Source organism: Nostoc sp. (genome assembly GCF_036917435.1).
Classification (GTDB): domain Bacteria; phylum Cyanobacteriota; class Cyanobacteriia; order Cyanobacteriales; family Nostocaceae; genus Nostoc.
Genome location: NZ_JBALDM010000001.1, coordinates 1 through 115,343 on the forward strand (window position 1 = coordinate 1; position 115,343 = coordinate 115,343).

A 115,343-nucleotide genomic window follows, 5' to 3' on the forward strand; every position below is an offset into this window, starting at 1 on the left:
CAATCGCATAAACGTATCCTCTACCGTGCTTTACTTCCATACCTTATCTTACCATGCACATGACCATAGCAAGAAAAAATATGGAAATATGGAGCCCCTAACTCATGACTAAAAGTCACGAGTGTGCGGCTTGCAGAAATCAAAAGCACATTTCTCCACACAAAGGTTTTGCTTGTGCCCACAGAGTACTATATGGCGGCGAATCTTGCTCTGGGTACTTCAAGCGGGTAATTGCTAAGGAAGGTTTAAAAGTAGCATTTGTTAATTCTCGTGAGCGATTTCAAGCTTGTAAACAAGCTAACCATATTTTGCGTAAACGCGCAGCAGCTTGCCGCTATGTATCTATGCAAATCGAGAATTCAGAAGAATCCACGGAGAAAGAAGCAGAAACCCAGCAACCACAAAAAGCATCTGGTAAAGTTGGTCAAAACCCCTCATTTATTGGCAGCAACAATACTGAATGTTTTGATTGTGCCGATTTGGGCTGCAATTGTGCCGAAATGGTTAGCATCACTCCCGATTGTGGTTCTTTAGATTGCAGTGGTGCTGATTGTAGCTTCCTCGATTGCGGCAGTTGTGGTAGCTAAATCTTGTTCATCTATAAATAATTATATATGGTATATGTAAGACACAGTAATCCTACCAAGGATATGTAGATTTAGTTGCGGAGGTACAGGAGCAGTGGGCATAGTAGTTGAGAACGTCTCCAAACAATTCGGTAGTTTCAAGGCAGTTGATGAAGTTAGCCTGGAAATTAAGAGTGGTTCGCTAGTTGCTTTGCTAGGGCCATCAGGATCGGGTAAATCTACGCTATTACGGTTAATTTCAGGTTTAGAAATGCCAGATAGCGGTAAAATTCTACTTACTGGTAAGGACGCTACATACCAAAGTGTGCAACAGCGAAACATTGGGTTTGTGTTTCAGCACTATGCTCTATTTAAGCATTTGACCGTGAGGCAAAATATTGCTTTTGGCTTAGAAATTCGGAAGGCACAGCCAAAGAAGATTAAGGGAAAGGTCGAACAATTACTAGAATTAGTGCAATTGACTGGATTAGGCGATCGCTATCCATCACAACTTTCTGGTGGTCAAAGACAACGGGTAGCATTAGCCAGGGCATTGGCTGTAGAACCTGAAGTATTACTCCTAGATGAACCCTTTGGCGCACTTGATGCTAAAGTCCGTAAAGATTTACGGGCATGGTTACGCCGCCTTCATGATGAGGTTCATGTTACCACGGTTTTCGTCACCCACGACCAAGAGGAAGCGATGGAAGTCTCCGATGAAGTTGTGGTGATGAATAAAGGGCGTGTGGAACAGGTGGGTACACCATCGGAAATTTATGATGATCCGGCCACGGCATTTGTGATGAGCTTCATCGGCCCGGTAAATGTATTACCCAGCACCTCAAGGATTTTTCAAAGTAGCGGATTTGATGCACCACATCCACAAGTGTTTTTGCGTCCGCAAGATGTGATTTTTGAAAAGGTTGCTAACGGTGCTACTACACCTGCAACAGTGAGCCGATTGATACATTTGGGTTGGGAAATTCAGGTAGAATTAACTTTCGATGATGGGCAAGTGGTGATGGCGCATTTAACACGCGATCGCTTTAATGATTTAGAGTTAGAACCGAAACAGCGCGTATATGTGAAGCCAAAGGATGCTAAGTCTTTCCCAGTGTCTTATTCAATTTAGACTTTTGCTAGTTTCCCAATAGTCGAAACTCCTAGTGAATCGCTGTATAATTCAGCTATTCGCTAGGGGTTTTAATTTTAGGTGAGCATCATTTCATAATGCTAAAATTCTTTTCAATTATGTCTCACTACTTACAATAGATCCGCGTCGTAGGAGCAATTCATTAATTGCCCCTACGATGGATCTGGTTTTTCCAATCATCTATACTTGGTCTTTTATTCAATGCGTAAGTTCTAGTTAATCTGTGCCTATTAAAACTCAATATTGAAATTTTACCCAAGGGTGAGAGGCATTATACATCATAAATTTATGTTGGAAATAGTACGGTCTATAGCTAGCGTAAAGTGGACAATTTGACAATCTTTAATACTAAAACTACTTGGCGTATAGTCATAATCTGTCCGCACGCAACCAGAACGCAAGACACTTAATATATGGTTCGAGAGTTAGAAAGAAAACGTCAGAGTGCAAAGTTTCCCGAAACAGCACCGGCTGCCAATCCCGTATTTTTTAGAACCTATAGCCGCCGGACAAAGGCGGGACTAAGGGAAACATGGGATGAGGTATGCGATCGCACTCTCCTTGGCTTAGTCGAGTTGGGAAAGCTTACTCAAGAAGAAGCTGCCGTACTGGATAAGATGCAGCGCAACTTGAAAGCTATGCCCAGTGGACGCTGGCTGTGGGTTGGTGGCACAGACTGGATAACCAAGCCCAAGAACTTTTCCGGCGCTTATAATTGCACCTCCACCAATCTCCAAGACTGGAGTGCCTTCGGATTAATGATGGATCTGGCAATGATGGGCTGTGGTACTGGAGCCGTCCTAGAGCCACAATTTATTAACCAGTTGCCCCCCATTCGTAATCAACTGAATATCAGTGTCCAAGGTGAAATTGGCAGCACTCCTGTGCAACAGCGACGTGAATATACTGAAACTCATATAGAAGGAAATAATGTCACTATTCACGTAGGAGATAGCCGTGAAGGTTGGGTTGAATCATATCAAGCCCTGTTGGAACTCTCCACTGATGAACAATTTTCAGCAGAAGTTGAGGTATTAGTCGATATCAGCGATGTCAGGAAAGCGGGAGAAACTCTCAACGGCTTTGGAGGAGTTGCTAATCCTGTAAAATTGCCGGGACTTTATCAGCGTTGTGCATCGATTCTCAATAAAGCTTTAGGACGACAATTAAATTCAGTTGAATCTTGTCTATTAATCGATCAAGCTGCTGTCACAATTGTTGCCGGAAATATTCGCCGATCAGCTGGCATGAGGCAAGGTTCTAGCGAAGATAGTTTGTTTGCCGATGCCAAAGATAACTTATGGCAGCAAGATGAAAGTGGCAACTGGCGAATCGACCCAGAACGTGATGCACTCAGGATGGCAAATCATACTAGAGTTTTTCACCGCAAGCCAACTTTAGAAGAATGTCTGAATGCTGTCCGCAAACAATATTACAGTGGTGAGGGAGCAATTCAATGGGCTGGTGAAGCCGTTGCGCGATCGAACATTGATTTATTGCCAACACAAGCTTTGAAAGTTGAGTTTTTGCAAGCTTATGAACAAGGAACAGCAAAACAGTGGTTAGAAGAACGTTATTCAAATCTTGATGCTAATGAGCTAGAACATCGTTTACAGCGATATGCTTTAAATCCGTGTGGTAAGTGATTTTGCCTCACGTTAAAAACCTCGCAAAAACGGGGAAAGCTGAAATGCTAATCCCGTGGTAATCAAAGGAACTAAAAAGCCTTTGATACCGTACAGCGTAGAGAGTGAAACTAGATTACATCAGAAATTGGTGTCTAGAATATAATCTCTCCAAGAGTGCGGGGGCAGATGTGAAAAAGACTTTTATTATCTGAAGTCACATCTGCAAAAGGTACGCGGAGCTACTGCGAATAATTAAGCAGTAGAACTAGAGGATAAAAAGCCTCTAGGGTAACAAATTTGGAAATCATTGGTAGTAACTTCCACTGCAATTTGTCTGAGGTTCACCTTAATCAAATCGATCCACATAACTACAAAGAACAAGAAGAAGCTTTCACTGCTGGGGCATTATCTGTAGCAGCACTTTTAAATCACAAATTCCTGGAACCACGCTATCAATACAGCCGTGAATTAGATCCGATTGTAGGAGTTTCTTTTACAGGTTTATTTGATTTCTTTGTTCATGCTTTTGGTGTTGATTGGCTGCGCTGGTGGGAAGCCGGAAGACCGGCTACTGCACAGGGATTGGCTTTCAAGCGTGAGGAAGAAAAATATCTCAGTTCTTGGAAAGATATTGTACATCGTGTAGTTTGGGATTATTGCGATCGCCACAATCTCAAACGTCCAAATCGGTGTACCACAGTCCAACCCAGTGGTACTAAGGCTTTGTTAACTAATGCTAGCTCAGGATGGCACCCTCCCAAAGCTCAAAGATTTATTCGCCGCATCACTTTCGGCAAAAATGACCCAGTAGCCTTAGCTTGTATTGACTACGGCTACAATGTCATTCCCTCTCAATCAGACAAAGATCAACAAGGGAATTTGCTCAACGATCCCTTTGATTCACGGGTGAGTGAATGGTTAGTAGAAATTCCTGTTTCTGTAACTTGGGCTGATTTACCAGAGGCTGATAAAATTGATGTTTCTAAGTTTTCAGTCTTAGCCCAATTTGATTTTGTCCTCCAGGTTCAACGCTGGTATGTAACTCATAACACATCAGCTACTTTGGAACTCCGTTCTGATGAAATCGAACCTTTGGGACAGAAGATTTACGAAACTATCCAGAATGATGAAGGATATATTTCAGCAGCCCTTTTAGCCCGTTTTGATGACCTGCAATCATTCCCACGTTTGCCATTTGAACCAATAGACAAACCAACTTACGATCGCTTGAATCAAGAGGTAAAAGCACGGCGGAAAACAGATGATTTCTGTGCAGTATTAAGCCGCTATGATTTAGGCGAAATGTCAGAGGCTGGCCCTAGTGGTTGTGATTCTGATAAATGTATGTTTCCCGATCAGCAACCAAGCTCATAAGGAGAAATAACATCAATTTAGGGTAGATACTATTTATCTATTAAAATAAAAAGCAGTGGTTTTACATAACATTTAACCACTGCTTTTTTGCAATCCTAAATCATTTGTGAACAACAAGATCCCCGACTTCTTTAAGAAGTCGGGGATCTAAACCTTAATTACGTCGCTCTTACTTAACACAATGAAAGCTTACGAAATTCAAAGCAACGGTGGGATTGATGCCCTCGCATTAGTCGATCGCCCTGAACCAAAACCAACTGCGGGACAAGTTCTGATTCAAGTCAAAGCAACATCCTTAAATTACCGCGATTTACTCGTCGCTGAGGGTGCTTACGGCGGTGGACAGAAATATCCGTTAACTCCCCTATCTGACGGTGCGGGGGAAGTCGTGGCGGTGGGGGAAGGTGTGACACGAGTGAAAATAGGCGATCGCGTCGCTGGCATTTTCTTCCAAGACTGGATTTATGCATCTTTAACCAAAGAAAAAATGAAATCCGATCTCGGAGGCGGTATCGATGGAATGCTGGCTGAGTATGTCGTATTACACCAAGATGGTTTGGTGATATTACCAGACTATCTATCCTACATTGAAGGGGCAACCTTACCCTGTGCAGCAGTCACAGCTTGGCATGGACTGGTAACAAAAGGCAATATTGGCGCAGGTGATAGTGTTTTATTACTCGGTACTGGGGGAGTTTCGATTTTTGCTCTCCAGTTTGCCAAAATACATGGCGTTAGAGCGATTATTACTTCCAGTAGTGATGAGAAATTAGCACGAGCTAAACAGCTTGGTGCTGATGAAACAATTAACTACAAAATAACACCAGATTGGGAAAAGCAAGTTTATCAATTAACTAATCGCACAGGTGTAGATCATGTAATTGAAGTTGGCGGTGCAGGGACTCTGCCAAAATCATTACAAGCAGTCCGCATTGGGGGACGGATTAGTTTGATTGGTGTATTATCAGGCAGAGGAAGTGAAATTGACCCCATGCCAATACTTTTTAAGAGTTTAACAGTTCAGGGCATTTATGTTGGCAGTCGAGAAATGTTTGAGGCAATGAATCAGGCGATGCAACAGCATCAAATCAAACCAATTATTGATCGAATTTTCCCTTTCACAGAGACACGAGAAGCTTATCACTATCTCAAAAGTGCGGCTCACTTTGGGAAAATCGTAATTGGTAATTCATAATTTTAAAGAGTTTAATCAACACTATTCGGTTAAGGCTAGAGACGCGATGAATCGCCGTTTCTACAATAATCAGTCTTTTGTAGAGACGGCGATTTATCGCGTCTTTGTGATGGTTTATCGTGTCTTTACGATCTATAATTTCCATCAAAAAACATTACCCGAACCGTATTGAGTGTTTAATTCTATGTTCAAGTGAGAATTTAAACCCCACTTGAAACTTTAAACGGCAGCGAGAGTAGGCGCAGCAAATTTAGCATATCGATCGATGTAAAATTCCTTAGAGTTAGCGATCGCTTTCACAGATTCACGCTCTTTCAAAGCATGTTTCCACTGACGTACACGGGTAAATTGCTCTGGTATCCCAAAGCCACGATATTGCTTCAGTGCAGCCCAGCGCTCAAACCAAGGAAAATAAGTAAAATCAACTAGACTAATAGATTCGCCAAACCAGTAAGGGCCTTCCCCAGATAGCTTTGCCAAACCTTCGTTTTCAATAAATTCCAGGTGTTTGGATAGTTCCTGTTTAGCTTCTTCTTGTTTTTGAGGATCTGAACTCCGCAACAGCGTAGAAAAAGCGGGAACGAACCTAGTATTAGCAAAATCGATCCAGATACGAGCCTGCGCCCTAGCAGCAGGATTGCTGGGTAACAGTGGTGGATTGGGAAATACCTCATCGAGATACTCGTTAATTACTGCTGATTCCCAAACTCGGTTATCGCCATGAGTTAGTGCAGGTACTTTACCATAAGGGGAAACTTTGGTAAAACCTTCAGGCTTATTCTGTAAATCAATCTCAATCAAATCGAAGTCAATACCCTTCTCTTGGAGTACTAGACGGGTACGGTGAGCATAAGGACAAACAACCGCACTATATACTTTGATATGGGCCATGTTTAAGTTCCTCGGTAAATAGGACTTGTTAATCGGCATTGGGAATTGAATTTTGATCCAAAATCCCAAATCTTAAATTGTTAGTGTCACAAAATCCTTTTTGAAGCGAACATAGTGTAAAAAATTCTCAACACTAACCAAACTTTTAAATTTGACTGCTAAATAAGATATTGGGAATTGGGCACTTGTACTGAGCGACTTGTACTGAGCGTAAAGCCTACGGCATAGCTTCGCTTAACGCGTAGCCTCTCGTACAGAAGCCGAAGTAAGTCGAAGTATTGGGCATAGTTATTCTTCTTGCCCCCTCATCTCCCCCATCTCCCTCATCTCCCCTTGCCCCTTTTCTTCTAAAGCCAAGGTATCTCTTCAGGTGCATAACGAAAGGCGCGGAAGACTGTATTTTGCTCTCCACGAGTTACCAGCGATTTTTCACCTGGAATATTCCGAGATGCAAAGTAGGGGTTGATGTATTCCCAAACAATCTCTCCTGCAACTGTCACCTCGAATATCCGGCCATAAGCACCTTCTGTAATCAAGGTATTGCCATTCGCTAAACGTTGCGCTCCTGATATGTATGCACTAAAGAAGTTTTGAGGCGGGTTGTCTGTATATTCCCAAACTATCTCTTTCGTTTGACGGTTTACCTCAATTACACGGGAGAAATTGAGAGCAATGTTACGACGATGTGCGCCATTGTCGAAAATCAAGATATTACCGTTAGCTAGTTCGTTGGGAAAGTGCTGCTGTGCTAGCACGTCATCGCCCAACGTCCAAATAATTTCTCCGGTTTTGCGATCGATAATCACTACTGTGGAGATATTACGAAAGCTCACTATAATGTTGCCATCAGCGAGTTCACCCACAGTATTTCCATGAGTCCATTCGTGTCGATGATCCTGGGGTGTAATGGTAAATATATCTGGATCGAGGTGTTCGTGAGCGTGCCAAGTCCAAACAATTTCCCCTCCTGGTGTTACTTCATAAAGCACATCAGCATATATATTCCCATCTGGTTCTGTACCTGGTACACCGCCTTTGATGCGAGGAACTAACGACTTAGGTATCTTTTCAATAGCGAGTAAAATTGTGTTGCCATTGGCTAATCTGCGTCCATCATGATGATGATCTGGATGCTTATATTCCCAAATAATATTTCCTTTGGAATCTGCCTCTAAAACAACACCACTTTTGAACGCAGCCCACAATGCAAAACGTAGTGGTTCTTCTGGTGGAGTTTTACCGTTATAAAAAAGGTTGCCATTAGGCAAGAGATAACCATATAACCCTGGTGGATATGGCAGATTCCACTGGTGTACTACTTCTCCTTCTAAGTTCAAAAGATAGACTTCACCTTTACCTGTCAAGGGTGTGAAAAGTGTATATCCTTTGAATGCTTTTTCGGGATTGTAAGCCTTTAAACCAGTACCTCGACGACGAATAGTACTCTGATCAACCGATATTGCTGTAAAAGTCATATTTTACCTACTTAACTATTATGGTGCTGGGTTTGGAGACTGAGCGTGAACTATATCCAACTCTTCCAAAATGTCTTTATTGAGAACTACATTTACACTTTCTAGATTCTCTTTAAGTTGTTCTAGTGTCGTAGCACCAATAATTGTGCTAGGCACAAACCAACGACTCCGCACGAATGCCAAAGCCAGATGTACTGGACTTAGTTGATGGCGCTTGGCAATATCTATGTAAGCTGCTACTGCTTCACTGACTTTTGGTTTTAAGTAGCGTTGACCAAAATTTTCAAACAAACTAAATCTTGCCTTTTCTGGTTTGCCATTTAGATATTTACCAGTCAATAAACCAAATGCCAAAGGACTATAAGCTAGCAATCCAATTTCTTCGTAATAAACTGCTTCTGCTAATGCTCCATCAAATACTCGATTTAGCAAATTGTAAGCATTTTGAATCGAGACAACTTTGGGCAATCCTAATTGTTTAGCAGCATTACTAAACTGGGCAACTCCCCAAGGTGTTTCATTACTCAAACCGATATAGCGAATTTTTCCTGCTTTAATTACGTCAGCAAAAACTGCTAACTGTTCAGTGACAGGAACGGTTGCTCCCACCTGAGTTGGATCGAATACCGTTTGTCCAAATCTTGGTACGTAACGATCGGGCCAGTGAATTTGATACAGATCGATATAGTCTGTCTGTAATCTTTTTAAACTATCATCTATAGCTTGTTTGATATTATCACGGTCAATTGCTTTAGCTCCACCACGCAACCATTTAAAGCCGCGACCAGGGCCGGCAATTTTAGTAGCTATAATAAGTTGATCTCTTTGTTGATGCTTTAACCATTCCCCAATGTAAGTTTCAGTTAATCCATAAGTTTCTGCACTTGTTGGAACTGGGTACATCTCCGCAGCATCAATAAAGTTTACTCCTTGAGCAATAGAATAATCTAGCTGCTCGTGGGCTTCTGCAATAGTATTTTGCTGTCCATAAGTCATAGTGCCCAGACAAATTTCAGAAACTTTTAAGTCACTCTTCCCAAGTTGCTTATACTTCATATTCTCGTATCAATATTAGATTCAGAAAAACGATTTTTAGATAATCTATCACAAAAGTTTTATTCCATAAAAATCTCCTTTTTTATATCAAACTTACGTATTAAACTTTCAACATATAAAATCTCTATCTGCCAATATATCACTATTTCGATAGACAAACCGTATTAACTATATATAGTTGTTTATTCTTGCATAGATTAAACCAGATAAGTAAGCTAGACTGGAGTAGTATAATCTCTAAAAATGTAGCGAAAAATACTTGATTTTTTAGTGTTTTTGTGAATTGACTATTTTAGCCTGAGCAATACTACTTTAACTCAATCGAGTTAAAGTAGTATATTAAGAATTCTTAAGATTTTTCTGAAATTAAAACTTAATACTCCCAGTTCGCCCATTTTTTCATGAGTTAGAGAAAAGGGGAGCAAAAGCCTAAAGGCAGAAATTACATATCAGTATAGAGAGTGTGATAAAATACTTGATGCACACTTAAGAAGATGCTAATGCTGACACCTAACTGGGTAGAAGCCTGTATACAAACAAATTAATTCCTGCGACAGAAGTGGTTCTACCCCTCTGGGAGAAGTCTAAGAAAAAACTAGCTGTTATCTTACAAAGGAATGACAAACAAAAATTAATTCATAATAAGTAATTAAAAGTGAGAATACAAGTGAATATTATCAATAATAATTCTTACTTGTCTTTCGCTAACACGCGGTATATATAGTCCGTAGCTTCTTAATCATGAAGAAGTAATTACTGATTATGAATTAGTTTGAATATGACGAATATTCATGTGTTATCGGAGCTTTAAATGCTTTCAATTTTTCCAACATAAACTACGTGAAAGACTCATCAATCAAGTCGAGCTACTGCCTTGCTCAACGAAGATTGCATTTGCTAAAACTTGGATTTTTGTTAGCGCCCGCACAAGACGTTGAGCTTGATGTTTATAAAGTGGTATTGGCAACACTCCAGGCAAATTATTCATCCATTGCCTAGCAGAAGCCAAACTACATCCTGTAATCAAGACGATTTCTTCAGCGCCATAGATAATAGCATTTGTAGTTAGAGCTTTTTCAATCTGCACGCTCCATTGGCGAGGCAGCATTTCACCCCATTCAATTCGCTGCAAACTAGTGCTTGTGGCCAAAACAATCAAGCGATCGCCAGCATAAAGCTTAACATCATACCAAGGCATCAATGAGTAATTATCTCGCCGATATTTATGGTAGAGAATCGGCACAACACTGTAGCCAGATGCTATTTCAGATAGAAGTAACCCATTGAGAGTATCTCCTTCTTCAATCTTGTATTCCGTCACCATGACTATTTGCTCACTCAAGTGAAACAAGCTCAAAACATTTTCCCCAAAGGCAGCACAAGCAAAAACTTCTGCCGACAAAGCTGCGCCACATAGAACTTGGGCATAGGGAAACAGAGGAGCTATACTATCACTAAAATGACGATCTTGAGAGCGGATAATCAAGCTAGTGGAGGGGTTCATTGCATGAGCCATCAAACCAATTTCCAGATTTTCCATATTATCGTCCCCCAGTAAAACGATGCTTTTAGCATGGGAGAGATTCGCCTTAGTCAGTGCTTCGGCAGTATTGCCAATAATCAGGGGCATATCTGGTAAAGTATCTTGGTCGAGAGTGGTATCATTGATTCCCACTAACGGCTGATTGAGTTCTTGCAAAAGAGCGGCCACTTTCTGTCCCAAACGATTTAAACCAATAATCACTACATGGTTGCGTTGCGGTATGGGAGGGCGAGAACCGAAAAACTGAAATCTGGAAGTGACAAGAGCATCAGTCACCAGTGCATATAATACTCCCACGAAAGCTTGACCTGTTAACGTGAGTCCCAGACTGAACAACCGCAACCACCAAGGCATATCGACTGAGGGTTCTGGTTGCGATTTAAACTTAACGCCGCCGAATAAATCTCCATATCCTCCCAAGAGCAACACTGCTGTTGCATAGAAAGCTTCTTGCAGGTTGATGTCAGGATAATACAAACGGTAAAAAACTATTGCAACCAACCACAAGATGATTACAGTAATTGCATAGATTGTCGCAATTCGCCGAATTTGATTTTGGCTTTGGTAGTAAGATTGCCAAAGTTGTACTATTTTCTGCTTAAAATTCTTCGCTGTGATGCCTTGGATAAACTCTTGCCACCGCCAATTTTGGCGGTAAGATTTATTTGTATGTTCCTCAGATAAAGCTAGTTCGTATGCAACATCAATGTAAACGAGCGTGTCTCCTACTTGCACTTCTGCTTCAGGGTTCCATTCAAACAATTCTCTGAGTGGATCGGATGAAACTGTTGTGTGAGTCAAGATACGGCGAGTTGTGAGATTCAGTCTATGTACTGGCTTGCCATTGCACCAGCTATCTTTCGCTTGTACTTGGTGCTTGATTACTTGTAATAATTGCCCTTCCAAGGTGAAATACCCTATAGCTTCAGATCCGAGAGATGCTAAAGCATAGGCATGAGCAGAGAGATGGGTAGGCTCAAAGGCAACAAAATTGCCTAAATTTTCAGACAAAAGTTTATTGAAATTTTGTTTGTCAGAACGTACAATCAGCCGAACGTGCGGATTAAGTCGCCGTGCTGCAAAGGCAGCTTCTATATTTATCCGCTCATTTCTTGTGACTAAAAGTATTGAACGACATTGCCTTATACCTGCCTGCTCTAAAACACTTGGTTGGCGGCAGTCTCCTACGATTAACTTTTCTAATAAGCTTGGTACTTCTGGGACTTCGCAATTTTCAGGCGGTACATCGTCAATGGCGTTGACTCTAACATCATACTCCTTTAGGACTGCAACACAATGTTGCCCTAAACTTTGGAGTCCGCATACTAAGAAAAGGTCTTGGGTTTTTTTGGGATTGTTGCTGGGAGGGGGATTCACTTTCTGTTGATGGCAGCATTCAATAGTGCCAACAGTACGTGTTTGCTAGGATTATATCTTATCTTCACCTAATGTCTGGAATTGGGCATTGGAGATTAAGGATTAGGATTAAAATAATTATTTCCCCACTCCTCATACCATTTTTTTGTGAAGCTGCGCCAAATTTCCTTGGTTTCTTTATTTCTTTCTTTGTGTCCTTTGCGTCCTTTGCGGTTCGTTCCTCATATAGCTAGGCGCACCTTCATACAGAATTAGTATCAGTGCGTCTTAACGACAGCAAACTAGCAGAATTGACATCCAAAAATAACGTTGCTTGGGATTGTTGACGAAGAATAGAAGCCGGACAGTCTGTAGTTATAGCTCCTTGCAACATTTGTTTTACCACATTCGCTTTACGTTTTTCTGGAGCCAGACAGATAATTTTTTTAGCTGAACAAATTGCTGAGATAGTGACAGTAAAAGCATACTGTGGGACAGTTTCTAAATTCGGAAAGTGACCTGTGCTTACTTGTTGCTGACGGTTCGCTGCATCCAGCTTAACTAGTTTCACACTATAAGAATCTTGAAAATTTGCTACTGTTGGATCGTTAAAAGCTAAATGTCCATTTTCGCCAATACCCAGACAGCATAAGTCTATTGGTTGTGCTTGCAATAATTTTGTGTAGCGATCGCACTCTGCCACTGGTTGCAATGTATCACCTTCTATATAGTGAAACTCTTTAGGAGCAACCCGCGTCTCTACACGTTCTCGCATATAGCGCCGGAAACTCGCAGAATGATCGGCACTAATTCCCAAATATTCATCTAGATGGAACAGAATAATCTGTGACCAATCTACACCACCCAATGCAATCAAAGCATCAAGGAATTTGAGTTGGGAGTTACCTGTCGCTAACAATACAGCAGCTGTATCTTGTTGCTTGAGAACTTGCTGTAAATGCTTTTGGGCGATTTCGGCAACATCCTGGGCCATTTCGACTTCAGAGTTGTAAATCTGCACCAGTAAATCATCAACGTGAAAAAAGTTTGTAGCGGTTAGCATTTGCTTCGATAGAAGGTTATCAATAATTGACAAGGGGCTTAAGTTCCTTATCTTAAAGCTAGGTAAACTTCTGTCACAGTGTAAGTATTCCCCTGTCTTAACGTAGAACGATCGCTAAGGACAAAAAAACAATGTAAACTATGTAGATTAAGTTTACAATTATTTACATTTTACCAAAAAATCATGCTGGCTGCAATTCTCTTTGACCTAGACGGCACTATTGTCAACACTGACCCCATACACTACCGAGCTTGGCAGGAAATGCTGTCAAATTACAGCATCGAAATTGACGAAACATTCTATAAATCCCGAATTAGTGGACGCTTAAATCCAGAAATTGTTAAGGATATTTTGCCACAATTATCAACCGCAGGAGGGCAGAAATTTGCAGACGAAAAAGAGGCGCTTTTCCGCAAACTCGCCTCAAATCTTAAACCATTGGATGGATTTTCTGAGCTACTAGCATGGACAGAGACACATCAGTTAAAGCGGGCATTAGTAACTAATGCCCCTAGATTAAATGCAGAATTTATGCTAGAAGTATTGGGAATAAAAGAAGCTTTCCATACAGTTGTTTTAGCGGATGATTGTATTGCAGGGAAACCTGACCCTGCACCCTACCTAGCCGCCCTGAATAAGTTCGAGATTTCAGCAGAGGAAGCGATCGCATTAGAGGACTCTCCCTCTGGTATTCGGGCGGCTGTGGGCGCAGATATCCGCACTATTGGCATCGCTTCTACTCACGATCCGCTAGTTTTGCAGGAAGTCGGCGCATTTATGGCAATTCCAGATTTTACTGATTTGCAGTTGTGGACATTGCTTAATTCACTTGTTGAGCCAGATTTAAGTGCGATCGCTTCTAACCTGTAAGCGCAAAATCTGAGAATCTTGAGAGTAGAGAGGCAAAAATGTACCTCTCTACTTATTTTTCTGCCAAAATCGCGTAAATTTCCCGTTTAACTTGCTCTAAAAGCTCACGAACCCGATTTATCCGCTCCATATTGCCACTACGAGCAACCTGCACCACAGCAGCAGCTAATTCTGTTGCAGCATTCCGCAACTCCATAAACTCTTGGGGCTTACCTTTCACAAAACTTTTGACGCTATCCCAAGGAGAATCTGAAGTCTCTTGTTGGGAACGTTCTGCTAATAATTGTCTACCCTCATCGGTAATCGTATAGATCCGCTTGCCACCTTCTTGTGCGCTCTTGAGATAACCCCCTTCCTCCAGCAATTGGAGTGTTGGATACACAGAGCCAGGACTGAGGCGACGGAAACCACCATAACGAGTTTCCATTTCTTTAATCAGGTCGTAACCATGACTAGGATGCTCGGATAACAATTCGAGCAGGATGAACTTGATGTCACCCCGACGAGTGCGATGTTCATCTCCCCAACCACGACCAAACATTTCATTACCAAAGTGTTTGCCATGCTCTCTACCATGATGCTTATCATGGCTAAACCAAGACCTGACAAGCAATGAATCTTCTTCGCTAACTCCTGCCCATGCAGGTGTTCCAAACCGTGAACGAAAATGTCTAAACATAAATCAATCTCTAATCAACTTTCTCTACTATACGATATATCGGAACATATCACGATATATCGGAATAGAATTTTGATGAAGATTTGTGAAGTAAGTAATTGTGCCAATGCAAAGCTGATGAAGAAGAATTCAGAATCAAGACGCTCGATGACTCACTATCGCTCATAGCGTTGCTATCAATACAGTTCAGATAAGACCAAAACACTTGTAGAGACGGCGATTTATCGCGTCTCTTAGGCTGTGCGTAAACGTTCAATATCTCTCATCGGCGGCGCACCGAACATCCGGGAATATTCACGGCTGAACTGTGATTGGCTTTCATAACCTACCTGATAGGCAGCATTAACCGCATCGGAGTTTTCGGCAAGCATCAGGCGACGTGCTTCTAATAGTCTTAATTGCTTTTGATATTGAAGCGGACTCATTGATGTCACTAACTTGAAGTGATGATGGAAAGATGAAGGAGACATATTTGCCTGCCCAGCTAGCTGCTCAACCCGCATCGGCTTTGTAAAATCAGCCTTGATGAGTTTTATCACCTCGGCGATGCGTTGCATGTTGCTGCCGGATGTCGCAATCTGGCGGACAGCTTCGCCCTGTTCACCCATTAAAAGGCGATAATAGATTTCGCGGATAATCAGTGGTGCAAGAATCGGAATATGCTGTGGTATATCCAAAAGTCGTGTCAGTCTGAGAGCGCAATCGAGCAATGGTATATCGAGAGTGCTGACAAATAAGCCTCTGACAGAGTTCTTCTTACCCTCAATCACACTAGTTTGAGCAGTAATAAGATCGCAGAGTTGACGTGGATCTAGATTCAGCTTGAATCCTAAATACGGTTGCTCTGGGGTTGCTTCAACGATAAACGCACTCAATGGCAAATCAACCGAGACGACCAGATATTGAGCCGCGCCATAACAATAGGTTTCATCACCCAGCAAGGCTTCCTTTTTGCCCTGGACAAGGATGGCGAGGATAGGTTCGCAAACACCCTGTAGTGCAGTGTAAACAGAAGATTCTCGCTGAAATTCCAGCTGCTCAATAGCTGTTTTATGAAAACCGTTCCCTTTGCCATCGGTGTGACGAGTGACTAGTGCGGCCAATTCTTGACATTGATGAGCGATCGCACTTTGGTTTATGACTGGGTTGATAATTTTGATCGTCACAATGTTCTTGGATTAATTTAATCATTCTTTTGTGGACATTGTAGAACATCGATTTGGAGAATTAGGCAATAAAGCACGAGGTCTGTGTATTCCAAACCTTTGCCCTTACTCATAGGATGAACACATCCAAAGTTCAAATTTAACCTCAACAGAGGAAAAAATTAACCATGTTAAACGTAGAAAATAAAGTCATTGTCATCACTGGAGCTAGTAGCGGTATCGGTGAAGCCGCCGCTAAGTTACTCGCCAAAAATGGTGCAAAGGTGGTTTTAGGGGCACGGCGCACAGAAAAGCTAGAAAAGATTGTTGAAGATATCCATAATGAAGGCGGCACAGCAGAATTCAAAGCCGTAGATGTTGCGAATCGTGAGGATATGAAAGCGTTCATTCACTTCGCTAAAGAGAAATTTGGTCGTGTCGATGTCATCTTTAACAATGCAGGCGTGATGCCCCTATCGCCGATGAATGCCCTGAAAGTTGAGGAGTGGGACAGCATGATTAACGTGAACATCCACGGCGTTTTAAATGGTATTGCTGCTGGTTTACCCATCATGGAAGCACAAGGTGGTGGACAGTTTATCAATACCGCATCTATCGCCGCGCACATGGTAGGCCCTACCAGCGCAGTCTATTCCGCGACAAAATATGCTGTTTGGGCTATATCCGATGGATTGCGTCAAGAATCGAAAAATATTCGCGTTACAATAATATCCCCTGGCGTGGTTGAAACTGAACTCGGCTCTGATATCACAGATGAACCAGCAAAAGGCTTTTTGAAAGAACTCCGCAAAACCGCATTGACTGCTGATGCGATCGCTAGAGCCGTATTATATGCCGTATCTCAACCGGATGATGTTGATGTGAATGAAATCATTGTCCGCCCTACAGCAAGTGCATTGTAATCCTGGCGGGACATCGTGAGAAAATGAAAAACTCCACCCACAAGGGGATGGAGTTTTTGGGCATGGGGAATGGGGCATGGGGCATGGGCAAGAGCCTCTAATGCCCAATGCCCCAAGTGGCGGGGCGGCTATCCCTCTCCACCCACAAGGCGATGGAGTTTCTCGCTGCTTTCAATAAAAGCTTTAAAATAGCCTCTGGTTGATATAACTAAACCAGAGGCTGATTTTAACTTCTTATTACCCTACCGGAAATTGCGAGGATTTAAGCGAAGAGAGTTAGGTTGAGACTGACGACCAATTGCCACTCCATTGCGGAGTTTATTTGCAGTTCCACCATCTTTGCGATCGAGGAAAGGTTTGAGATTAATGCCACCTCTATATGAACTAACTCGATTATTGCCACTGCCTAGAAGTGTGCGTCCTAAATTATATAATTCGCTTCCTCCACTACTGCGATCGCCATAAGTGTTAACAGCGATAGTTTGCTGTCCGTTATCAGCAGTAGTCAAGTTTTGAAAAATGCTATTGCGGATTACAACAGGATCTTTACCACGCGGTACTGTCAGCACAATTCTACAGCTTGGGTTAGCTTCAGTTGTGACGCAGACAATATTTTCGTTATTTTCTACAGATGTCTGGAGTTCTTGTAAACCATCTGGACGATAAAGTTCTAAACGACTGGCAATTGCTGCACAACGCTTTTGTGCGTCCCAACCACCGCCTAAAGTCGCAGGTGCTGCCCAAGGAAAAAATTGTCCTGGTTGACTTTGTGGCTGATACATAACGGTAGACTGACCGTTGTAAGTCTGGCAGGTAAACGGAGTTATACTGCCAACTGAGGATGAAGGGGGTGTACCTGTTGATCTGTCTATTGGAACTGATGACCCACCTCCACCTGATGGCACTGTTGGTACTACTACACCACCACCACCATCGCCAGTAGAATCATATTGCGCCATTGCTACAGAATTACTCAGACACAAAGATAAGCCAATACTGCCCAAAGATATCAATCGCAACAGTTGTGATGACATAAATCATCCTCCAGTAAAAACAAGTAGGGAATTGATAGTTTAAGTGACGAATAATTCGATTTTTTGATTCATCAAAAACGTTATTTTTTCTTTTCTTGCTTTTTTCTCTGTGAGTAGCTTTTTAGATATACTTGAATTTCTGCATAATACCCCACTCTTTCATAATTCGTTTCATACTTAGGCGTACTTATGCAGAAAAGTGTTTTTTCTTACTTTTATAAAGAAATAGCAAAAGACAGATAAAGCGATCGCACTTAGCACGTAATTTTTGCTTAAACTAAGTTAGGACTTACACAAAATTGTCTCAAAAACCTGATTTGTCGTAGCGGTAATTCATGAATTACCGCTACTTCAGAACTTTTTTGCGTAAGTCCTGTAAGTAACTCAGCTATCTGGCAAATTATTTGGATCGATCCCTTGAGATTGTAAATAGGCAATTAGCCGTTCTTTTTGCTGACGTTCTTGTTCGGCGCGTTGACGTTCTTGTGCAATTTGTTCTACTGCCCAAGGTAACAAATTACCTGCCTCATCCCACCAGCGCAACCAGTAACCAGTTCTGGCTTCTTTTGTTCCTTGCCAAGTTCCTAAGAATAAGCCCATTGAATCAATCCAATGGCGACCATTTTCGTCAGGCTGTTGTAACTCGTAGCGCCTGTTTTCGAGTTGGTAATATTCTAACAACCCGCCATTATGGTCAAAAATCACGTAAATTGGTACTTGAAGAATCTGCTCGTAAAAAAACCATTTTCCTGGTGGATAGATTCGCTTAAAAGAGTACTCTGTACCGTCAGTGTCAGATAGAAATTCCATCACCACTGCCGGAATCTCACCTTCTAAATTAGGTGTGTAACTTTTGCGTTCTGCTAAAACTTCATTTACTGCTGGAACATAAACCCAGTCAGGTGCTTTCGCTACAAACTGATCGTTTATCGTCGCACAAAGTCCAAAATTTGAGGCGATTAACATCTGGGGTTGGATGAAACCACTTATCTCAAGGCTTTCGCGCAAAGCACCAGCCAACAGTGGCTGACCTGTATTTTCCACTGGTTCATCCTCTAACTGAAAATCTGCGGGCAACGCTTCCCAAGATATTATCAGTTCTGTTGAACATTTAGCTTCACCGAGTTGGGTTGCCATATAACACCCCGTTTTATTAATTTGTCTTTATTTTATGTGCGATCGCAGTTATTTTACAATGTCGCCTTTGGGGATACGAGCGATGCCTACGGCAGGCATTGCCAACGCACAGGGGTAAAACACAAAAAACCCCGGCGAAACTAACCGAGGCTTAAGAGAGAAGTGAGAATGACAATGAGATACAGCAATACGGCAATGGAAAAATCTTAGCTAACGCTAAAACCAACCAAAACTAAAGTTGTGACAATTAAAGTTGCAAAAAGACCTTGTAAAACGTATTTACGTTGTTCCCAAATTGCTGGGTACTCGGCGTAGTGTAACTTGGGTTCAGCTGCGTAGTTATTGAGGATACCGTCTTCGTTTACAGTGGTGTACATATTTTTTTGTCTTCTTTTGTTTATTTATGTAACTAAATATAACAAGTTTGTAACAAACTGTCAATAGAACTTGACAAAAAAAGCTGATGAGTTTAGAGAAAATTACCTCTTCGTAGGATTAGAACTAATTTTTCATCACCGCATCCAAAAGGATATTGGCATCAAAACGGACTACATCGGTGCAAGGTAGCCCGGTTTCTGCTGTTACTTGAGCGATGCTTTCCTCAGCCGCAGATTCATCTAAATGTGCAGTATTAAGTGCTATACCCACTACAGAAACACTTCCAAAAGCACCACCAGCACTAGCAACACTTTCATAAAGCCGAATTACCTCTGATAAAGGTGGAATTAAAACATGGGGATGATTGCGGACATGAACTTGTCCCGCCCGATGGACTAATACCAGTTGAGTTGGTTGGGAACCACGAATCAGAGGTAGGGTTGCCGTTGAACCAGGGTGTAGCAGCGAACCTTGTCCTTCAATGTGTAGGATGTCGTAGTTTTTGCCATAGCGCATGATTATCTGTTCCACAGCACCAGCAGCAAAGTCCACTCGCACGGCATCTAAAGCCACACCATCACCTTCCAGCATCACCCCAGTTTGGCCTGTGGCGAGAAATTTAGAACGCCAGCCTCGTAGTTTTGATGCCCAATGTAACTCTAAACTAGTTGACATTTTACCGATCGCCATGTCAGTACCCACCGTCAAAACTCGCCGACAAGGGAGGGTGCGTGCCATTCCACTAGCAACACTTATATTAGGCGGCTCTTTGCGGACATCCCAAATTAATTGCCCTGGTTTGAGTAGTGCATTTAACTCCGGGATGCTTGCCATTGGTGTGTGTAAGCCGTTCACCAACGACATTCCAGCTTCTAGAGCATTTTTGATTTCTAGCCAGTAATCATCTGGGATAGCACCACCACTAGGAGCAATGCCTATTACTAAGACTTCTGGTTTGTACTCTAGGGCTGCGGCTACCGATGCCACAATGGGTACATCACGCTTGATACCTGTTAATTCTGTCAGAGATTTGCCAGCACATTCGCGATCGATTACGGCTACGATTGGTGACTCGCTGTAACGTAAAATTGCGAGTCCTGTTTTGCCGTGGGTTCCAGTAGTTCCTTCATGTAATAAGATGGCTATTCGTTGATTAAGTGGTAGACGCACTGTGTTGTACTCCCAAACCTGGTAAATCGTTTGGCAAAACTCTCCCTTCCTTTAGCAATGCACCCGTAAAGGGGTCATCAATTAAGTTAAGGTGACTGTCTAAATCTAGATAATCAGCTAGTGGCGCTAGCTGTAATGCTGCTGTATTAGCTAGCGAACTGTCAGAATAGCAACCGAACATTACTTGCAACCGATATGCTCGTGCCGTATGTACCATTCGCATCGCCTCTGTTAGTCCGCCTGATTTCATCAGTTTGATATTAATACCATCTACGTAGTTTGCCAAATCGGGGATATCAGAACTTGTGAAACAACTCTCATCGACAAAGATGGGTAGGGGAGAGTGTTGTTTGAGTTTAGCTAAACTTTTTTCTTGACCCCGTAGCAATGGCTGTTCTACATACTTTATACCTAGATTACTCAGCCAATTGCACATTGCGATCGCATCTTCTAAACTCCAACCCCCGTTGGCATCAACAAATAACTCAATTTCCGGTGCTTCTTCTCGCACTGCCAACAGCATTTTTTTATCTGCATCTATGCCATCTGGACTACCTAACTTCACCTTAAAAAGGCGGACATCGGTAAATTGTAACCAGTCTCGCGCTCTGGACTTAGCACCTTCAGGCGAATTGATCCCAATTGTTACTGAGGTTGGTACTATTTGATTGCGATCGAGTCCCCAAATTTGCCACAAAGGTAATCCTACACGCTTACCCAACCAGTCGTGCATTGCCATATCCAAGGCTGCGCTAGCAGCAGAAGGAACTTGGTTTTGTGTTAAAATTCGTTCAATTTCTTGTCGCTGTAAGGGGCTAAATGCTTGTAACAGTGGTGCAATTTGGTTGAGAGAATCTTTGATTGTATCAGTTGATTGTCGATGATTACCTACACCGAATGGCGATGCTTCTCCCCAACCTTCAATACCATCATCTGAAATTTTGACCCATACATTTGTTGTCTGTGCCGTTGTACCTCTACTGATGGTCAACGGAAATCTTTTATTTACTGTAAATAAATTTACATTTATTTGCATAGTTTTGTATATTATGATATAGCAAAAACTAGTGTAAGTTTAAAGTTTAGATTATCAGATGTATCTGTTATACTTTTTTACATTCCATTGCTTAGTTACTAAACTTTTCATACATAATTTTATTTTTTACTTGATTTATGAGCGACTTAAAAAAATGGAAAACTTTAAAATCAAAAATGGTTTTGGATAACCTCTGGTGCCAGGTCAGACAAGATGAAATAGAATTGCCCAATGGCAAAATTATAGATGATTATTTTGTCAGTATTAAACCTGACGTGGCGATGGTTTTACCGATCACTGCTAATAGAGAAATTATTTTTGTCCGGCAATATAGACATGCAGTAGGTGAATTTTTCTTAGAACTTCCCGCAGGGAATTTCGACCCCACAAAAGAGAATGCAGAAGTAGCAGCAATTAGAGAACTTGCAGAAGAGACTGGTTATATACCCCAAGAATTTAGAAAAATTGGAACTCTATATGATAAACCAAGTAAAGATACTAACCAAATACATTTATTTTTAGCAGAAAATGTAAGTAAAGCTGGAGAGCAACAACTCGATATTACAGAAGAGATTGAAATTGTATTTATTCCTGTAGAAGCAGTTTTAGAAAAAATTATTCAAGGGGATATTTCTGTGGCGGGAACTATCGCGGCTCTTTTCTTAGGTTTAAATATTCTAACTTTATAACAATTTAAAGGTTAATTATTAATTATGTTTATCTTTACAGTAACTGCTGATACTTTCCTTAAAGTTCATCTTCAGCGAGTTAGCGGAACTCGCTGAAGATGAAAAACTTCTCATTCAAGTCAAAAGTGTTCTTAAAGTAATTTCTTATATTGAGGAGGGAGAATATTACAGAATTACCTTGCAAAACTCTATCAAGGGTAAAGATACAGCGTATTACGGGTAAATGAAGTACACGGGTAGGGGCACAACATGTTGTGCCCCTACGATTATCTGTACCTCACCAAGTTGTAATCTGCTGTAATTACGCTAGAGCCTAAGAAACAAGATTTTCAGTTGAAATTATCAAAACATAATTCAGAAAAATTTTGTGCGATTGGCGAATGAATAAGCGGGTTTAAGACCCCACCAAATTTTGAATTTAGCGGTCTTCATTTAGTGGGGGATTGAAACCCGCTACTAAATCATTCCTGACTTCTGAATTCTTCTTCAAGCTAACTTCTAAATACCCAAAGCAACTCTAGTTTCTGGGCCGACTACACCATCTACAAGTAGACCTTTACTTGCTTGAAATTTTCGGACTTGGTTAACAGTTTCTTGACCATAAATTCCATCAACTCTGAGATTACCTAAAGCTGTCTGAAGGTCTTTCACTAGCTGACCTCTAGAACCAGGCGTAAGAATCACTGAACCCCCAACGCCACCAGGTCTAGTTGTAGGAGTATTGTTAGGTTTGTCACCAACCCATCGAGCAAAAACATATCTCCCCGAAGAAAGTCTAGCAAAACCGTTTTCATACCTTTCAATTACTGGAAGTGTTGCACCATTTGATATACAGTCTACATAAGAGTAGTTAGTGCCTGGGCCTGTACGGATGCGTAAACAATTACCGTTAGTCTTTACATAAGCGGCTGAACTCATTTGAATTTGGGCAGCAGCAATAAGTAATACACCCACTCCAGCTAAAGCCAACCAAGCTGAAGACTTAAGAAGTTTTCGCCAATTGAATTTAGTTTGGCTGATTCCAAATACCTGTTTTTTAGTAATAACTATGTCAGAAGATTTAAGACTTTTTTCACCCTTCAATAGAGATTTAGATGAGTTATATTTGGTCTTTCCAGATTCCTCTTCTTGAGCAATAAACATGTGAGAATAAGCAAGATATTCCATAATGCACCCCTTTATTTTAAAAAATGAGTATTCACAGAGAATAACCGAGTAATTCTCTGTGTTTATCCTTAGTATATTTTATATCACCACCCTTTTAAAAGGTTTTTACTGGTAGCGAAATTAAGAAAAAATAAAATTAACGTGAATGCTGTAAACCTTAAACTTAATCAAAGAGAATTCTTAACCCAGTACCTGTAGTTCCACTTCCTGAGCCAGTGCCAGTAGTTCCAGTGCCTGAGCTACTACCCTTAAGCAATACCTGGACTATGAATAATTTTGACTGCAATCATATTCATGTCATGCTACTAATCATAAGTAAGTCGGCGTAAATAATTGAATGTTCGTAGAGAGGGCTGAAGCCCTCACTACGAGACGCTACGCGAACACTACGAACTAATTTCAATATTTTTTACATTAGTTAATATAGTTTGAGTTATTCTCACCGGCTTACTTATCTCTCTTGAATCACTTTAGAACAATAAAAATAAGAACCCATTTTTCAACTTAATTATAGATAGAGCGATAATTGGAACGTTTATTTTTTAATGGCATAGCTGAAATCGAGTTTTTGCTCAAAATCTTATTTTGTAAGCATTCTAGATTATTCTCTGGAAAAAGTGATAGAAGAGGAATATTTTAGTTCAGTAAATCACCACTATTTAGTTAAAATTTTAGGATTGTCGTCATTTTTGATAGCACTCCTAAATTATGACAGGACTTTTAAATAATTTTTTCTCTACTAGCCAGTTTATTCCTCACGGACATTGCTACCTCTGGAAACCAGGATTGTTGTGGTTGGATTTGATCTCAGATGTGTTAACTGGACTTGCTTATTATTCAATTCCAGTGATGCTAGTTTATTTTGTTCGTAAACGGCAAGATGTGCCTTTCGGTTGGGTATTTTTGATGTTTGGCACATTCATTGTTGCTTGTGGCACAAACCATTTAATGGATATATGGACGCTTTGGTATCCTACCTATTGGCTATCAGGGTTACTCAAAGCTTTCACCGCTTTTCTCTCTGTATTGACGGCTATAGAACTCATGCCATTAATACCCCAGGCATTGGCTCTACCAAGTCCTGCCCAACTAGAGGCTGCAAACTCCCAACTAGCAAAGGAAATTACTGAACGCATACAGACAGAGGAGGTGTTGAGAGAAAGTGAGCAACGCTGGCAATTAGCTTTGCGCGGCAATAATGATGGAATTTGGGACTGGAATGTTAAAACTAATAAAATTTTCTTTTCCTCTCGGTGGAAGGAAATGCTCGGTTATGAAGACAACGAAATTTCCGATTGTTTAGATGAAAGACTGAAACGACTGCATCCAGATGATCTTGGCTGGGTGACACAGGCAATTCAAGATTACTTTGCTCAGGAAACGCCATTTTACACTACTGAGCATCGCGTTTTATGTAAAGATGGCACTTACAAATGGATTTTAGATCGAGGTCAAGCACTGTGGGATGAAGATGGTAAGGTAGTGCGAATGACAGGTACACAAAAAGATATCACTGAGCGAAAACAAGCAGAGAAAGCATTAAGTAGTCTGCTGGAGCAATTAGAAAACAAAGTTGAGGAACGGACAGCAGAGTTAACAAAAATCAATCAATCACTACAGGCAGAAATTACTGAACGCCAGCGAATAGAAGAAGCATTGCGGGAAAGTGAGGAACGATTCCGTGCTACATTCCATCAAGCTGCTGTTGGCATCGCTCATGTAGGAATAGATGGCAGGTGGTTGTTAGTTAATCAGAGGCTTTGCGATATTCTTGGTTATACACCCGAAGAACTACAGTTACTAACTTTTCAAGATATTACTCATCCTGACGATCTTAATACTGACCTGAAATACATTGATGATATCCTAGCAGATAATATTCAAATTTACTCAATGGAAAAGCGCTATTTCCACAAAGATACCTCCATAGTTTGGGTTAATCTTACCGTGTCTTTAATGCGCGAACCCAAAGGGGAGCCAAGATATTTTATTTCTGTCGTCGAAGATATTAGCGAACGGCAAGCCGCGCTTCGCGATCGCAAGCAGTGGGAGCAGCAAATGGAAGCATCACTTTTAGAAAAAGAGGTGTTATTAAAAGAAATTTATCATCGGGTAAAAAATAATTTACAAGTTATTTCTAGTCTGCTAAGTTTGCAATCTGCTTATATCAAAGATAAAGACGATTTGGTAATATTTAAACAAAGCCAGCAAAGAATTGCATCAATGGCTCTCGTTCACGAAAAATTGTATGAGTCTCAAGATTTAGCAAAGATTAATTTTGGTGAATATATTCGAGATTTGGTAGCAAGTTTATTTACTGCTTATGAAGTCAACGAAGATGCGATCGCTTTGGGCATAAATATCGATGATCAGCTATTTCTCGGTTTAGATACAGCAATTCCTTGTAGCTTAATTATTCATGAGCTTGTATCCAATTCCTTAAAATATGCATTTCCAGCAGATAGACATGGTACGATTTATATAGAAATAAACCAAAATAAAGACCATGAAGTTACACTTCTAGTTAGTGATAATGGAATTGGTTTACCAGCAAATTTTAATTTCAAAAAAATTGCTTCTTTAGGCTGGCAGTTAGTAGATGCTTTAACCAATCAACTTTCAGGAAATATTAGTATCCAAGGTGATATGGGTGTGGAGTGTCGGGTGACATTTACATTAATATAAAAACTTAAATATGACATCTGCAAAAATATTAGTTGTGGAAGATGAAGCTATTGTTGCTAAAGATTTACAAAATAGACTTGTAAAATTTGGTTATACAGTACCTGTAATTGCTTCTTCAGGACAAGAAGCAATTAATAAAGCAGTAGAAACATCTCCAGATTTAGTGCTAATGGATATTAAACTGAAAGGCCCAATGGATGGGATAGAAGCTGCTAGAGGAATCCATAAGTATTTAGATATTCCAGTAATTTATTTGACTGCTTACGCAGATGATAAAACATTAGAACGAGCCAAGATAACTGAGCCGTTTGGCTACCTACTCAAACCTTTTAAAGAAAGAGAACTACAAACAAATATTGAAATAGCTCTAAATAAACATAGTTTAGAAAGGCAATTAAAAGTAAATAAAAAATGGTTGGATGCACTTTTAAAAAGTATCGGGGATGGTGTGATTGCTAGCGATCTGCAAGAATTAGTAACTTTTATGAATCCCGTTGCTGAAAATCTGACTGGATGGAAACAGGAAGAAGCTTATGGCAGAAATTCATCAGAAGTATTCAATATTGCTAATGCAGATACTCATAACTCTATTGAAAGTCCGATTATGAAAGTCCTTAAAAATGGTATTATCGTCAATCTTCCAGCAGAAACTATTCTGATTACTAGAGACGGTGAAGAAATACCAATTGATGACAGCGCTGCACCAATTAAAGACGATCAAGATAATATTACGGGTGCTGTGTTAGTTTTTCGAGATATTACTGAGCGCAAACGAGCGATTGAAGCGCGTCAAAGGCAAATTGAGCAAGAGCAACTTGTAGTGAAATGGGAGGAGATAAATCAACTCAAAAATGATTTTTTGAATTTAGTTTCCCACGAACTGCGATCGCCTCTGAGTAGTATGAAGCTAATGATTCAAATGATACAATTATCTACTGATACTGAGGAAACTCAACGCTATCTAGAATTGATGGAAGCAGAGTGCGATCGCGAGTTAGGATTAATTAACGACCTACTAGACTTGCAACGCCTAGAAACCTCATCCTATCCAGTTATTACCACTGATGCATTGCTCTTACAACAGTGGTTAGCTTGGATGATTGAGCCATTTCAAATCCGTGTTCAACAACATCAGCAAACTCTACAGTTGAATCTCCCTTCAAATCTCCCGCCGTTGTTATCAGATGGCATCAGCTTAGAACGAATCTTAGTAGAATTGCTCAATAATGCCTGTAAATACACACCTGCGGGTGGTGAAATCATCCTACGTGTAAGTCACAACTCCTTGGAAACGCCTGCAAAAACTATAATTACTATCAGTAATTTAGCAGAAATTCCAGCAACAGAGTTACCACGAATCTTTGAGAAATTTTATCGCATCCCCAATGCAGATATCTGGAATCAGGGTGGATCGGGATTAGGTTTACCTATAGTACAAAAGTTAGTCGAACAACTGCAAGGAAACATTGAAGTAGAAAGCGGTAACGGATGGACAACATTTACCATTACATTAACTGATTTATTATAGCTTTTTAGTTCTTATGAAAATTTCGTTCATTAAGTTTATTCTACACATCAATTATTAGAGGCATACATCTATACACATCTAATAACTGATGTCGTAAAAAATTTTGTTAATGGTATGAGATAATTAGAGCAAATTATTAAATCTAGAAAAATGTCATTAACTGCATCTTCTACACCTCAAGGTTTTAGTGCATTTATTACTAATTTGGGAATACGCGATTCAACTGATGATTTTGTATTTATTAAATCATCTGTTCCTTGTGTTGCTGATGGAGTCTTCACTCAAAGTCTTTTCGCTGGGCCAAGTGTTACTATTAGCCGTGAGAACTTAAAAGATTCACAATTACAAGGAATTGTCGTTATATCTAAGAATGCAAATGTCGCTAATGGTGCTATTGGCATTGCTGATGCCCAAGAGGTTCTAGAATTAGTTGCAACTGAAACTGGAATTCCTGCACATAATATTGTGATAGCTTCTACAGGCGTAATCGGCAGACGTTACCCGATTGAAAAAATCCGAGTAGGTTTATTAGGATTGGGAAAAAAATTGATTGCTGCCGATTTTAATGCCGCAGCCCGTGGTATTATGACCACCGATACAGTAGCGAAACTAGCTACACGACAAATAGGCAATGCGAAGCTGGTAGGAATTGCTAAAGGTGTTGGTATGATTGAGCCTAATATGGCTACCCTTTTAACTTTCTTTTTTACTGATGCTGCCATTTCTGCAAATAGCCTTCGTTCGATTTTTCGCTCTACTATAGATAAAACTTTTAACTGCTTGAGTGTAGACACTGACACTTCTACTAGTGACTCTGCCGTGATTCTAGCTAATGGAATAGCCGGTGAAGTTTCAGAAGCAGATTTTGCCAATGCATTGCAAGAAGTTGCAGAAGAATTGGTGCTGAAAATTGCCAGAGATGCCGAAGGTGCTACCAAAATTATTGAGGTAACTGTTGATTCAGCTATTAACTATACACAGGCGAAAAAAGTAGCTAAAGCAATTGTCAATTCACCATTAGTAAAAACCGCCGTCTATGGGGCAGATCCGAATTGGGGACGAGTTGCTATGGCTATAGGTAAATGTGAAAATGAACAGCAGATAAATCAAGAACGAGTTGTTATTAGTTTTGATAACGTGAAAGTTTATCCTAATACCTTAACTAATGAAAATCTAGAACAGCTACGGCAAATTATGTCTAAAGATAAAGTCGATATTCATGTTAGCCTTAATATTGGTGAGTCCTCTGCAACTGTATGGGGTTGCGATCTTTCGGAGGGTTATATAGAAATTAATGGCAAATACTCAACTTGATTCAAGTTTGCATCTTTATGTAAGTTGATGCTATACAAACTTGCAATCGATAGAGTTGAAGCCCTCAGCAATACAGCATAGCTGCTTTCTTCACTGCTAATACTCGGAACCTGGGCTACGGTGTACATTTGTAGGGGCGCACAGCTTTGCACCCCTACAATGGAATGTTTTTAACTGGAAGTCCCTTATACCAGTTCTGTATGAAGGTGCGCTGAACTATATGAGGAACGAACCGCAAAGGACGCAAAGTACACAAAGAAAGAAGAAGCAAAGGAAATTTGGCGCAGCTTCACAAAGAAATGGTATTAGTGTTTATCTAAAGATGGATAAGTGGAGAAGAGACATAAATAGCTAATTGGTTTGTCAAAAAAGTTGACTAAGGTAGTTCTAATGTAATATAGTATGTTACATAGTTGATGAGTTAGATTAAAAAAACTCCTAGCTAGTACAGCACGGTGAAAATAAAATTACCCTTTATATCTAAGTAGCTGAAATTACAAGCAAAAATTTTAAACTCTTATACTTAACACCAAATAAATTTATTAAAGCTGCATAACTAAACAAATATGGATTTTGACTATTTTAGAAGCAATGAAGGCACTCCTACAAATAATACCCGTCAAAGCTTGCTTGCTAGCGGTTGGCGGCCGTTTAACCGAGAGTTAGATTGGGAGTTTCTGTGGCAACTTTTGTCTAGTGACTCGCGTGAATTAACTCAAAAAAGTTTAAATTTGGTAAGCAATGTTGCTGAGGTTTTGGGGCGAAATAATTATGCTTGGTGGGCTAATTTATTAAATATTGTATCTGATAATACCCGCTATGAAGTGGAAAAATTTTGGAATTACATCACACCAGATCCTCAATCACCAGATCATCGCTATAAAGATGTTTTGAGTACGGAAACGCCTATCGTCCAATTTGTCAGTCGTAGTAGCATTCCCATTGATTATGTTCTTAACCGATTACAAGAAATTACTGTATTAAGAGTTTTAGGTGTGTTGGGTAATCCTGACATTATTACTCAGTATTATTCAGAAAGAGATTTTTATTTTCCGACAGATAAATTTATTAGCTGGGAACGTTTAGATGTTATCAATACTGTTTATGCTTACTGGGCGAAGCATGACGTTTGGTTGCAAATTGATCCTTACGATCGCGGACGGCGACAATATAGTTTAATGGCAAGAAATCTCGCACCCCTGATTAACAAGGCGACTTACGACTTGGCGGTGATGCTGAGTGGATATCAAAGTCGTGTAGGCAAAGTTCACAGCCAATTTAGCATTCGCACATTTGGGGCAGATATCCAAAACTTTACTGATTCTGTACAGCAAGCTATTTTGAATCAAAACCAGTTAGCGGTTGTTGTACATGGCAAACCCGGTACTGGTAAAACAGTCTGGACACAGGCTGTAGCAAAAGAAATTCTTGTCCCTTTAGGATATGTAGTTTTCATTTTAGACCATGATGCGATCGCTAATTTTGTCCCTCCAACTTACATAGAGCGGATTTGTATTGTTATTAACGAGGCTGATAATCTAGCCCAAAATCGCGCTTCTGAGGTAGCGCAATACAACAATAAAACCGAACACATTCTCAGTTTACTGGATGGCACTTTGTATCAAAGTGTTATTGATGAGTCTGGTATTCAGATGCAGCAACGCTTAGTTGTCTTGATGACTTGTAATACTACTGAAAGATTAGATCCAGCCATGTTACGTAAGGGTCGGGTAGATTTAATGTACGAGTTTACACAACTATTTATTTGAAAGAGGGAGATGAGGGAGATGAGGGAGATGAGGAGAAGTTACAGTAAGTCTTTTCCCAATTCCCAATTCCCAATTCCCACTTTTAATAAAAATTGCTGTATTTTTACTTTCACCAGAGTTTCACCTGTTTTCGTGATATAAGCTGATGCTGTTTGCGCCAAGCCTGGGGAGGTAAACCGTGATGTTGGCGAAACTGGCGGGAGAAATGAGACACATCTTGATAGCCTAATGCTTTCGCTATCTTCTCGACTGTCTGATTATTATTTTGGAGTAAAAAACGAGCGCCTGCCATGCGGCGTTTGACAATCCAGCAGTTTACTGTATCTCCCGTCTGTCTTGCGACTCGGTTAGTTAAGTAAGCGGGTGAGTAACCAACAGCAACAGCCACATCACACAAAGTAATTCCTTGATGATAATGAGCTTCGATAAAGTCAAAAACTTCTTTTAAGTGGGGAACAGAGGGAAAGATTGACTTAGAAGGAACTGTGACTTCTTCATTAGAGGTTTCTTCAGGTGCGATCGCAACTGAAGTTGCAACTGTAGTATTATCTGCAAATACTGATTTTGGTGCTTTCTCAGATTTCATCGTACACCAGTTTTGTAGAGTAGCTTGCTTTTGCAAGCGAGTAGCGATCGCTCTGAGCAATTCGTCTAGTGTAGAGGGTTTGGTAAGATAGTCATCTGCTCCCAATTCCATAGCTTTGCGAACATCTGCTTTATTACTACTCCCAGTCAAAAAAATAAAGGGAATAATTGCTGTCATCGGATCTTGGCGTAAGGTATTTAAAACACTATAACCATCCATATCGGGCATTGTAATATCGCAAATCACCAAGTCGGGTATACACTCTTGTGCTTGTTGGATACCAGCGAGTCCGTTGTTAGCACCAATCGGATCAAAGCCTTTAGCTTTAAGACCTTTTAAATAAAGATCGCGGGTAACATTATCATCTTCAATGACGAGAATTTTATTTGACGATTCGTACATGATTTTTTATTACCATAACTTTTTGTAGAAGCTGTTTTCTATTACGCAGTGGCAGAAGTCTGCCTATCTTTAGTTTGGTTTGACCAGATTATGCCATGTTTACTAAACTTTTTTGTGAGTATGTAAATCGGCACAATCTTAATTACTTCCTTCCGAGAGTTGTGATTGTTAAGTTGTTAGTTAAGGGATTTCAAAGGAATAAATTATTCCAAAAAACGAACCACAGAGACAAGGCAGCGCAGTCTTGGGGGTTTCCCCCATGAGCGACTGCCGCGCAGAGAACACAGAGAGAGGAGATATTAAGAGGATTTTTGCGTCAGTTTTGGAATATTTTTTTATTTGGAAGTCCCTAATAGCTATCTTCAATTGAACATTCATAACTCGGAACTAGTAAATTCTGATTTAGTTAATGGCAATATCACAGTAAATGTAGTGCCCACACCAAGTTTACTTTCTACAGAAACTTGACCATGATGTAAGTCTACAAGGGTTTTAAGAATTGACAGTCCCAGTCCAGTACCAGGTATATGATCGATATTACTACCACGGTAAAATGGCTCAAATATTCGTTGTTGATCTTGTACTGAAATACCGATCCCTCTATCTTTTATCTGGAAAGTTACTTGCTCATTTTCGCAATAAAGTTCCAAATCAACTGTCATCCCGGAGAGAGAATACTTTATTGCATTATCAAGCAAGTTCTTCAAAATCGGCTCTAACAGTTTTTTATCTATGCAGGCTGTTACAGAATTTTCTTGACTGATAAAATTAATCGGAATTTTGTTAACGCTCATCTGCATTTGTGCAACTAAATCATTACAAAATTCAACTAACTCAACTGGCTTTGGTTCATAGCTTATTTTGGCTGATTCTGCTTTAGAAAAGAACAAAATATCATCCAACATCTGACTGAGTTGTTCGGTAGCCTTTTGAATATGATCCAGTAGTGGTTGGATTTTCTTCTGTGTAGGTTTGTCTACTTCTTCCTTTAGTAAACTATTAGAAAATGAAACAATATTTAGTGGAGTTCGGAATTGATGGCAAACCATAGAGAGAAAACGCGCTCTAAGTTCACTAAGTTGTTTTGCTTGTTCTAAAGCAAGGTTTAGACCTAATTCTGCATATTTGTAATCTGTAATATCAATGCCTGCAATCATTTCTACAGGTTTTCCACCAAAATCTAGCACTCCATCCAGCATTACAACCGCGCAAGCTAACCAGCGTTCTGTACCGCTTTTTGTCAGAATATTCATTTCCTGGTATTCAAAGTTAGTTGCTTCACTTTGCTTACGTACCTGTCTGCGTTTTTTGCTCTTAATTAGTCGGCGAAGATCAAAACCTGTTAACAATTCCTCTTTTGTGTAACCAGTGAGTTGCTCTACTGCTGGATTTATGTAGCAAAGCCGTGTGCCTTGAATCAGAAAAGTGCTGGTATCTGTCGTTTCGGCCATTGTCCGAAATCTAACTGCGTTTAGCCGTAATGCTTCTTCAGTCTGTTTCGATTGAGTAATGTCCCAAATACTCCAGACTCTTCCAATAATTTTATCCTTCAATAACTGAGGCTTAGAGTAGTGTGCAAAAACTCTCCCATCATTCAATTCTAGAATGTCGTAGCTCTCAAAATCCGATTGGCTAGACACTTCCCAAATCAGCCGACTAAAGGCTTGCGGATCTTTAAGTTGGTTCTCAAAAAAGGCTTTGCATCGAGGGCATTTCTTAGATAATATTAAGGACTCTGGGATCTGCCACATATCCATAAATTTCTGATTCAAGCTCAGAATATCTCCCTCAAAATTAACTGCTACAATCCCAATGGCAGTAGATTCGAGAGTAGAACGAAGTAGAGAAAGAGATGTTTCTAATTCTACTTCTTTTGCCTTGAGTTGAGAAAATTCCTGTTGTAAATTGTCTTTGGCATCCCTTAATTCATCAGTCCACTTTTGCACGCTCAGTTCTACTATTTCATCACTTATCTCACGAGCAAAAGCACAGCCAAATTCCATATCTTGTTGTTTTACATAGCTAATGGATATTTCAACTAAGAATATTCGACCTCTTTTCGTGCGGTAGCGAGACTTAAAGGTAAGGGAACTCTGTGAGCTAATATTTGACCAATTATGTAGAGAAAAATCTAGGTCTATATCATGCAGCCTCATACAAAGTAATTCCTCACGGGAATACTCAGTCAGTAGGCAAGTGGCATCGTTGACGTAGAGAAACTGAGCGTTTGCTCCTAAACAGAAGGCAGCATCTACAGCGTGATTTATTAGGAAGTGAGCAAACTTCATCTCTACTTCTGTTTGTAACACCCCTTGGTTGTTTGATCTAGCTAATGTATAATCGCCAGAATTCATCTTCATACTTACTCCTGGTAATCAATCATCACCATAGCCATTAATGAGTTAATAGTCATAACTATTAAAATTTTTGGCGCACTGTTAGGCAGTTAAAAAATAAAGTTAGTTAGTAAGTTAAAAAAGGTTACTAACGGTGTTAACAAAACTTATCATACCAATAAACAGGAGATTATTAAACTAAATTTTCCTAAAAAACCAAAAATTTTCGAGTTTTTGATGTCATTAAAAATTGGAGACTAATTAAATCCAGATTAGTCAATAAACTTCTTAGATAAGAGTTCCAAACTCTCAATCCATAAGAAGTAGAAAAGATATTTTAAATTTAAACTAGTACAGGTCGGCGGAAATCAACCTACCATTTCATTACAGCCAGAAAGCCTAAAATTAAAGTATGCGTAACTTTTGACTTCCGCCTTGTGGTACTAGCCCTACACCAGAACTAAATAATGGTTCACCAACCTAAAATTACTGAGTTTCGACTGGGGAAAGATTAAAGGAGAAAGATTTTTATCCTTTAACCTTTCCCTTGCCAAGGACTTTAGCGAACTGCTAGTACAGCACGGTGGAAGTTTGCCCACCTTTAACCAGTTGCTTGAGCGACTTGTTAAACAACTTGTCTGACCTAAATGAATGAAATTTTAGTCATCAATTTATTTTCTTAATTTATCTTAACTTACTCTCTCATGTATCTAACTATAAAAGAATATGCTTAGTCATCCGTCACAAGAAGTACATCCATGTTTAACAAATACATGTGTTTTCACGTATAAGAATGTGTTTGTTTTGTCATATATAAATATTTCATTCTTGTGCTAAGTATATAGCTTAGATTATATGTTACAAAAAATATAGTTTATTTATACTATCTACTGAATGTTAAGTCATCTCTCAAAAGACATATATAGGACTACTATTTGATTTCTGAACAGATACGTAGGGTGCGTTAGCGACAGCGTAACGCACCAAATGCTCATATATGGTGCGTTACGGAAGCCGTAACACACCCTACATATCAAAAATCAAACCGGATTCCTATAGTGATTCTCAGTTTGAAGAAAGTTAAGAAAGGATGTCTTTATCGTTACAAATAATTGACTCAAACAGTTTTTGGTGACAATATAAAAACCACCAAAGTGCTGGAGTTCGACTCATGCTTTAATTCGGATAAAAAGTTGTGTAAGTCTTAAAGCAAAAGAATTGACACCTACATCAAAAGATTTTCTATTGTGAATTGGGCAGTGTGTCAGTTCTGCGATGCCTACGGTGGTCTACACTTACGCAGAATGTCAATTTTTCAGAATAGCTACCGTAAAAAAGCGAAAAAATTGACACTTTTATCAAAATATTTTTTATTGCAGACATGCTTCTGTCATAGTAGCGATCGCAATGTAACAACCTCTTTAGGCAGTGAAATAAGTAGTTCAGCGTCATCAAACTTAACTATATTAGGCTTTGTAAAGTTTATGAGAAGCAGGTGAGTTAAGGATTAGTTGCTCCTTTGCATACTTTTAAATGATTTAGTTTTCGCGATCAACCGACTTCAGCACTGTAATTATCACAGTTAAAGCGAAAAATTTGACACCTCCATCAAAGGATTTTTGATTGTCCAATAGTTATCATCCGCTCTATTCTGTTCTCTAGAAGCACAGCGTTACTTGCTGTATGCTTTGCAAAATTTTTTTGGTAGTGCTATCACAACCATCAATCAGTAGCAATCAACCGTTTCTACTATCGACCAAACTCGGTTATACCTGTCACAAACAACAGAGTTGTTCGTATTAAATATTGCTAGCGCTGTGATTGTAAACTAAAAAGCCTTTGTGTAACTTTATGTAATTGCGTGAAACCAATGAGTCAAAACTATACTGGTTCAAACTCTCCTCTCATCACCACAGAGCCATACAAAGAACTTCCAGCAAACAGATATGTAGAGTCTTCTCGTCAGGTTGATGAATTGGAGAAGAACGGGGGAATTCAGCCTTTTTTAAATGACGAAATACCCCCAGCCCTTTCAGTTGCTGATGCGATCGCTCAAATGTTGGTAAATTTGGGAGTAAACTACGCTTTTGGTGTTGCTGGTGGTGCAATGGCCAGCCTTTGGGGGGCGTTATCCAATAGCAGCATAGAAGTGTTGAATTTCCGTCATGAAGCCGGAGCAGCATTTGCAGCCACCGAAGCATACTTTGCAAATAATCGCCCCACTGTAGTTTTTACCACAGCCGGGCCGGGGATCACCAACGCACTGACCGGATTATTTGCGGCTCGTGGTGAAGGTGCAAAGGTGATTTTGCTATCGGCTTGCACCTCAGCCCCGCAGCGTGGACGCTGGGCAATTCAAGAAACCAGCACTTATACATTGCCCAGTGGGGGAATTTTTACCCCAGGAGCGCTATTCAACTATGCAATCACCATCGAATCGGCGGCTCAACTACCGCAGATTTTTCGCAAACTGGCGATGGCTTTGGCGCAACCAGGCGGATTTGTCGCTCATTTGAGCATTCCCACGGCTGTGCAGACAAGTTTAGTTGAGGATGTAGCCTTACCTCAACTAGATGTTTCGCCATTTCCCATGACTGCTTCCAAAGAAGCGATCGCTAAATCTGTAGAGTTATTATCATCTGGCCCCTTTGCCATCTGGGTTGGTTTCGGTGCCCGTGATGCAGCAAACGAAATCCTGCAACTTGCAGAGAAAACTGGAGCAGCAGTTATCTGTTCACCCCGTGGAAAAGGTATCTTCCCTGAAGATCATCCCCAATTCGTGGGTGTTACAGGTTTAGGTGGTCATGCTTCCGTCTTAACTTATATGGAAGAACAACCTCCACTACGCACACTCGTATTAGGAACCCGCCTTGGTGAACCGACTTCCTTCTGGAGTTCGGCGTTAGTTCCCAAAAGAGGCTTTGTCCATGTAGATATTGACCCAGAAGTGCCAGGTGTAGCCTATCCACACGTTGAAACTTTTGGGGTTCGCTCTGATATCAAAGCTTTTGTGGAAGAGTTATTGCAGCAATTACCAAATGCTCCTCATTCCACAACTTTGTCGCTACCTCGTCCCGAACCCAAAGCAATTGAACCTGCAACAGATGTAGATTATCCAGTGCGGCCAGAAGTATTGATGGCTGCAATTCAAAAGATTGTTGTTGAAGGTAGCAATGCGATAGTCATGGCTGAGTGTGGTAACTCCTTTACTTGGTCAACTCATCTATTGCAATTTACCGAAGCCAATCGTTACCGAGTCAGCACCGGAGTCGGCGCAATGGGTCACGCTGTCACAGGTGTGTTGGGTGCAGCGTTGGCGAACAATAGCAAGGCTGTAGGCATTGTAGGCGATGGGGCAATGCTGATGAATAACGAAATCAGCACAGCCGTGAAATACAAAATTCCGGCGATTTGGATTGTCCTCAACGATGCGCGTTACAACATGTGCCATCAAGGGATGAAAATCTTGGGATTAAAAGGCGCAGATGCAACACTTCCACCCACAAACTTTGCGATGATTGCTCGTGGGATGGGAGCAGAAGCGATCGTGGTTGTTAGAGAGTCGGATATTGAAGCGGCATTAGAACAAGCGATCGCATCAAGTGTTCCCTTTCTCATTGATGTGGTGATTGATGCCGATCGCCCAGCACCTTCTGGTGGACGGAATAAGAGTTTAGCGGCGCAAGGAGTTAAATCAAATCTGGCGAAAAATGTAGCCAAGCAAGTTTCGTTTCCAATGGTTTGATTTTAAAAGCTGGCGATCGAGATTGCTCGAAGATTCTTTTTTACGAACCGCCAAGACGCCAAGGACGCAAAGGAAGAAATAGATAATCTGAGTTTCATTAATTCGTAGCGAATTTTCTGCGTACCTCTGCGTACCTTTGCGTTTAAATCTTAATCTTGAATTTTCTACGCTCTTTTACTTCATCTAATCTTAATATTCCAGAGTCTGTTTGTGTCTACATCTTTACATTTTGTAATGGTCATTACTTTACCCAAATTGAGAAACCAAAATGCTGCTATTTGAAACTGTCAGAGAAATGGGTCACGAACAAGTCCTATTTTGTCATGGTAAAAATCCTGAAATTAAGGCAATTATTGCCATCCATGACACAACCTTGGGCCCAGCAATGGGAGCGACAAGACTCATGCCTTATGTCAACGAAGAAGCGGCTTTAAAAGATGCACTTCGTCTTAGTCGGGGGATGACATATAAAGCTGCCTGTGCAAACATTCCGGCTGGTGGTGGAAAAGCAGTGATTATCGCTAATCCTGAAAATAAAACAGACGAGCTATTGAGAGCTTACGGACGTTTTGTTAACAGCCTCAATGGACGTTTTATTACCGGGCAAGATGTCAATATTACCCCTGATGATGTCCGAACAATCAGTCAAGAAACTAAACATGTTGTTGGAGTCTCAGAAAAATCTGGTGGGCCTGCTCCCATAACATCATTAGGAGTTTTTCTAGGAATCAAAGCTGCTGTAGAGTCTCGTTGGCAGAGCAAAAGACTTGATGGCATGAAAGTTGCAGTTCAAGGCTTGGGAAATGTCGGTAAAAATCTCTGTCGTCATTTACATGAGCATGATGTCAAGCTTTTTGTTAGCGATGTAGATCCAGCAAAAGCGGAAGAAGTAAAACGGCTTTTTGGTGCAACTATCGTAGAACCTAGCGAAATTTATAGTCTTGATGTAGATATCTTTTCTCCTTGCGCTTTAGGAGGAATTCTTAATAGCCATACAATTCCTTTTTTGCGAGCTTCTATTATTGCTGGTGCAGCTAATAATCAATTGGAGAATGAGCAATTACATGGTCAAATGCTTACCAAAAAAGGGATTCTCTACAGCCCTGATTATGTAATTAATGCTGGAGGACTAATCAACGTTTATAACGAAATGATTGGTTATGACGAAGAAAAAGCTTTCAAACAAGTGCATAACATTTATGACACCCTGTTAGCAATTTTCGATATTGCGAAAGTTCAGGGAGTTACTACCAACGATGCTGCTAAACGGTTAGCAGAAGACCGCATCAACAATAGTAAGCGAAGCAAGACCCAGGCGATCGCAGCTTAATTTTTATTATCTTCAGGAGTGAAAAGTGGAAAAAAATACTTTTGCAACATCAGCTTACATTGCGACTTCACCAGAGAGCGCCTTTAACTACCTTTGTAGTTTAAAGAACTTGGATGAATGGACACTTTATAGCCGGATGAAAGAGCAAGTTGACGAAGATACTTGGTTAGGAACTGCATCTGGTTATCACAAAAATCTCTATTATCACGTTAAAAAACTAGAAAATCCGCTTTTCTACGGTATTGAGTGGCATTGCGGATTAGACTATCAAAAATATTTTCAAGTTTATCCTGTTTTGCTGTTTCCCACCGACTACATCGAGCCGGGGACAGATGAAAAAGGTGTGTACTTTCACTGGTTGAGTTTTGTCGATCCTAAACGGCAGACTCAGATGATTATGCAAGGAATTCACACAGTCCACACCTCTGAATGTCGTTCTCTCAAAGGTAATTTGGAACGCAAAGCTGGTCTGACCTCAGCAGCCAAAGGAAGCCACTTTATCGATACAGACACCATCTATGTTGATGCCCCAATTGAAATCGGCATTGAATACTTAAAAGACTTACGAAATGTAGATGAGTGGGCGCATTTACTCCGTCCAAATAGTGATATTACTTCTGAATCAGGTGAATTCAAAGATGAATATGACCAAAAGGTAAAAGTTTCTGTACGAGTTCATAGTCTGAGTAAATATTACTTACTTGAACAAGAACATTTTTATCCAGACTACGAATATTATCAGCGTTCCGTAGCGTTACTTATCCCAACTGCTTATGCTTTCGCTGACCCCGAAGCTTCTGGTTTTATCTTGCATAGAATCACATTTTGGAAAACAGATGGAACTGTTAGCCACGGCAAACTTCAAATTGAAGACTTTGGCGCTGAAAGCATGAACATCAAACGTTTACTCGAAGCCAAAGCCGGCAATCTCAAATCATTCGACCGGGGAATGAGCTACCTCCCAAAAATTCAAGAATCCCTAGTTACTAACTAAAACCTCAGTGTTCCTTTGCGCTTCCCTCAGCGCCCCTCTGCGTTTAAAATTCCCCCCTCAATTCCCTGCAACACATGAAACTAAAACCACTTACTATTACCATCCTGACCTTTTGTGTTGCCGCCTTTTCTGGAATGAAAGCTGCATCAGCTACATCCTTTTCAGTAATCGCCGACGGTCTATATAATGCCGGCGGACTGAGTTTTGGCCCTGATGGTAGTCTCTATGTTACAGAGGCGGGAATCGGGGGAAGTGGGGCTTGTGTCCCACCCGCAAGCGGTCAAGGTGATTCATTATGCTATGGCACAACTGGGGCAGTTACCAAAATTGACAATGGTAAAACTGAACGCATACTTACAGGACTTCCTTCCTTAGCCTTACCAGATGGCACTGGAGCCGCAGGCCCTCGTGATATCAAATTTGATGCTCAAGGTAAACCTTATGTTCTGATTGGGTATGGGGCTAATCCAACCTTTCGCGATCGCAATTTAGGTGAAACTGACCTCGGTAAAATCATCACTGCCGATTTTAATACCAACTCCTGGACGACTATTGCCGATTTAGCTAACTACGAACTTGCCAAAAATCCTGATGGTGGTGATGTCGGTAGCAATCCCTTGGGTTTTGTAATAGATGGCAATAAGTTAATTGCAGTTGATGCCGGTGCAAACGACTTACTCAGCTTTAATGCCGATGGCAGTAACTTGCAAGCTATTACCACATTCCCCAAAGACATATTAGCTAATCCCGTCTTTCCACCCTCTGGTACTCCATCCAATGAACCGGCACAAGTACCATCTCAAGGTGAAGAGGTGCGATCGCGATCGCAGTTTGCAACCCAAGCAGTCCCCTCAAATGTGGCAAAAGGCCCTGACGGTGCTTATTATGTCAGCCAATTTACTGGTTTTCCCTTTCCTGAAGGTGGGGCAAAAATCTATCGAGTCGGTGCTGATGGTTTAGCAACAGTTTTCGCCGATGGTTTTACCCAACTTACAGATTTGGAATTTGATACTGACGGCAATTTGTATGCTTTGCAGTACGCCAATCAGTCAGCCTGGAAGGGGGATTTTGATGGTTCTGTGATCAAAATAGCTACCGATGGCACTCGTACAACTCTCTTGAGTGGCAATGGATTAGAGTCACCTAGCGCCCTGACTATTGGTGCTGATGGTGCAGTATATGTCACCAACCGAGGCGATCGCCCAGGACTTGGACAAGTTATCAGAATTGAGAATACCAAATCTATACCTGAACCTGATTCTACTTTAGGCGTATTAGCGATCGCAGCCTTGGGCGTTGGTTGGTTGCACAAGAAGAGAACCCCATTAGTAATTCGTAATTATGAATTGTGAATGGAATCGTGGCGCTTAAGTGAAGAGTTTCAAACCAATTGCGCGTTTCTCAAAACCATAAAGTTTTCCACTTACTTAATTTTCAATCTTCAAAGACATGAAACTCAAATCATTTCTCTTGACATCTGTTACATTTTGTTTTGGTGCTATTTGTGGAACATCCGTTGCACAAGCTGCAACACTAACGACTATTGTCGATGGAATCAGTAATGCACGGGGTGCTAGCTTTGGCCCCGATGGGACTCTTTACGTAGCAGAACCAGGTATCGGAGGAAACGGGAATTGCCAGCCATCTCCGAGTACACTATTTCAGCCTATCTGCGCTGGTAACACTGGCTCACTCGTCAAAGTTACACCAGACGGCACAAAACAACGTATACTTAATAACTTTGAGTCTCTAGCAGAGCAACCTACTGGCAACCAAGGAGCCGGTATTCAAGACTTGCAATTCGACTCTCAAGGGAATGCTTATCTTTTGACTGGATTTGCTGGTTATCCAGGAAACCGCGATCTAGAAACTCTTAACCTTGGCTCTACATCTACTCTCCCACAGGAGCAACTTGCTACTTTCCCACCATCCACACCCGATAAAGTTTTAAATACCCCGCTTTTAGCACAACTGTACAAAGTTGACTTGAACACCGGTTCTCTGACCAGTATTTTTGACTTCGCCAAGTATGAAATCACCAAAAATCCAGACCGTGGGGATGTAGTTACCAATCCTTATGACTTGACTGTTAATGGTGATAGTGCTTATGTCGTTGACGGAGGTGGGAACACTGCTTACAAAATTAAACTTGATGGAAGTGGCTTCCAGGCGATCGCAATTCCAAAAAATACTATTAGTAGCTCCGAGTTACCACCAGGATTAGAACTACCCCCTGGACTATTAGAAGAGCTTCCTGGAGGAAACATAGCGATTCAATCAGTACCTACAGGAGGTGCAATTGGCCCCGATGGAGCTTTATACGTTGGTGAATATACAGGTTTTCCTTATCCAGAAGGTAAATCGCGGATTTTCCGCATCGGTGAAGATGACAAACCAGAAGTTTTTCTAGATGGGTTTAACCACATCACAGACCTAACCTTTGATAAGAATGGCAATTTGCTGGTCTTACAGTTCAGCGACACCTCTCAGTTAGGGGGTGACATAACAAACCTACCTGGATCTCTCATCCAAGTTGCTCCTGACGGTACTCGTACAAAACTCGTTGCAGCAGGTGAAGGGCTAGATTCGGCTGATGGAATTACTATTGGCCCTGACGGCAAGATTTATATTACCAATCGCGGTGTCGGCCCAGGATTAGGGGAGGTTGTTCGGGTAGATGGTATCGTTACGGAAAAAGTCCCCGAACCTGCCTCAGTATTCGGTTTATTAGCACTTGCTGGTGTAGGTGCAACTGCTGCCTTCAACCGCAAACGTCCAGAAAGGTTGGGTGAAGAGTTGCTAGCTAAAGCAGAGATAGTCTAATTCCTCATTACCTACAGAGCCAGGTAATGGTTACAGAATAGACTGCTGCCTCATAGAGAAAGTTGCATTTCAGACAAGAGGCAGCAGCCCAAATTTTAGGATTCCCAAACTGGGACTGGGAACGAAATTAGTCTAGGAACGAGTATACCTCATACAACCAGGACTTAAAACTCATGAGATTAGTCAAAAATTTCTCACTTGCTATTCTCGGTACTGGATTCATGGTGTTGGCAACAGCAGCACAAGCCAAGGCCGTAACATTAACTTACGACAGAAGTATCGGTAGTCCTGGCTTCGGCCCTGGAGAACTATTTGTTCCCCAAGGTATAGCAGTAGATAGCCAAGGAAATACCCTCATAGCTAACGGACGCGGTGTTAACCCAGATGGTACTCCTAACTACAACGCCGGTAACAAAATTGAAAAATTTAGTCCAAGCGGTGAGTATATTGGAGCAATTGGCTCCGGCGGTACAGGGTCTGGGCAGTTTGACGAGCCAACAACTGTAGACTTTAATCCAGTAACAGGGGATTTGTATGCAGGTGATGTTTACAACAACCGCGTGAATCAATACGATTCTCAGGGTAACTTTATTAGATCCTTTGCAAATGGACAATTTACCCCTCTCGTAGAGGGTAGATTGTTCTTTGGGCCATCTGGTGTGACATTTGACAAAGCTGGCAACGTATACATCGGTGATTTTAACGGTGAAAGAATCCTTAAATTCACATCAGACGGACAGCAAATTGGTGTCATTGGTGGCACTGTTGGTACTGCACTTGGGCAATTCCAAGGTGTCGCAGGTATAAGAATTTCCCCAGTTAGTGGAAATATCTTTGTAGCTGACCAATATAACAACCGCGTTCAAGTACTCGATCCAAATGGTAATCCTCTGTTGGCATTTGGTTCAGCCGGTAGCGAACCTGGACAACTTCTTCAGCCAATTGGCATTGAAGTGGACGACCAAGAGAATGTTTATGTAGCTGATTCTATCAACAGCCGCGTTCAGGTATTTGATAAAAACGGTAACTTCTTGACTTCCTACGGTGAAAATGCACGCGATGCATCAGGTAATCCTGTACCGCCTCCAGCATTAACTGGCCCTCCTTTTGGCAACCCCCTCGACCTCACTCCCGGCAGATTTAACTGGACAGGTGGCACAAGCTACAAAGATGGCAAACTTTACGTCGGCGACTTCTTCCAAGGTCGCGTCCAAGTGTTAAACGTAGAAGGCAGACAGCAAGTACCAGAACCTGCTTCAACATTAGGTTTAGCATTGCTTGGATTTGGGGCTGCTACCGTCACATTGCGGAAACGTGGCAAACAAAAGCCAGTCTTCACTTTAGAGAAAGAACTACAAAAACAGTACTAATTTCTGATACTTGAGTCCCAGTTTTGTAGGGTGCGTTAGCCAAGGGCATAACGCACCATCTGAATAATTTCGATCCATTACACCATTTCTTTATGAGGCTGCGCCAAATTTTTTTGGCTTCTTCTTTCTTACTTTGTGTTCTTTGCGTCCTTTGCGGTTCGTTCCTCATATAGTTTGGTGCATCTTCATACAGAATTGGTATAGCGATTCCCATTCAGATGCGGTACAAGATTAATCGCAAAGTGTAAGGGCACCGCAGTGCCCATTGGTGTCAACTTAACGTGAAACTCTTGTAAAAACTGAATATTAAGTTCACTCACCACTGATTACGATCCGCGTTACCCCACCCTAACCCTCCCCTTATAAAGGGGAGGGAACCGGATTTCTTGTTTCCCCCCTTTATAAGGGGGGATTAAGGGGGGTAAAACGTCTGTGGGACAAAGTTTTGAGCTTAAATTGACAGCAATGGGCAGTGCCGTGCCCCTACCGGTGTACCTCACTCAACCGCGCTATATTACGCTTCTTGTAATTACGAATTACGAATTAAAAATCAAGGTGCTTCCAGGAAATTAAGAGTTCATGCACATTCTGATTTATTCATATAACTATCATCCAGAACCAATTGGTATTGCACCTTTGATGACCGAACTAGCAGAAGGGCTGGTGAAACGAGGACATCAAGTGCGGGTAATTACGGGTATGCCTAACTATCCTCAGCGTCAGATTTATGACGGATATCGAGGTAAGTTATATCTTACTGAACAGAAAAATGGTGTCAAAATTCAACGTAGTTACCTGCGGATTAAGTCTAAACCTAACCTTATAGATCGGCTACTGTTAGAGTTGAGCTTTGTTTTTACAAGTTTGCCACAAGCATTTAAGGGTGAGCGACCTGATGTAATTCTTTTAACAGTACCGCCGTTATTAGTTTGTTTACCTGCAACTTTAATAGGTTGGCTATACAACTGTCCAGTAGTGTTGAATGTGCAAGACATCCTCCCAGAAGCTGGTGTGCGGGTTGGGCTAATTAAAAATAAGTTGATGATTAAAGCTCTGGAAGCTTTAGAAAAATTTGCTTACAGAACTGCACATACCATTAGCGTAATAGCCGATGGCTTCGTAGATAATCTCATAAATAAAGGTGTACCTGTTAATAAAATTGCCTGTATTCCCAATTGGGTGAATCTAAATTTTATTCGCCCTTTACCGAGAGAAAATAACTCTTGGAGAGCTACCCATCAACTCAATGGTAAATTTGTAGTCCTTTATTCGGGTAATATTGCTCTCACACAGGGTTTGGAAACAGTAATAGAAGCAGCAGCCCGGTTATGTCATCTAAAAGAAATTGTCTTTGTTATTGCTGGCGAATCTCAAGCCCTCAAAAGATTGCAAAAACATTGTCTTGCTTGTGGTGCAGATAACGTTTTACTTTTACCATTGCAACCGCGAGAAAAACTACCACAAATGTTAGCAGCCGCAGATGTGGGGTTAATTGTGCAAAAGCGGAATGTAATTTCCTTCAATATGCCTTCTAAAATACCACTGTTGCTAGCCAGTGGTCGCCCGATTGTGGGTTCAGTTCCCGCCACGGGGACTGCTGCGAAAGCTATCAGACAAAGTGGTGGCGGCGTTATCGTTGAGCCTGAGTCAGCAGATGCTTTGGCTGCGGCGGTGCTGGATTTATATCATCAGCCGGAATTAGCAGCGCAATTAGGACGTAAGGGAAGAAAGTTTGCGGTAGAAAACTATTCTTTTGAGCAAGCGCTAGACCGATATGAAGAGTTATTTGCTGATGCGATCGCTAAAAAAGCAACAAACCTGGATATCTTACCAGAAATAAGTTCTAAAGAATCACTTGTTGATATTTGAAAATTGGGGAAGGAAAAAATGCCTCTGAAATCCTCTTATTCAGATCAGCTTAAAAAAACTGACCAGAGCTTGATCGCCTTACTTAGCGATCGCATATCATTATTAGCAGCATCAGAACAGCCTTCTTTAGATGAACAACTGGCTGATGTCGCTCCCCTACTCGCCCAAGCTGGTATTCCTGAGTCTGTTTGGGCGGGTGTAGTAAAGAGTTGTCATGCCAGTCTTACCCCTAAATCTGCCACAAATCATGTTATTCCCCGACAAGTTACCATCATCGGTGGACACGGCAGGATGGGAAGATTATTTAAAGAGCAGCTTTCTGTAGTAGGTCACAATGTTAGCGTTCTCGAACATGATAATTGGGAATATGCAGATAAACTGTTAAATCAGGCAGAATTAGTATTAGTAAGTGTTCCTATTGAATATACGGTTGATGTTATCAAGCGGGCAGCAAAATATCTTGCTCCAACTACAGCTTTGTGTGACATCACAAGTATTAAAACACAGCCTACTCAAGCAATGCTCGAACACCATTGTGGCCCCGTTATGGGTTTACATCCAATGTTTGGGCCAAATATCAAATCGTTTTTGGGACAAAAGGTGGTACTATGTCCAGGTCGAAATGATGATTCATTTCAATGGTTATTAGATTTTCTTAAAAGTAAAGGTAGTGAGTTAATTGTTTGCACGCCTGAAGAACACGATCAAATGATGGTGATTATTCAAGCAACGCAGCATTTTTGTAGATTTAGTCTTGGTGTTTTCTTAGCACAAACAAGAGTTGAGATAGAGCAGAGTTTAACAATGTCAACTCCTAACTATCGTCAAGAAATTGATATTGTGAAACGTCTGTTTTCTCAAAATCCTAATTTATGTGTTGATATTATGCTAGCTACTGAAGAAAGGTGTAATGCTATTAGTTTTTTAGCTAATACTTATAGCCGATTGGCTAGACTGGTGGCTAGCAAGGATAGAGAGGCATTAATTAAAGAATTTGAAAATGCTCAAGGCTTTTTTGAAGGGAAAATTAACAGTTTTATCCAGCCTTTAAATGCAACGGCTATTCAAAGAGATTTTAAACCACAGAATATTAGCATTTGAATAATAATTTTGTATGAGGGACGAACCGCAAAGGGCGCAAAGGACGCTAAGGAAGAAAGAGAGAGAGAGAGAGAGGCAATAAAATTTAGTACAGCCTCGGAGGTTGTTTGAAAAGTAGTTTGCTGTAATTTTAATCACATACCCCCCTTAATCCACCGTTGTAAAGGGGGGAAACAAGAAAAATCCGGTTCCCTCACGCCACTTGCTTTAAGTCGGCAGAGCCGCCCAACGCAGTGGCTCCCCAATACATAGGGGGAGGGTTAGGGTGGGGTAAAAAATATTTGATACATCAATCATGACTTTTCAAACAACCTCTCATTAAGAAATGGATGAATAACGAAAACTATGCTGATAGACATTTTTCATGATACTGTTTGTCCTTGGTGCAGAATTGGGAAAAAGCATCTGTTTGATGCACTGGCACAATGGCAAGAACAAGAGGTACATATTCGATGGCATCCCTTTCTTCTGGATAATACTGTTCCTGCTGACGGATACGAATTTCGCAGTTTTATGCAAAAGAGAAAGGGCATTAAAACGGAAGAACTGCAACAGATGTTTAATTATGTGCAACAAGCAGGTGAGGCGGCTGGGGTTAAGCTAAATTTTGATAAAATTCGTTTGGCTGTCGATACTAAGCTTTCTCACCAACTGATTGCACTCGCACCCGCAAATGTAAAACATGATGTCGTAGAATCTATTTATAGAGCTTACTTTGAAGAGGGTTTGAATATCGGAGATATTAAGATTATTGTTGCCATTGGGACAGCATATCAGATGGATGGTACGGAATTAAGGTTGCAATTAAATGATTGTGATGTGGTTGATGTAGTTATTGCTGAATCAGCATTTGCTCGATTAAATGGCATCAGCAGTGTGCCGTTTTTTATCATGAATAATCAAGTCAAGGTAAATGGTTCTTACTCAGTCGAGGTGTTCCTTGAATCTTTGAATAGTGCTGCACTTTTAGATATACCTGCAAAAATATGATTGTTGACATCAAACAAAAAAGTAAATTAATTAATCAACGTGTTTCGGTTACTTTTAACTATGAGGTTTACTTCACCCAAAATTTATTTGAGTTAAAAAACCCGACGCTAGCGCAAGTGGTTACGGCTAATGAGGAGACAAAGCCGAAAAAATTAGTTGCAGTGATAGACGCAGGAATATTAAAGTATCAACCGGAATTGGTGAAGCAATTAGTTGCGTATACCAAGTTTTATGGAGAGGTATTAGCGATCGCAGCCGAACCCATGATAATTTCGGGAGGAGAAGCTGCCAAAAACGATCGCACTTTTGTAGAGAAAATCCAGCAACTCATTGAAACAGCCGGATTATGTCGCCATTCTTATGTGTTAGCTATAGGGGGCGGGGCGATATTGGATTTGGTAGGATATGCTGCTGCAACAGCTCACCGGGGAATTCGTCTAATTCGGGTTCCGACAACGGTGTTAGCGCAAAATGATTCTGGGGTTGGGGTAAAAAATGGCATCAATGCCTTTGGTAAAAAGAACTTTCTCGGCACATTTGCGCCACCTTATGCAGTTATAAATGACTCTGCATTCTTGACAACCCTAGACGATCGCGATTGGCGTTCTGGGATTGCAGAAGCCGTGAAAGTGGCGCTGATTAAGGATGCTAAGTTTTTTGATTATATCCATTCTCACAGCAAAGCCCTTGGGCAGCGAGACATGGATGCTATGCAACAAGTTATTTATCGTTGCGCCCAGTTGCATTTAGAACATATTGCTAATAGTGGCGATGCTTTTGAAATGGGTTCCTCTCGCCCTTTGGATTTTGGACATTGGGCGGCTCATAAACTGGAGCATTTGACAAATTATCGCTTGCGTCATGGCGAAGCTGTTGCAATCGGTATTGCTTTGGATAGCACCTATTCTTATTTAGCAGGATTGCTTGATTGTTCAGAGTGGCAACGAATATTAAATACTTTATCGGCGTTGGGTTTCACGTTGTATGTGCCAGAAATGGGTGAAAAGTTATCACAATTGGAAGATCCTGATTGTTTGTTCCGGGGGTTAACTGAGTTCCGCGAACATTTGGGGGGAGAGTTGACTTTAATGTTGTTACAAAGGATTGGGAATGGAGTTGAGGTTCATGAGGTGAATTTGTTGTTGTATAGGCAAGCAATATCGCTGTTGCGGGGGGTTTAGGAGGGGATTTTAAACGCAAAGGGGCGCTGAGGGAAGCGCTGAGGTACGCGGAGGTTTAAGATTTGAGATTATCTACTACTTTTGAAGGAGACAAGGAATCTAAGTTTATTTTTGTTGAGAACAGGACTAGAAAAGCGAATAAATTGACATTGAATCTAAAAATTATTCAATATATTATCTGCTTGATATCTAGTACTCTTAAATAAGAAGCAAAAAGTTTTTAATTACCTTTTTTACAAATAGTCCGCATTAAATAGGCTGGTTTAGATTGATATCCAATATCTAAGTTGTTATTTGTCTATAAACAACTACTAATAACCATTAATAGCTTTCGACTAATAACTAATAACTCTTATAGAGTAATTACCCATGATTTTTGATTCCCGTTCATACGAAACCGTTGGTGGCGTAAGTGTTTCTCGCTCCATCACTGAAGTGAAGATGGATACTGCTCTCGAAGATATTTTGTTTCATCTAAATTCTCAGCGTGGTGGCTTGCTAAGAAGTAGCTACGAATATCCAGGCAGATATAAAAGATGGGCAATTGGATTTGTCAATCCACCATTGGAATTAAGTACACAAGAAAATGCTTTCAATTTGATAGCGTTGAATGAACGCGGTCAAGTACTTCTACCATTACTGTTAGAGTGTTTATCCAACTCAAGCCAACTTGAGAAAGTTACTTTAGACAATAATAATATTGTCGGCTTTGTGAAATCTACGAAGAGATTATTTACTGAAGAAGAACGCAGTAAACAACCTTCAGCATTTACAGTTGTCCGCGAAATTCTACACACTTTCTCTAGCCAAGAAGATGAGCATTTAGGATTGTATGGGGCTTTTGGTTATGACTTAGTTTTTCAGTTTGAACCAATTACCCAACGTCTGGAACGTCCTACGGATCAGCGCGATTTGGTACTTTATTTACCTGATGAATTGATAGTTGTTGACTATTATCAGCAACGAGCATTTCGTTTACAATATGATTTTGAAACAGCGCACGGCAATACTAAAAATCTGCCTCGAACAGGTGAGTCTATTGATTATCGCGGAAAACATCTTTTCCCAAATCAAACTGCCGATCATAAAGTAGGCGAATATGCCAAAAAAGTTGAGTCTGCACTCGATTATTTCCGCCGAGGGGATTTATTTGAAGTTGTTCCTAGCCAAAACTTTTTTGAAGGCTATGAAGATGAACCGAGCAAACTTTTTGAAACTTTAAAGGATATAAATCCTAGTCCTTATGGGTTTATTTTTAATTTAGGTGGAGAATATCTGATTGGCGCATCTCCAGAAATGTTTGTGAGAGTTGAAGGGAAGCGGGTAGAAACTTGTCCTATTAGTGGTACTATCAGCCGGGGACTAGATGCTCTCGATGATGCGGTGCAAATTCGTCATTTACTCAACTCCCACAAAGATGAAGCTGAGTTGACGATGTGTACTGATGTCGATCGCAATGACAAATCCCGAATCTGCGAACCTGGTTCAGTTCAAGTCATTGGTCGTCGCCAAATTGAATTATACAGCCACTTGATTCATACAGTGGATCATGTTGAGGGTATACTGCGATCGCAATTTGATGCTTTAGATGCCTTTCTTTCCCACACTTGGGCGGTTACAGTCACCGGCGCACCCAAAAAAGCCGCCATAGATTTTATTGAACAGCATGAGCGTAGCGCCCGCCGTTGGTATGGTGGAGCAGTCGGTTATTTAAATTTCAATGGGAATTTAAATACTGGCTTAATTCTGCGGACAATCCGATTAAAGGACTGCATCGCCGAAGTGCGAGTTGGTGCTACTGTCCTTTATGACTCCATACCCCAAGCAGAAGAACAAGAAACAATTACCAAAGCGGCTGCTTTATTTGAAACAATTCGTCGTGTTAAGCAAAGCAGTCAGAAAATCGATGAATCCAGTTCCATCAAATCAACTAAAATCCTTCCAAGTGCGGCAACAGGCAAACGCATCTTACTAATAGATTATGAAGACTCATTTGTTCATACATTAGCTAATTACATTCGCCAAACAGGTGCAAGTGTCACCACACTCCGTCATGGTTTCTCAGAATCGCTATTCGATACAGAACGCCCTGACTTAGTTGTATTATCTCCCGGCCCTGGTAGACCAAGTGATTTTAGGGTTCCCCAGACTGTCGGTGCTATTCTTCACCGCAAAATTCCCATTTTTGGAGTTTGTCTAGGGCTGCAAGGCATCGTTGAAGCTTTTGATGGACAATTGGGAGTTCTCAACTATCCTCAACATGGGAAATCTTCACGGATTTTCGTTACTGATTCAGATTCTGTTACCTTCAAGAATTTGCCAGAATCCTTTACCGTGGGTAGATATCATTCATTGTTTGCTCTCCCGCAGCATTTGCCCGAAGAACTAAAGGTGACAGCGATTTCTGATGACAACGTAATTATGGCTATTGAACATCAGACACTTCCTATCGCCGCCGTTCAGTTTCATCCAGAATCAATCATGACTTTAGCGGGAGAAGTCGGTTTAGAAATCATTAAAAATGTCGTGCGTGCATATACAACTAAAGAGTCATTAGTAATTGGGCATGGGGCATAGGGCATTGGGCATAGGGCATTGGGCATTGGGCATTGGGCATGGGGCATTGCATTGGTTATTCTTCTTTCTTGTCCCCCCTGCTCCTCCTACTTCCCCTGCTCCCCCTACTCCCTACTCCCCACTCCCCACTCCCCACTCCCCAAACATTTTATGACTAACCAAATTACCACTTCCCGCCATATTCTTGAAGAAATTGTGTTGCATAAAAGGCAAGAAGTTGCACAGATGCAGCAAGAACTTTCTTTAGCTTCTTTGCAACAACAGTTAATTACTGCTCCAACTATCCGAAATTTTTTAGCTGCTTTACAACAAAATCCTAATCAACCTAGCTTAATTGCCGAGGTGAAAAAGGCATCACCTAGCCGTGGGATTATTAGGGCAGATTTTGATCCAGTAGCGATCGCTCAAGCTTATGAACGAGGTGGCGCAGCTTGTCTCTCAATCCTCACTGATCATAAGTTTTTTCAGGGCAGTTTTGACAATCTGCGGCGTGTGCGTCAGAAAGTAGCATTGCCCTTACTGTGCAAAGAATTCATCATTAACCCTTATCAAATTTATCTAGCACGGACAGCAGGCGCAGATGCAGTTTTGTTGATTGCCGCTATTTTATCAGACCAAGAACTACAAAACTTTCTACGAGTGATTCACGATTTGGGCATGAATGCACTGGTAGAAGTCCATACTTTGGCTGAACTGGATAGAGTTCTTAAGCTTGACGATTTACATTTAGTCGGAATCAACAATCGCAATCTAGATGATTTCACAGTTGATTTAGGAATAACACAGAAACTTTTAGCACAGCGCCAGCAATATTTGCAAAGCTTAAATATCACTATCGTCAGTGAATCTGGACTGTATACCCCTGCTGATTTATCCCTTGTCGCTCAAGCTGGTGTCCGTGCGGTTTTAGTTGGAGAGTCTTTAGTTAAACAAAGGGATGTAGAGCAAGCTGCGCGGAGTCTTTTAAGGCTTTCTTAGAATACAGACCTAACCCCCAGCCCCTTCCCTTGCAGGGAAGGGGAGTAAGATTCAAAGCCTCTCTCCTTTTAAGAGAGAGGTTTGGAGAGAGGTCAAAGTGTATTGCATCCAAGCGAGAAGCGCTACATTACTACTTCAAAAAATGAAGCTCTTATACTCGCTGACGGAGCTAAAAGACTCGTTAACGGAGATAAAAGCCTCATTCACGGAGATAAAAGCCTCATTCACGGAGCTAAAAGACTCGTTAACGGAGCTAAAAGACTCGTTAACGGAGATAAAAGCCTCATTCACGGAGCTAAAAGACTCATTAATGGAGCTAAAAGACTCATTAATGGAGCTAAAAGACTCGTTAACGGAGATAAAAGGCTCATTAACGGAGATAAAAGGCTCATTAACGGAGCTAAAAGACTCGACAACAACAAATATAGCGTGGGTATCGCTAATTCCTAAATATTGATTCTTCCAGAACTATTAACTAATCATTAACTATTTTTCAAAATGACTTCTATCTCCAATTCCTTTCAAACCTTACGAGTTAGCGCAGCTTCTTTGCAGCGCCAACAGTGTGCTTTAATCCCCTTTATCACAGCAGGCGATCCTAACTTAGAAACCACTGCCCAAGCTTTACACATCTTAGATCGCAACGGTGCTGACTTCATCGAGTTGGGCATTCCCTACTCCGATCCTCTCGCAGATGGGCCTGTGATTCAAGCAGCCGCAACTCGTGCTTTACAAAAAGGCACAAAATTAGAGCAAGTATTAGAGATGTTGCAAGGTGTAACCCCTACCCTGAAAGCGCCGATAATTCTCTTTACTTATTACAATCCCATTTTGCACCGGGGTATCAAGACATTTTTGGCGCAAATTGCTGCTGCTGGGGCGCGAGGCTTGGTAGTGCCAGACTTGCCCTTAGAAGAAGCAGAAGAATTAATCCAAACTGCTGCATCTTTTGGAATTGAGGTAATTTTACTCGTAGCTCCTACTAGTTCTAAAGATAGGATTTTAGCGATCGCTCGTCAATCCCAGGGTTTTATTTACTTGGTAAGCGTTACAGGGGTTACAGGTATCCGCACTCAAATCCAACACCGCGTAAAAGATTTAATAACAGATTTGCGAAGCGTCACCGATAAACCCATCGGCGTTGGTTTTGGCATCTCAGATTCACAACAAGCGCATCAAGTAATGGAATGGGGAGCAGATGCCGTAATTGTTGGTAGCGCCTTTGTCAAACGGTTAGCCGAAGGTAGCCCAACCGAAGGACTACAAGCTGTAGAAAAGCTTTGTCGAGAACTCAAAGCAGCAATTACCCCAGTATCCCTGCAAAAAGCTGTTTCAGCTAAGTAAAAAACCTCTTTCTTCTCTCTGTGCCCTCTGCGCCTCTGTGGTTCGATAAAAAATAACGAACCGCAGAGGCACAGAGAACACAGAGGAAATTCAAAAATATATTTCAACGTAAAAGGATTTTAACCAGTGGTAAGCATACAAGACATCAAGACTGCAACTGTGCAACCAGATTCTCTAGGCAGATTTGGCAGATTCGGCGGTAAATACGTCCCCGAAACCTTAATGCCTGCATTAAGTGAATTAGAATCAGCATTTCATCAATATCGCAATGAGCCGAGTTTCCAAGCAGAACTGCAAAACTTACTGCGTGACTATGTAGGACGACCCAGCCCATTATATTTTGCTGAACGCCTGACAACAAACTACGCTAGACCAGATGGCACAGGGCCGCAAATCTATTTAAAGCGTGAGGATTTGAATCATACAGGCGCTCACAAAATTAATAATGCTTTAGCTCAAGTGCTGCTAGCTAAACGCATGGGTAAGCAACGGATTATTGCCGAGACAGGCGCAGGACAACATGGTGTAGCAACTGCAACCGTGTGTGCGCGATTTGGTTTGAAATGTGTGATTTACATGGGCATCCACGATATGGAACGCCAATCACTGAATGTCTTCCGCATGAAGTTAATGGGGGCTGAAGTGCGTCCGGTAGAAGCAGGTACGGGAACTCTTAAAGATGCAACTTCCGAAGCAATTCGAGATTGGGTGACAAATGTAGAAACAACCCATTACATCCTTGGTTCAGTTGCCGGGCCTCATCCCTACCCGATGATTGTCCGTGACTTCCACGCGGTAATTGGTGTAGAAACTCGCGCTCAATCCCAAGAGAAATGGGGAGGATTACCAGATATTTTACTAGCTTGCGTGGGTGGAGGTTCCAATGCAATTGGCTTATTCAATGAATTTGTCCATGAATCATCAGTGCGTCTAATTGGAGTCGAAGCGGCGGGCGAAGGTGTAGATACAGATAAACACGCTGCTACCTTGACAAAGGGAAGAATAGGTGTATTGCATGGTGCAATGAGCTATTTACTGCAAGATGATGATGGTCAAGTCATCGAAGCTCATTCAATTAGTGCCGGATTAGATTATCCCGGCGTTGGCCCTGAGCATAGTTATTTAAAGGATCTTGGTCGCGCTGAATATTACAGTGTTACTGATAAACAAGCGTTAGATGCCTTTCAAAAACTTTCGCAACTAGAGGGAATTATCCCAGCTTTAGAAACTGCTCACGCGATCGCATATCTCGAAACCCTTTGCCCTCAGTTAGAAGGCAATCCCCGCATCGTCATTAATTGTTCCGGCAGAGGTGACAAAGATGTGCAAACAGTCGCAAAAGTCTTGATTCCTTAATTTGTCATTTGTCATTTGTCATTTGTCTTTCGTGAATGACTAATGACCGATAACCAATGCCCCATGCCCCATGCCCCATGCCCAATTATGATAGCTGTAACTCAAACTCCACCTGAGAATATCTCCATCCCTTCTGAGTTCTACAACTGGCCAGCTTTATTACAACAGTTGCTAAATCGGCAATCGTTGACGGTTTCTCAAGCGACAGATTTGATGCAAGGTTGGCTCACAGATTCCATCCCTCATGTCCTATCAGGAGCGATTTTAACCGCAATTCAAGCCAAAGGCGTATCCGCCGAAGAACTAGTAGGCATGGCCACCGTTTTACAATCCCAATCCCCCCCACTCAGCACTCAGCACTCAGTCCCCCTAATTGACACCTGCGGAACTGGCGGAGACGGCGCTTCCACCTTTAATATTTCCACTGCTGTCGCCTTTGTTGCTGCCGCCGCCGGGGTAAAAGTTGCTAAACATGGCAATCGTTCGGCATCCAGTAAGACTGGTTCGGCTGATGTGCTGGAAGCTTTGGGGATAAATCTCAACGCCACTCCTGAGAAAGTGCAAGCCGCAGTGGGTGAGATTGGAATCACATTTTTGTTTGCTCCCGGTTGGCATCCTGCACTCAAAGCGATCGCAACTTTACGAAAAACTTTGAAGGTGCGGACTGTTTTTAATTTACTCGGCCCGCTTGTAAATCCCATGCGGCCAACGGGGCAAATTATTGGTGTGAACGATCCGCTTTTACTAGAAGAAATTGTGCAAGCTTTATCGCAATTGGGATGTCAACAAGCGATCGCAGTTCATGGACGCGAACGTTTAGATGAAGCTGGTTTAGCAGATGTCACTGACTTAGCTGTACTCCAAGATAAAAAGGTGCGTTCTCTAACGCTGAACCCTCAAGAACTTGGTTTAAGTTTTGCCCCCACTGCGGCATTGCACGGTGGAGATGTCCAAGAAAATGCCGAAATTTTGAAGGCAGTTCTCCAAGGTAAAGGCACGCAAGCGCAGCAAGATGTTGTCGCTTTAAATACAGCCCTTGCACTGCAAGTTGGTGAAGCCATCGATGGGGAAACGGATATTTTAGCTGGTTGTGTTAAAGGTATTGTCCTTGCAAAGGAAATCTTGCAAAGCGGTGCGGCTTGGACAAAGTTAGAACAACTTGCTGAATTTTTGCACTAGACGAATCTTTCCCATCCAGCCAAATACTGCGTAGGTTGGGTTGAGGAACGAAACCCAACATCTTACGGAGTTTGTTGGGTTTCGCAAAGCCTCAACCCAACCTACTTGCAATGCCAATGCATCGACTTGCAATGCCAATGCATCGACCTGCAATGCCAATGCATCGACCTGCAATGCCAATGCATCGACCTGCAATGCTAATACATCAACCTGCAATGCCAATACATCGACCTGCAATGCCAATGCATCGACCTGCAATGCCAATGCATCGACTTGCAATGATTAATCTTCGCACCCACAAACTATACACAAGGAAAAACAGATGATTATCATACTTAAAAATGGTACACCTGCTGAGGAAATTACTCGCATCAGCCAAGAACTGAGTGAAACTTGGAAAGTCACAGTAGAAAAAAGCATTGGCACTCATAAAGTTGTACTAGGGTTAATTGGTGATACCACTAGCATCGATAAATTACAGGTTCAAGAATTCAACCCTTGGATTGAGCAAGTATTACGAGTGCAACAACCTTTCAAGCGGGTAAGCCGAGAATTCCGACATGGAGAAGCTAGCGAGGTTGTTGTACCTACACCCAACGGTGATGTCTATTTCGGCGAACATCACCCCATCGTAATGGTAGCTGGCCCTTGTTCCGTTGAAAATGAAGCGATGATTGTCGAAACAGCAAAGCGCGTCAAGGCAGCAGGAGCGCAATTTCTCCGTGGTGGAGCTTACAAACCTCGCACTTCACCTTATGCCTTTCAAGGTTATGGTGAAAGCGCTTTAGATTTATTAGCAGCAGCGCGGGAAGCTACTGGTTTGGGTATCGTCACAGAACTGATGGATGCTGCGGATTTATCAGCAGTAGCAAAAACAGCTGACATAATCCAAATCGGGGCGCGGAATATGCACAACTTCTCGCTGCTGAAAAAGGTAGGCGCTCAAGATAAACCTGTGCTGCTGAAGCGGGGGATGTCTGCCACAATTGACGAGTGGCTAATGGCAGCAGAATATATTTTGGCATCTGGGAATCCAAATGTAATTCTTTGTGAGCGAGGAATCAGAACCTTTGATGGTAAATATGCCCGCAATACTTTAGATTTATCTGTGCTTCCGGTATTGCGATCGCTAACCCATTTACCGATTATGATCGATCCTAGTCATGGTACTGGTAGATCGGAATATGTTCCATCAATGGCAATGGCTGCGATCGCAGCTGGTACAGATGCCTTAATGATTGAAGTTCACCCCAATCCCGCAAAAGCTTTATCTGACGGGCCTCAATCTCTCACCCCTGATAAATTTGACCGCTTAGTTCAAGAAATGTCAATTCTGGGCAAAGTAGTCAATCGCTGGTCTACACCTACATTTGATAGCATTAATGACAAGCGCATTCTCTTCACCCCAGAACTTTCAAAGTAGACAGAGTGTAATCTAAGGAATAAGAATTAAATAACATCCAGTTTATACCTCTGGCTTACCTCACCCTCAATCCCTCTCCTTGTAAAGGAGAGGGAAGCTAGAGACAGGATAAAGTTTTGCATTTTATTTAATCCACGTTCCTAAGCTAATTTTTTGTGAATGGCTAAACCCGCTCAACGGATTTTGTAAACAAAACAGGATTTACGCAAAAAATAGTCCATACTTGTGTGTACACCGTAGCCCTTTACAAGGGGGGATTAAGGGGAAGTAAATCAGATGCGCTTAATTGCCTTATCTCGCTCCTCAATTAAGCGGTTGATTTCTAAAGCAAACTTAGGACTGTGTTCTGCCAAGTCGATGATTACCTCAGTCGGAATTACGATCGCCTGTAAATCTTGAACCACCTTCACAGCCACTAAACTGGGTTGTCCTGCTAAGAGTGACATTTCACCGAAACAATCCCCACTTGACAAACGAAATACTTCTTGCTCTTTCCCTTGAGAGTTTTTTACCAAGAGGTTAACGCATCCATCCCAAACAATAAAAAATCCTTTGTCGAGATTTCCAGCTTTGACAATACATTCACCTATGCCATATTCTTCAACAATAGCGCTACGAGCAAGTTTATTGATAGTACTAGGATCGAGGAAGGCAAGATAAGGCAAGGCTTCCAAATATTCCAATATTCTTTCTTGTGGAACTTCGTTTTTTAACAAAGCTTGATCGAGAGAATATTCCATTTGAGTCGGCAAGGGAATTGTTAACTTGTTACGCTTCACAGCGTAGTAGATTCGTTTTAACAACTCGCCTCTGATATCATCTTTTTTAGAATAATTATTGATGTAGATTTTCAGTTCGTAGCTGATGAAAAAATCTCCATATTCTTTGATGCGGATGTTAGGTTGTGGATCGGCAAGAATTCCTGTAGTTTCTAATGCAGCTTTTTGAAGAATATCTATAACCTGATTAGGCAAATCATTATAAGAAAACCTGACAAAAACCCTTTCTGCATGGAGGGGATTGAGTAAGGTGTAGTTTTCAAAAGTTGTTTTCCCCAGTTCTCCATTCGGGATGATAATGATGTCTCTATTTCGGGTTCTTAGGCGAACAGCCCGCCAATTCATCTCAATGACTTCTCCTTCAAAATTTGTGCCTGTTCGCAGCGAAATTTTTAGCCAATCTCCTTCTTCAAAGGGTCTTTCCATGAGTAGCAGGAAACCTGACACTAAATTGCTCAGGGTATCTTGCAGAGCTAACGCTACCACTAAAGAACCAACGCCAAGAGTAGTTGTAATTTGTGCTAAGTCAATTTTCCAAATATTAGAAAGAATATGCACCCCAATGAGCAATACAACTGATGCCCTTGCTAATAATAGGTAGAGATTTGGGACTCGAATTTGCCAAACTTTGGGTTTTTTGCGGGTTGTCAGGGTAGTGTTTAAAAAAGATAGTCCTGTATAGATAATTGTCACCCAAAATAAGGTTTCGGCTGTACGTACCAAGTTTGCTGAAGGTTCCAGAATGAGAATCTGACGCATCACTAGCCATGCAGTCAAAAATGGTAAAACTAGATTCCGCAGATGTTGCAGTGTTTCTAATAATGGTATATTCTGCCGTTGTAATCTCTCAATTACTTCGTTGAGAGCGATCGCCACCACAGGGACTCCCAGCATCAAGGCTATTGCCCAAGTTAAAATGTCTTGGTGCATGATTCTAAACCCCAATATTTTGATGCTCTACCTGAGCCGCAGCATCTTTCATAATTTCACTCAAAAAATTATAGGCTTCTTCCCAGGCTCGCCGGACTTGAGGGGTAAATGCTTCTCCTAAACCTTGCTCTAGTGTCCAGAGTAAAGCCTCTCCTACCACGTCGTAATACTCTGCTGTCACTCCGTAACTGACGTGTCGTTTACCTAGTTCTTGCACAGCCTTGATAATTCCTGTGGGTTGGCGTAATCCTTCAACTGCGATCGCTAGTGTACTCATTAGCTTGCGTTGCTGATCTTCCATACTCCCCTTGAATAGAGGTCGCAATGAGGGGCTTAATTCAAATAGTCGTTGATAGAATAGTTCGGCGGCGGTAGCTGCGATCGGCTGAATTTTTGCAAAGGATGATTGCACCAAGTCAACTTTGCTCATTGATACCCTAGTAGCAGTAACCAAAATCCATGTGTCCACCTCGCCTATGATGTCAATATGCATTGGTCGATATTGCACCAAAGTGTATGAGTCCGCCACCCACTCATAAGCAGCACGAGTCATCACAATACTGTTGAGTTCGGCTTGAGTGTACAAGCGCATGACTAAGTAAACCGATTCTCCCCAAACGTTGTAACCAAATTTCTTAGTACCTATGATCCCAGCCGTTACCGAACCGGTATGAATACCAATTTTTAATCCCAAAGCTAAATCTTGTCCCAACTCCATCCGATGCAGGATATTCAACATTTCTATCCCAAAATCAACGGTGCGTTTAACGTGATCCAGTCGGGGAATTGTCAGTCCGCAGACGGCCATATAATCGGTGTCAATTGTATTTTTATGCTCTAGCCCAAAGCGTTCCGCAGCCTGATCAAATTCATGAAATAAACGAGTCAGTAATTGAGTTATTTCTGAAGCTGGGAGTCGTTGACTAAGTTCGGCAATACCAACTACACGCGCATACACAATTGTAACGTGTTTCACATGGTCAGCAATCAGTAACTCACCCTGTTTAAGACGCTGGGCAATGGTAAAAGGCACAATATTGAGCATTAAAGCTTCGTTTTCCCGGTTTTTTTGGTCGATTTCTGCTAACTTTTCGCCCAAACTAATCACCATTGCATTAAATGCCCGCCCGATGTCCCCAAATTCATCGTCAGCATTAATATTAATTGTGGTGTCATAGTTTCCAGCTTGCAGTTGTTGAATTCCCTCTTTAATGGCTGCGATCGGACGATTCACAAAAGAAGAAACAATGATGGTTAAAAATGTGAACATGACAATTAAAATTGTGCTGGCGCTCAACAGCCAGAATTGTAGATTGTTCACAGGAGCAAAGACCTCATCTGTATCCATCTGTGCCAATATTGCCCAGTTAAGATCGCCAATCTTCAAAGGAGCATAAGCAGTGAGTGCCGAGATCCTACGATAATCTTTGAAGATGCCTATACCAGTTTCACCGGCCAAGGCTTTTCGCACACCTTCTGTTTCTACAGTCTGGATTTTGTTTTGTTTATCTGCGAGTGCAAATCTTGAGAGCGATCGCATCCGATAATCTGAACTGACTAAATAAGCTTCTCCAGACTTTCCTAAACCCTCATTCACCCAGTTTTGGTTACTGGTCATGATGCGGTTAATTTCCGCAACAGATAGTTGCACCACTAAAATTCCCACCAGTTTAGAACCGTCATAAATGGGGCCAGCAATAAATGCCACTTGAGAACCATACATTGGTCGATAAACTTCAAAATCAGTGATTTGAGTTGTTCTAGGATCGAAGCTTTGACGCACAGATGCAACTAACTTGGCTAGGTGACTGGTGCGGTAGGGGCCAGTATAGAGGTTAGTGCCGTAGTCTGGTTCTTTACGGATTGAGTAGATAATATCGCCTGTATTATGATCGATGAGTAATAAATTGCTATAGCCCATGCTCTGGACTAAATTTTGAAATAAAGGTTGATATTGAGCATGAAAACGACTGTATGTACTACCATCACCAGCATCTAAAAGTTGAGCTTTTTGTTCAGAAGCATAAGCATTACCAGCAACGTAGTAATACTGGAGATATTTAGCGGCTGGGCTTACAGGGCCATAGTTACTAAAACGGAGTTCTCCAGAAACTTTCTCAGAAATATGGGGAAAAAATTCCTTCTCATAATAATTTTGTAAAGATTGGTTCCACTGTGGCGGAATTGATTTCTGATTCAATTCCTGAAATCCTTGATGGAAATCTACCATCGCGGCAATAACCATCCGGTCTTCACACAGGGTTTTAAGGTGGTTGCGTAGAGTTTGCAAGTAAGTTTTGATTTCGTCAGACTTAGCAGCGCGAACACTAGTAAGTTGATTAGAAGCAGACTGAGTTAGCGATCGCTTACCCATTTTCCACCCTAGATAGCCAATGATTAAAATCGAGCTAATGCTGGCAAACAGGACTAGGATAATAAGCTTGGATTTGATGGTCAACCGATTAAAAATGGGTAGCTGCATATTCGTAATGATTTTTTCCTGCCCCTAAAGAGCATAGTATAGGCTGACAGTTATTTATGCAGGCTTTACTTATTTTTTTGACACCAGTAAGTATACGAATTATGAATTATTTAATTACCGTATTTTAGGTAAAAATAATTCTGGAAAATCCCATCTGGGTCATACTTGCGCTTGAGGGCAAAAAATTTAGCAGCTTGTGGATAAGCTCGACGAAATTGTTCAGGTGTGGCATGAAGACGATAGGGCAGATAATATCTACCACCCACTGCTAGGGCTGCCTCAATCAGTTTCTGAGTCATTACCTGCATCTTTGCCTCCCCTTCTGGGGTGCGTTGCTGATGAAACAGCATCACTAATCCAAAAACTTCCCCATCGGCATATCTGAGAAAACTGTCGTTATCTTGATGAACATTTCGCACCGTGACATTGAGCAAATCCCCTTCAGACTGGGGAATAATGGCGCGACACTTCTCTAAAAACGCTTCCAGAGATTCAGGTGGAATAAAGTACTCATGCAGGATCTCAGTCTCTGTCTGGTGGCGATTTTCAAATAAGGTGGAGGAACGATTGAGAATCTGGTTTCTCATAACCCGGTTTCCGGCTTCTCCCCCAACGATTTTTTCTAATTGCCAGCGCAAACTTTTCCCATAGTCACTGCCGATGCTGCTACGGAAAACCGTCCGAGGTAATCCCGAATCTGGCTGTTTTTCTAAAGAGACAATAGTAGCTGGTTGGGGAATTTGGCGGTAGGTGGTGAGAATAGCTTCTTGTAAAAAGCTTTCTGGTGCAACAGAAAGTCTACCGTATGCCATACCAATATTGGTTGCACCATCTACCCGTTGCCGATAGGTATCAATATAATTCTCGCTTTTAATCACGAACCGTTCAGCTATATACGTCTCATTGGGTACTACTCTCAAGTCCACGTCAAGAATGATGCCGAATAGTCCGTAACCGCCTAAAACGAGAGAAAATAACTCTGAGTTTTCCTGTCTGGAACACTCTACAATCTTGCCACTTGCTAGCATTAACCGAAAACCTTTAACCGTGCTAGCAAAGGGGGAACTATTATGTTGCCAGCCATGAGCATTGGCACTCATCGTACCACCCACAGAAAAATCGTTATTGGACTGCATGACGGCGACAGAATAGCCACGTTCATTTAGGTAGGGAATAACATCAGACCATTTAGCTCCCGATTGTACCGTCAGAATTTTAGTTACCGGATTGAATTGCATCCGGTTGAAGTGGAGCATCGCCAGGGAGATACCCTTAGCATACAGAGTGTGACCACCCATAGTATGACGTGAACCAGCGATCGCTACCTTCTTACCTTGACGTAAGGCATCTCTAAGTACAGACTGTAGTATCACCTCAGTAACTCCAGGCTGACTATTAACTTGCTTAATTGTCACCTGTGTCTGGTTCAAGTGACTGGCATCGTCAACTGTGCCAAGAGGCAGAGGTTGACGGTCATCGCGATCGCTCCAGGCTGTTAAAGTTAGGTGAGCAATAGGTCTGGCTATGACTGTCAGGGCAATAGTGGTAATTACCATCAGCACAAGCAGGATAATCTTCAGCCTATTTTTTAACGATTTACTCCGGTGGGAACGCTGCATAACTTGGATTGAAGGGGCAAAATAGAAAACATGACGATTGAATCCGATTCCTCTAATCTACCAACCCCAAAACCAGTCCCCGAAAACGACTTGCAACCGGATGACTTTGACGGTAGTTCCACTGAGAAAAACTTAACCTCAGAAGTACTAGCGGTCATTGGGTCTTTGCAGTCTCCGCAACATACAATTGCTTTACAACAAGCCCGTTCTGACTTCAAGCAACCGATTACCAGCCAATTCACAGTTAAGCCAAGGGCATTGCTAATTACTCTCATAGCGATCGCTATCACCTTCATCGGCATTATCCTTAATAACTGGATTATCGGCATTATCGGCACGCTGATGACTTTGCTGTTATCCCTAGCGATATTATTGCCTTGGTTCCAAGAAGTTTTAAATGAGTGGTTTTCACCCCAAGAACGCACCCTGTTTGTAGCCTTTTTAGGACTAATAGTAGCGATCATTGGCACGATCAGGTTCACAGGTGTAGGCGATCGCTTACTTGCTTTAGGACGCAAAATTAACTGGGATATTGCTGGAACCCTAGCAGATTGGTTTGGTGCTTTGGGGCAAATTCTGATCGCCGTCATCGCTGTTTACGTGGCGTGGCGACAATATGTTATTTCCAAAGACTTGACAATTCAGCAAAATATGCTGACGATTCAGCAAAATATTATTACCCAGCAACAGACAATTGATTCCTATTTCCAAGGCGTTTCAGACTTGGTATTAGATGAAGAAGGGCTATTAGAAGATTGGCCTCAAGAAAGAGCGATCGCAGAAGGACGCACGGCGGCAATTTTAAGTAGTGTTGATGGTAGTGGGAAAGCGAAAATTCTCCGATTTCTCTCACGTTCTAAGTTATTGTCACCCTTAAAACGCGATCGCTTATTAGGTCGAGCCATTCTCGATGGCACTGGCGGATATGCAGAAGACCGCCTCGAAGGTGTGCGCGTCATCGATTTAGGCGTAATGCTAGCCGCAGCAGACCTTTCTGGTACTGATTTACGTTGGACTGATCTTAGTGAAGCTAATCTTGTCCGCGCTAATCTGACCGGTTGTGACTTAGTAAAAGCCAACCTATCTCGTACAATTTTATATAGTGCTAATCTCACTGGTGCTGACATCAACGGCATTCGCCTATTCTATGGTGTAGTAGATAAAGCATCACCCCGCAGTCGCACCCAACCACCAGATTATGAAACCGGCGAACAAACTGGCGCTGTGGTCGAAAATGCCGATTTCAGCAATGTGCAACGGATGTCTGAGTCTACACGTTGCTACTGTTGCAGTTGGGGTGGCGAAAAAACTAGAGGTACTATTCCTGGTGGTTGTGAAGGTATTCTTAATAAGTTGGGAAGATAGTATAAAAAATTAGTTAGCTGCATTAAAAATCTGCTGTGCAGTTAAATTTAATTGGGGAAAAGTAGGTGATGAAATCGCAGTATTACCTTGAAACGGTGTCATTTGATATTCACCATCAACTAATTCGCATACAAAAATAGTAGGTTGTTTGGGATTACCAATAAACTTTCTTGCACCCAATGCAGCATAATCAGCAATCCAATATTCGGGAATGCCCATTTCCTCATAATCCCTAAATTTATTGTAGTAATCATCTCGCCAGTTACTTGAAACAACTTCAATAACTATTGGAACCGATGCTGCTTGGCTTACTGTTGACTGTTTTTGAAAAAGCGGTTCATTGTCGAGATTATCAAGATTTAGCAGCAACACATCAGGCGAATAAGCGGATTCCGCAGAAGGAGTTTGGATCAATACGGTTTTGGGAATTCCGTAGGGTAAATCAAGACGATCAAACTCTACGGTTAATTTACGCGACAAAAACGCAATAACTTTTTCATGCGAACCGGTTGGGGGTGGCATTTCAATAATTACTCCTTTGTGCAATTCATAGCGTTTACCATCATTGGGATACCATTCGATAAATTCATTGAGGGTGAGTAATTTGGGCAACACTTGGGTCATAATCTTACCTCCATATATCTTTTACTTTATGATGGAATAAATGTTGATTTTTAGTTGACAAACTTTGCACTTTTGTTTTTTTATCTTTAAAAACTGTAAATATTTATCCCCAAAGAGCGCCACGTGTTTGTCAATCTCTAACTATAGCGTCCCGCAACAAATATCTGTTCTGCTGTCAGATTCATATCTGGAAATGTTTGGGAAATGAGGCGTTCTGTTCCCCTAAACTGTTGTGCTTGATAAGTTCCATCGACTAACTGAAGAAATTGCGATCGCAGGTTATTTGGATAGGTCGATGTAGCGTTTGCCTTCTAGCCGAATATATACTGTATTGAAAATAGCATTCCTGGTTCGTAGTTGCGCTGTATTAGACTTAAATATAATAATTTTGTGTAATTTTTATATATTACATTTTACAAGTCTCGAAGTAAAAGAAGAAACAACCTTTAGAAGAGACAACCATTCTCCACAGTTGGATGCTCCAGCTAAGTAAACACCGATTATCATTGGGAGGTGGGCTTCTGGTGCTGTCTTGTCAAAAGTAATCTCTGTGTAGTACAACCACTTTCCTCCTCTCCTCCATCCTACTTTGTCACCAAACACTTCCCAAATATTTTGGTCGTATTTATTTTTCAAACTTTGATAAATGCGGTTTTGAACAGAAAAGCCAAACCGTCCATTGCTGTATTTCACCCACAATTTGTCAATGGTGCGGAGGTCTGCACAGGGGAAATTATTAATACTTTTAACATTCAACCAACCTTGTTCTTCTCGTTTCGCTACTACTAACATGAGTCGATCTGTTTCCCTATCAGCTTCTTCTCACTTCCCAGCAACGAGGAAATCACGTAATCGAGTATAGTCTGTTGATCCTTTGCCGTCTTCCCTACACCCTACACCCTAATTTTTTTTACTTTTAATTAAATTATATTAATTATGTTTTTAAGCGCCATTAAATATGCTTATCTTGAATTAAGAAAGAATATTTGAATAATTTGAGCAAAAAATATATACAAATGATTATAAATTCACCACTATGCCAATCATTTCAACCTTTTTTTTATTATCAAGGTAATGCTATAGTTCAATTCAGCGATTCTTCGGAAGTTAATAGTTATTGCCAAATAGAAAGTGAATTGTCTGGTAAATTTAATATTAAACTAAAGTTACCAAGTATTGATATTAAGCAAAAAATACAAAGCATTTATTTTCAAAACTTTTCTGAAATTATCTCTATTAATTCAAATATTCGCTCATTAGATATTAGTATAGAAAATCAAGCAATAAGCCTCATTTTATCTGCTAATAAATTTGAGATAGAAACTAATGAACAACTAACTCCTAAATATTGGGTACTACCTTTGACCAACTTGATTACAGACTTTAGTCAAGGAGAAAATTTAGAAACAAATGCAAATATATTTTATCCTCATCGTTTAATCAACTTCCAATATAACAATAATGAATGCTGGATAGAACCTTTACCTGATTATGAAAACAGAAAGAGAAGATTAGATTTAAAACAAGAGTATTGTATTATTACATCAATCCTGGTTGGCAAAGTAGGCTCTATGTCTATTGCTTCTGCTGACATAGAAATAAATTTTCCATTCGATTTATTATATGCTTTAGGATTATCTACGGGGACTGAAGTACAAGCTCCTTGGATTGAATTTAGAGATGAAAATTATAAAATTGTGAAACGAATTCACTACACTATACATCCTTTTCCATATATTAAAGGTCATGTAGCTATTAAAGGTAATGACCCTGATCTGAATAGTGGAATTGGAAAACTGCTTGAAAAATCTCTATCTTCATCTCATTTCGGACAGTCATATTTGCGTGTTAGTTTAGAATTGACTATTAAGACTGGAAACCCAGAACAGTTTTTATCAAATAAAAAAGATTTATTAGTTCGAGAGTTAGAAAGTTTATGTAAAAAATATCAAGTTGATACCCAAATTTTAGAAAATGGTTTAAATAGTTCTCAAAATAGTCAATTAAACACAATTATTAATCACGCTGCAACACAAATACAAAGCATTGCGAATACTGCATTTGGAAGCGAAAGGGACATATTGAATCGAATTAAACAGAAAATACAAAACGCTACAAAAAAAGAAAAGCATTTTGGATTAGCAGTTGTTGACCTACTCAATCATCCTGATTTTAAATTACAAGATGCTATTGTCATCAACGACTATTATCAGACAAATCCACGCACAGATGGTCGAAATTTTGCCGGAGTTTTATCTTATTACAGAGGAGCTATAATTCACGAAGGTTACTTCAACTTTGATAGTCAATATGACTTTGAAGATGTAACTAGATTTTTTAAGCATCTTTACGATATTTTAATTCGTATTAATTTAAAAATGCTTAACTATGATGGGAATTATCAAACAGTAGTTTCAGATAAATCCTCTAAGCGTGTAGATTGGGTAACTAACATGACGCAAGCTGAAGAATTAGGGTACAAATGAACGGAACTGCGGTCATCGTGTCAGAACAAGTTGTAGACGGTTTCCGAAGCTGTGGCTCAGAAGATTCTGGCGATGAAGCCTCCTAATTAAAACTGATGTCTGATGATACCAGAAGTATTAACCCAAGTCATTCCCAGAATAAGTGCGTTCACAGTATTGGAGCTTTGTAAATAGGGGTATGAGGAAATATGTGTAAAATTACTCACTTTGCAAGTTTTTAGTGTAAGTAAATTTTTACTAAAAACTAAAAGAATCTGCCACTATACGGAAACCCAGGACGGGGTATCTAACGTTATGCCGATGCAAGGCACGAAATGCCGACCGACAATGACTAGGATATATATTATAAGAACCACCACGCAGCCTCTTATCAATGCTTTGACCAATCCATCCACTGCCATCTATAGGCGCATTTATATAATTATAATTACCATTACAATCATCTTGACACCATTCCCATACATTCCCATGCATATCATATAAACCAAAAGCATTAGGGGGAAAAGTTCCTACTTCTTCGATACTTTGACTTTTTTCTTGTTTTACTATTGGCTCATCTGCATAAGTCAGAAAACTAAGTGTGTAGTTCGCCAATTCAGGGGTTATAGTTTCACCAAAGTAAAAGGGTGTAGTTGTCCCAGATCTACAAGCATACTCCCACTCTGCTTCATGTGGCAGTCTGTAGTTTTTTCCTGTTTTTTGGCTTAACTTTTGACAAAACTCTACCGCATCATCCCAACTTACACATTCAACTGGAAGATTATTACTAAACCTGCGGGAAGAAGGATTATTTCCCATGATAACTTGATATTGTTCCTGTGTAACTGGATATTTTCCCATAAAAAAGCTAGGAACAGTAACTTTATGTTGAGGGCTTTCATTATCACATCTAGATTTCTCATTTTCTGGTGATCCCATCATAAAATTACCACCAGGAATTGCAGCCATTTCCAAGGTAACACCATTACCTAAATCTTCTATAAAGTATTTGGCTAGATGCTGTTGGCGCTGAATAATGTCACCATAGCTGTTGACTGTTACTACTTCTATTGGCTCTAATTTCAAAATTTTTGGATTAAACTTTAGTAAGGCTTGTTTAACCTTTAATTCTGTTCGAGAAGTTAACAATGAATAAGCTTGTATCTGTACTTGTGGGGATTCATGTTGTAATGAGTGAATTACTAAATCTAAACCCTGTTCCCCATAATTCAAAGCTTGATAAAGTGCTGCAACTCTCACCTTTGAATCTGGATTGCTCAACCGGAATTTTACCCCTTCAATACCACCTAGAACTGCTGCACCTTCTAGTGATTGACTTTGACCACCAAGCACAACATCATATTCTCTTGGTTGTTGATTATCTGACATTTACTTCTCCTTTAACTTGCATATTATTAATATTGGATTGGTAAAAAAAATTATCAATTTCTCACCACATCACCGCAACTTATAAATTGCCCCTTTATCTACCAACACCTGCCCTGTTAATAAATCTTTTACAGTTGCTAATAACGTCCTCTGAGAATCTACCTCGAATAAAATTAATATCCTATCCATTCCTTGTTCCCCTGGTGGATTCAGTCTAGCCACACACACCTGTTGATGTTGAGTATCTAAAGAACGGTAATTTTCTTGATGCTGAAGAACGCTGCTTGTCATTCTTCCCGCCGCATCAAAGGAAACTTCTGCTTGGGTTATATCACCTAACTCACCAACGTCTAGGCGGATTTCTCTCTGTCCCCCATTTGCTACCTGAAGATTTAACCATTCTGCACGTTGACAGGGATATTTTGACCCCTTATCAAATAACCGATGGTAAGTATAAGTCTTGCTGTAAGGTTCCCAAAGACGAATCGCGTAACTGTGATGTAGAAAGTCTTCTATTTCTACAATTTGCGTGATTGCTAATGCACCATGACATACAGCTTCAAATGGTTTATTTAGTTGTATCTTGGTTTTTCCAAAATAAGATATTAGTAACTGTTGAACAGCAGGGATTAAACAACTTCCCCCTACTAACAGCACTTGCTCAATTGCATTCTTATCAATGCCTTTTTTCAAAGCAAACGCTAACACCTCATCCAACGCCTCACGCAACTGTTGCAATAACTGTCTATATTCTAAAATCTCCTCTAACTGCTCACGGGTTATTTTTAACTCATAGGACATAAACAACTCATCATCAAACCAACTCTCAGCAGCAGTTTGATTTTTAGATAATTGAATTTTCAGTCTTTCTGCAATTTCTAACAGATTTTGATAACCAATTTTTCCTACTTGTTCCTGCGATAAACCTTGAGAACGCAGGTAATCTTCCACAATCCATACATCAATATCTTCTCCACCCACATAAGCTTCTGATTTGGCTAATACTTCAGCACGTAGGGTTCGAGAATCACCAGATTCCTGGACAGTACGCACTAAACTTAAATCCAGAGTCCCGCCGCCAAAGTCTACTACTAATACCAATGCACCTGGACATTTCACCGCATATCCCAATGCGGCAGCAGTGGATTCATCTATGATGCTGACTTTAGGGACTTCTAATCGTTCTCCTAAGTCTCTAAACCAATCTAAATAACGTTCAAAGGCTCCAACGGGAACGGTAAAAATAACGTGGGATGGTTGGATGTTTTGCTGTTTAATTTGTTTCCAAAGCGTTTGGATAAAGAGTTCCGAAACAGAAGTAGAACTATAGCTGTTTCCATCAAGGTGACGGGATGGAGGTTGATAATCACAGGCTAAATCTCGCTTAAATTTTTTAAATAAACGTTCTGGTGGGTAAGCCTGGGAAAGTCCTAATCTTTGGTTGCGTACATTTTCCCCTAATACAACCTGATTACCTTCTTTAATAAAAAGTAAACTAGGAACAACAGGTACTTCTAACCTTTCACCTTTAGAATTAACACCAACAAACAAACGTGACTGATTAGTAAAACGTAGACTTTTAGGGGATTGCGTATCAGATTCTAAGATACTGATGACGGTATTACTTGTACCAAAATCAATCGCAACTGCTGTCATGTAACGCTCTGTTTTTATGATTCATTAGAACTTTTGATTAATGCGTACTTTGTAGTTTTGGTTTGGTTCGGCGCTTGCATCGCACAAGCCATAAGTTTTATCTAGTTAACCATACAAACTTATGAAATTTAGTACTAACCTTGGTTGTATCCACCCGGAATTGTGCGACTTACTTTAGCTGGGTAGAGAATTTTCTCCCCATCCTGATAGCCAATAAAACGAATATAGACTAATTCCCCTTCTTGAATATCTTCACTATCTGCTTGATGTAGTTGGGGGTTATAATTCACTTGTTCCCAAGGCTTACCGATAGCAACATAACCCCAACTAGCCAGGATATTTTCTAAAGGAGTAAAAAGAGAAACTAAATTTTTCGCAGGTAAATCTGGCTTGGCTAAAACCATTTTTTGAACTGTAGGATAGTTACTAAGCAATGTTTGCAGTTGGGTAAAAGTTTCATTTTGAAAATCAAGTCTTATTTGCCGAGACTGTTGTTTTAACTCTTCTCTCAGTCTTTGACACTGATTTTCTAACTCTTGTATTCTTTGGTCTTGGTCGTCAGAAGTTGTAGAAGTAGGAGAAATATCAGGTAGATGAGTTTTCTTTGGGAATAAAAATAACCGCAACAGAATGTAGATAATTATTCCCAAAATTAAAGCAAAACCGACATGATTGATTTGTTCTAACATAATATATATTTGTGAAAATAACTGAAAGTTAGCGACTAAAACAAAAACTAGGGTAGGTTTGGTTGAGACAAGAAACACAACCGACAATTCTGTTTAAGCGAACTGTATGTATTTACTTACATTGATTTACCATTGCTGAAGAGATTGATTTTCCGAAATTGAAATAGATTCATCTTCTTGGTAATATTCCGGTAATAATTCCTGAGACTCAATTTCTCCCAAAGATTTTTCTACTTCTTTTGTGGTTTCTATACAGTTAGAACCAGTAGCATTCAAGACTTTTTCAACAATCTTGCCATTTTTACCAATTTGGTATTCAATTTTTTGATATTCAGTCATAACATTCTTCCTTTTTAATAAGGTCAATCAACAATCACACTAAACCCAACGACCTACTACTACCCGCACCGTACCATCTTCTAATACTTCCTCTTCCTCTACGTTAAATCCCTCAGACTGTATTGATTCCATCAGAGTTCTATGGGCATACTTTTGGCTAATTCGATTAATAAACTCTTGTTGATTAATTTTTGCTCCCCAAAAATCGGCAACCAATTCATAGTTTTCTTCTTGTCTACGAAAACCTAAATCATAACCATTAGACTGACGAATTACATATTCAGCATCGGTAGTTTTACGCGTATATCCGCGTACATTTGTATTCAGTTCCACCTGATAACCTAAGTCTTGCAAGACTTTATGCAAGATTTCACCATTTTTGATTTCGATTTTGATAGTTGTGAAATGAGACATATAACTTACTTATTTGTGGACAACTTTTTAATCTACTTCTAATGGACTTAAACCTTTTTTCTGAGAGTAGTTTTTTAACTCTTCTATCAACTGCGTATCTACAGAAGCTGTCCTTGCTCCTGCTTCCGCAGCCCACCTCTTTAAACTGATAATTTGCTCATGGGCAATGGCAGCTAGTGGTACAGTTTCCGAGATAGCTGCCAAAATATCTTCGGTATTAAAATCGCGTCTAGTTCCATTTACCAAACTGCCAAACGCTCGGTGCATCCCATCAATGATTACCTGCTCAATTTCTGCACCGCTAAAGTTTTCGGAATTTTTTGCTAGTCGCTGTAAATCAAAATCTCGTAATTTGGAAGGGCGGAATTTTTGCAAATGTACCTTAAATATGTCCTGGCGTTCCTTTTCTGTAGGTAAATTCAAAAAGAAGATTTCATCAAATCGTCCTTTTCTTAGTAACTCGGCTGGCAGAATTTGTACATTGTTAGCGGTGGCGACGATAAACACTGGGCTGGTTTTTTCCTGCATCCAGGTGATTAGCGTTCCAAACACCCGCCTCGATGTCCCAGAGTCCCCATCAAATCCACTGCTAATGTTCCCAAAGGCTTTATCTACTTCATCCATCCACAAAACACAGGGAGCGATCGCCTCTGATAGTTGAATCATTTGGCGGATACGACTTTCGCTTTCACCGACAATTCCCCCAAATAACCGTCCCACATCCAACCGCAACAGAGGTAAACGCCACTCATGGGCAATAGTTTTCGCAGACAAGGATTTCCCAGTTCCTTGAATTCCCACTAGGAGGACACCTTTCGGATTAGGAATTCCATAGCACCGCGCTTCTTCTGTAAACCCATCTTGACGCGTCCGCATCCACTGTTTTAGATTTTCTAATCCTCCTACATTCTTTAAGGATTCATTGGTGGTATAAAACTCTAATATTCCTGTCTGACGAACTGCTTGCTTTTTTTCTTCCAGCACCCCATCAATATCCGACTCGTTTACCTCTCCTTTAGCGGCCAAAGCTGCTGCTAACACCCGTCGAATTCGAGCGCGACTTAAACCTTGACAGGCTTTCACCAATTGTTCCTTTCCTAGTCCGCTTAACTTGAGTTTTTCCAAGACAACTAACTGACGAATCAGATAATCAATTTCTTGAACATTGGGTAAGGGAAAATCAATAACAGTTACTTCTTCTTGAAGTTCGGGGGGAATTGTTAATGTATAGCTTGTAAGGATGAGGGTTTGGCGAGTGCGTTTGAGTTGTAAAGTCAGGTTTTTTATTGCTCGAATAACAGGGGCATTTTTTTCTGAGTCGGGATTTTTTAGAATAAAGTGTAAGTCCCGCAAAACAAAAATAGTCGGCGTATCTGCTTGAGTTTTAGCAATACGCCCTAATGCACCCATCACAGAACCTTTATCACTACCATTGTCATCCCAACCCGTTACAATATCCCAAAATAAAAGCTTACGAGGTGGCTGGGATGTTTGTGTGAGTTGATGTAAGACTTGTTCAACAGGTTCTTCTTCGACACTAACAATATACAGCAGTGGATAGCGGGCACGGATCATTAAGTCTAACTGCTGGAGCAATTGTTGATGAGGCTGCCCACTTACAACAACATTATTAATCATTTAACCCCTATCGTCGGTACGGTCGGAATTGGTAGGGAAAGTCGGCATAAGTAGTACAAAACTCCTAATCTCGGCTAAGGGAAATGCTTACTAGTTATTATTCCCATCTGTACCGAGATAGTCACAGCTTGCGTTAAATTCAGTATTATCTCGCTGTAATCCGCTATTGTGCTTATTTGGTCGGCTGTAAGTCTCACCCATTCATCAAAATCGGGGGCTTGCCGAATAGGTTTAGAATTTATTTTTATCCAGGATTTAAGAACTCTTTGCGCTTAGAGGTTGTTTGAAAAGTATTTCGCTCCGACTTTAGAAGTAAGAAATCAATTCGTCCTTTGATAATAATTTGGTTGTCTTGTGTTTCAATCTCGATACATTTCTCTAATTTGAGGTGAAAAGGAGATAAATAAAACTTACCAATGAATAGCAGTGGTGATAAAACAGTCGTATTAACTGTATTTTCTAATAAAGGCGGATGGTTTCGTAAATTTAAGTAACCTGCCTTTATTTGATCCAATAGTTGCTTTTTTAAACTTGTCAGTTCTGGTAGATCATCTTGCCACTCTCGAAAGAATTCTTCCGAATCAACTAACTCTAATCCATAGAGCAATATTAGTTGCTCTAGTGTGACGTTTTCGGCAGCAAGAGTTTGAGTCATTATGTTAATCAAGTAGTAGAGAAACCTACCAGTTTAGTAATTCTTGCCTTCAGGTAAGGTGAGAATTTCAACGCCATCTTCAGTTACAGCTAAGGTATGCTCACATTGAGCAGATAGTTTGCGATCGCGCGTTACCGCAGTCCACTTATCGCTGAGAACTTCGACTTCGTAAGTACCTTCATTAATCATTGGCTCAATTGTAAAAACCATCCCTGGTCTAAGGCGCTTGCCTTTACCGCGAGTGCCATAATGGGGAACATCCGGCGCAGTGTGGAAAATGTTACTGATGCCGTGTCCAACGAAATCTCGCACTACAGAAAAGCCTTGTCCTTCAGCATACTCTTGAATGGCTGCACCAATATCGCCAATCCGTCCCCCAGGTTTAACTTCAGCAATTCCCAAACGCAAACACTTCTCTGTCACTTCTACCAGCTTTCTCGTTTTTGGAGAAGGTGTACCAACAAAGAATGTCTTGGATGTATCGCCGTGATAACCTTCAACAATGGGCGTTACATCAATATTAATAATGTCACCGTCTTTGAGAATCTGCTTTGCGTTGGGAATGCCATGACAGATTACCTCATTTACACTAGTGCAAATCGACTTGGGATAACCTTTATAGCCAAGAGGTGCGCTTTTTGCCCCATGCGCTTGCGTCCAACGTTCGGCTTCATCATTTAGTTCTAGCGTGCTAACCCCTGGCTTGACAAACGGTTCAAGATGCTGGAGAAGTTTGGCTGCTAAACGCCCAGCTTGACGCATTTTCTCTATTTCTCGTTGGGATAAAATAACAATTAGTTCGGTTTTCATTAACTTTTATCTAGACAAATTTACATAAACATAGTAAAGCCTGTCTGTGCGGCTCTTTGGGCAGCATCAGCAACCTTTAAGCTATATAAGCTCTGCTCTGGGGTAACGTACAAAGGAGTGCCATCAAAAAGATGATCTAGTACCATACTCGTGTCTTTAGCGAACAAACCCCGGCGAGGGCCAACCTCTATAGGTGTTGTTTCCCCTGGCTGGATGAAAATTCCTGTGTCGCCATCAAAAACTAAACCACCTTTTTCACCGTGAACTTCAAACTTCCGTTCTGATTGCCAAAGACTCTCGCCTTTGCCATAGACTACTTGAGCTAAAAGTCCACTGTTAAAGCAGATTTGACTAGTACAAAAACAGGTTTGGTAATATTCCGGTTCTATTTCCCAGTATCGCTGGTGACAGTTAACAGTAAATACTGTACCAAATAAATCGGTGAGACGATGTAGGCGAGACAGCGCCCCAATTAAGGGGAAACCGAACAACTCGTGGTTATAAGTCCATTTACGGGGTGCAGGATTTTGAGCATTGATGGTGCTGTAGCGGACATAAAATACTTCACCAACTTTGGCTAAGTTTTGCTTCAAGGCTTGATGCAAACCACCCAAAAGTTCTAGGTGTTCTACGTGTAAAAGTTTTTGTTGTGCTTTGGCTAAGGCGATTAGTTCCTCAGCTTCGACTATATCGAGCGAAAGGGGATACTCTACAATTACGTGTTTGCCGTTGGTAAGTGCTGCACGAGCGATCGCACCATGATCTCGATTAACAGTACAAATTACCACCAGGTCTAAATCTTCACGCTCTACTAGCTCTTGCCAAGAATTCAACGCTTCAATCTGATATTCTTTGACAAATGCTTCTGTTTTTTCTGCGGTATGACCAACAACTGCGATTAACTGCGATCGCTCATCATGGAGCAATGCCTCAGCCCGGAACTTTGCCGCATACCCAGTACCTACCAAACCTACACGCACTCTTGCTTTTTCCAAAGCTACTCCTAAATTATACACTTCCCGTAGCCCGATTTAGTATGGCATCCAGCCAACCAGTATGAAATAGCGATCGCATTGCTTCAGCAGTCATTGTCACATCTCACGTACCAATTTTCTACGAATTAGTCGCGCTTTGCCAGAAATTCGTCGATTATCAAATCAGCGCATCGGAAAAACAAGCATCTTGTAGTATTTCGTATTTTTAGCGATTTATATACTACATCTGTAAAGAAAATTGAACTTTAGCTAAAAACTTTTAAAATTCTCTAGACTCTCCAGCCGGCTAGAGAGTCTAGTATGAATTCAAGGCGACTCTCTTTCCAGTTATTTCTGACTGTTGATGGTTGTTCTTCAGTCATCCAGCTTGGTTTGGCTAGGTTGTTTATTATTATCCCGTAAATCTATGACTCTCCAACTCACAGTTCCTAACATGTCTTGTTCTGTTTGTGCCAGCACCATTACTAAAGCACTTCAGGCAGTCGATGCCAATGCCAGCGTTCAGGCTGATCCTACAACCAAGCTTGTCAGTGTAGAAACTCAAGCATCAGAAACAGTAATTAAGGAAGCGTTGGCTGCTGCTGGCTATCCAGTTGCGTAAAGAAAGGGAGTAGGGAGTGGGGAGTGGGGAGTGGGGAATAGGGGGATGAGGGAGAGAGAATAACCAATGCCCAATGCCCAATGCCCAATTCCCAATTCCCAATTCCCAATGCCCAATTCCCAATGCCCAATCCCCAATATATATGGATACTCTCACACTCAAACTTCGAGGCATGAGTTGCGCTGGTTGCGCTAACAACATCGAAAAGGCAATTCGCTCTGTTTCTGGGGTGATTGACTGCAACGTTAACTTTGGAGCAGAACAAGCCGCTATTAGGTACGATCGCTCTTTAGCCAGTTTAGAGCAAATCCAAACTGCGATCGCATCTGCGGGATACTCTTCCTCTCCACTCCAGTCAGAATTGCTTTCTGAAGAAGATGATGCGGAGATTGCGAGTAGGCAAGCATTACAACGCCAACTTTTCCTCAAGGTAATTGTCGGAGGTGTAATCAGCATTTTCCTCTTTTTGGGATCGTTGCCGATGATGACTGGGCTGAACTTGCCCTTAATTCCCAGCTTCTTGCAAAATCCTTGGCTACAGTTAGTGCTGACAACACCCGTCATATTTTGGTGTGGTGGATCTTTTTACCGCAATGGCTGGAAATCCCTCAAGCGGCATACGGCGACGATGGACACGCTAATTGCTTTGGGTACAAGTGCAGCATATCTATGTTCTTTGTTTGTTACTGTTTTCCCGAAATTTTTTATTGCTCAGGGTTTGATACCTCATGTTTATTATGAAGTCGCCGCGATCGTCATTACCTTAATTTTGTTGGGGCGGTTGTTAGAAAATCGCGCTAGAGGAGAAACTTCTGAAGCCATCCGCAAACTGATCGGATTGCAAGCTAGAGATGCCAGAGTTATCCGTGATGGTGTGGAAATTGATGTTCCCATCGCCCAAGTCAGAATCAATGATGTGATTTTAGTACGTCCTGGTGAGAAAATTCCGGTAGATGGCGAGGTAATTACAGGCGCTTCGACGGTAGATGAAGCGATGGTGACGGGTGAAAGTTTGCCAGTCAAAAAGCAGCCAGGAGATGAGGTAATTGGGGCAACAATTAATGGTGCTGGTGCATTTCAGTTTCGGGTGACACGAGTCGGAAATGATACGTTTTTGGCTCAAATCGTTAAGTTAGTGCAACAAGCACAAGGTTCTAAAGCACCAATTCAGCGCTTGGCAGATCAAGTGACAGGATGGTTTGTACCAGCTGTGATTGCAGTTGCGATCGCCACTTTTATCATTTGGTTTAACTTTACTGGCAATATCACCCTAGCAACAATGACAACGGTGGGTGTACTAATTATCGCTTGTCCTTGTGCTTTGGGTTTAGCTACCCCCACATCTGTAATGGTAGGGACGGGCAAAGGTGCAGAAAATGGCATCTTAATTAAAGGTGCTGACAGCTTAGAATTAGCACACAAAATTCAAACCATCGTTCTAGATAAAACCGGCACTTTGACTCAAGGTAAACCTACAGTTACAGACTTCGTGACTCTCCACGGTACAGCTAATGGTAATGAAATCAAGCTTTTACAGTTAGCAGCAACGGTAGAACGGAATTCTGAGCATCCTTTAGCTGAAGCAGTGGTGAAATATGCTCAGTCTCAACAGGTGAGTTTAATAGATGCACAAAATTTTATAGCTAATGTAGGTAGTGGTGTGCAAGCAGTTGTTTTAAATCAGCTTGTGCAAATTGGGACACAACGCTGGTTAACAGAACTGGGAATTAACATTATTGCTCTCCAGCAGTATAAAGATACCTGGGAAACTGCTGGTAAAACAGTTATTTTTATTGCTGTAGATGGCCAACTACAAGGAATAATGGGTATTGCCGATGCTCTCAAACCTTCATCAGCAGCAGTGGTAAAAGCCCTACAGAAGCTAGGTTTAGAAATAGTAATGCTTACGGGAGATAATCGGAAAACGGCTGATGCGATCGCAAAGCAAGTTGGCATCCAGCGAGTATTTGCCGAAGTGCGTCCAGATCAAAAGGCGGCGATTATCCAATTTCTTCAGAAAGGGGGGCTGGGGAAGAATTTTCCCAATTCCCAATTCCCAATTCCCAATTCCCAATCCAAAATTGTCGCAATGGTTGGCGATGGTATAAATGATGCCCCAGCCTTAGCACAGGCTGATGTGGGAATTGCTATTGGCACAGGAACAGATGTTGCGATCGCAGCTAGTGATATCACCCTGATTTCTGGAGATTTGCAAGGGATTGTCACAGCTATTCAACTCAGCCGTGCCACCATCAACAATATCAGGCAAAATCTCTTCTTTGCCTTTATTTACAACGTCATTGGTATTCCCATTGCGGCTGGAATTTTGTTCCCAATTTTTGGCTGGTTACTCAATCCAATTATCGCCGGGGGTGCGATGGCTCTTTCTTCGCTATCTGTTGTTAGCAACGCTCTCAGATTGCGTAATTTTCAACCAAAAACTATCTTATAACTGTATGCTCAGTAAAAAAATGCTTTGGGGAAGCCTTACAGCTTTAGTGCTTCTCATTGCAACATCAGGTGTAACACTAGCAGAAATGTCAGCCCACTCGTCAGAGCAAAACAGCCAGTTTAACCACATAGAGCAACCTTTGGGTTTGAAAGTTGGTGTTGCGATCGCTGGTTTAGCCTTGATTGGACTAGAGTTATGGTGGTTTCTCATCTATAAAAGTCCTGAGTCCTGATGCCATTCTCTTTTTACTTTTTAACACTCAGCACTTAGAGGTATTTTGAATAATGGGACAAATTGTATCTTCATGGTGGTTGTTGATGTTCTTCCAGCCTGAAACTAATCCGTTGATTTCAGAGCGTAAAGTTAACAACTGCTCGATTTGGCGATCGATTTGCAATAGCTTATCTTCAAGCTTTTCTTTAATTTCACCACAGGGAGTTTGTCCGCGATCGTAAACCTGAAGAATATTTCCAATCTCTTCTAAGCTAAGACCAAGATTTTGCGCCCTTTTAATGAACGCTAGACGAGTCAGTACATCCAATGAAAATTGGCGGAAGCCTCCCTCTGTTCGTCTTGAAGACTTGAGTAAACCTAAACTCTCATAATAGCGAATTGTCCTAATGGGGATTCCGCTTATATCTGTTACCTGACCAATTAAAAGCAGTTTTTCATCTTGAGTTAACACGGCAGATTTCCCTAACTCTTGTAATCATTATCACATGTTTTAGTGGCTATTAAGCTGTTTGAGAGTTTGGCAAAATATTAATATACGAATCCGGTTTGATTTAGAGAAAATATCCGTAGGATGTGTTAGCGACAGCGTAACGCATCAAACCCTCGATAATAGTGCGTTACGAACTACGTTCTAACACAACGCCAGTTGCTACAACGGAGGGAACCTCCGCAACGCACTGGCTCCTCTACAATACCTAATTTCCTTCAAAAACAAAATACTATTCCTATATTTAGTTCGGATATTTTTAATATTTTTAATAAAATTAAATTTATACCTATTGATTTTTATCTATTTATTCGGTAGCTGTTGGTCATAGTACTGAAAGTAACTGTTTTTTAAAATTTTTCATGTTACTTCTAGATTAACTGCTTCACCTCAAGTGAAACTATAAAAATGAATTTCAACTCGCAAACTTCTGGCTCAATCCGTAAACCTAAAATTTTTAATAATCCAGAGCGTTTTGTTGAAGGATGGTATTGGGTAATACCCTCTCAAAATCTGCGGGTGGGTGAAGTAAAACCTGTCAAGATTTTGGGCAGAGAACTAGTAATTTACCGTGGTAAAGATAAAAGAGTCGCCATCTTTGATGCCTACTGTCCCCACATGGGCGCTCACCTTGCTGAAGGCAAAGTTGAAGGTAATGCACTCCGTTGTTTTTTCCACCACTGGAAGTTTGATGCTGAGGGAATGTGTATTGATATTCCATGTTTAGATACACTGCCTTCTCTAAAGTTACAAACTTGGCCTACTGCTGAGAAGTACGGCATGATTTGGGTTTGGACTGGAGAAATACCACAACAACCCTTACCTTTTGTTCCAGAGTTAGAAGAAAGAGAGTGTGATGTCACCATCCATTCTCATTTTGTGGTGAACTGTCACCCCAATGTGGTGATGATTAACGCCATCGATGCTCAACACTTCAATACAGTTCATCAACTGCCAATAGAACTTATTTTTGAAAGACAGGAACTGAATGAGAATGCAATTATCTTCAGTAATATTACACCCGTCAAAGATAATTCATCTTTTATTAAGTTCATTCGTCCTTTTTACAAAAATGCCATAAGTTATAGTATTTGCTATTGGTACGGCAGCATTAACATTTCGACATTTGGCCATGATTTCTTCCATGTCTATGCCATGTATGCAGTTCGCCTCCACGAAGGCGGAAAAGCTGAAGGTCAAATCCTGTTGATGACTAAGAAACGTAAAGGATTTTTTGGTTGGTTATACAATCGAGTTGTTTTGTGGCTAACTAAGATTGCTGGAAAGTTTTTTCTCATGGGTGACATTAAGCTTGTCCAAACAATTAAGTTTGATTTGAAAACCCCAATCAAAGCGGATCAGCCAATCATGCACTTTATTAACCATCTTGAAAAACAGCAATCTTTAATGTGGGGGACTTGGCAAGAAGGGCGATCGCGCGATGTGGAGAGCAAGCCCAAGCGCGAGAGATGGCAAGATACAATGAGTAATGACTAATATCATGTCTATATGACCAGAATTCTGTGGGATTGCCTGGAGTTATCAAGCCATAACTTAACAGGCTAATTATTTTATGGTCAATTAACGCTCTTCTATGACTCTCACGAGATAAAAATCACAAACCTTTGTTGTCACTAGTTTCTATAAATCTATGAGTAGGTTGGGTTGAGGAACGAAACCCAACGCCAATAATCCCTGCTTTTGTTGGGTTTCACGTTATTCAACCCAACCTACAAATATTTTATTTTTTCAAAGTAATAAAAGAGCGTTAAAGAGACATGATATAAAAACTAATAAAAGTTAAAAGTTCTGGGACTTATGCATTGACAGGAAAGACCAAGTATATATGATTTGAAAAACAGATCCGTCGTAGGGGCAATTCATGAATTGCCCCTACGATACTCAGATCCCCGACTTCTTAGAGAAGTCGGGGATCTCATTGTTCACGAATGATTTAGGATTGCTATAGATAAATAAAAAGAAGTGGCAAAGCCACTTCCTAATTCCCAGGTAGAACCTAAGCTATGAGTATAACGACTACAAAAATTTGAAATAGTATAAATCAACACCAATTAACTGGATATCTATATTTTCCTTCCTTTCTGAGTTAAAAAATTCTCCTTTTGATATGGCAAATAACTGTATATTTACATAAGTTTCATGATTGCAATACAAACTCAATTTTATTTAGTTCATTGTCACTATGTACCAGTTTTGCCTGCTATCTTGTCATCACCACTTGATGCAATACTGTTCGGTTAAGGCAAGAGACGCGATGAATCGCCGTCTCTACAATAATTATTTTTTCGTAGAGACGGCGATTTATCGCGTCTTTGTGATGATTCCTCGCATCTTTACGCTCTAGAATTTACATCAAAAAACCTTAACCGAACCGTATTGCCACTTGATGGAACATAACATTAGTTAGACTAAAAAAATAAAGTTTGTTACTGTAAAAACAAGCAGTTTAAGTATATATACTAAAAAATGAATAACAGTAGCCTCTAGATCGTGGTGTTCTAATTGATGAGAGAATATTAAATTAACCATCACAAAAGTTTAAATTCATTCATCATGGCGAAAATCCAGTTTTCTAGAGGTCTTGACGAAGAGGTAATTCCAGAGGTGCGTTTGACGCGATCGCGTACTGGTGACAGTGGTACAGCCACATTTATTTTTACGAATCCGAAAATTTTAGATCAAGGTAGCACCGAAGATATTACCGGAATGTACTTGAATGATGAAGAAGGCGAAATCATTACCCGTGAAGTGAAGGCGAAATTTATCAACGGCAAACCGGAAGCATTAGAAGCACTTTATGTAATGAAGTCTGCCCAAGAATGGGAGCGCTTTATGCGCTTTATGGAACGGTATGCTGAAGAAAACGATCTTGGACTCAGCAAGGCTGGAAAATAGGGCATAGGGCATAGGGCATAGGGCATAGGTAATTTTTTCATGTCCAATGAGGCATTCTTTGTGCCCAATTGCCCATTATAAAAAGTTACAAGCTTAACCCATGACACAACAACCACATCCAGATTCGCTTGGGATTACGGTAACTTGTGCTGTGGTTACTGTCAGCGATACACGCACACCCGAAACAGACAAAAGTGGCCAGCTAATTCAGCAGTTACTTCTTGGTGCTAACTATGCTGTTGGAGCCTACACGATTATCAAAGATGAACCAACACAGATTCAAGAGCAGATAGAACATCTGGGTAAAAGCTCAAATTTGGATGCTGTAATTTTTAATGGTGGCACAGGTATTGCACCAAGAGATACCACTTATGATGCTATTGAGAAGTTACTGGAGAAAACCTTACCGGGATTTGGTGAGTTATTTCGTTTTTTAAGTTATCAAGAAATTGGTTCGCGGGCGATCGCTTCTCGTGCTGTTGCTGGTGTGTATCAAAATAAATTAATTTTCTCGCTTCCTGGTTCTAGTAATGCTGTGCGGCTAGCGATGGAAAAACTGATTGTGCCTGAACTTACTCACTTGGTAAGTCAGCTTTGTAAGGGGTTGAAATGAGCAGCCTTTTAGGGGGCTACCATAAAATTAAGGTATAAGGCACTGAAATCATCCTTTGTGTACTTACATGTTAAGATTACCCAGAATTATAGTTAAACGGGTTAAATATTCATATCAGGTCAGCAATGGAGCCTATTTACTGGAATTGCATAATTGCTCACAGCATCATTGCATTTTCATACTTCGGCATCCCCGTATTAATAGGGGTTTTCTTTGCTAAAACTCAGGCAACTATCCCTTCTAAGTTTTGGCTAGCCTTTTTGTTATCAGGTGGATTCGTATTATTTTGCGGATTTCATCATCTTTTAGCGATCTTTGAGCCATATTCGGTAGTGTCGCTGCTGCACTTAGGCGTACTTGATGTAATGGCGTTTGTTTCAATATCTGCCTTACTCTGCCTCATGCCAACCGCTTATCAAATTGTAGAGGCGATCGCTAAATCTCAAGAAGATACCCGCGAACTTCAACGCAGTCAGCAGATGCAACGGCTATTTTTAGATCAGGGCCCCTTTGGGGCCTATATCAAAGATGAGCAATCTAGAGTGCTTTACTACAACCAGGAAATACAGTCTAGATTTTCGGTAGATTCACAAGAATGGTTAGGGAAAACGGATAGTGAATTCTTGCCAGATCCAGAAGAAGGGCGGCGGGTAATGGAAAACGATCGAGTCGTTTTGAAGACTCTACAAGCATTGAAGCTGATTGAAGAGATAAAAGTACCTGGTAATAATCAGCCGTGCTACTGGCTATCATTTAAGTTTCCATTTAGCGATGGCGCTACGGGCGATCGCCGCATCGGTGGGATCAGTATCGATATTACAGAATCTATAGAAGCACAGCGATCGCTCACTGAGCTAAATCGGCAACTGGAAGAAAAAACACTGAAATTAGAAGCAAAAAAACGAGAACTCATATATCTCTCAGATATGGCAGATATACTTTATTGCTGCGAGTCTAAAGATGAGGTTTATCAAGCAGTCGCTTTAACCTGTTCCAAGCTGTTTCCTAATATGAGTGGTTGTATCTGTATAATTGCTAATTCTAAGAATTATGTTCAGATGAATAGTATTTGGGGAGGTGAAAAAATCAGAACCAGTAAAGAAATATTTTCACAATCTGAATGTTGGGCATTGCGAAGAGGTAAATTCAACCTTTTATCTTCTGGTAACTCAGGACTAATGTGCAGCCATTTAATCCAGCCTGTTAGCGGCGCACATTTGTGTTTTCCATTGTTTGGACAAGGGGAAGTAGTTGGGATTTTACACATTCATGCCCTTGAAGAAATCAGTACAGAAGATCAACAAATTACTGAGATTATTGCTAGAACTTTAGGCTTTGCACTAAATAATCTTTCGATAAAACAACGTCTTACCCATGATAATTTGCGGGATGGGATGACCCAACTATTTAATCAAAGCTATATGGAAACTATACTAGAACAAAGGCTAGCGGAGGCTGAACGATCGGGACAACCGCTTAGTGTTATTTTTCTGGATATTGATAACTTCAAATCTTACAACTCACGTTATGGGCATTTGACTGCCAACATTGTTATTCGGGGATTAGCAAAACTGCTGTTAAAATCTATTCGCTCTTTTGATATTCCTTGCAGATGGGGTGGTGAAGAATTTGTAATTGTTATGCCCAATATGACACTAGAAACTCTCAGAAAGCGAGTAGAACAACTCAGGTTAGATGTTGAACAAATGCAATTGAGGGACGGCGATCAAATCCTCGAAGGCATCACCGCTTCTTTTGGAATAGCTGTATCAGAATCAGGGATTACAGTCAAGGATTTTCTAAATCGGGCAAATCAAGCGATGCTTGAGGCAAAGCGAACAGGGAAAAATCGGGTTATGGAGTATGTAAATAGGTACGATTGATTCATAATTCACAACACTAAGCTGAAAATACTTTAATTTGCATCCTCAAAAAAATAAATCTCTTGTGGGGTGGGCATCTTGCCCGCCCTAGATGTGCAAATAAAATGCACGACAGCTTACAAGCGATGTGGAAACAGGAAATCCGGTTCCCTCCCCTTTATAAGGGGAGGCTTAGGGTGGAGTAAAAGGTATGTGGGATAAGCGTTTGAGCTTAAGTTTACACCAATGGCATCTTGCCCACCCCACAAGATTCAATAATTTATTTCTTGTCAGTCCCTAACGCATTATGCTTGCTTGTATAAAAAAAACAACTCCCTGAAGATGTGGGAGTTGTTTTTTATAAGATGATTCAGAAGGGAGCGATGCCTGTGGGGGGCTGCGCTTACGCCAAGCAGATGGCAGCCAAAATAGCCGCGATGACATAAAATACTCCAACCACTTGCAATTCTGACCAGCCAGTGAGTTCTAAATGATGGTGTAAGGGGGCCATTTTGAAGAGACGTTTGCCTTTGCCATCGGGGCCCTTTGTGGCTTTGTAATAACTTACTTGTGCCATCACCGAAAGAGTTTCTACGAAGAATATACCACTGAGAATGAACAGTGCTACTAAGGTGTTTGTCAATAGCGCTACAGCAGCTAATGCTCCTCCCAGTGCCAGGGAACCGGTATCTCCCATGAAAACGCGGGCTGGGTTACGGTTATGGGCTAAGAAACCTAAACACCCACCACTTAAAGCCGCACAGAAAACCATCAATCCTGGTGCTGTGGGTGCGATTAAGGCTCCTAATGCCAAAAGTGCGATTGCTACTGTTCCTGCTGCCAAGCCATCAATACCATCTGTTAAATTAGTCGCATTACTTTCTGCAACTAGTACAAAACCAGCCAGAGGCCAAAATAGAAATCCTAATGGTAGTGTGAAGCTGACCCAAGGTAAAGCAATATTTGTAATATTAGAAGGTTGATTAAACATCAGCCAGAGACAAAATACTGCCGCAAAACCCATTTGCAAAGCAAGTTTTGTTCGGGGAGATATACCTTTATTTGATTTCCGGCGCAGAATTTGCCAATCGTCAAGCCAGCCAATCAATCCGTAGCTGAGTGTCAAAGCCGAAACTGCAAGGACATCTGTAGCAAAGTTAGACAAGATGCAAGCAATAATCACACCGACAGGGATAAAAAATATACCGCCCATTGTGGGAGTACCTGCCTTTTTTAGATGAGCTTGGGGCCCATCTTCGCGGATTATTTGTCCAGTTTTTAGTTGTTGAAGTAAAGGTATTACCCAAAAGCCAACTACACCTGAACCCATAGCACACAAGAGAAGTGGCAGGGTTAAGGACGTACTTTGCCAGGGGAGCCTGTTGGCCATCGAATCTAAGAAAAATGCTGTTGTACCTAACCCAACGGCTAATAAAGAGGCTAGCGCGATTCCAGAAATGTTTAGTCCTTGCTCAGGAGATAATTTAGCGTCCACAGAAGTTTCCCTTCACTCCACACTTATTAAAATTGAATATCAGTAGCTAGGGATACAACCAAGTCCCTAGCCTGAAAAGGCTAATCCTCGGCGATTCCTATATCGTCATCATCATCAAAGTCGTAGCCAATTCCATCTTCTACACCCATTAGGGAGTTTATTTCTTCTTCGCCATCTTGAAAATCCGGTTCGTGAACGTCGCGCGTTATAATCCGATCCTTATTTTCCAACCAATCTAATAAAGAAGACTCTGGCTTGAGGGGGATGACATGGGCTCGTTGGTTACGGGGTTCTTCACGTAATGGAGAGTTCAACATATCAAAGAAGACAAGAAAAGGTTTACGTAAGTTGACATTTAGAGTCTATCACTTGACACGGATTTATTTAGTTATCTTTTCAACCCTTTGGTGAATAAATCCGCATTCAGACAGAAATTTTTTATTTAATAGGCATAAGGCTTAAGTCCAGTGATTCTTAGTAATTTTTATGGCTGTACACATAGGTTATGAATATCTTGTTTATGCTGATGGAAAGTGACTGATTTTAGAGGTGACAGGCGATGATGGGAAAAGCGGCTCTCATGGATGCGATCGCTGGTACAAATCGCGGTCTACTGGCGACTGAAGCCCAGAAACAGGCTATCTTAGCTGCGATCGCCAATTTAGAAGACTTTAATCCTACACCCCGTCCGGTAGAAGCTGGTAATTTGCTAGATGGCAATTGGCGATTACTATACACCACTAGCAAGGCTCTTTTAAATTTAGATCGTCTACCTTTTTGCAAATTGGGTCAAATTTATCAGTGTATCCGGGTAGAGACTACCAGCGTTTACAACATAGCTGAGATATATGGCCTACCTTATTTGGAAGGATTAGTCAGCGTTGCTGCTAAATTTGAGCCAGTTTCAGGTCGGCGTGTCCAAGTAAAATTTGAGCGGTCTATTATCGGCTTACAACGTTTAATAGAATACAATTCTCCGGTAACTTTTATCCAACAAATTGAAGAAGGTAGAAAATTTCCGGCGATTGATTTTCCAATCAAGAGCGATAAACAGGAAGGTTGGTTAGATATCACCTATATAGATAACGATCTGCGAATCGGCAGAGGTAACGAGGGGAGTGTGTTCATATTGAGTAAAACATAAAGTTTGTACAAAAATACTATTTGCGAATGAAGGTAAGCTATAACGTGTACCTTGTCAAGTAGGGTCTGATACTTTTTTAGATATTTGGATGAGGGGGATGAGGGAGATGAGGGAGCAGGGGGAGAAAGAATAACTAATATTCAATTCCCAATTCCCAATTCCCAATGCCCAATCCCCAATTCCCAATGCCCAATTCCCAATCCCCAATCCCCAATCCCCAATATCAAATTCAGACAAATAACTTAACAAAGACTCTTGCGGCGACCTTCAGGCTGTAGAGTGAAATCAATTAGCCCTCTAGATTGGCGATTGATAACTAAAAGGGAAAATAATCATGGTTCAACGTGGTTCTAAAGTACGTATTCTCCGCCCTGAATCCTACTGGTTTCAGGATTTAGGAACTGTGGCTTCCATTGACCAAAGCGGCATCAAATACCCTGTAATTGTCCGTTTTGAAAAGGTCAATTACTCTGGTATCAATACCAACAACTTTGCCCAGGATGAATTAGTCGAGGTTGAAGCACCAAAGGCTAAAGCAGCTAAAAAATAGCAGCAAAGCTACAAGTGGGTTGTTTGATGCGATGATGAAGGGTAGTCTTAAGTCTGAAGTATGAAGTCTGAAAATTTCAGTTCATTCATTCTTCACCCTAGCCTACCCTAATCTATGAGAGCCGCCCTGCGGGTATTTACGGTTTCTCTTGGGTAATAATACGAGCTATCTACGGATGTGTAAGTTTCTACCCCATCTCTTCTTTATTGAACCCCCAAGTACATCAAAATTGTCTGCTTAATCAGCTTGAATGCCTGAACTGCCTGAAGTTGAAACAGTCCGAAAGGGTCTAAATCAATTGACCCTTAACCAAGCAATTACGGGTGGAGATGTGTTGCTCAATCGCACCATCGCCTACCCGTTTTCTGTTGATGAGTTTGTTGATCGAATTGAAAAGAGTGCGATCGCTACTTGGCATCGTCGCGGTAAATATCTCCTCGCCGAACTCTCTTCCCCTTCCTCAACTAGTTGGCTAGGGGTTCATCTGCGAATGACCGGTCAATTATTATGGGTGCATCGAGATGAACCATTACATAAGCACACACGGGTTAGATTATTCTTTGGGGAACACCAGGAATTACGTTTTGTCGATCAACGTACCTTCGGTAAAATTTGGTGGGTTCCGCCTGGTGTTGCTGTAGAAAGTATTATGACTGGTTTGGCAAAACTGGCAGCAGATCCATTTTCGCCGGAATTCACTGTTGAATATCTAGCAAGCAAACTCAAAAATCGCCGTCGTCCGATTAAGACTGCGCTACTGGATCAGTCGGTGGTGGCGGGATTAGGGAATATTTATGCCGATGAAGCCTTGTTTAAGAGTGGAATTTTACCTGAAACTTTGTGTATAGATTTACAGCTAAAGCAAATTGAGCTTTTGCGAACAGCGATAATTCAAGTTTTAGAAACCAGCATTGAGGCTGGCGGTACAACTTTTAGTAATTTTTTAAGTGTTCAGGGTGTCAACGGCAATTATGGTGGTGTTGCGTGGGTTTATAATCGCGCTGGAGAACCCTGTCGAGTTTGTGGTATGCCAATTCAACGGATTAGGCTAGCTGGGCGATCTAGTCATTTTTGCTTACAGTGTCAAACGCTAGGGGGAGTTAGGAGACGCGATTAAGTAGGTAGGCGTAATTAAATATAAGATCAAACCTCACCCTCAATCCCTCTCCTTAATAAGGAGAGGGAAGCCGGAGGCGGGCTAAAATGCAGATAAAACAATCTAGAAATTTGAGAGGGGATTTATGGCAGTTAAAAAGGGAGATATGGTTCGCGCTATCCGCGAGAAACTGGAAAACAGCCTGGAAGCAAAAGCCAGCGATCCTCGCTTTCCTTCTTATTTGTTTGAAACCAAAGGCGAAATTCTCGATGTCAAAGGTGATTATGCCCTGATTAAGTTTGGGAAAGTGCCGACACCAAACGTTTGGTTACGTGTAGATCAACTTGAAGAGTTTAAATAATAAAAGAGAATTCAGGAGTCAGAATAGACCTCTTAATATAAATCAGAAATAAGAACCCCACCCCGCCAAAGCTATGCTTTGTCTCCCCTCCCCGCAAGCGAGGAGGGGTTTAGGGATCTTGTGTGAGAGGTCTAATCTAAGAGTCAGCATTTAATTCTGACTCCTGGATTCTTGTTGATAAAATTGCTTCTCAATTTTTAATTAAAAAAAGGTCAAAATATAGCGGTTCCCATTCAGATGCAGTACAAGATTAATCACGAAGTGTAAGGGCACGGCAGTGCCCATTGGTGTCAACTTAACGTGAAACCCTTGTAAAAACTGGAACTCACCAATCATTACGATCCGCGTTACCCCACCCTAACCCTCCCCTTATAAAGGGGAGGGAACCGGATTTCCTGTTTCCCCCCAATACATCGGGGGGATTAAGGGGGGTAAAACGGCTGTGGGACAAAGCTTTGAGCTTAAGTTGACACCGATGGCCAGTGCCGTGCCCCTACGGGTGCATTTCACTCAGCCGAGAACCTCTATATTGAGCGATCGCAGCAAATTTTGGGTAAAAAATAATTTGTAATGCAACATGAATTCGACGGTTAATATAGCGTTTCCTAATAACATGAAGTACATCATAGCCCCCTCATCGCTTGCGGGGAGGGGGTTGGGGGTGGGGTTCAGTACCTACTTAATCGAGAACCGCTATATAGTGTCGGAACAATGAACCTAATAAAGAAACCTCTCCCTAGTTTTATTACATAAAACGTCCCTCTGCGATGGGTGAGAGGGACAGACTTGAACTTTAGTTCAAGGTAGGGAGAGGTTTGTGTAACTCACCAGAATCTTTGTGCTGTTCGCTTTAACGGCGGGAATCCTGATCTGCGGGGTCGCCGTAGGGGTCTTCGCTGGCTGGACGCACATCACCAAACTCCCCTGTGTCTGCGGGATCGCCGTAAGGGTCTTCACTTGCTGGGCGAACGTTGCCGTAAGATGCGATATCTGCGGGGTCGCCATAAGGGTCTTCGCTGGCTGGACGAACATCGCCATAAGATGCCGGATCTGCGGGGTCGCCGTAAGGATCTTCGCTGGCTGGACGAACATTGCGATCGCCTCCGGCGGGGCGTAGCCCATCGCCTAATTTGGGATCTTGTTCAGCTTGATCGCTGTTCTCTCCCAAAAGTAAGTCCTTCGCCTTTCGGAAAAATTCATCTACCATAATCTGTCTCCTGATTTAAGTTCGTGTTTCCGACGTGCGCGATGGCGTTATCCTCCAGGAAACCCGCTTTAGATTTACACACGCTTGGCTAATCTAGAGTGCCGGTGCTGCGGATGAAGTTATACCAGTGAGATCGCGACCTGTAGTACTCCTGTTATAGCCTTGGAATTCCCGATATTTTTGTGCTTCAGATTCGGGGACTCGAATTCCTTCTGCTGGTGGCGTTACCCAGTGAGCACGTTTTTCAGCATCACGGTAGTATACACGCCCGTTCTTGGAAAGATAGTACTTACCTTGCGCTCCTTCTTGGGAAGCATTTTTATGCTGATTGTAGAGGTAATAAAGTCCCGCAGCACCTGCCAAAAGCGCCACTTTTTGCCCTGTACCCAATCCCTTCTTGGCTTCGGGTTGCTTTGTGGTGCGATCGCTCACTGTTCTACCAACACTATCATCAACTGGTGGTGGAACATTAGCCTTTTGGGAACCGCCTCCGCAGCTACTCAGCAAGGGTACCATTAGCAATGCCGAAAGCAGCACTGCAAATAGACGGGAAACTATTTTACGTTCTTTATATATTGTGATCATCGGATTTCTTCATCACCTGTATTTGCTAAAAGCCTTGCTGTTGCAAAAACTAAGTTGGAATTCCTGTTATTTCACCTGGGATTGAAAAAACATATTCCACTTAATTTTTAACTGCACTAGCTACAGCGTTTAACTGTCATGATCGTCCATTTTCTCAAGTCTTCCATCCTGCCTTTGAGAGAAACTGTATTCATCCCAAGGAAATACATTGTTGATTTTTTATCAATCTATTTAGCTGAAACGCCGCAATATTCAGCAATTTCTCGGTTATTATTTTGTGCTAAATTACTTAGAAAGATACAGCCACTACAATAGATATTGTCAAAAAATACACTAAATATGACATCAAAAAATACGCTCCAAATTAGCACTCGTCTCCTTTTGGCTTTGTGGGATTTAGGAGGAACGCAGCAGGAAGTTAAGAAGGGTCAACTCACTAAGCGAATTGTATCCAAAAGCCAGAAGGTAGCAGATTATCAGGGCATATTCGAGGAATTACAGAATCAGGGTGCGATCGCAATCTCTAAAAAGGGATATTCTCTGACATCTCCCAAGGGTTTAGAGGTACTGGGTGAGGGTTTGAGAAGTGGCGATTTTCAGTTTGAAGGGACGATTGTCGGAACTTGGGCGGCGAATGCACTGGTGAGGTGGATTAGTCAGATTGATGTTGCGGTAGTCAGTGCAGATGTACTAGTTAATGGGAAGGGTGCGTTAGCGAAGCTTTCCGAAGGAATCGCTTCTTATGACGATTTTAAATTAGTGGCGCTGGAAGTCTACGACAAGCTGAACCAAAATTACAACCTAGATGATCTTGTGCCAATTTATCGTATCAGGAGAGAAATAGGCGATCGGGTTAGTCGTGAAGATTTCAACGAGTGGCTACTGGAAATGCAAGAGAAAGACATTTTGCAACTCCAAGGTGGTAGCTTGTCAGACAGCGATCCAGACAAATTGGAAGACTCCATAACGACCCCTGTAAGTGGGTTACGCTGCTATGCCAAGCGTTTAAACTCATAAACCTATTCTTAGGTTGCTCCTTGTACATAGTTAAACAGCAATTAGATGTCGTGCAGCTAAAAATACTGAGCAATCCAAAATCTACCATCCAAAATTAACCTCACCCTAGATCCATGTCTAACGACAACGACCTAATTAATGCCATCAAAAGTCACAACCCATTCGACAGACCTTTAGTAGTTAGAAGTCAAGATATTTGGGTAACAGGTTTTCCTGATGTTCCCTCCTTAAATGCTCATGCCTCAGATGCTGTTTTTGATGCCATTGAGAGAGTTCGCACCAAACAACAATCAGTCATAGGCATTACCATTAAGGCTGAAAGAGGACTAGGTAAAAGCCATCTTATCAGTCGAATTCGCAGCCGACTTCAGACTGATGGTAGTGCTTTATTTGTCTATACAAGTGAGATTAACGATTTAAATCGAATTAAAGCTGAATTTTTACGAAATTTAGCAAATAGCCTCAAACATATCGGTAGCCAAGGGATGAGTCAGTGGAGGGAATTAGCAACTGCTATTTTCAATGAAGCTTACAATAAAGCCTTTACACCTGATGATATGGTTCGTCATTTTTCCGAAGTCTTAAAAGTAAATTCTAAGGTAGTTGAGCATTGGACGGATAGAGTCCTGGGAATTAAGCATGATATTGAAAACCCTGACATTATCGCTGCAATTTTATGGACACTCTCCTCTAATCCATCTGAGGAGCGTTACGCTATAAACTGGCTTGCTGGTCAAGAATTACCACAGTCAAGAGCTGATGCACTAGGTCTAGCAAACACCAGCGCCCAGGATAGAGAAGCCCAAGCCTTCAGCACAGTTCGTCAAATTCTGGACTTAATTAGTGATTACAAACCAATAGTCATTTGTTTTGACGAATTAGAAAGTATTCTAATGTGTAATGAAGCAGGATTCACGGCATCACAAGTTACTGCTATTTTAGCCAAAGACTTATACGACAAGATTAAACGGGGTGTTTTTATAACGGCTATGTTTCCTCAGACTTGGACTCATCAAATAAGAGCCTTAAATGAGGCAGAATCAATCACAGATAGGATTGCTCAAAAGAATATTGAGTTAACTTATCTCAAATCTGATGATGTTATTGCTTTAGTTTCTCAGTGGTTGAAAGACTTTTATTACCAACAAGGAGTAACACCACCTCATTCAGTTTATCCTTTTGATGAAGGGAAACTGAGGGAACTGGGAAAGGAAAAACCAATGGTTAGAAAGGTTTTACAATGGTGTGCAGAAAACTGGATGATTCCTACTGAAATAACACCGCTACCACAGTTAAAGCACCCAGTAGAATCTGCTTACAAGAAAGAACTGGCAGCCGTCGAAAGTAAGATACAAGATGATATTGAAGATAAAACCAAACTCGCTAATGCTCTGCGATTCAGCTTTTCCACCTTAGTTGGACAAATTTTAGAAAAAGTCCAAATTACAGAAATTGCAGATATTAAAGCTCGTAGTGTAGACCAAGGATATATAAATTTTAAAATTGTTGGTCAAGAAAACGGCAATGTTGTAAAAATTGGAGTAGCTATTCTTCAAGGAGTTAGTGGTAGGTTCCTACAGGCTGGATTGAAACGCTTAATCGAATACAAAGAGTTTGATTTGACTCGTGGCTGTTTAATTCGTTCTAAAAAGATTAGTAGTGGTACTAAAGCAAAACAGTATTTAGATATACTTCTGTCACGTCGTTTAGGTGGCGAATGGGTATTATTAAAAGATGAAGAGATTAAGCCACTTTTAGCAATTAGTTCTGTTATAAAAGCCCGAAATGATTATGAATTGACTGAAGCAGAAATCATTAATTTTGTACTGCAAAATCGGATAATACTTGACAATAATCTCATACATGAAATTCTTAGTGATCCATCTGGAGAAATTCCTAAAGATGCTATTGATGAAGATAATTGAAACGGGTGTATATATATTGTTGGATTAAATTTTCATCAAGCTAGAAGCTTCGGGCTAAACAAATGAAGCCCGCGCAGGTTGAATTAGTTTGTTTAGCCACAATGTTTAGATTTTTCAGCAATAATGAATAATTCCGTTGTAATCAATACTGCTATTTGCTTGCCTGCACCAGATATTGAGGCATTAATTCAAGGACGATCAATTGTGGCGATGTCCAAAAATTATATCGTTCCAGAACGTCAATTTGTCCTTTGTCCAACGGATGCTTCAATTAATGTGCTACCAGTTAAGCAATACTATCACTCAAATTTTTTGGCTACCGCCAAAATTGCTCTTGCACAAGTAAGTGCTGAAACTATATCACTCAAAGCCTGGGTAAGGTGTGAAAAGTGTGAACTTCTTCATAATACCGAATTATTGTCTGCTTTATCACCCCTAACAATTTGGACTACAGAAGCGTTAGAAGAAAAGCTAAAGCAACGACATAATATTTTTTTGTTATACTTGCGCGTTTATCAGTTGCCCAAACTAATTGCACTTTCTATCAAGCCAAATAGCCAGTTTATTTACTTAAAGGAGCCTTCAATTATTTATGAAGCCAACCCAGTATTAAACGATCGCACCTTCGCCCAACGCAAACACCAATTAGAAAAGCTAGAACCTGCGCTGCATCCTGAATTGGAAGAATTGCAGAGTGCGATCGCATCCCTAACCATTAGCCAACCAGCAGCTAAAAAATTAGACGACGATATCAAAATATTTCTGGGTTGGAGTAGTGATAAACCAACCAATCTATTAGATTTAGACTTAACTTGGATTCAGAAAATTTCTGAAATTGGAAACTCTAGCGATGGACATACATTTGAAAGATTAGTTCGTAGAGGATTACTAAAATTAGGCTTTACAGGTTCAAGTCTGAATCCAGATGCAACAGGTGGCGCAGGAGGTATGGATTTTTACGCTGAACAACCTTATCCAATAGTAGGAGAGTGCAAGGCCACTAAAACTGAAAAAGTTACTGATGGTACGCCAGCACAGCTACTAAAAATAGGTATGAACCATCTTGGTAAATTTCAATATGACAATTCTATTAAATTAATTGTAGCCGCCGGAGAACTAAATTTTTACGCCCTGAGAACAGCAACCGAAAATCAAATGAATGTTATTAGCCCGGAAACCTTACAAAAACTAGTTGAACTGCAAGCACACTACAAAAATTCTATCAACTTGTTAGAACTAAAAGAGTGTTTGCAACAAGCTCCTTTTGGTTTAGCTGAAGATAAAATTAATACTTATATTGATAAAATTGAACAGTCTATAAAGTTGCGATCGCACATTATCCAGCTTGTCAAAAATTATCTACAAAACTCAGGTGCAGAATCTGCTGGTGTTGATGCTCTACATGGTGCTTATTTCGGCTCACATCCACCACAGCCACTAAAAACAGCAGAAATGCACGAAATTCTGATTGAACTTTCGTCACCCTTAACAGGCTATTTAGGACGAAAAAAAGGCACTGATTGGAATAGCGATCGCTTTTACTTTCTCCGCGATTTATCTATTAAATAATAATAGTACAATATATCTCTTTTCTTACCTCTGCGTTCTCCGCGCCTTGGCGGTTCGTTTCAAAATAAAGGTTCTTGCGTAAGCGTAGCTAGCCGTAGATATCGCAGTTATCCCAAAGTCAATATATCAACCTGATAATTTACCACTAACGGCAGAATTTTTAGCCACTCTAAACCTAACAAAAATTCTGTAATTTCATCCCCTGCATAAACAGGGATTTCATACTCTTGTTCGTTTAATATCAACTTGCCTAAATATATTTTAAACAAGGTTTCACCCTGTGCAGTTCGCAAAGTTTCCTTACCAATATAAAACCAGCCTAGACTATCTAAATCTTGTTTGTTAATAGCTAGAAAACCTGTGAAACCAGTATCTAACATGGCATCCACAGGCAAATTTAATCCATCATTAGTTATTAAATCAATTTCAAAAAATAGCTGACCCTTTTCCCCAAATTTACCCTGAATCATATTGTGCCAGTGGTTCCTGTTTCATTAAAACAAAAAACACAGTGGTCAGTATTTGGGTATTTTTCAAGCGCTTTTTTATGAGCTTGCATTCTATCCACATCAATTAAGTAATCACCACTATTTGGCTCTACTGCAATATACCAGCCGTAGTGTTCCTGAATCAAATCGGGACGTACACGCTCAAAAATTTCCCGACAGCGATGATAAAATGCCTCATCTTCAGCTTTACGTCTAGCAAGTTCTTCTGGTGGTAAAGCACGTTTTGGAAAGATTCTGCCTCGACGTGCAGGTTGTTTTGCAGTTGATTCAGTCATAGTAATTAGCCCTATTTATTAATGCCGTCTTAACTTTATTTTACAGAAATATAAAGGCGATCGCTTTTACTTTCTCCGCGATTTACCTATAAACTAAAGCTTGTACAATATATCTCTTTTCTCCCTCTGCATTCTATATGTAGTTTATCTATCCGTAGTAATACGCAGCCATTTTGAAAATAACTGAAGTACAGATTGTTTTACAGTTAATTCATTCATGAATAATTAATGCTATCTATTGACTTAATTTTATTTTATGAGAAGCAATAACAAACTTAGGTGCAGCCCACTCCAGCGATCGCCATCTTCATCTTTTTCTCAGTATATTTTATTTATAGTGATAAACTTTACAGAATTTTCATACTTAGCCACTGTGTAGCTTCATTTACATGAGATAAGAGATTTAGTACTGTCGAAGAAACACATTATACTTACTACACTGGTGTTTATTGATCCCCAATATGTACCAAGTTTAAAACTTAGGTGAGATGACCCATGTATTATCAAATTTGGAATTTTTTTCTTAAAGAAGATAAATATATTTATTGGAAAGAACAAATAAAAGTTAACAAAAAATTTGATAAAGTTACATGGCAAAAGATTATTGATTTTTTATTACTAGTAGAGCAAACTTTCCAATTAAAAAGTCAACTAGCAGAAACCGATAGTCTTGAGCCATTTCTCAAGTTAGCGACAGAAAATGGTTACAATTTGACAGCAGAAGAACTTGCATGGTTTCTAGTTACCAGAAGGCAGATCTGGGATCTTTTTGATTTTGCACAAAAAACGCCATCTCTCAAAGAAGAATTACTCATTGCTAAAGATCCGCAGCAGTTCGTCAATATAGCTGCGGATAACGGCTATTCCTTCTCTGTAGAAGAGTTAGCTTGGCTATTAATTGAAATTAAATCATTGCCAGAAATAGTATCTATCAACAACAGTGTTGGGGAAATTCTCACAGCATCAAGTTACGGCAGAATTGATATAGGATACTGGATTTGGCTAGCAGAAGATTGGGGAATTGTGCCACCATTCTGTCATCGAGAGAAGCCCAGTAATCTAGTATGTGGAGATACCAGCAATCCTTTTTTACTCGATCGCTGTTTCCTACCCAAGAGCTATTTTAATCAACGCCTCTTGGTAAGTAGTAATTCGTAATTCGTAATGATGTATATAGCAATTCATCCAGGAGTTACGAATAAAAAGATCCCCGACTTCTTGAAGAAGTCGGGGATCTCAGCCTCTCGATATAATAAAAACTTGCGAATTACGAACTACAAATTATACAGTGAAGCATCCTAGACGGAAGACAAAGCTTCTATCTAGGATGCTTCACAATAAAAAATTGTTGCTGATACAACAATTAGGGACAAAATGTGATAATCACACTAGAGTTATCAGCTAGCAGAAACGGTTAAATTGCCGGGTTTCTGAAGATCGCCTTGCAAAACCACGCCTCGCTGATTGGCATGGATATGACGCAAAATCTTGTAAATTGCCTCAACTTGCTCTGATGCGCCTGCTTTCTCGGCGAGTTCATCAATAGAAATGGGAGCTTTTTCTTTTTGTAGAACTGCTACCACTCGTGTTTGCAAATCGAGAATGGAGGCGGCAGCTTTTTTGCCAGCTTCTACCCCTGGCTGATGGTAGGCGTTGACATTAACTAAGCTTGCGTATAAACCAACAGCGCGTTCATACAAAGCAATTAATGCCCCTACAGTTCGGGGGTTAACTTGGGGAATAGTGACTGTAATGGAATCGCGGTGATTTTCATAAAGCGCTTGTCGGGTTCCTTGGAGAAAACCGGAAAGATAATCGCCTGATGTAACTCCCGGATCTATTTCAGTAGATGGCCCCTGACGATCTTCCAACACTTCGACGAAGGTAGCAAAGAAATTTGCTACACCCTCACGCAACTGCTGAACGTAAGCATGTTGATCTGTTGAGCCTTTGTTGCCATAAACGGCGATGCCTTGATGGACAACCTTACCGTCTAAGTCTTTTTCCTTGCCCAAGGATTCCATTACCAGCTGTTGCAAATAGCGACTGAATAAAAATAAGCTGTCCTTGTAAGGTAGGACAACCATATCTTTTTCGCCCTTTCCGTTACCTGCAAAGTACCAAGATAAGGCAAGTAAGGCGGCTGGGTTATTTTTCACATCTGGGACGCGGGTAGCGTCATCCATCTCTTTTGCACCATCTAGGATGGCGCGAACATCAATCCCTTGTAATGCGGCGGGTACTAGCCCCACAGCAGACATTTCTGAAGTGCGTCCTCCTACCCAGTCATACATGGGAAATCTGGCTAGCCAACCTTCATCTTTGGCTAGTTTATCTAGGTTGCTGTCAACGCTGGTAATTGCTACCGCATATTGAGCAAATTCTAAATTGTGTCCGGCGTAAGCTTTTTTAACTTCAATCATGCCGTTACGGGGTTCCGGCGTTCCTCCAGATTTGGAAATCACCAATACCAAAGTGCTGGCGAGGCTATTTCGTAGATGATTGATGACGCGATCGATACCTGCTGGATCGTTGTTATCGATAAAATGAATTTTCAGGGGTGGGAAATCAGGAGCAAGGGCTTCAGCGACGAATTGGGGGCCGAGGGCGGAACCACCAATGCCAATGGAGATAATATCCGTGAAGCGGCTTGCCCTGGGAGGATGAATAGCACCTGTTTGGACTTTTTCCGCAAAAGCTTCGATTTGTTCTAGGGTTTGGACTATTTCTTGTGTAAGTTCTGGAGTTGGCGCTAAATCAGGATTTCGCAGCCAGTAGTGTCCAACCATCCGGTTCTCGTCAGGATTTGCGATCGCACCCTTCTCCAGTTGAGCCATATCCGCAAACGCCTTGTCAAACTTCGGCTGCAACGATTCCACAAAGGCATCATCGAACCGTATGCGACTCACGTCTAAATACAGTCCCAATCCCTCGTGGAAATACAACCAGTTTTGGTATCGTTGCCAAAGTGCCCTAGCATCCATAGGGAAATCTCAAATAAAGTGTTTTTCAAAACCAGTTTAATGTAAGGTTATAGCGATCCCTGCCTAGCCTTATACAGTTTACAGTTTTCAGTGTTCCCTTAACTCTTCTCCTTAAACATCTGGCATAGGGATGACACGCAGAAATTTCACAATTTCACCCCTAATTTCTATACCAATCAGGTAATTATCGAGGGTGAAACGGTGAAAAATGCCTTCATTGTCAAGCTGTCGTAGTTCTTTTAAATCAGTCAGTTGCCACTTTTGGGCTAACTCAATAAAAACAAAATCATACACCCGCTCGTAGGCGGCGGGTTCTAAATTTTTTAGGTCTAGCAAAAAAGACCTTGCATAGCGCATTTCTAGACTCACTAGGCGTTACCTTAAAAAATAGTGCTGAGTAGTGAGTGCTGAGTGCTGAGTAAAGAGCCAGTACTAAGGACTCGGCGCTGCTGAATCAGAAAAACATCAACAGTCGTATCGCTTCTTCATGGGTTAATATATCCCACGGTTGCTGCGATCGCTTAACTTGTTGTATCGCTTTAAGCATATAAAAGTCACAATGTAAAGCTTCGAGAACGTTCCAAATGTCTTGCAAATCCTCATCGGCTAACTGCTCGATTAAGTGATGCATTCTCAGCCGCAGCAAATTCATAGGCCAATTTTTACCTACAATCCAACAATAAATAGTATTCCCACAAAATTGGCAAAGGTTAACGGCAATGTAGCACTATGCCCAAGCTACGCTAAAATTTATTCGCCCAGTGAAGAGGTAGGGGGAGATGAGGCGGATGAGGGAGATGAGGGAGAAAGAATAACTAAATATTCAATTCTCAATGCCCAATGCCCAATGCCCAATTCCCAATTCCCAATTCCCAATTCCCAATTCCCAATTCCCAATTCCCAATTCCCAATTCCCAATTCCCAATTCCTTAAAATGGTTGACTATCTCATTTTTTTAGCAATTTCTACAGCACTTTTTGCTCTATTTGCATTAGGACTTAATTTACAGTGGGGCTTTACGGGGTTAATTAACTTTGGTCATATTGCTTTCATGACCCTGGGAGCATATACAACGGTATTATTAAGCTTAAAAGGCGTACCCCTATTGATATCGGCAGTGGCTGGGGCAATTGTCGCTGCCTTGTTGGGTTTGATAATTGGTTTTGCAACTCTCCGCTTACGAGAAGATTATCTAGGAATTGTCACCATTGGTACAGGCGAATTAATTCGTTTGGTGGTAAATAATCAGGATTTACCTGTGGGTGATACCTGGGTTTCTGGGGCGTTCGGTGTGCAAAGTTATCCCATACCCTTATCCACAGAGCCGAATTTGTTTGTCAGATTAGTAATGATTGGGTTGTTAACGCTACTCGCTGCTGTAACTTTCTTTACCTTGTGGCAATGGATTCGCACCACCCAAATATCTCGGACTACTGATTTAGGCAAAAGGACAACTAGCAAGCAAGAATTTATATCCCGCTTGGTTGTGGGAATTATATTAGCAGTTTTGGCAGCAGCAATTTATATCTCTGGGGTAATTGGACTTTATAATTACAACCCAAAAGCGGGTTTGATGCTGGTGTTGCTGTTGGTTTTAGCATTTGTATACTGGCGCTTAGAAATTTTGGTGCGATCGCCTTGGGGTAGAATTCTCAAAGCCATCCGTGAAGATGAAGAAATTCCCAAAGCACTGGGAAAAAATGTTTTTTGGTATAAATTACAATCTCTCATGTTAGGTGGTGCGATCGCAGGTATCGCTGGTGCTTTCTTCGCTTGGCAACTCAGCGCCATTTACCCCGATAACTTTCAACCCCAAATCACCTTTGACACTTGGATCATGGTGATTCTAGGCGGTTCTGGTAATAATGTTGGCACAATCTTAGGTGCGGTAATTTTCTTTGCTTACGATGCGCTGACACGAGAAGTCTTACCCAGAATTGTCCCCCTTGATGAAGCCCGTTTAGGTGCATTTCGGATCATGGTAATCGGACTAATTTTGATGATACTGATGATTTGGCGACCTCAAGGTATTCTAGGGAAAAAGGAGGAACTTACCCTTGGAAAATAACCAGTCATCACCACTTCCCCTTTTGGCAGCTACTGGACTTTGTAAAAGCTTTGGTGGAATCAAAGCAGTTAATGAGGCGAAAATCGAAGTTGCCAAAGGTAGCATTACGGGCTTGATTGGCCCCAATGGTGCTGGTAAAACTACTTTCTTTAACTTACTCTCAAACTTTATTCGCCCAGATAAGGGACGAGTGATTTTTGACGGCGAACCGATTCACAACTTGCAACCATATCAAATTGCCCAGCAGGGAGTAATCCGCACCTTTCAGGTTGCGCGGACTCTCTCGCGGTTATCGGTGTTAGAAAATATGCTGTTGGCGGCGCAAAAACAGACGGGTGAGAATTTTTGGCAGGTGCAATTGCAACCGCACATTGTCGCTAAAGAAGAAAAGGAACTGCAAGAGCGGGCAATGTTCTTATTAGAATCAGTAGGCTTGTCCAAAAAAGCACACGATTATGCTGGTTGCTTATCTGGTGGACAACGGAAGCTGCTGGAGATGGGACGGGCGCTGATGACTAATCCCAAGTTAATTTTGTTGGATGAACCGGCTGCTGGGGTGAATCCGAGATTGATTGATGATATTTGCGATCGCATTATCGCCTGGAACCGCCAAGACGGAATGACCTTTTTGATTATTGAACACAATATGGATGTGATTATGTCATTGTGCGATCGCGTTTGGGTGCTTGCGGAGGGGCAAAATTTGGCTGATGGTACACCCGCAGAAATTCAAAGCAATCCCAAAGTTTTAGAAGCGTATTTGGGAAAATAAACATGAAATATACAATATTAATTCAATGGTCAAATGAAGATGAATGTTATGTAGTTTCATTACCTGATTTCCCGGATGTTATGCAGCCTTGTACTCATGGAGATACTTATGAGGAGGCTTTGAAAAATGCTCAGCAAGTCTTAGAAATGTTAATCGAATCTTACTTAGAAGATGGTCAGCCTTTACCAGATCCACAAATATTAGGTAAATCTTTAAAAGTGGCTTGAATACAATATGGATGTGATTATGTCACTGTGCGATCGCGTTTGGGTACTTGCCGAAGGGCAAAATTTGGCTGACGGTACACCCGCAGAGATTCAAAGCAATCCCAAAGTTTTAGAAGCGTATTTGGGAAAATAGATCGGAGATGAAATTGGAGTGGAAAAAAATCTATGTCGATGATGACAGTCAAAGATTTAGAACAAGTTCAAACCCTTTTTACCGAAGCAGGTTTAGATTACCAGCTGGAGCTCGAAAATGGAAAAATTTCAATAATGGGGCCGTCAGATATTGTATCCAGCGAAATCAGTAGTCGTCTCATTGCCTTCCTCTTTGCTTGGGTAAATCCTCGTCGCTGGGGAAGAGTATTTGATTCGGCTGGCGGTTTCATCATGCCAGATACAAACCTCAAAGCACCTGATGTTTCGTTTGTTCGGGCTTCCCGAATTCTCCAAAGTCCTCGTTACTTTGGAGAACTTGTTCCTGACTTGGTGGCAGAAATTAAATCCCAGAGCGATAAAATTAAAGTTATAGCAGCCAAAATTCTGAAATTTAGAGAACTAGGAGCGATCGTCGGCATTCTGATTGATCCTGATGAAGAGACAGTGACAATTTATCGCTCTATAGGCGAACCAACAATTTTAGAAAATGGCGATACTTTAACCATACCAGAACTTTTTCCCGGTTGGGAATTGCCTGTTACTGAATTGTGGCCTCCTATCTTTACCGAGGAAGAAACACAAATTTAGTGAAGAACTGTTTGCTTTCTGTTTATGAAATGTATTTAGTAATTTGACTTTGGACAAATAAAAGTACATGAATATTGTTAATTGCCTAAACTCAAAGGGAATACTATTAATGGCATTTAGGCTCGAGCAAATATTATGGGTATTACAGTTAGCTATAAACGCATTACGCCACAAAAGTTTGCAGAAATTCAGAATGATACCGAAGCGGCAGCATCTTTCTTTGAGCTTGATTTAGATGATTTAGATTTTAGTAATCCCCAGGCAATGATTGCTAAACTACAAGAGCAGCGAAGCAATGAACACAACTTCCGGCTTGAAGATTGGCACGCACTACATTTTCTTCTCACTGGAGAGTCAAGTTTGTCAGGTGATACCCAAGCATCATCACCTCTTTGTAATGTAGTCATGGGAGGTACGCCGACACAGTTTCAAGCGACTTACGGATTTGTACGCTATCTCACACTTGAAGAGGTTCAAGATGTTGCTGATGCTTTAAGTCAAATTTCTGTTGAAGAATTGAAGAGGCGATTTAATTCTACTGTATTTAATTCAGCAGAAATCTACCCAAATCCTAGCCCTGGAGGATGGGATGAAGAAGAGATAGAGCCGTTATTTGAGCTATATCCACAATTGGTAGAGTTTTTTCAAAATGCTGCTAAAGAAGGTGATATTGTTTTGCTGTCATCCGATTAATTTTTCTTATCTAGTCAAATTACAAATTATTTTAGTCTTCATTATTTTCTGCAAAATTAACTTGCTCATAAAAGTCGCGCAATTCAATTTTAAAATCAATCGTTTGCAGTGATAAAGTTGCAGATTCATGTTCCAGTTCAGTAAATGACCATTGACTTTCCGCAGTTTTTACATAGTGCATCAGATGGTACTGATATTGGTCAATTAAAATGTATTCCTTGAACTCTGGAATAGAGCGATAATAAAGAAACTTATCACCTTGGTCATAATTTTTAGTCGATTTAGATAAAACTTCAGCAATTAACATCGGGTTCATAACCGTTGTTGTGCTAGTTTCTGTATAAATAGGTTGTCCCTCAATTACCATTACATCGGGATACGTATACTGCCGATAACGGGGTATCCACAAACGCACATCGCCAATATAAACATCATAATTCTTGCCTCTTAAACCAAACTTCAAATAAGCATAAAAGTTGCCTGCAATTTTATTATGATTTGTAGTGCCACCCGTCATAGCTACAATTTCTCCATCACGGTATTCGCTTTTATATTCTGCCTTTTCTTCAATTTCTAAATACTCTTCAGGTGTGTAATATAATTTTTGTGTTTCTAACTGCATAAATATACAACCTATGATTGTGCAGCTTTAAGGTGCTGGACTAAAAATTTGTTTGAGGCTCGATTCCACTGATGAAATTCTCCATTTTCCCGCCGACGCGAAAATAGATTAAGCATTGCCAGTTTGAAAAATTTCTTGCACCGTCAAGTTAAAGTTAGAGAATGTTGGTGATAGAATGGTATCGCGTTCCCGAAACTTCCGAACCTGATATTCACCTTCATCTAAAGAGCAAACAAGGATAGTCGGTTGTTTCGGTTTCCCGATGTACTCCCTACCACCTAGCGCTGCATAATCAACAATCCAATATTCTGGAATCCCCATTTCTTCATAATCTGCATATTTCTTGTGGTAATCATCACGCCAGTTAGTGCTTACTACCTCCACCACTAGGGGGACTGATAACCCTTGAGTAACTGTTGATTCTTTTTTCCATCGTGGTTCATTCACGAGATTAGGACGGTTGAGTATCAGGATGTCTGGTGAATAACCTGATTCGCTTGTAGATGTTTTGACTAGTACAGTTTTTGGAATGATGTAAGGTAAGTTTAATCGAAGGTATTCAGCAGTTAATTGTTGTGCTAAAAATCCTACAATCTCTTCATGATCGCCTACTGGCTGTGCCATTTCTACTATCACCCCATTGTGCAGTTCATAGCGCTTCCCCGAATTCTCTGGTATCCACTCAACAAAATCATCAAAGGTTATTAGTTTTGGAGGTGCTTGAGTCATAATCACCTACTTATGAAATGTGGGAGTTTATTGAAAATCACCGAGAGAAAGTCGTACACAGGGTCAAATTTTTGGAAATTTGGCTCGTCTTAAAATTTAACATTCTGCTTTTGATTTTAATGCTGAATCGACTGCAAGAGTGGGGAATTGGCCCAGAACAACTCTTGTGAAACATCTTTCATATCTATAGTGCAAAAGTGTAGAAATATTTTCCTACACTTTTTCTGATTCTATCGGTATGCGTTCCTGGGTGAAGAAAAGGCGATCGCACAATCAACTATATTATATAGTACATAGTTACCACTAATTGCTAGGAAATTGTCAATCTACCATCTAAACTATGAGAAAGACCAAGAGTGGAGGCATAGCGTTATGGTAATCACTCCCAATACCGCATCTGAGGTCATCTACCCAGAAAGCGATGGACAACCAATCGCAGAAAATACCAAGCAATTTCGTTGGATAGTCACTATTAAAGAAAATTTAGAAATTTTATTTGCATCGCAATCAGATGTATTTATCGCTGGAGATTTACTTTGGTATCCAGTTGAAGGCAATCCTAACATCAAAAAAGCACCTGATGCTTTGGTAGTGTTTGGTAGACCCAAGGGAGATAGAGGTTCTTACAAGCAATGGGAAGAAGAAAACATTCCGCCACAGGTGGTATTTGAAATATTATCTCCTGGTAATACAACTAAAGAAATGGCGCATAAACTCCTGTTTTATCAACGTTATGGAGTTGAAGAATATTATATTTATGACCCAGACCAAAATGAATTAACAGGGTTTGTACGCTCAGAAGATTGGTTGCAAGAAATTAACCAGATTCATGGGTGGATAAGTCCCCGTTTGCAAATCCGCTTTCAACTTACCCCACAAACTTTAGAAATATATCGCCTTGATGGATACAAGTTTCTTACACCCGTTGAGCTTGACCAAGTACGTATACAAGAACGTCAAGCTAAAGAAATAGCTCTCCAACAACTAGAGGAAGAACGCCAACGATATCAAGATTTATTGACACGACTAAAAGAACGGGGAATTGACCCAGAACAACTTTCGTGAAACATCTTTTATATGTATGTTGTACGCCAATAAACCCCATTCTCTCGTTGCATTAATTGACAAGCAATAAACTCCCGTCGCAGGGTGGCGCAGTCAGGATGGTAGCGTTTGAGAATGTCATTTACCAAGCGTTCAGGATAGTTGATTCCCACTTCAAACTGGTTTGCTAACCACTTGAGAATAACTAGACGCTTTTTGCGACTAGCGGGGATTTCTTTGAGACATTCGCCCTCGAAATAGTTTTTCAACACTTTGCTTTCCCAAGCCTCAGTATCCACATCCTCAATCAAAGATGCTATTTTCTCAGGTGTGAAAATTTCCTTACTGATGCTTTGCAAAGCCTCGCTATCCAATTGATACAGATGGCTATTACCCTCCGGGCGCATTGTCACCAAATTTAGCTCTTTAAGTTTCGCCAAATGATGGGATACTGTCGGCTCCTTGAGTTGCAGTAGCGCCGCTAATTCTTCGACGCTACACTCCTGATTTACCAGGATACCTACAATTTTCAATCGGCTACCATCCGCTAATGCCTTGAAAAAACGTAGTAAGACATTAAATTGCTCTGGTTGCATAACTAATTTCTAATTAGATAGATGTCTAATTAGAAGTATATCTAATTGAAAAGCTAAGATCCCCAACTTTTCATAGAAATCGGGGATTTTGTTGTTCAGTTTAACTAAACTGTTCCTCTGCATCTAAGTTGAACAGCATTTGCAGAGTTTGCATACAGCGCCGTCTGGCTTCAACATCTTGCTGCGATCGCAACTGTACCATCGGGTCATGTAAAATTTTATTGACAATTCCCCGTGTTAATGCTTCAATTACCTCTTGATGTTTTTCAGCGAATTCCGAACCCAATCTCGACAAAGCTTTTTCTAACTCTTGTTCGCGGATGGTTTCGACTTTATTTCGCAGACAGCTAATAGTGCTAACAGTTTCAAGAGAACGCCACCAAATATCAAAAGCTTCCACTTCTTCCTCTAAAAGTCGCTCGGCTTCTTGTGCAATCTTCCGACGGCTTTCGTAGTTTTGCGCCACTACAGCCTTCAAATCATCCACATTAAACGCCTGTACATTTTCCAGTTCATTCACGTCTGCATGAACATTACGCGGTACAGAAATATCAAATAACATCAGAGAACGCTGAACTTCCAAAACCACTTCCAACTTGGCTCTGTCAAGTATTGGCTCAGTTGCCGAAGTACTTGTAAACACTAAATCACTATCGGCAATCACTGCCATCATTTCCGATAGCGGATGAATTTGGATCGGTTGTTGAGGGAACTGCTTTGCTAATTCTTGGGCGCGATCGCGGGAGCGGTTTACAATACTAATTTGCACAGCACCTTTAGAAATTAGATGTTGCACCAACAGCCGTGACATTTTACCAGCACCGAGAATTACCACTCGACAAGCAGCTAAATTTGCCACTTTTATCTGTGCTAATTCCACAGCCGCCGAACTAATAGAGACAGCACCAGTACCAATACTAGTTTCAGTGCGAACCCGCTTACCTGCTGTTAACGCTTGTTTAAATAATCGATTCAAAATGGTTTTTATACCGTTATATTGCTGTCCCAGTTTGTGAGTAGTTTTCACCTGAGCCAGAATTTGGCCTTCTCCGAGTACCAAACTATCTAAACCACCTGCTACCCGCATGACGTGCATCACAGCATCATCATGTAGAAGCATAAATAAATGTTGTCGCAGAGAAGGTACGGATAATTTACTATATTCCGCCAGAAACTGAGTTATTTCTCGGATACCTTGGTCTGCTTCATTGGTAACAATGTAGATTTCCAGGCGGTTACAAGTGCTAAGAATTGCAACCTCATCAATATGGGGATAGCTGGCCAGTTGAGCGATCGCACTTTCAATCTGTGGTTCTGGAATACTCAGTTTTTCCCGGACTTCTACTGGGGCTGTTTTATGGCTTAACCCCACCACTGCTATATTCATTTGCTAAATCGTAGTTACTAGTTGGTAGTTGAAAATAGGCATTGAGTCAGAATAGGGAATGGGGAATTTTTGTTTATTGGTTGGTAGTTTTTCCCTGCAACAAACAACAAATAATCACTAACTACTAACTACTAACTACTATAAGGATGAAGTACTTGGGTGACTATTTTTCATTTTTATCGAAAGATTTCTTTCCAAATACTTTACCCCTACTTAAATCATTCCCCATTCCCTAAAAATTAGTTCAGTTGGAGAGTCTTGGGTTCACCAAGCATGTGAATTGTATCAACAAATCGAGCAGTTTTCGATTGGTTAGAAATTACCAAGCTTTGAGTTCTGGCTCCACCACTGAAGAAACGTACACCTTCCATCAGATTACCACTGGTAATGCCGCAAGCTGCGAACAGAACAGTTTTACCAGATGCCAGTTCATGAGCATCATAGACCTTATCAGGGTCATTGATATTCATAGACGTTAAACGCTCAATATTGGCTTCTCTGCTTTCTCCAATCAGACCAGTTTTTACCACTGCTGGATCGTAGATCAGTTGACCTTGGAAGTGTCCACCCAAAGCACGCATTGCTGCTGCCGAGATTACACCTTCAGGAGCCGCACCGATACCCATCAGCGCGTGGATATTAGTTCCAGCAAAACCACAGCTGATAGCTGCACCCACATCACCGTCTGAAATTAGGGCGACTCTCGCTCCAGCCTCACGGATTTCTTTAATTAAATCGTTGTGGCGTTCGCGTTTCATGACAACAATCACAAGTTCTTCAATCGAGCGTTCTAGACACTCAGCGAGAATCTTGAGGTTTTCTGTTGCTGACTTGTTGATGTCTACCTTGCCTTTAGCTGCGGGAGGTGCTGCTAACTTCTTCATGTAAAAGTCAGGAGCCGCAAATAATCCACCCTTTTCAGAAATTGCCAAGACAGCCATCGAACCAGGTTGTCCATAAGCTACCAAGTTTGTACCTTCGCAGGGGTCAACGGCGATATCAATTTCAATTAGTTCATCGGGGTTACAGAGACTTGCGGCATCTGGTTGAGTACAGATACCAACTTCTTCCCCGATGTATAACATAGGCGCGTCGTCGCGTTCGCCTTCCCCAATCACAATGCGACCCCGCATGTGGATTTTATTCATCCGTTCCCGCATAGCTTCCACAGCTACCTGGTCAGCGATGTTTTTTTCGCCTTTACCCATCCACTTTGCGGATGCGATCGCGGCTTGCTCTACTACTTCAATAATCTCTAAACCAAGTGTATTTTCCACAGAGTCTGCCCTCTCAACTGCTTGAATTTCCGTCGTTTCATCTGCCTATTTCAGTTTTCAAGTCTACCAAAGGGCGGATACACGTGGAAGAAAGTTAAGTTTTACTGCTAACTCGTTAGAAAAGTGCCAGTTAACACATATTACTTTTTTACTCATAACTTCTATGTTTCTCTTTAGGTATAAAATTATAATGAAAAAATAAATTCACTAAAAACTCAAAAACGACGCATAGAGTAGATAGCTTATTAAATTCAGAGGTTAATCGTGTTTATCGACTACATCACACTCATGTTGATCAATATGGTAGCTGGGCTATTTCTACTAGCTGACTATGTGTATCGTGGTATAGATAGTTCTAATCAAAAACAGTGGATTCCCGGTTTTGGAATTACGGGTGCGATCGCCCTTACAACAGGTTTACACATGACTTTTACCTGGCCAGTTATTGGTAGCTTTAACATTGCCTTCGGTGAAACAAGTGTCTTATTTGGTATCTTGTTTGTGGCGGCTGCGATCGCACTTGCTCAAGGTTGGGATTTATTGACAATAGCAGTTTACGGCTTCTTTGCTGGGTTAGTTGCGATCGTAGTGGGTATTCGCATCATCAACTTGAACTTGACAAAGCAACCGCTTTTATCGGGAATCGGCTTTATTTTAACTGGCTTAGGTGGTATTTTTGCAGCGCCAACCCTCCACTGGAAAACCAACCGAACTTGGCGGCTAATTGGCGTAGCAGTGCTAATAGTAGCCGCTCTAATTTGGGCATTGACTGGATATTTGTCTTACTGGAATCATTTAGAGAGTTTCCAAAAGTGGGTTCCAGCGCCGATGCGGTAAACAATGATCTAGGCTAGAGACATAGTTAAAATTTTGCTTTTTGAAAATATGCTGGACTTTCTGAATCCCCTATTAAATCGCCATCCAGAGCGAGTCAAAGCCAACGTCGAACTTTACACGTGGCAAACTTGCCCTTACTGCATTCGTGCCAAAATACTACTGTGGTGGAAAGGTGTAAATTTTACCGAATATAAAATCGACGGCGACGAAGCAGCCAGAGCTAAAATGGCAGAACGCGCTAACGGACGACGTACCCTACCACAAATTTTTATTAATAACCAGCACATTGGCGGCTGCGATGACCTCTATCAACTAGACACACAAAGCCAACTTGATCCCCTTTTAGCCCAAGCCGCTATTTAACAATAAGATTATCCCCCAACCACTGACTTAGTACAGAATTTCACAAGTTCCTAGCAAAAAAAACGCCTTGATTAAACCTTTGCGCTTCTCTGCGCTTACCTTTGCGATCCTTTGCGTTTAAATTCACCCCTCAATTCGCCATGAATTTACCCAAAGCCGTACTTAGTCATGTTACATAAGTCAACCTTTGATTTTGAATTGCTCTAGAATCCTGACTACAAACCCTCAAAACTAGCTTGACAAAGTGCCAGTACACGATAGCGGAAATTTGCCCACCTTTAGGGCAGGGAGTGTCAAATTGATAAGAATATGTTAACTAAATACACAGAATATCTTATACATCAACAATGGATGAATTGTGCCTTAGAATTAGCAAAAGCAGCAGGTGATGCAGGTGAAATCCCTGTAGGTGCTGTTATCATTGATTCAACAGGCAAATTGCTGGCACAAGGAGAAAACAGAAAAGAGCGCGACAAAGACCCTACCGCTCATGCGGAAATTCTCGCTCTCAAGACAGCTGCAACAACTTTACAAAATTGGCATCTTAATGAATGTACCCTCTACGTAACACTTGAACCGTGTCCAATGTGTGCAGGTGCTATTTTGCAAGCGCGTGTAGGACAACTTGTATATGGAGTAGACGATACAAAAACTGGCGCAATTCGTACAGTTATTAACATACCCGATAGTGCTGCTTCTAATCACCGTCTCCAAGTCATTGGAGGCATTCTAGAGTCAGCTTGTCGTCAACAATTACAGGCTTGGTTTGCTACTAAGCGGCGTAAGGTAAACTAACGGACAGAGGTAAAACTGTCCATCTAGTACTACAAAAGTCACGCAAGAGAATCTACGGTGTAACTAATCAGGCTTTTCGTTAAATTTTTACCCGTCAATCAGCTGCATCCGTCATGATGGAATTTCACTCTTCATCCGATACCTGCCAGCGCCCACCAGGAAATCATCAGGTGGCTGATACTATCTCAAAGGTTTCTCCTTGGTTAAGTCCTCTGGCACACTTATTAGGCCGTCACTGCTTATTACCATTATTCTTTGGGCAAATTAGAATAACCGGACAAAAAAATATCCCTACAACTGGGCCTTTGATTCTCGCGCCTACACATCGGGCGCGGTGGGATGCGTTGCTTGTACCCTACGCTACGGCTGATTGTCGCAAAGAACAAGACCTGCGCTTTATGGTGACAGCTGACGAATGCCAAGGTTTGCAAGGCTGGTTTGTCAAACGTTTGGGGGGGTTTCCTGTAAATTCTAAGCATCCGTCAATCCGCACGCTGCGACATGGAGTTGAGTTACTTCAGCAGAAAAAAACCTTGGTAATTTTTCCAGAAGGTAATATTTTTCGTGATGGACAAGTTCATCAGTTGAAGCCGGGAATTGCTCGTCTTGCATTGAGTGCTGAATCTAGTCATTCGGGGCTGGGAGTTAAAATCATACCCATAGGTATTAATTACAGCCAACCTTATCCAAATTGGGGCACAGATGTGAGTATTGACATTGGCTCCCCAATTAGAGTGGCAGATTACATCAGTGGCTGTATAAAACACGATGCCAAAAGCATCACAGCTGATTTAGGAAAAGCACTGCAACAATTAAGCCATCAAGAAACAAAAATTACTAATCACGCATTTGCAGAAATTACTAATTCTTGATATAGCGTTGACACTTAACGGTGCATGATTAAGAATCTGTACGTTTTGAAGGTTTGACAACAACTGCTATATGCATCCTGAATAAGTTACCAAAAAATCTTTGGTATTTTGTAACCGTCTAGGATGTATACATATATAGATTACTCTCTATTCAGGGGATATTCGGCCAGATTGGCATTTTTTTGAACAAATAGCTAATAATTATCTGCAAAGTGCTGGATTGGTCGATGAGAAATATTCTTACTACTTCAGTTAACTAGTTACAAGTTGACAGTTAGTGAACCCATGAGAAAGAAAATCACAGGAGTTAATGTTTTAACCCAGTTCACCGAACAAGGCAAAAATAAAAAGTAAAAAGTAAAAAGAAAGAGGAATAAAATCGGTTTGAAGCCCCTGAATTTATTTATGGAAAAGGAAATAAAGATTTGTTTCGTTAGCGTAGCGGCACGACATGCTGTGAAACAAGGCATCCGTACAAGGCAAAAGTAAAAAGTAAAAAGGCAAAAGAAATATTGAATTTATCTTTCTTTTTACTTTTATCTTTTTACTTATTTATGCATCCTTTTTAAATCCCCTAGATTTATTTATGGGGATTATCTTTTTACTTTTTACTTTTTACTTTTTACTTTTTAACGTAGGTATTGTTCATCACGACGATTTAAGTTAGTTAATATACAAGGGCAATGGGAACTCTATGAAAGCGATTTTCAGTCCTAAATCAGGGATACTTAGGATGTAACTTCGCTTTGTCCAAGACCAAAACAGAGTTAAGATACCCGAAGTTTCCATAACTTTTTTATATAGTTGTCGCACTAATTGATCCCATGAACACTGCTGCCGCTGTTACCTTGATGCACCGTACCCTTTTATCAGTCATGGCAGTCCTCAGCCTGCTATCACCTGTGAATGCTCAGGTATCACAGTCACCAGGCACTACCAGCCAACCACAACCCATTGACCCCAACGATCCCAATAACCTGCGTCCCATAACCCAAAGTAACAGCCTTTTGAGCATTGAAGGTGGCGATCGCTTAGTAAAAGAGGCAGACCAAGCCGTTTCTGCTCAAAACTATCCTTTAGCTGCTAAAAAACTACAAGAAGCACGTCAGGTTTATAATCAGCTATCTAATTTTTATCAAGAGTTAAACTCTAGCTTTTCGGGAATTGACAATAGAGTTTCT

General features: G+C 41.0%; 100 protein-coding genes and 4 pseudogenes (1 of these 104 running past the window's edge). 59 read left to right on the top strand and 45 right to left on the bottom strand.

From position 1 onward, the window contains the following. Positions 1 to 104 precede the first annotated feature (104 nt). The 5 genes and pseudogenes from yidD (at position 105) to V7K98_RS00025 (ending at position 5,916) form a co-directional block, all read left to right on the top strand. On the top strand, positions 105 to 587 hold the full coding sequence (yidD, locus tag V7K98_RS00005) for a membrane protein insertion efficiency factor YidD (RefSeq protein ID WP_335018362.1): 483 nt from the start codon (positions 105 to 107) through the stop codon (positions 585 to 587). 94 nt (positions 588 to 681) lie between these two features. After that, positions 682 to 1,698 (top strand): sulfate/molybdate ABC transporter ATP-binding protein, encoded by a 1,017-nt coding sequence (locus V7K98_RS00010; RefSeq protein ID WP_335018364.1) that lies wholly within the window; start codon positions 682 to 684, stop codon positions 1,696 to 1,698. Between the two features lie 434 nt (positions 1,699 to 2,132). Continuing rightward, positions 2,133 to 3,362, top strand: a pseudogene (gene nrdJ / locus V7K98_RS00015) (ribonucleoside-triphosphate reductase, adenosylcobalamin-dependent); the annotation flags it as partial. 285 nt (positions 3,363 to 3,647) lie between these two features. Next, positions 3,648 to 4,721, top strand: a pseudogene (gene nrdJ, locus V7K98_RS00020) (ribonucleoside-triphosphate reductase, adenosylcobalamin-dependent); the annotation flags it as partial. Positions 4,722 to 4,902: 181 nt separating this feature from the next. Continuing rightward, on the top strand, positions 4,903 to 5,916 hold the full coding sequence (locus V7K98_RS00025; RefSeq protein ID WP_335018366.1) for a zinc-dependent alcohol dehydrogenase family protein: 1,014 nt from the start codon (positions 4,903 to 4,905) through the stop codon (positions 5,914 to 5,916). A 219-nt stretch (positions 5,917 to 6,135) separates the two neighbouring features. On the opposite strand, the gene V7K98_RS00030 is transcribed toward V7K98_RS00025, so the two are convergent. The 5 genes from V7K98_RS00030 to V7K98_RS00050 all read right to left on the bottom strand — a co-directional run bounded on the left by V7K98_RS00030 (position 6,136) and on the right by V7K98_RS00050 (position 13,300). Then, on the bottom strand, positions 6,136 to 6,807 hold the full coding sequence (locus V7K98_RS00030; RefSeq protein ID WP_335018368.1) for a glutathione S-transferase family protein: 672 nt from the start codon (positions 6,805 to 6,807) through the stop codon (positions 6,136 to 6,138). Between the two features lie 347 nt (positions 6,808 to 7,154). Further along, positions 7,155 to 8,282, bottom strand: a complete 1,128-nt coding sequence (locus tag V7K98_RS00035; protein ID WP_335018370.1) for an aryl-sulfate sulfotransferase — start codon at positions 8,280 to 8,282, stop codon at positions 7,155 to 7,157. A gap of 18 nt (positions 8,283 to 8,300) precedes the next feature. Further along, on the bottom strand, positions 8,301 to 9,338 hold the full coding sequence (locus tag V7K98_RS00040; RefSeq protein ID WP_335018372.1) for an NADP(H)-dependent aldo-keto reductase: 1,038 nt from the start codon (positions 9,336 to 9,338) through the stop codon (positions 8,301 to 8,303). 856 nt (positions 9,339 to 10,194) lie between these two features. Then, positions 10,195 to 12,258 (bottom strand): potassium channel family protein, encoded by a 2,064-nt coding sequence (locus V7K98_RS00045; protein ID WP_335018374.1) that lies wholly within the window; start codon positions 12,256 to 12,258, stop codon positions 10,195 to 10,197. A 241-nt stretch (positions 12,259 to 12,499) separates the two neighbouring features. Then, positions 12,500 to 13,300, bottom strand: a complete 801-nt coding sequence (locus V7K98_RS00050) for a glucosamine-6-phosphate deaminase (RefSeq protein ID WP_335018839.1) — start codon at positions 13,298 to 13,300, stop codon at positions 12,500 to 12,502. Positions 13,301 to 13,483: 183 nt separating this feature from the next. On the opposite strand from V7K98_RS00050, the gene V7K98_RS00055 reads away from it, so the two are divergent. Continuing rightward, a complete protein-coding gene (locus V7K98_RS00055) occupies positions 13,484 to 14,170 on the top strand; it encodes an HAD family hydrolase (RefSeq protein WP_335018376.1) in 687 nt (228 codons plus the stop codon). A 52-nt stretch (positions 14,171 to 14,222) separates the two neighbouring features. Here the strand turns inward: V7K98_RS00055 and V7K98_RS00060 are convergent, their stop codons facing one another. Together V7K98_RS00060 and V7K98_RS00065 are read right to left on the bottom strand one after the other, a co-directional pair. Further along, positions 14,223 to 14,849, bottom strand: a complete 627-nt coding sequence (locus V7K98_RS00060) for a PadR family transcriptional regulator (RefSeq protein ID WP_335018378.1) — start codon at positions 14,847 to 14,849, stop codon at positions 14,223 to 14,225. Between the two features lie 233 nt (positions 14,850 to 15,082). Continuing rightward, positions 15,083 to 16,018, bottom strand: coding sequence for an AraC family transcriptional regulator (locus V7K98_RS00065; protein WP_335018841.1), 936 nt, complete (start codon positions 16,016 to 16,018; stop codon positions 15,083 to 15,085). Positions 16,019 to 16,182: 164 nt separating this feature from the next. On the opposite strand from V7K98_RS00065, the gene V7K98_RS00070 reads away from it, so the two are divergent. After that, complete coding sequence (locus V7K98_RS00070) at positions 16,183 to 16,917, top strand: SDR family oxidoreductase (protein WP_335018380.1); 735 nt, start codon at positions 16,183 to 16,185, stop codon at positions 16,915 to 16,917. A gap of 242 nt (positions 16,918 to 17,159) precedes the next feature. Here the strand turns inward: V7K98_RS00070 and V7K98_RS00075 are convergent, their stop codons facing one another. The 5 genes from V7K98_RS00075 to V7K98_RS00095 all read right to left on the bottom strand — a co-directional run bounded on the left by V7K98_RS00075 (position 17,160) and on the right by V7K98_RS00095 (position 21,672). Then, positions 17,160 to 17,951: a COP23 domain-containing protein gene (locus tag V7K98_RS00075; protein WP_335018382.1), complete on the bottom strand. Its 792-nt coding sequence runs from the start codon at positions 17,949 to 17,951 to the stop codon at positions 17,160 to 17,162. Positions 17,952 to 18,335: 384 nt separating this feature from the next. Further along, entirely contained in the window at positions 18,336 to 19,088 is a 753-nt protein-coding gene (locus V7K98_RS00080; RefSeq protein ID WP_335018384.1) for a Uma2 family endonuclease, read from the bottom strand. 206 nt (positions 19,089 to 19,294) lie between these two features. Further along, entirely contained in the window at positions 19,295 to 19,465 is a 171-nt protein-coding gene (psb34, locus tag V7K98_RS00085; protein ID WP_335018386.1) for a photosystem II assembly protein Psb34, read from the bottom strand. Positions 19,466 to 19,589: 124 nt separating this feature from the next. Beyond that, positions 19,590 to 20,636, bottom strand: coding sequence for a DUF1611 domain-containing protein (locus V7K98_RS00090; RefSeq protein ID WP_335018388.1), 1,047 nt, complete (start codon positions 20,634 to 20,636; stop codon positions 19,590 to 19,592). Next, the gene (locus V7K98_RS00095; RefSeq protein ID WP_335018390.1) at positions 20,620 to 21,672 is read right to left on the bottom strand and encodes a dipeptide epimerase; all 1,053 of its coding nucleotides are present in this window, start codon (positions 21,670 to 21,672) and stop codon (positions 20,620 to 20,622) included. Before V7K98_RS00095 ends, V7K98_RS00090 begins: the two co-directional genes overlap by 17 nt. Positions 21,673 to 21,809: 137 nt before the next feature. Between V7K98_RS00095 and V7K98_RS00100 the strand changes: the two genes are divergently transcribed. Beyond that, positions 21,810 to 22,361: an NUDIX hydrolase gene (locus tag V7K98_RS00100; protein ID WP_335018392.1), complete on the top strand. Its 552-nt coding sequence runs from the start codon at positions 21,810 to 21,812 to the stop codon at positions 22,359 to 22,361. A 498-nt stretch (positions 22,362 to 22,859) separates the two neighbouring features. On the opposite strand, the gene V7K98_RS00105 is transcribed toward V7K98_RS00100, so the two are convergent. Further along, positions 22,860 to 23,528 carry a peptidoglycan-binding protein gene (locus V7K98_RS00105; RefSeq protein ID WP_335018394.1) on the bottom strand — a complete coding sequence of 223 codons (669 nt, stop codon included), beginning with the start codon at positions 23,526 to 23,528 and terminating at the stop codon, positions 22,860 to 22,862. A 708-nt stretch (positions 23,529 to 24,236) separates the two neighbouring features. On the opposite strand from V7K98_RS00105, the gene V7K98_RS00110 reads away from it, so the two are divergent. From V7K98_RS00110 to V7K98_RS00125, 4 genes are all read left to right on the top strand, one after another. Then, positions 24,237 to 26,213, top strand: a complete 1,977-nt coding sequence (locus V7K98_RS00110) for a PAS domain-containing sensor histidine kinase (RefSeq protein WP_335018396.1) — start codon at positions 24,237 to 24,239, stop codon at positions 26,211 to 26,213. 10 nt (positions 26,214 to 26,223) lie between these two features. Further along, positions 26,224 to 27,741 carry a hybrid sensor histidine kinase/response regulator gene (locus V7K98_RS00115; RefSeq protein WP_335018398.1) on the top strand — a complete coding sequence of 506 codons (1,518 nt, stop codon included), beginning with the start codon at positions 26,224 to 26,226 and terminating at the stop codon, positions 27,739 to 27,741. A 150-nt stretch (positions 27,742 to 27,891) separates the two neighbouring features. Beyond that, a complete protein-coding gene (argJ, locus tag V7K98_RS00120; protein WP_335018400.1) occupies positions 27,892 to 29,055 on the top strand; it encodes a bifunctional glutamate N-acetyltransferase/amino-acid acetyltransferase ArgJ in 1,164 nt (387 codons plus the stop codon). A gap of 566 nt (positions 29,056 to 29,621) precedes the next feature. Continuing rightward, positions 29,622 to 30,824, top strand: coding sequence for an AAA family ATPase (locus tag V7K98_RS00125; protein ID WP_335018402.1), 1,203 nt, complete (start codon positions 29,622 to 29,624; stop codon positions 30,822 to 30,824). Positions 30,825 to 30,933: 109 nt separating this feature from the next. On the opposite strand, the gene V7K98_RS00130 is transcribed toward V7K98_RS00125, so the two are convergent. Together V7K98_RS00130 and V7K98_RS00135 are read right to left on the bottom strand one after the other, a co-directional pair. Next, positions 30,934 to 31,812: a response regulator transcription factor gene (locus V7K98_RS00130; protein ID WP_335018404.1), complete on the bottom strand. Its 879-nt coding sequence runs from the start codon at positions 31,810 to 31,812 to the stop codon at positions 30,934 to 30,936. A 374-nt stretch (positions 31,813 to 32,186) separates the two neighbouring features. Continuing rightward, positions 32,187 to 34,166, bottom strand: coding sequence for a scytonemin biosynthesis sensor histidine kinase (locus V7K98_RS00135; protein WP_335018406.1), 1,980 nt, complete (start codon positions 34,164 to 34,166; stop codon positions 32,187 to 32,189). Between the two features lie 1,852 nt (positions 34,167 to 36,018). Between V7K98_RS00135 and scyA the strand changes: the two genes are divergently transcribed. From scyA to trpD, 16 genes are all read left to right on the top strand, one after another. Then, positions 36,019 to 37,893: a scytonemin biosynthesis protein ScyA gene (gene scyA, locus V7K98_RS00140; RefSeq protein ID WP_335018408.1), complete on the top strand. Its 1,875-nt coding sequence runs from the start codon at positions 36,019 to 36,021 to the stop codon at positions 37,891 to 37,893. A gap of 268 nt (positions 37,894 to 38,161) precedes the next feature. Next, positions 38,162 to 39,223 (top strand): tryptophan dehydrogenase ScyB, encoded by a 1,062-nt coding sequence (gene scyB / locus V7K98_RS00145; RefSeq protein WP_335018411.1) that lies wholly within the window; start codon positions 38,162 to 38,164, stop codon positions 39,221 to 39,223. A 25-nt stretch (positions 39,224 to 39,248) separates the two neighbouring features. Next, a complete protein-coding gene (gene scyC, locus V7K98_RS00150; protein ID WP_335018413.1) occupies positions 39,249 to 40,217 on the top strand; it encodes a scytonemin biosynthesis cyclase/decarboxylase ScyC in 969 nt (322 codons plus the stop codon). A gap of 74 nt (positions 40,218 to 40,291) precedes the next feature. Next, a complete protein-coding gene (locus V7K98_RS00155; RefSeq protein ID WP_335018415.1) occupies positions 40,292 to 41,569 on the top strand; it encodes a ScyD/ScyE family protein in 1,278 nt (425 codons plus the stop codon). A gap of 97 nt (positions 41,570 to 41,666) precedes the next feature. Then, a complete protein-coding gene (locus tag V7K98_RS00160; protein WP_335018417.1) occupies positions 41,667 to 43,040 on the top strand; it encodes a ScyD/ScyE family protein in 1,374 nt (457 codons plus the stop codon). Positions 43,041 to 43,213: 173 nt separating this feature from the next. Further along, positions 43,214 to 44,410: a scytonemin biosynthesis PEP-CTERM protein ScyF gene (gene scyF / locus V7K98_RS00165; protein WP_335018419.1), complete on the top strand. Its 1,197-nt coding sequence runs from the start codon at positions 43,214 to 43,216 to the stop codon at positions 44,408 to 44,410. A 579-nt stretch (positions 44,411 to 44,989) separates the two neighbouring features. Then, the gene (locus tag V7K98_RS00170) at positions 44,990 to 46,279 is read left to right on the top strand and encodes a glycosyltransferase family 4 protein (protein WP_335018421.1); all 1,290 of its coding nucleotides are present in this window, start codon (positions 44,990 to 44,992) and stop codon (positions 46,277 to 46,279) included. An 18-nt stretch (positions 46,280 to 46,297) separates the two neighbouring features. Beyond that, complete coding sequence (tyrA, locus tag V7K98_RS00175; protein WP_335018423.1) at positions 46,298 to 47,380, top strand: bifunctional chorismate mutase/prephenate dehydrogenase; 1,083 nt, start codon at positions 46,298 to 46,300, stop codon at positions 47,378 to 47,380. Positions 47,381 to 47,725: 345 nt separating this feature from the next. Beyond that, entirely contained in the window at positions 47,726 to 48,370 is a 645-nt protein-coding gene (locus V7K98_RS00180) for a DsbA family oxidoreductase (RefSeq protein WP_335018425.1), read from the top strand. Continuing rightward, positions 48,367 to 49,551, top strand: coding sequence for a 3-dehydroquinate synthase (locus V7K98_RS00185; RefSeq protein ID WP_335018427.1), 1,185 nt, complete (start codon positions 48,367 to 48,369; stop codon positions 49,549 to 49,551). The genes V7K98_RS00180 and V7K98_RS00185 overlap by 4 nt, the downstream gene beginning before the upstream one ends. A gap of 369 nt (positions 49,552 to 49,920) precedes the next feature. Beyond that, complete coding sequence (locus tag V7K98_RS00190; protein ID WP_335018429.1) at positions 49,921 to 52,128, top strand: anthranilate synthase; 2,208 nt, start codon at positions 49,921 to 49,923, stop codon at positions 52,126 to 52,128. A gap of 150 nt (positions 52,129 to 52,278) precedes the next feature. Further along, a complete protein-coding gene (trpC, locus tag V7K98_RS00195) occupies positions 52,279 to 53,106 on the top strand; it encodes an indole-3-glycerol phosphate synthase TrpC (RefSeq protein WP_335018431.1) in 828 nt (275 codons plus the stop codon). Positions 53,107 to 53,208: 102 nt separating this feature from the next. Next, on the top strand, positions 53,209 to 53,556 hold the full coding sequence (locus V7K98_RS00200; RefSeq protein WP_335018433.1) for a hypothetical protein: 348 nt from the start codon (positions 53,209 to 53,211) through the stop codon (positions 53,554 to 53,556). Between the two features lie 48 nt (positions 53,557 to 53,604). Further along, positions 53,605 to 54,450, top strand: coding sequence for a tryptophan synthase subunit alpha (gene trpA, locus V7K98_RS00205; RefSeq protein WP_335018435.1), 846 nt, complete (start codon positions 53,605 to 53,607; stop codon positions 54,448 to 54,450). Between the two features lie 126 nt (positions 54,451 to 54,576). Then, complete coding sequence (gene trpB / locus V7K98_RS00210; protein WP_335018438.1) at positions 54,577 to 55,806, top strand: tryptophan synthase subunit beta; 1,230 nt, start codon at positions 54,577 to 54,579, stop codon at positions 55,804 to 55,806. An 87-nt stretch (positions 55,807 to 55,893) separates the two neighbouring features. Next, positions 55,894 to 56,985 carry an anthranilate phosphoribosyltransferase gene (gene trpD, locus V7K98_RS00215; protein WP_335018843.1) on the top strand — a complete coding sequence of 364 codons (1,092 nt, stop codon included), beginning with the start codon at positions 55,894 to 55,896 and terminating at the stop codon, positions 56,983 to 56,985. Here trpD and V7K98_RS00220 read toward each other — a convergent pair. After that, complete coding sequence (locus V7K98_RS00220; RefSeq protein ID WP_335018440.1) at positions 56,956 to 57,228, bottom strand: hypothetical protein; 273 nt, start codon at positions 57,226 to 57,228, stop codon at positions 56,956 to 56,958. The genes trpD and V7K98_RS00220 overlap by 30 nt on opposite strands. Before the next feature lie 79 nt (positions 57,229 to 57,307). On the opposite strand from V7K98_RS00220, the gene aroF reads away from it, so the two are divergent. After that, complete coding sequence (gene aroF / locus V7K98_RS00225; RefSeq protein ID WP_335018442.1) at positions 57,308 to 58,408, top strand: 3-deoxy-7-phosphoheptulonate synthase; 1,101 nt, start codon at positions 57,308 to 57,310, stop codon at positions 58,406 to 58,408. Between the two features lie 272 nt (positions 58,409 to 58,680). On the opposite strand, the gene V7K98_RS00230 is transcribed toward aroF, so the two are convergent. The 3 genes from V7K98_RS00230 to V7K98_RS00240 all read right to left on the bottom strand — a co-directional run bounded on the left by V7K98_RS00230 (position 58,681) and on the right by V7K98_RS00240 (position 64,218). After that, entirely contained in the window at positions 58,681 to 60,117 is a 1,437-nt protein-coding gene (locus tag V7K98_RS00230; RefSeq protein WP_335018444.1) for a mechanosensitive ion channel family protein, read from the bottom strand. 4 nt (positions 60,118 to 60,121) lie between these two features. Next, complete coding sequence (locus V7K98_RS00235) at positions 60,122 to 62,599, bottom strand: adenylate/guanylate cyclase domain-containing protein (RefSeq protein ID WP_335018446.1); 2,478 nt, start codon at positions 62,597 to 62,599, stop codon at positions 60,122 to 60,124. Positions 62,600 to 62,709: 110 nt separating this feature from the next. Then, complete coding sequence (locus tag V7K98_RS00240; protein WP_335018448.1) at positions 62,710 to 64,218, bottom strand: FAD-binding oxidoreductase; 1,509 nt, start codon at positions 64,216 to 64,218, stop codon at positions 62,710 to 62,712. A gap of 30 nt (positions 64,219 to 64,248) precedes the next feature. Between V7K98_RS00240 and V7K98_RS00245 the strand changes: the two genes are divergently transcribed. After that, positions 64,249 to 65,583: a pentapeptide repeat-containing protein gene (locus tag V7K98_RS00245; protein ID WP_335018450.1), complete on the top strand. Its 1,335-nt coding sequence runs from the start codon at positions 64,249 to 64,251 to the stop codon at positions 65,581 to 65,583. 9 nt (positions 65,584 to 65,592) lie between these two features. Here the strand turns inward: V7K98_RS00245 and V7K98_RS00250 are convergent, their stop codons facing one another. Together V7K98_RS00250 and V7K98_RS00255 are read right to left on the bottom strand one after the other, a co-directional pair. Further along, positions 65,593 to 66,207, bottom strand: a complete 615-nt coding sequence (locus V7K98_RS00250; RefSeq protein WP_335018452.1) for a Uma2 family endonuclease — start codon at positions 66,205 to 66,207, stop codon at positions 65,593 to 65,595. 399 nt (positions 66,208 to 66,606) lie between these two features. Beyond that, positions 66,607 to 67,017 (bottom strand): annotated as a pseudogene (locus V7K98_RS00255) (GUN4 domain-containing protein); the annotation flags it as partial. Between the two features lie 206 nt (positions 67,018 to 67,223). Here V7K98_RS00255 and V7K98_RS00260 point away from each other — a divergent pair. Further along, entirely contained in the window at positions 67,224 to 68,693 is a 1,470-nt protein-coding gene (locus tag V7K98_RS00260) for a hypothetical protein (RefSeq protein ID WP_335018454.1), read from the top strand. A gap of 237 nt (positions 68,694 to 68,930) precedes the next feature. Here the strand turns inward: V7K98_RS00260 and V7K98_RS00265 are convergent, their stop codons facing one another. The 9 genes from V7K98_RS00265 to V7K98_RS00305 all read right to left on the bottom strand — a co-directional run bounded on the left by V7K98_RS00265 (position 68,931) and on the right by V7K98_RS00305 (position 77,278). Further along, positions 68,931 to 70,061, bottom strand: coding sequence for a formylglycine-generating enzyme family protein (locus V7K98_RS00265; RefSeq protein ID WP_335018456.1), 1,131 nt, complete (start codon positions 70,059 to 70,061; stop codon positions 68,931 to 68,933). Between the two features lie 69 nt (positions 70,062 to 70,130). Then, the gene (locus V7K98_RS00270; RefSeq protein WP_335018458.1) at positions 70,131 to 71,717 is read right to left on the bottom strand and encodes an Hsp70 family protein; all 1,587 of its coding nucleotides are present in this window, start codon (positions 71,715 to 71,717) and stop codon (positions 70,131 to 70,133) included. A 134-nt stretch (positions 71,718 to 71,851) separates the two neighbouring features. Beyond that, positions 71,852 to 72,406, bottom strand: a complete 555-nt coding sequence (locus tag V7K98_RS00275) for a nucleotide exchange factor GrpE (protein ID WP_335018460.1) — start codon at positions 72,404 to 72,406, stop codon at positions 71,852 to 71,854. A gap of 126 nt (positions 72,407 to 72,532) precedes the next feature. Beyond that, on the bottom strand, positions 72,533 to 72,745 hold the full coding sequence (locus V7K98_RS00280) for a DUF2997 domain-containing protein (protein ID WP_335018462.1): 213 nt from the start codon (positions 72,743 to 72,745) through the stop codon (positions 72,533 to 72,535). A 39-nt stretch (positions 72,746 to 72,784) separates the two neighbouring features. After that, positions 72,785 to 73,159 (bottom strand): DUF1257 domain-containing protein, encoded by a 375-nt coding sequence (locus V7K98_RS00285; RefSeq protein ID WP_335018464.1) that lies wholly within the window; start codon positions 73,157 to 73,159, stop codon positions 72,785 to 72,787. 27 nt (positions 73,160 to 73,186) lie between these two features. Continuing rightward, the gene (locus V7K98_RS00290) at positions 73,187 to 74,797 is read right to left on the bottom strand and encodes an AAA family ATPase (protein ID WP_335018466.1); all 1,611 of its coding nucleotides are present in this window, start codon (positions 74,795 to 74,797) and stop codon (positions 73,187 to 73,189) included. A gap of 244 nt (positions 74,798 to 75,041) precedes the next feature. Then, positions 75,042 to 75,452: a hypothetical protein gene (locus V7K98_RS00295; protein ID WP_335018469.1), complete on the bottom strand. Its 411-nt coding sequence runs from the start codon at positions 75,450 to 75,452 to the stop codon at positions 75,042 to 75,044. A 33-nt stretch (positions 75,453 to 75,485) separates the two neighbouring features. Further along, positions 75,486 to 76,262, bottom strand: coding sequence for a type I methionyl aminopeptidase (gene map / locus V7K98_RS00300; RefSeq protein ID WP_335018471.1), 777 nt, complete (start codon positions 76,260 to 76,262; stop codon positions 75,486 to 75,488). A gap of 20 nt (positions 76,263 to 76,282) precedes the next feature. Continuing rightward, a complete protein-coding gene (locus V7K98_RS00305) occupies positions 76,283 to 77,278 on the bottom strand; it encodes a Gfo/Idh/MocA family protein (protein ID WP_335018472.1) in 996 nt (331 codons plus the stop codon). A gap of 385 nt (positions 77,279 to 77,663) precedes the next feature. Between V7K98_RS00305 and V7K98_RS00310 the strand changes: the two genes are divergently transcribed. From V7K98_RS00310 to V7K98_RS00320, 3 genes are all read left to right on the top strand, one after another. Further along, the gene (locus V7K98_RS00310) at positions 77,664 to 77,858 is read left to right on the top strand and encodes a heavy-metal-associated domain-containing protein (protein WP_322640625.1); all 195 of its coding nucleotides are present in this window, start codon (positions 77,664 to 77,666) and stop codon (positions 77,856 to 77,858) included. 142 nt (positions 77,859 to 78,000) lie between these two features. Next, complete coding sequence (locus V7K98_RS00315) at positions 78,001 to 80,310, top strand: heavy metal translocating P-type ATPase (protein ID WP_335018845.1); 2,310 nt, start codon at positions 78,001 to 78,003, stop codon at positions 80,308 to 80,310. A 4-nt stretch (positions 80,311 to 80,314) separates the two neighbouring features. After that, a complete protein-coding gene (locus V7K98_RS00320; RefSeq protein WP_335018474.1) occupies positions 80,315 to 80,542 on the top strand; it encodes a hypothetical protein in 228 nt (75 codons plus the stop codon). Between the two features lie 27 nt (positions 80,543 to 80,569). On the opposite strand, the gene V7K98_RS00325 is transcribed toward V7K98_RS00320, so the two are convergent. Continuing rightward, the gene (locus V7K98_RS00325) at positions 80,570 to 80,995 is read right to left on the bottom strand and encodes a heavy metal-responsive transcriptional regulator (protein ID WP_335018476.1); all 426 of its coding nucleotides are present in this window, start codon (positions 80,993 to 80,995) and stop codon (positions 80,570 to 80,572) included. Positions 80,996 to 81,439: 444 nt separating this feature from the next. Here V7K98_RS00325 and V7K98_RS00330 point away from each other — a divergent pair, with 444 nt between their 5' ends. The 4 genes from V7K98_RS00330 to V7K98_RS00345 all read left to right on the top strand — a co-directional run bounded on the left by V7K98_RS00330 (position 81,440) and on the right by V7K98_RS00345 (position 86,443). Beyond that, positions 81,440 to 82,528 carry an aromatic ring-hydroxylating dioxygenase subunit alpha gene (locus tag V7K98_RS00330; RefSeq protein ID WP_335018478.1) on the top strand — a complete coding sequence of 363 codons (1,089 nt, stop codon included), beginning with the start codon at positions 81,440 to 81,442 and terminating at the stop codon, positions 82,526 to 82,528. Between the two features lie 1,077 nt (positions 82,529 to 83,605). Continuing rightward, positions 83,606 to 83,947 carry a photosystem II reaction center protein Psb28 gene (gene psb28 / locus V7K98_RS00335; RefSeq protein ID WP_335018480.1) on the top strand — a complete coding sequence of 114 codons (342 nt, stop codon included), beginning with the start codon at positions 83,606 to 83,608 and terminating at the stop codon, positions 83,945 to 83,947. A 100-nt stretch (positions 83,948 to 84,047) separates the two neighbouring features. After that, entirely contained in the window at positions 84,048 to 84,560 is a 513-nt protein-coding gene (locus V7K98_RS00340; protein WP_335018482.1) for a MogA/MoaB family molybdenum cofactor biosynthesis protein, read from the top strand. Positions 84,561 to 84,685: 125 nt separating this feature from the next. Next, on the top strand, positions 84,686 to 86,443 hold the full coding sequence (locus tag V7K98_RS00345; RefSeq protein ID WP_335018484.1) for a diguanylate cyclase: 1,758 nt from the start codon (positions 84,686 to 84,688) through the stop codon (positions 86,441 to 86,443). Positions 86,444 to 86,825: 382 nt separating this feature from the next. On the opposite strand, the gene mraY is transcribed toward V7K98_RS00345, so the two are convergent. Continuing rightward, positions 86,826 to 87,917, bottom strand: a complete 1,092-nt coding sequence (gene mraY, locus V7K98_RS00350; protein ID WP_335018486.1) for a phospho-N-acetylmuramoyl-pentapeptide-transferase — start codon at positions 87,915 to 87,917, stop codon at positions 86,826 to 86,828. Positions 87,918 to 87,997: 80 nt separating this feature from the next. Then, positions 87,998 to 88,234, bottom strand: a complete 237-nt coding sequence (locus tag V7K98_RS00355) for a DUF3134 domain-containing protein (protein WP_335018488.1) — start codon at positions 88,232 to 88,234, stop codon at positions 87,998 to 88,000. Between the two features lie 242 nt (positions 88,235 to 88,476). Between V7K98_RS00355 and V7K98_RS00360 the strand changes: the two genes are divergently transcribed. From V7K98_RS00360 to V7K98_RS00380, 5 genes are all read left to right on the top strand, one after another. Further along, positions 88,477 to 89,061 (top strand): PAP/fibrillin family protein, encoded by a 585-nt coding sequence (locus tag V7K98_RS00360; protein ID WP_335018490.1) that lies wholly within the window; start codon positions 88,477 to 88,479, stop codon positions 89,059 to 89,061. Positions 89,062 to 89,145: 84 nt separating this feature from the next. Further along, positions 89,146 to 89,307, top strand: coding sequence for a histidine kinase (locus V7K98_RS00365; RefSeq protein ID WP_335018492.1), 162 nt, complete (start codon positions 89,146 to 89,148; stop codon positions 89,305 to 89,307). A gap of 88 nt (positions 89,308 to 89,395) precedes the next feature. Next, positions 89,396 to 89,611 (top strand): photosystem I reaction center subunit IV, encoded by a 216-nt coding sequence (locus V7K98_RS00370; RefSeq protein WP_114082814.1) that lies wholly within the window; start codon positions 89,396 to 89,398, stop codon positions 89,609 to 89,611. Positions 89,612 to 89,861: 250 nt separating this feature from the next. Further along, positions 89,862 to 90,728: a DNA-formamidopyrimidine glycosylase gene (locus V7K98_RS00375; RefSeq protein ID WP_335018496.1), complete on the top strand. Its 867-nt coding sequence runs from the start codon at positions 89,862 to 89,864 to the stop codon at positions 90,726 to 90,728. A 124-nt stretch (positions 90,729 to 90,852) separates the two neighbouring features. Beyond that, complete coding sequence (locus tag V7K98_RS00380; protein WP_334836202.1) at positions 90,853 to 91,068, top strand: NAD(P)H-quinone oxidoreductase subunit O; 216 nt, start codon at positions 90,853 to 90,855, stop codon at positions 91,066 to 91,068. Between the two features lie 850 nt (positions 91,069 to 91,918). Here V7K98_RS00380 and V7K98_RS00385 read toward each other — a convergent pair. Then, positions 91,919 to 92,275 (bottom strand): translation initiation factor, encoded by a 357-nt coding sequence (locus tag V7K98_RS00385; protein WP_335018498.1) that lies wholly within the window; start codon positions 92,273 to 92,275, stop codon positions 91,919 to 91,921. Positions 92,276 to 92,368: 93 nt separating this feature from the next. Then, complete coding sequence (locus V7K98_RS00390; RefSeq protein ID WP_335018500.1) at positions 92,369 to 92,860, bottom strand: hypothetical protein; 492 nt, start codon at positions 92,858 to 92,860, stop codon at positions 92,369 to 92,371. A 339-nt stretch (positions 92,861 to 93,199) separates the two neighbouring features. On the opposite strand from V7K98_RS00390, the gene V7K98_RS00395 reads away from it, so the two are divergent. From V7K98_RS00395 to V7K98_RS00405, 3 genes are all read left to right on the top strand, one after another. Further along, the gene (locus V7K98_RS00395) at positions 93,200 to 93,877 is read left to right on the top strand and encodes a hypothetical protein (protein ID WP_335018502.1); all 678 of its coding nucleotides are present in this window, start codon (positions 93,200 to 93,202) and stop codon (positions 93,875 to 93,877) included. 113 nt (positions 93,878 to 93,990) lie between these two features. Then, complete coding sequence (locus tag V7K98_RS00400; RefSeq protein ID WP_335018504.1) at positions 93,991 to 95,802, top strand: P-loop NTPase fold protein; 1,812 nt, start codon at positions 93,991 to 93,993, stop codon at positions 95,800 to 95,802. A 123-nt stretch (positions 95,803 to 95,925) separates the two neighbouring features. Then, complete coding sequence (locus V7K98_RS00405; RefSeq protein ID WP_335018506.1) at positions 95,926 to 97,371, top strand: DUF1802 family protein; 1,446 nt, start codon at positions 95,926 to 95,928, stop codon at positions 97,369 to 97,371. A 107-nt stretch (positions 97,372 to 97,478) separates the two neighbouring features. On the opposite strand, the gene V7K98_RS00410 is transcribed toward V7K98_RS00405, so the two are convergent. Together V7K98_RS00410 and V7K98_RS00415 are read right to left on the bottom strand one after the other, a co-directional pair. Then, the gene (locus V7K98_RS00410) at positions 97,479 to 97,841 is read right to left on the bottom strand and encodes an aspartyl protease (RefSeq protein WP_335018507.1); all 363 of its coding nucleotides are present in this window, start codon (positions 97,839 to 97,841) and stop codon (positions 97,479 to 97,481) included. After that, positions 97,838 to 98,155, bottom strand: a complete 318-nt coding sequence (locus tag V7K98_RS00415) for a hypothetical protein (protein ID WP_335018509.1) — start codon at positions 98,153 to 98,155, stop codon at positions 97,838 to 97,840. The genes V7K98_RS00410 and V7K98_RS00415 overlap by 4 nt, the downstream gene beginning before the upstream one ends. A 495-nt stretch (positions 98,156 to 98,650) precedes the next feature. Between V7K98_RS00415 and V7K98_RS00420 the strand changes: the two genes are divergently transcribed. After that, complete coding sequence (locus V7K98_RS00420; protein WP_335018512.1) at positions 98,651 to 99,313, top strand: Nif11-like leader peptide family natural product precursor; 663 nt, start codon at positions 98,651 to 98,653, stop codon at positions 99,311 to 99,313. A 239-nt stretch (positions 99,314 to 99,552) separates the two neighbouring features. Here the strand turns inward: V7K98_RS00420 and V7K98_RS00425 are convergent, their stop codons facing one another. The 3 genes from V7K98_RS00425 to V7K98_RS00435 all read right to left on the bottom strand — a co-directional run bounded on the left by V7K98_RS00425 (position 99,553) and on the right by V7K98_RS00435 (position 101,791). Beyond that, a complete protein-coding gene (locus tag V7K98_RS00425) occupies positions 99,553 to 101,139 on the bottom strand; it encodes a glucose-6-phosphate isomerase (protein WP_335018514.1) in 1,587 nt (528 codons plus the stop codon). A 111-nt stretch (positions 101,140 to 101,250) separates the two neighbouring features. After that, entirely contained in the window at positions 101,251 to 101,508 is a 258-nt protein-coding gene (locus V7K98_RS00430; protein ID WP_335018516.1) for a cytotoxic translational repressor of toxin-antitoxin stability system, read from the bottom strand. A gap of 85 nt (positions 101,509 to 101,593) precedes the next feature. Beyond that, positions 101,594 to 101,791 (bottom strand): hypothetical protein, encoded by a 198-nt coding sequence (locus tag V7K98_RS00435; RefSeq protein WP_174712488.1) that lies wholly within the window; start codon positions 101,789 to 101,791, stop codon positions 101,594 to 101,596. A gap of 282 nt (positions 101,792 to 102,073) precedes the next feature. On the opposite strand from V7K98_RS00435, the gene V7K98_RS00440 reads away from it, so the two are divergent. The 6 genes and pseudogenes from V7K98_RS00440 (at position 102,074) to V7K98_RS00465 (ending at position 105,640) form a co-directional block, all read left to right on the top strand. Then, on the top strand, positions 102,074 to 103,207 hold the full coding sequence (locus V7K98_RS00440; RefSeq protein WP_335018847.1) for a branched-chain amino acid ABC transporter permease: 1,134 nt from the start codon (positions 102,074 to 102,076) through the stop codon (positions 103,205 to 103,207). Then, positions 103,197 to 103,979 (top strand): ABC transporter ATP-binding protein, encoded by a 783-nt coding sequence (locus V7K98_RS00445; RefSeq protein ID WP_335018517.1) that lies wholly within the window; start codon positions 103,197 to 103,199, stop codon positions 103,977 to 103,979. Before V7K98_RS00440 ends, V7K98_RS00445 begins: the two co-directional genes overlap by 11 nt. A 2-nt stretch (positions 103,980 to 103,981) precedes the next feature. Then, positions 103,982 to 104,206: a type II toxin-antitoxin system HicB family antitoxin gene (locus V7K98_RS00450; protein WP_335018519.1), complete on the top strand. Its 225-nt coding sequence runs from the start codon at positions 103,982 to 103,984 to the stop codon at positions 104,204 to 104,206. Next, positions 104,202 to 104,339 (top strand): annotated as a pseudogene (locus tag V7K98_RS00455) (ABC transporter ATP-binding protein); the annotation flags it as partial. The gene V7K98_RS00450 and the pseudogene V7K98_RS00455, both read left to right, overlap by 5 nt. A gap of 32 nt (positions 104,340 to 104,371) precedes the next feature. Next, on the top strand, positions 104,372 to 104,947 hold the full coding sequence (locus V7K98_RS00460) for a Uma2 family endonuclease (protein WP_335018521.1): 576 nt from the start codon (positions 104,372 to 104,374) through the stop codon (positions 104,945 to 104,947). A 135-nt stretch (positions 104,948 to 105,082) separates the two neighbouring features. Further along, positions 105,083 to 105,640, top strand: a complete 558-nt coding sequence (locus tag V7K98_RS00465) for a YfbM family protein (protein ID WP_335018523.1) — start codon at positions 105,083 to 105,085, stop codon at positions 105,638 to 105,640. A 31-nt stretch (positions 105,641 to 105,671) separates the two neighbouring features. Here V7K98_RS00465 and V7K98_RS00470 read toward each other — a convergent pair whose 3' ends face one another. After that, complete coding sequence (locus V7K98_RS00470; RefSeq protein ID WP_335018525.1) at positions 105,672 to 106,262, bottom strand: Uma2 family endonuclease; 591 nt, start codon at positions 106,260 to 106,262, stop codon at positions 105,672 to 105,674. 108 nt (positions 106,263 to 106,370) lie between these two features. After that, positions 106,371 to 106,991 (bottom strand): Uma2 family endonuclease, encoded by a 621-nt coding sequence (locus V7K98_RS00475; protein WP_335018527.1) that lies wholly within the window; start codon positions 106,989 to 106,991, stop codon positions 106,371 to 106,373. Positions 106,992 to 107,363: 372 nt separating this feature from the next. On the opposite strand from V7K98_RS00475, the gene V7K98_RS00480 reads away from it, so the two are divergent. Continuing rightward, positions 107,364 to 108,056, top strand: a complete 693-nt coding sequence (locus V7K98_RS00480; protein ID WP_335018529.1) for a Uma2 family endonuclease — start codon at positions 107,364 to 107,366, stop codon at positions 108,054 to 108,056. 8 nt (positions 108,057 to 108,064) lie between these two features. On the opposite strand, the gene V7K98_RS00485 is transcribed toward V7K98_RS00480, so the two are convergent. The 3 genes from V7K98_RS00485 to glpX all read right to left on the bottom strand — a co-directional run bounded on the left by V7K98_RS00485 (position 108,065) and on the right by glpX (position 111,295). After that, positions 108,065 to 108,631 carry a DUF2087 domain-containing protein gene (locus tag V7K98_RS00485; protein WP_335018531.1) on the bottom strand — a complete coding sequence of 189 codons (567 nt, stop codon included), beginning with the start codon at positions 108,629 to 108,631 and terminating at the stop codon, positions 108,065 to 108,067. A 100-nt stretch (positions 108,632 to 108,731) separates the two neighbouring features. Further along, positions 108,732 to 110,018, bottom strand: coding sequence for a glutamyl-tRNA reductase (locus tag V7K98_RS00490; protein WP_335018533.1), 1,287 nt, complete (start codon positions 110,016 to 110,018; stop codon positions 108,732 to 108,734). A gap of 239 nt (positions 110,019 to 110,257) precedes the next feature. Then, the gene (gene glpX, locus V7K98_RS00495) at positions 110,258 to 111,295 is read right to left on the bottom strand and encodes a class II fructose-bisphosphatase (protein ID WP_335018535.1); all 1,038 of its coding nucleotides are present in this window, start codon (positions 111,293 to 111,295) and stop codon (positions 110,258 to 110,260) included. Between the two features lie 264 nt (positions 111,296 to 111,559). Between glpX and V7K98_RS00500 the strand changes: the two genes are divergently transcribed. The 5 genes from V7K98_RS00500 to V7K98_RS00520 form a co-directional block, all read left to right on the top strand. Further along, entirely contained in the window at positions 111,560 to 112,132 is a 573-nt protein-coding gene (locus V7K98_RS00500; RefSeq protein ID WP_335018537.1) for a DUF981 family protein, read from the top strand. A gap of 48 nt (positions 112,133 to 112,180) precedes the next feature. Further along, positions 112,181 to 112,495: a glutaredoxin 3 gene (gene grxC / locus V7K98_RS00505; protein ID WP_335018539.1), complete on the top strand. Its 315-nt coding sequence runs from the start codon at positions 112,181 to 112,183 to the stop codon at positions 112,493 to 112,495. Between the two features lie 309 nt (positions 112,496 to 112,804). Next, a complete protein-coding gene (tadA, locus tag V7K98_RS00510) occupies positions 112,805 to 113,290 on the top strand; it encodes a tRNA adenosine(34) deaminase TadA (RefSeq protein WP_335018541.1) in 486 nt (161 codons plus the stop codon). Positions 113,291 to 113,403: 113 nt separating this feature from the next. Then, entirely contained in the window at positions 113,404 to 114,162 is a 759-nt protein-coding gene (locus V7K98_RS00515; RefSeq protein WP_335018543.1) for a lysophospholipid acyltransferase family protein, read from the top strand. A gap of 824 nt (positions 114,163 to 114,986) precedes the next feature. Further along, on the top strand, positions 114,987 to 115,343 hold the 5' portion of the coding sequence (locus V7K98_RS00520) for a hypothetical protein (RefSeq protein ID WP_335018544.1). It continues 252 nt past the right edge of the window; only the first 357 of its 609 coding nucleotides appear in the window; it begins with the start codon at positions 114,987 to 114,989; its stop codon lies off the right edge, out of view.

Bases quoted from the DNA above. Each gene is read 5' to 3' on its own strand.
- yidD (WP_335018362.1), top strand. From the start codon at position 105: ATGACTAAAAGTCACGAGTGTGCGGCTTGCAGAAATCAAAAGCACATT.
- V7K98_RS00025 (WP_335018366.1), top strand. From the start codon at position 4,903: ATGAAAGCTTACGAAATTCAAAGCAACGGTGGGATTGATGCCCTCGCA.
- V7K98_RS00190 (WP_335018429.1), top strand. From the start codon at position 49,921: ATGATTTTTGATTCCCGTTCATACGAAACCGTTGGTGGCGTAAGTGTT.
- V7K98_RS00425 (WP_335018514.1), bottom strand. From the start codon at position 101,139: ATGGATGCTAGGGCACTTTGGCAACGATACCAAAACTGGTTGTATTTC.
- V7K98_RS00280 (WP_335018462.1), bottom strand. From the start codon at position 72,745: ATGACTGAATATCAAAAAATTGAATACCAAATTGGTAAAAATGGCAAG.
- V7K98_RS00385 (WP_335018498.1), bottom strand. From the start codon at position 92,275: ATGGTAGATGAATTTTTCCGAAAGGCGAAGGACTTACTTTTGGGAGAG.
- V7K98_RS00470 (WP_335018525.1), bottom strand. From the start codon at position 106,262: ATGCAGTTAGAAACACAAAAATTATATTACACACCTGAAGAGTATTTA.
- V7K98_RS00390 (WP_335018500.1), bottom strand. From the start codon at position 92,860: ATGATCACAATATATAAAGAACGTAAAATAGTTTCCCGTCTATTTGCA.
- V7K98_RS00080 (WP_335018384.1), bottom strand. From the start codon at position 19,088: ATGGCAACCCAACTCGGTGAAGCTAAATGTTCAACAGAACTGATAATA.
- V7K98_RS00270 (WP_335018458.1), bottom strand. From the start codon at position 71,717: ATGACAGCAGTTGCGATTGATTTTGGTACAAGTAATACCGTCATCAGT.
- V7K98_RS00185 (WP_335018427.1), top strand. From the start codon at position 48,367: ATGATTGTTGACATCAAACAAAAAAGTAAATTAATTAATCAACGTGTT.
- V7K98_RS00420 (WP_335018512.1), top strand. From the start codon at position 98,651: ATGTATTATCAAATTTGGAATTTTTTTCTTAAAGAAGATAAATATATT.
- V7K98_RS00030 (WP_335018368.1), bottom strand. From the start codon at position 6,807: ATGGCCCATATCAAAGTATATAGTGCGGTTGTTTGTCCTTATGCTCAC.
- V7K98_RS00405 (WP_335018506.1), top strand. From the start codon at position 95,926: ATGAATAATTCCGTTGTAATCAATACTGCTATTTGCTTGCCTGCACCA.
- V7K98_RS00380 (WP_334836202.1), top strand. From the start codon at position 90,853: ATGGCAGTTAAAAAGGGAGATATGGTTCGCGCTATCCGCGAGAAACTG.
- V7K98_RS00075 (WP_335018382.1), bottom strand. From the start codon at position 17,951: ATGTCATCACAACTGTTGCGATTGATATCTTTGGGCAGTATTGGCTTA.
- trpD (WP_335018843.1), top strand. From the start codon at position 55,894: ATGATAGCTGTAACTCAAACTCCACCTGAGAATATCTCCATCCCTTCT.
- V7K98_RS00450 (WP_335018519.1), top strand. From the start codon at position 103,982: ATGAAATATACAATATTAATTCAATGGTCAAATGAAGATGAATGTTAT.
- V7K98_RS00480 (WP_335018529.1), top strand. From the start codon at position 107,364: ATGGTAATCACTCCCAATACCGCATCTGAGGTCATCTACCCAGAAAGC.
- scyF (WP_335018419.1), top strand. From the start codon at position 43,214: ATGAGATTAGTCAAAAATTTCTCACTTGCTATTCTCGGTACTGGATTC.
- V7K98_RS00475 (WP_335018527.1), bottom strand. From the start codon at position 106,991: ATGACTCAAGCACCTCCAAAACTAATAACCTTTGATGATTTTGTTGAG.
- V7K98_RS00260 (WP_335018454.1), top strand. From the start codon at position 67,224: ATGATTATAAATTCACCACTATGCCAATCATTTCAACCTTTTTTTTAT.
- V7K98_RS00055 (WP_335018376.1), top strand. From the start codon at position 13,484: ATGCTGGCTGCAATTCTCTTTGACCTAGACGGCACTATTGTCAACACT.
- V7K98_RS00415 (WP_335018509.1), bottom strand. From the start codon at position 98,155: ATGACTGAATCAACTGCAAAACAACCTGCACGTCGAGGCAGAATCTTT.
- V7K98_RS00360 (WP_335018490.1), top strand. From the start codon at position 88,477: ATGATGGGAAAAGCGGCTCTCATGGATGCGATCGCTGGTACAAATCGC.
- V7K98_RS00515 (WP_335018543.1), top strand. From the start codon at position 113,404: ATGATGGAATTTCACTCTTCATCCGATACCTGCCAGCGCCCACCAGGA.
- V7K98_RS00275 (WP_335018460.1), bottom strand. From the start codon at position 72,406: ATGTTAGAACAAATCAATCATGTCGGTTTTGCTTTAATTTTGGGAATA.
- V7K98_RS00370 (WP_114082814.1), top strand. From the start codon at position 89,396: ATGGTTCAACGTGGTTCTAAAGTACGTATTCTCCGCCCTGAATCCTAC.
- V7K98_RS00440 (WP_335018847.1), top strand. From the start codon at position 102,074: ATGGTTGACTATCTCATTTTTTTAGCAATTTCTACAGCACTTTTTGCT.
- V7K98_RS00040 (WP_335018372.1), bottom strand. From the start codon at position 9,338: ATGAAGTATAAGCAACTTGGGAAGAGTGACTTAAAAGTTTCTGAAATT.
- V7K98_RS00460 (WP_335018521.1), top strand. From the start codon at position 104,372: ATGTCGATGATGACAGTCAAAGATTTAGAACAAGTTCAAACCCTTTTT.
- V7K98_RS00160 (WP_335018417.1), top strand. From the start codon at position 41,667: ATGAAACTCAAATCATTTCTCTTGACATCTGTTACATTTTGTTTTGGT.
- V7K98_RS00035 (WP_335018370.1), bottom strand. From the start codon at position 8,282: ATGACTTTTACAGCAATATCGGTTGATCAGAGTACTATTCGTCGTCGA.
- V7K98_RS00330 (WP_335018478.1), top strand. From the start codon at position 81,440: ATGAATTTCAACTCGCAAACTTCTGGCTCAATCCGTAAACCTAAAATT.
- V7K98_RS00345 (WP_335018484.1), top strand. From the start codon at position 84,686: ATGGAGCCTATTTACTGGAATTGCATAATTGCTCACAGCATCATTGCA.
- V7K98_RS00050 (WP_335018839.1), bottom strand. From the start codon at position 13,300: ATGCTAACCGCTACAAACTTTTTTCACGTTGATGATTTACTGGTGCAG.
- psb28 (WP_335018480.1), top strand. From the start codon at position 83,606: ATGGCGAAAATCCAGTTTTCTAGAGGTCTTGACGAAGAGGTAATTCCA.
- V7K98_RS00265 (WP_335018456.1), bottom strand. From the start codon at position 70,061: ATGTCAGATAATCAACAACCAAGAGAATATGATGTTGTGCTTGGTGGT.
- V7K98_RS00290 (WP_335018466.1), bottom strand. From the start codon at position 74,797: ATGATTAATAATGTTGTTGTAAGTGGGCAGCCTCATCAACAATTGCTC.
- V7K98_RS00070 (WP_335018380.1), top strand. From the start codon at position 16,183: ATGTTAAACGTAGAAAATAAAGTCATTGTCATCACTGGAGCTAGTAGC.
- V7K98_RS00465 (WP_335018523.1), top strand. From the start codon at position 105,083: ATGGGTATTACAGTTAGCTATAAACGCATTACGCCACAAAAGTTTGCA.
- V7K98_RS00235 (WP_335018446.1), bottom strand. From the start codon at position 62,599: ATGCAGCTACCCATTTTTAATCGGTTGACCATCAAATCCAAGCTTATT.
- psb34 (WP_335018386.1), bottom strand. From the start codon at position 19,465: ATGTACACCACTGTAAACGAAGACGGTATCCTCAATAACTACGCAGCT.
- trpC (WP_335018431.1), top strand. From the start codon at position 52,279: ATGACTAACCAAATTACCACTTCCCGCCATATTCTTGAAGAAATTGTG.
- V7K98_RS00110 (WP_335018396.1), top strand. From the start codon at position 24,237: ATGACAGGACTTTTAAATAATTTTTTCTCTACTAGCCAGTTTATTCCT.
- V7K98_RS00060 (WP_335018378.1), bottom strand. From the start codon at position 14,849: ATGTTTAGACATTTTCGTTCACGGTTTGGAACACCTGCATGGGCAGGA.
- V7K98_RS00130 (WP_335018404.1), bottom strand. From the start codon at position 31,812: ATGTACGAATCGTCAAATAAAATTCTCGTCATTGAAGATGATAATGTT.
- V7K98_RS00135 (WP_335018406.1), bottom strand. From the start codon at position 34,166: ATGAATTCTGGCGATTATACATTAGCTAGATCAAACAACCAAGGGGTG.
- tyrA (WP_335018423.1), top strand. From the start codon at position 46,298: ATGCCTCTGAAATCCTCTTATTCAGATCAGCTTAAAAAAACTGACCAG.
- scyA (WP_335018408.1), top strand. From the start codon at position 36,019: ATGAGTCAAAACTATACTGGTTCAAACTCTCCTCTCATCACCACAGAG.
- V7K98_RS00155 (WP_335018415.1), top strand. From the start codon at position 40,292: ATGAAACTAAAACCACTTACTATTACCATCCTGACCTTTTGTGTTGCC.
- V7K98_RS00100 (WP_335018392.1), top strand. From the start codon at position 21,810: ATGAGCGACTTAAAAAAATGGAAAACTTTAAAATCAAAAATGGTTTTG.
- V7K98_RS00180 (WP_335018425.1), top strand. From the start codon at position 47,726: ATGCTGATAGACATTTTTCATGATACTGTTTGTCCTTGGTGCAGAATT.
- V7K98_RS00125 (WP_335018402.1), top strand. From the start codon at position 29,622: ATGGATTTTGACTATTTTAGAAGCAATGAAGGCACTCCTACAAATAAT.
- V7K98_RS00170 (WP_335018421.1), top strand. From the start codon at position 44,990: ATGCACATTCTGATTTATTCATATAACTATCATCCAGAACCAATTGGT.
- V7K98_RS00400 (WP_335018504.1), top strand. From the start codon at position 93,991: ATGTCTAACGACAACGACCTAATTAATGCCATCAAAAGTCACAACCCA.
- V7K98_RS00315 (WP_335018845.1), top strand. From the start codon at position 78,001: ATGGATACTCTCACACTCAAACTTCGAGGCATGAGTTGCGCTGGTTGC.
- V7K98_RS00395 (WP_335018502.1), top strand. From the start codon at position 93,200: ATGACATCAAAAAATACGCTCCAAATTAGCACTCGTCTCCTTTTGGCT.
- scyB (WP_335018411.1), top strand. From the start codon at position 38,162: ATGCTGCTATTTGAAACTGTCAGAGAAATGGGTCACGAACAAGTCCTA.
- V7K98_RS00490 (WP_335018533.1), bottom strand. From the start codon at position 110,018: ATGAATATAGCAGTGGTGGGGTTAAGCCATAAAACAGCCCCAGTAGAA.
- V7K98_RS00295 (WP_335018469.1), bottom strand. From the start codon at position 75,452: ATGACTCAAACTCTTGCTGCCGAAAACGTCACACTAGAGCAACTAATA.
- V7K98_RS00340 (WP_335018482.1), top strand. From the start codon at position 84,048: ATGACACAACAACCACATCCAGATTCGCTTGGGATTACGGTAACTTGT.
- aroF (WP_335018442.1), top strand. From the start codon at position 57,308: ATGATTATCATACTTAAAAATGGTACACCTGCTGAGGAAATTACTCGC.
- V7K98_RS00230 (WP_335018444.1), bottom strand. From the start codon at position 60,117: ATGCACCAAGACATTTTAACTTGGGCAATAGCCTTGATGCTGGGAGTC.
- V7K98_RS00310 (WP_322640625.1), top strand. From the start codon at position 77,664: ATGACTCTCCAACTCACAGTTCCTAACATGTCTTGTTCTGTTTGTGCC.
- V7K98_RS00320 (WP_335018474.1), top strand. From the start codon at position 80,315: ATGCTCAGTAAAAAAATGCTTTGGGGAAGCCTTACAGCTTTAGTGCTT.
- V7K98_RS00410 (WP_335018507.1), bottom strand. From the start codon at position 97,841: ATGATTCAGGGTAAATTTGGGGAAAAGGGTCAGCTATTTTTTGAAATT.
- V7K98_RS00095 (WP_335018390.1), bottom strand. From the start codon at position 21,672: ATGCAAATAAATGTAAATTTATTTACAGTAAATAAAAGATTTCCGTTG.
- V7K98_RS00435 (WP_174712488.1), bottom strand. From the start codon at position 101,791: ATGAATTTGCTGCGGCTGAGAATGCATCACTTAATCGAGCAGTTAGCC.
- V7K98_RS00485 (WP_335018531.1), bottom strand. From the start codon at position 108,631: ATGCAACCAGAGCAATTTAATGTCTTACTACGTTTTTTCAAGGCATTA.
- V7K98_RS00375 (WP_335018496.1), top strand. From the start codon at position 89,862: ATGCCTGAACTGCCTGAAGTTGAAACAGTCCGAAAGGGTCTAAATCAA.
- trpA (WP_335018435.1), top strand. From the start codon at position 53,605: ATGACTTCTATCTCCAATTCCTTTCAAACCTTACGAGTTAGCGCAGCT.
- V7K98_RS00105 (WP_335018394.1), bottom strand. From the start codon at position 23,528: ATGGAATATCTTGCTTATTCTCACATGTTTATTGCTCAAGAAGAGGAA.
- V7K98_RS00115 (WP_335018398.1), top strand. From the start codon at position 26,224: ATGACATCTGCAAAAATATTAGTTGTGGAAGATGAAGCTATTGTTGCT.
- V7K98_RS00285 (WP_335018464.1), bottom strand. From the start codon at position 73,159: ATGTCTCATTTCACAACTATCAAAATCGAAATCAAAAATGGTGAAATC.
- grxC (WP_335018539.1), top strand. From the start codon at position 112,181: ATGCTGGACTTTCTGAATCCCCTATTAAATCGCCATCCAGAGCGAGTC.
- tadA (WP_335018541.1), top strand. From the start codon at position 112,805: ATGTTAACTAAATACACAGAATATCTTATACATCAACAATGGATGAAT.
- V7K98_RS00250 (WP_335018452.1), bottom strand. From the start codon at position 66,207: ATGACCCAAGTGTTGCCCAAATTACTCACCCTCAATGAATTTATCGAA.
- map (WP_335018471.1), bottom strand. From the start codon at position 76,262: ATGAAAACCGAACTAATTGTTATTTTATCCCAACGAGAAATAGAGAAA.
- V7K98_RS00355 (WP_335018488.1), bottom strand. From the start codon at position 88,234: ATGTTGAACTCTCCATTACGTGAAGAACCCCGTAACCAACGAGCCCAT.
- V7K98_RS00240 (WP_335018448.1), bottom strand. From the start codon at position 64,218: ATGCAGCGTTCCCACCGGAGTAAATCGTTAAAAAATAGGCTGAAGATT.
- V7K98_RS00245 (WP_335018450.1), top strand. From the start codon at position 64,249: ATGACGATTGAATCCGATTCCTCTAATCTACCAACCCCAAAACCAGTC.
- argJ (WP_335018400.1), top strand. From the start codon at position 27,892: ATGTCATTAACTGCATCTTCTACACCTCAAGGTTTTAGTGCATTTATT.